At 19.5% G+C, this 115,343-nt stretch carries 102 protein-coding genes, 6 tRNA genes and 2 pseudogenes (2 of these 110 running past the window's edge); 52 read left to right on the top strand and 58 right to left on the bottom strand.

Translation table 11 applies throughout. The features are described 5' to 3' along the window. On the bottom strand, positions 1 to 652 hold the 5' portion of the coding sequence (gene asd / locus GJT97_RS00845) for an archaetidylserine decarboxylase (protein ID WP_169767614.1). Its footprint begins 218 nt before the window's first position; 652 of the gene's 870 nt are visible here — the first part of the coding sequence; the start codon lies at positions 650 to 652; the stop codon falls past the left edge of the window. A 104-nt stretch (positions 653 to 756) separates the two neighbouring features. On the opposite strand from asd, the gene orn reads away from it, so the two are divergent. From orn to acpS, 11 genes and pseudogenes are all read left to right on the top strand, one after another. After that, positions 757 to 1,335, top strand: coding sequence for an oligoribonuclease (orn, locus tag GJT97_RS00840; protein ID WP_169767613.1), 579 nt, complete (start codon positions 757 to 759; stop codon positions 1,333 to 1,335). Positions 1,336 to 1,382: 47 nt separating this feature from the next. Further along, positions 1,383 to 1,455: transfer RNA gene (locus GJT97_RS00835), tRNA-Gly, on the top strand. Positions 1,456 to 1,510: 55 nt separating this feature from the next. Next, positions 1,511 to 3,199 carry a DNA mismatch repair endonuclease MutL gene (mutL, locus tag GJT97_RS00830; RefSeq protein WP_169767612.1) on the top strand — a complete coding sequence of 563 codons (1,689 nt, stop codon included), beginning with the start codon at positions 1,511 to 1,513 and terminating at the stop codon, positions 3,197 to 3,199. A gap of 8 nt (positions 3,200 to 3,207) precedes the next feature. Continuing rightward, positions 3,208 to 4,158, top strand: a complete 951-nt coding sequence (gene miaA / locus GJT97_RS00825; protein ID WP_169767611.1) for a tRNA (adenosine(37)-N6)-dimethylallyltransferase MiaA — start codon at positions 3,208 to 3,210, stop codon at positions 4,156 to 4,158. Between the two features lie 71 nt (positions 4,159 to 4,229). Then, entirely contained in the window at positions 4,230 to 4,973 is a 744-nt protein-coding gene (gene rlmB, locus GJT97_RS00820) for a 23S rRNA (guanosine(2251)-2'-O)-methyltransferase RlmB (RefSeq protein ID WP_169767610.1), read from the top strand. A 122-nt stretch (positions 4,974 to 5,095) separates the two neighbouring features. Next, entirely contained in the window at positions 5,096 to 7,135 is a 2,040-nt protein-coding gene (locus GJT97_RS00815) for a M3 family metallopeptidase (protein ID WP_169767609.1), read from the top strand. Between the two features lie 44 nt (positions 7,136 to 7,179). Continuing rightward, the gene (gene lepA / locus GJT97_RS00810; RefSeq protein WP_169767608.1) at positions 7,180 to 8,970 is read left to right on the top strand and encodes a translation elongation factor 4; all 1,791 of its coding nucleotides are present in this window, start codon (positions 7,180 to 7,182) and stop codon (positions 8,968 to 8,970) included. Positions 8,971 to 9,095: 125 nt separating this feature from the next. Next, a pseudogene (gene lepB, locus GJT97_RS00805) lies at positions 9,096 to 9,860 on the top strand (signal peptidase I); the annotation flags it as partial. Positions 9,861 to 9,907: 47 nt separating this feature from the next. Continuing rightward, the gene (gene rnc / locus GJT97_RS00800) at positions 9,908 to 10,588 is read left to right on the top strand and encodes a ribonuclease III (protein WP_169767857.1); all 681 of its coding nucleotides are present in this window, start codon (positions 9,908 to 9,910) and stop codon (positions 10,586 to 10,588) included. Between the two features lie 26 nt (positions 10,589 to 10,614). Next, positions 10,615 to 11,433: a GTPase Era gene (era, locus tag GJT97_RS00795; RefSeq protein ID WP_169767606.1), complete on the top strand. Its 819-nt coding sequence runs from the start codon at positions 10,615 to 10,617 to the stop codon at positions 11,431 to 11,433. A gap of 34 nt (positions 11,434 to 11,467) precedes the next feature. After that, positions 11,468 to 11,854 carry a holo-ACP synthase gene (acpS, locus tag GJT97_RS00790; RefSeq protein WP_169767605.1) on the top strand — a complete coding sequence of 129 codons (387 nt, stop codon included), beginning with the start codon at positions 11,468 to 11,470 and terminating at the stop codon, positions 11,852 to 11,854. A gap of 11 nt (positions 11,855 to 11,865) precedes the next feature. Here acpS and djlA read toward each other — a convergent pair whose 3' ends face one another. Beyond that, entirely contained in the window at positions 11,866 to 12,768 is a 903-nt protein-coding gene (gene djlA, locus GJT97_RS00785; protein WP_169767604.1) for a co-chaperone DjlA, read from the bottom strand. Between the two features lie 319 nt (positions 12,769 to 13,087). On the opposite strand from djlA, the gene rsmA reads away from it, so the two are divergent. The 4 genes from rsmA (at position 13,088) to GJT97_RS00765 (ending at position 16,458) form a co-directional block, all read left to right on the top strand. Beyond that, positions 13,088 to 13,888, top strand: a complete 801-nt coding sequence (gene rsmA, locus GJT97_RS00780) for a 16S rRNA (adenine(1518)-N(6)/adenine(1519)-N(6))-dimethyltransferase RsmA (RefSeq protein ID WP_169767603.1) — start codon at positions 13,088 to 13,090, stop codon at positions 13,886 to 13,888. Between the two features lie 4 nt (positions 13,889 to 13,892). Next, complete coding sequence (gene apaG, locus GJT97_RS00775) at positions 13,893 to 14,273, top strand: Co2+/Mg2+ efflux protein ApaG (protein WP_169767602.1); 381 nt, start codon at positions 13,893 to 13,895, stop codon at positions 14,271 to 14,273. Between the two features lie 23 nt (positions 14,274 to 14,296). Continuing rightward, complete coding sequence (locus GJT97_RS00770) at positions 14,297 to 15,133, top strand: symmetrical bis(5'-nucleosyl)-tetraphosphatase (protein ID WP_169767601.1); 837 nt, start codon at positions 14,297 to 14,299, stop codon at positions 15,131 to 15,133. 722 nt (positions 15,134 to 15,855) lie between these two features. Then, positions 15,856 to 16,458 (top strand): peroxiredoxin, encoded by a 603-nt coding sequence (locus GJT97_RS00765; RefSeq protein WP_169767600.1) that lies wholly within the window; start codon positions 15,856 to 15,858, stop codon positions 16,456 to 16,458. On the opposite strand, the gene aroC is transcribed toward GJT97_RS00765, so the two are convergent. From aroC to GJT97_RS00730, 7 genes are all read right to left on the bottom strand, one after another. Then, complete coding sequence (gene aroC / locus GJT97_RS00760) at positions 16,459 to 17,544, bottom strand: chorismate synthase (protein WP_169767599.1); 1,086 nt, start codon at positions 17,542 to 17,544, stop codon at positions 16,459 to 16,461. Between the two features lie 41 nt (positions 17,545 to 17,585). After that, entirely contained in the window at positions 17,586 to 18,491 is a 906-nt protein-coding gene (gene prmB, locus GJT97_RS00755; RefSeq protein WP_169767856.1) for a 50S ribosomal protein L3 N(5)-glutamine methyltransferase, read from the bottom strand. Positions 18,492 to 18,574: 83 nt separating this feature from the next. Beyond that, positions 18,575 to 18,647: transfer RNA gene (locus GJT97_RS00750), tRNA-Asn, on the bottom strand. A 153-nt stretch (positions 18,648 to 18,800) separates the two neighbouring features. Next, positions 18,801 to 19,868 (bottom strand): extracellular solute-binding protein, encoded by a 1,068-nt coding sequence (locus GJT97_RS00745; protein ID WP_425482456.1) that lies wholly within the window; start codon positions 19,866 to 19,868, stop codon positions 18,801 to 18,803. Positions 19,869 to 20,308: 440 nt separating this feature from the next. Further along, positions 20,309 to 21,349 carry an ornithine carbamoyltransferase gene (argF, locus tag GJT97_RS00740; protein WP_169767597.1) on the bottom strand — a complete coding sequence of 347 codons (1,041 nt, stop codon included), beginning with the start codon at positions 21,347 to 21,349 and terminating at the stop codon, positions 20,309 to 20,311. A gap of 53 nt (positions 21,350 to 21,402) precedes the next feature. After that, positions 21,403 to 24,195, bottom strand: coding sequence for a valine--tRNA ligase (locus GJT97_RS00735; RefSeq protein ID WP_169767596.1), 2,793 nt, complete (start codon positions 24,193 to 24,195; stop codon positions 21,403 to 21,405). A gap of 49 nt (positions 24,196 to 24,244) precedes the next feature. Further along, the gene (locus GJT97_RS00730) at positions 24,245 to 25,729 is read right to left on the bottom strand and encodes a leucyl aminopeptidase (RefSeq protein WP_169767595.1); all 1,485 of its coding nucleotides are present in this window, start codon (positions 25,727 to 25,729) and stop codon (positions 24,245 to 24,247) included. Between the two features lie 327 nt (positions 25,730 to 26,056). Between GJT97_RS00730 and dnaK the strand changes: the two genes are divergently transcribed. Both dnaK and dnaJ read left to right on the top strand, forming a co-directional pair. Next, positions 26,057 to 27,970 carry a molecular chaperone DnaK gene (gene dnaK / locus GJT97_RS00725; protein ID WP_169767594.1) on the top strand — a complete coding sequence of 638 codons (1,914 nt, stop codon included), beginning with the start codon at positions 26,057 to 26,059 and terminating at the stop codon, positions 27,968 to 27,970. Between the two features lie 111 nt (positions 27,971 to 28,081). Continuing rightward, a complete protein-coding gene (dnaJ, locus tag GJT97_RS00720) occupies positions 28,082 to 29,194 on the top strand; it encodes a molecular chaperone DnaJ (RefSeq protein WP_169767593.1) in 1,113 nt (370 codons plus the stop codon). 57 nt (positions 29,195 to 29,251) lie between these two features. Here dnaJ and secA read toward each other — a convergent pair whose 3' ends face one another. Further along, positions 29,252 to 31,990 (bottom strand): preprotein translocase subunit SecA, encoded by a 2,739-nt coding sequence (gene secA / locus GJT97_RS00715; protein ID WP_169767592.1) that lies wholly within the window; start codon positions 31,988 to 31,990, stop codon positions 29,252 to 29,254. 120 nt (positions 31,991 to 32,110) lie between these two features. Between secA and GJT97_RS00710 the strand changes: the two genes are divergently transcribed. Further along, positions 32,111 to 32,581 carry a hypothetical protein gene (locus GJT97_RS00710; RefSeq protein WP_169767591.1) on the top strand — a complete coding sequence of 157 codons (471 nt, stop codon included), beginning with the start codon at positions 32,111 to 32,113 and terminating at the stop codon, positions 32,579 to 32,581. Between the two features lie 33 nt (positions 32,582 to 32,614). On the opposite strand, the gene GJT97_RS00705 is transcribed toward GJT97_RS00710, so the two are convergent. Genes GJT97_RS00705 through rsmH form a run of 8 tightly spaced genes read right to left on the bottom strand, consistent with a single transcriptional unit; the run spans position 32,615 to position 42,464 of the window. Then, entirely contained in the window at positions 32,615 to 33,538 is a 924-nt protein-coding gene (locus tag GJT97_RS00705; RefSeq protein WP_169767590.1) for a D-alanine--D-alanine ligase, read from the bottom strand. Between the two features lie 39 nt (positions 33,539 to 33,577). Next, a complete protein-coding gene (gene murC / locus GJT97_RS00700) occupies positions 33,578 to 35,050 on the bottom strand; it encodes a UDP-N-acetylmuramate--L-alanine ligase (protein ID WP_169767589.1) in 1,473 nt (490 codons plus the stop codon). A gap of 27 nt (positions 35,051 to 35,077) precedes the next feature. Then, positions 35,078 to 36,139, bottom strand: coding sequence for an undecaprenyldiphospho-muramoylpentapeptide beta-N-acetylglucosaminyltransferase (gene murG, locus GJT97_RS00695; RefSeq protein ID WP_169767588.1), 1,062 nt, complete (start codon positions 36,137 to 36,139; stop codon positions 35,078 to 35,080). A gap of 55 nt (positions 36,140 to 36,194) precedes the next feature. Continuing rightward, positions 36,195 to 37,511 carry a UDP-N-acetylmuramoyl-L-alanine--D-glutamate ligase gene (murD, locus tag GJT97_RS00690; RefSeq protein WP_169767587.1) on the bottom strand — a complete coding sequence of 439 codons (1,317 nt, stop codon included), beginning with the start codon at positions 37,509 to 37,511 and terminating at the stop codon, positions 36,195 to 36,197. A 19-nt stretch (positions 37,512 to 37,530) separates the two neighbouring features. Beyond that, positions 37,531 to 38,613: a phospho-N-acetylmuramoyl-pentapeptide-transferase gene (gene mraY / locus GJT97_RS00685; protein ID WP_169767586.1), complete on the bottom strand. Its 1,083-nt coding sequence runs from the start codon at positions 38,611 to 38,613 to the stop codon at positions 37,531 to 37,533. Beyond that, on the bottom strand, positions 38,607 to 39,977 hold the full coding sequence (locus GJT97_RS00680; protein WP_169767585.1) for a UDP-N-acetylmuramoyl-tripeptide--D-alanyl-D-alanine ligase: 1,371 nt from the start codon (positions 39,975 to 39,977) through the stop codon (positions 38,607 to 38,609). The genes mraY and GJT97_RS00680 overlap by 7 nt, the downstream gene beginning before the upstream one ends. Further along, complete coding sequence (gene murE / locus GJT97_RS00675; protein ID WP_169767584.1) at positions 39,974 to 41,479, bottom strand: UDP-N-acetylmuramoyl-L-alanyl-D-glutamate--2,6-diaminopimelate ligase; 1,506 nt, start codon at positions 41,477 to 41,479, stop codon at positions 39,974 to 39,976. The genes GJT97_RS00680 and murE overlap by 4 nt, the downstream gene beginning before the upstream one ends. 55 nt (positions 41,480 to 41,534) lie before the next feature. Continuing rightward, on the bottom strand, positions 41,535 to 42,464 hold the full coding sequence (rsmH, locus tag GJT97_RS00670) for a 16S rRNA (cytosine(1402)-N(4))-methyltransferase RsmH (RefSeq protein ID WP_169767583.1): 930 nt from the start codon (positions 42,462 to 42,464) through the stop codon (positions 41,535 to 41,537). A gap of 135 nt (positions 42,465 to 42,599) precedes the next feature. Between rsmH and GJT97_RS00665 the strand changes: the two genes are divergently transcribed. The 3 genes from GJT97_RS00665 (at position 42,600) to gyrA (ending at position 48,450) form a co-directional block, all read left to right on the top strand. Continuing rightward, positions 42,600 to 43,331, top strand: coding sequence for a Bax inhibitor-1/YccA family protein (locus GJT97_RS00665; protein ID WP_169767582.1), 732 nt, complete (start codon positions 42,600 to 42,602; stop codon positions 43,329 to 43,331). Between the two features lie 93 nt (positions 43,332 to 43,424). Next, positions 43,425 to 45,818: a DNA mismatch repair protein MutS gene (gene mutS / locus GJT97_RS00660; protein WP_169767581.1), complete on the top strand. Its 2,394-nt coding sequence runs from the start codon at positions 43,425 to 43,427 to the stop codon at positions 45,816 to 45,818. A gap of 94 nt (positions 45,819 to 45,912) precedes the next feature. Then, entirely contained in the window at positions 45,913 to 48,450 is a 2,538-nt protein-coding gene (gene gyrA / locus GJT97_RS00655) for a DNA gyrase subunit A (RefSeq protein ID WP_169767580.1), read from the top strand. Between the two features lie 42 nt (positions 48,451 to 48,492). On the opposite strand, the gene metK is transcribed toward gyrA, so the two are convergent. Then, on the bottom strand, positions 48,493 to 49,650 hold the full coding sequence (gene metK, locus GJT97_RS00650) for a methionine adenosyltransferase (protein ID WP_169767579.1): 1,158 nt from the start codon (positions 49,648 to 49,650) through the stop codon (positions 48,493 to 48,495). Positions 49,651 to 49,846: 196 nt separating this feature from the next. Here metK and tkt point away from each other — a divergent pair, with 196 nt between their 5' ends. The 4 genes from tkt (at position 49,847) to GJT97_RS00630 (ending at position 55,090) form a co-directional block, all read left to right on the top strand. Next, entirely contained in the window at positions 49,847 to 51,856 is a 2,010-nt protein-coding gene (gene tkt / locus GJT97_RS00645; RefSeq protein WP_169767578.1) for a transketolase, read from the top strand. A 36-nt stretch (positions 51,857 to 51,892) separates the two neighbouring features. Beyond that, positions 51,893 to 53,047 carry a phosphoglycerate kinase gene (locus GJT97_RS00640; RefSeq protein ID WP_169767577.1) on the top strand — a complete coding sequence of 385 codons (1,155 nt, stop codon included), beginning with the start codon at positions 51,893 to 51,895 and terminating at the stop codon, positions 53,045 to 53,047. A gap of 66 nt (positions 53,048 to 53,113) precedes the next feature. Beyond that, positions 53,114 to 54,193, top strand: a complete 1,080-nt coding sequence (gene fbaA / locus GJT97_RS00635; RefSeq protein WP_169767576.1) for a class II fructose-bisphosphate aldolase — start codon at positions 53,114 to 53,116, stop codon at positions 54,191 to 54,193. Positions 54,194 to 54,256: 63 nt separating this feature from the next. Continuing rightward, positions 54,257 to 55,090, top strand: a complete 834-nt coding sequence (locus GJT97_RS00630; protein WP_169767575.1) for a mechanosensitive ion channel family protein — start codon at positions 54,257 to 54,259, stop codon at positions 55,088 to 55,090. Positions 55,091 to 55,126: 36 nt separating this feature from the next. Here GJT97_RS00630 and GJT97_RS00625 read toward each other — a convergent pair. Both GJT97_RS00625 and dnaQ read right to left on the bottom strand, forming a co-directional pair. Continuing rightward, positions 55,127 to 55,200: transfer RNA gene (locus GJT97_RS00625), tRNA-Asp, on the bottom strand. 48 nt (positions 55,201 to 55,248) lie between these two features. Beyond that, positions 55,249 to 55,977 carry a DNA polymerase III subunit epsilon gene (dnaQ, locus tag GJT97_RS00620; protein ID WP_169767574.1) on the bottom strand — a complete coding sequence of 243 codons (729 nt, stop codon included), beginning with the start codon at positions 55,975 to 55,977 and terminating at the stop codon, positions 55,249 to 55,251. A 38-nt stretch (positions 55,978 to 56,015) separates the two neighbouring features. On the opposite strand from dnaQ, the gene rnhA reads away from it, so the two are divergent. From rnhA to hisIE, 9 genes and pseudogenes are all read left to right on the top strand, one after another. After that, entirely contained in the window at positions 56,016 to 56,489 is a 474-nt protein-coding gene (gene rnhA, locus GJT97_RS00615; protein WP_169767573.1) for a ribonuclease HI, read from the top strand. Positions 56,490 to 56,627: 138 nt separating this feature from the next. Then, entirely contained in the window at positions 56,628 to 57,527 is a 900-nt protein-coding gene (gene hisG, locus GJT97_RS00610) for an ATP phosphoribosyltransferase (protein ID WP_169767572.1), read from the top strand. Positions 57,528 to 57,532: 5 nt separating this feature from the next. Continuing rightward, positions 57,533 to 58,849, top strand: a pseudogene (hisD, locus tag GJT97_RS02220) (histidinol dehydrogenase); the annotation flags it as partial. Next, positions 58,832 to 59,926, top strand: coding sequence for a histidinol-phosphate transaminase (hisC, locus tag GJT97_RS02215; protein WP_246208924.1), 1,095 nt, complete (start codon positions 58,832 to 58,834; stop codon positions 59,924 to 59,926). The pseudogene hisD and the gene hisC, both read left to right, overlap by 18 nt. A 22-nt stretch (positions 59,927 to 59,948) precedes the next feature. After that, positions 59,949 to 61,016, top strand: coding sequence for a bifunctional histidinol-phosphatase/imidazoleglycerol-phosphate dehydratase HisB (hisB, locus tag GJT97_RS00600; protein WP_169767570.1), 1,068 nt, complete (start codon positions 59,949 to 59,951; stop codon positions 61,014 to 61,016). Then, positions 61,013 to 61,603, top strand: a complete 591-nt coding sequence (gene hisH, locus GJT97_RS00595) for an imidazole glycerol phosphate synthase subunit HisH (protein WP_169767569.1) — start codon at positions 61,013 to 61,015, stop codon at positions 61,601 to 61,603. Before hisB ends, hisH begins: the two co-directional genes overlap by 4 nt. Positions 61,604 to 61,613: 10 nt before the next feature. Further along, complete coding sequence (locus GJT97_RS00590; protein WP_169767568.1) at positions 61,614 to 62,354, top strand: 1-(5-phosphoribosyl)-5-[(5-phosphoribosylamino)methylideneamino] imidazole-4-carboxamide isomerase; 741 nt, start codon at positions 61,614 to 61,616, stop codon at positions 62,352 to 62,354. Then, positions 62,336 to 63,115 (top strand): imidazole glycerol phosphate synthase subunit HisF, encoded by a 780-nt coding sequence (gene hisF / locus GJT97_RS00585; RefSeq protein WP_169767567.1) that lies wholly within the window; start codon positions 62,336 to 62,338, stop codon positions 63,113 to 63,115. Before GJT97_RS00590 ends, hisF begins: the two co-directional genes overlap by 19 nt. After that, entirely contained in the window at positions 63,109 to 63,723 is a 615-nt protein-coding gene (hisIE, locus tag GJT97_RS00580) for a bifunctional phosphoribosyl-AMP cyclohydrolase/phosphoribosyl-ATP diphosphatase HisIE (RefSeq protein ID WP_169767566.1), read from the top strand. Before hisF ends, hisIE begins: the two co-directional genes overlap by 7 nt. Before the next feature lie 88 nt (positions 63,724 to 63,811). Here hisIE and hslU read toward each other — a convergent pair whose 3' ends face one another. Both hslU and hslV read right to left on the bottom strand, forming a co-directional pair. Then, complete coding sequence (gene hslU, locus GJT97_RS00575; protein ID WP_169767565.1) at positions 63,812 to 65,131, bottom strand: ATP-dependent protease ATPase subunit HslU; 1,320 nt, start codon at positions 65,129 to 65,131, stop codon at positions 63,812 to 63,814. A gap of 24 nt (positions 65,132 to 65,155) precedes the next feature. After that, entirely contained in the window at positions 65,156 to 65,683 is a 528-nt protein-coding gene (hslV, locus tag GJT97_RS00570) for an ATP-dependent protease subunit HslV (RefSeq protein ID WP_169767564.1), read from the bottom strand. Between the two features lie 237 nt (positions 65,684 to 65,920). On the opposite strand from hslV, the gene tsaB reads away from it, so the two are divergent. Further along, positions 65,921 to 66,598, top strand: a complete 678-nt coding sequence (gene tsaB / locus GJT97_RS00565) for a tRNA (adenosine(37)-N6)-threonylcarbamoyltransferase complex dimerization subunit type 1 TsaB (protein WP_169767563.1) — start codon at positions 65,921 to 65,923, stop codon at positions 66,596 to 66,598. A gap of 290 nt (positions 66,599 to 66,888) precedes the next feature. On the opposite strand, the gene minD is transcribed toward tsaB, so the two are convergent. Next, positions 66,889 to 67,698, bottom strand: a complete 810-nt coding sequence (gene minD / locus GJT97_RS00560) for a septum site-determining protein MinD (RefSeq protein ID WP_169767562.1) — start codon at positions 67,696 to 67,698, stop codon at positions 66,889 to 66,891. 33 nt (positions 67,699 to 67,731) lie between these two features. Continuing rightward, complete coding sequence (gene minC, locus GJT97_RS00555; RefSeq protein ID WP_169767561.1) at positions 67,732 to 68,505, bottom strand: septum site-determining protein MinC; 774 nt, start codon at positions 68,503 to 68,505, stop codon at positions 67,732 to 67,734. A 184-nt stretch (positions 68,506 to 68,689) separates the two neighbouring features. Here minC and rnt point away from each other — a divergent pair, with 184 nt between their 5' ends. Beyond that, positions 68,690 to 69,319 (top strand): ribonuclease T, encoded by a 630-nt coding sequence (gene rnt, locus GJT97_RS00550; RefSeq protein WP_169767560.1) that lies wholly within the window; start codon positions 68,690 to 68,692, stop codon positions 69,317 to 69,319. Positions 69,320 to 69,348: 29 nt separating this feature from the next. Here rnt and grxD read toward each other — a convergent pair whose 3' ends face one another. Then, positions 69,349 to 69,654 carry a Grx4 family monothiol glutaredoxin gene (gene grxD, locus GJT97_RS00545; RefSeq protein WP_169767559.1) on the bottom strand — a complete coding sequence of 102 codons (306 nt, stop codon included), beginning with the start codon at positions 69,652 to 69,654 and terminating at the stop codon, positions 69,349 to 69,351. Positions 69,655 to 69,770: 116 nt separating this feature from the next. On the opposite strand from grxD, the gene GJT97_RS00540 reads away from it, so the two are divergent. Beyond that, the gene (locus GJT97_RS00540; RefSeq protein ID WP_169767558.1) at positions 69,771 to 71,108 is read left to right on the top strand and encodes an MATE family efflux transporter; all 1,338 of its coding nucleotides are present in this window, start codon (positions 69,771 to 69,773) and stop codon (positions 71,106 to 71,108) included. A gap of 45 nt (positions 71,109 to 71,153) precedes the next feature. Then, positions 71,154 to 71,226, top strand: a tRNA-Val gene (locus GJT97_RS00535). Positions 71,227 to 71,252: 26 nt separating this feature from the next. On the opposite strand, the gene tyrS is transcribed toward GJT97_RS00535, so the two are convergent. The 10 genes from tyrS to prfA form a co-directional block, all read right to left on the bottom strand. Beyond that, entirely contained in the window at positions 71,253 to 72,542 is a 1,290-nt protein-coding gene (tyrS, locus tag GJT97_RS00530) for a tyrosine--tRNA ligase (RefSeq protein WP_169767557.1), read from the bottom strand. A gap of 23 nt (positions 72,543 to 72,565) precedes the next feature. Then, positions 72,566 to 73,177: a riboflavin synthase gene (locus GJT97_RS00525; RefSeq protein ID WP_169767556.1), complete on the bottom strand. Its 612-nt coding sequence runs from the start codon at positions 73,175 to 73,177 to the stop codon at positions 72,566 to 72,568. A 100-nt stretch (positions 73,178 to 73,277) separates the two neighbouring features. Then, a complete protein-coding gene (gene pheT / locus GJT97_RS00520) occupies positions 73,278 to 75,755 on the bottom strand; it encodes a phenylalanine--tRNA ligase subunit beta (protein ID WP_169767555.1) in 2,478 nt (825 codons plus the stop codon). Continuing rightward, on the bottom strand, positions 75,752 to 76,747 hold the full coding sequence (gene pheS / locus GJT97_RS00515) for a phenylalanine--tRNA ligase subunit alpha (RefSeq protein WP_169767554.1): 996 nt from the start codon (positions 76,745 to 76,747) through the stop codon (positions 75,752 to 75,754). Before pheS ends, pheT begins: the two co-directional genes overlap by 4 nt. A 58-nt stretch (positions 76,748 to 76,805) precedes the next feature. After that, entirely contained in the window at positions 76,806 to 77,156 is a 351-nt protein-coding gene (rplT, locus tag GJT97_RS00510) for a 50S ribosomal protein L20 (RefSeq protein ID WP_169767553.1), read from the bottom strand. A 42-nt stretch (positions 77,157 to 77,198) separates the two neighbouring features. Then, on the bottom strand, positions 77,199 to 77,396 hold the full coding sequence (gene rpmI, locus GJT97_RS00505; protein WP_169767552.1) for a 50S ribosomal protein L35: 198 nt from the start codon (positions 77,394 to 77,396) through the stop codon (positions 77,199 to 77,201). 25 nt (positions 77,397 to 77,421) lie between these two features. After that, the gene (gene infC, locus GJT97_RS00500) at positions 77,422 to 77,961 is read right to left on the bottom strand and encodes a translation initiation factor IF-3 (protein ID WP_211080610.1); all 540 of its coding nucleotides are present in this window, start codon (positions 77,959 to 77,961) and stop codon (positions 77,422 to 77,424) included. 16 nt (positions 77,962 to 77,977) lie between these two features. Beyond that, complete coding sequence (gene thrS / locus GJT97_RS00495; protein WP_169767551.1) at positions 77,978 to 79,243, bottom strand: threonine--tRNA ligase; 1,266 nt, start codon at positions 79,241 to 79,243, stop codon at positions 77,978 to 77,980. A 103-nt stretch (positions 79,244 to 79,346) separates the two neighbouring features. After that, positions 79,347 to 80,186: a peptide chain release factor N(5)-glutamine methyltransferase gene (prmC, locus tag GJT97_RS00490; RefSeq protein WP_169767550.1), complete on the bottom strand. Its 840-nt coding sequence runs from the start codon at positions 80,184 to 80,186 to the stop codon at positions 79,347 to 79,349. 17 nt (positions 80,187 to 80,203) lie between these two features. Further along, complete coding sequence (prfA, locus tag GJT97_RS00485) at positions 80,204 to 81,271, bottom strand: peptide chain release factor 1 (protein WP_169767549.1); 1,068 nt, start codon at positions 81,269 to 81,271, stop codon at positions 80,204 to 80,206. Positions 81,272 to 81,464: 193 nt separating this feature from the next. Between prfA and GJT97_RS00480 the strand changes: the two genes are divergently transcribed. From GJT97_RS00480 to gap, 7 genes are all read left to right on the top strand, one after another. Further along, positions 81,465 to 82,412 carry a ribose-phosphate pyrophosphokinase gene (locus tag GJT97_RS00480; RefSeq protein WP_169767548.1) on the top strand — a complete coding sequence of 316 codons (948 nt, stop codon included), beginning with the start codon at positions 81,465 to 81,467 and terminating at the stop codon, positions 82,410 to 82,412. A gap of 20 nt (positions 82,413 to 82,432) precedes the next feature. Continuing rightward, complete coding sequence (gene pth / locus GJT97_RS00475; protein ID WP_169767547.1) at positions 82,433 to 83,014, top strand: aminoacyl-tRNA hydrolase; 582 nt, start codon at positions 82,433 to 82,435, stop codon at positions 83,012 to 83,014. An 11-nt stretch (positions 83,015 to 83,025) separates the two neighbouring features. Beyond that, on the top strand, positions 83,026 to 84,057 hold the full coding sequence (gene ychF, locus GJT97_RS00470) for a redox-regulated ATPase YchF (protein WP_169767546.1): 1,032 nt from the start codon (positions 83,026 to 83,028) through the stop codon (positions 84,055 to 84,057). 1,061 nt (positions 84,058 to 85,118) lie between these two features. Continuing rightward, positions 85,119 to 85,268 (top strand): hypothetical protein, encoded by a 150-nt coding sequence (locus GJT97_RS00465; RefSeq protein ID WP_169767545.1) that lies wholly within the window; start codon positions 85,119 to 85,121, stop codon positions 85,266 to 85,268. Positions 85,269 to 85,681: 413 nt separating this feature from the next. Continuing rightward, on the top strand, positions 85,682 to 86,488 hold the full coding sequence (xthA, locus tag GJT97_RS00460) for an exodeoxyribonuclease III (protein WP_169767544.1): 807 nt from the start codon (positions 85,682 to 85,684) through the stop codon (positions 86,486 to 86,488). A gap of 31 nt (positions 86,489 to 86,519) precedes the next feature. Then, a complete protein-coding gene (gene sppA / locus GJT97_RS00455) occupies positions 86,520 to 88,316 on the top strand; it encodes a signal peptide peptidase SppA (RefSeq protein WP_169767543.1) in 1,797 nt (598 codons plus the stop codon). 61 nt (positions 88,317 to 88,377) lie between these two features. After that, entirely contained in the window at positions 88,378 to 89,376 is a 999-nt protein-coding gene (gene gap / locus GJT97_RS00450) for a type I glyceraldehyde-3-phosphate dehydrogenase (RefSeq protein WP_169767542.1), read from the top strand. A gap of 77 nt (positions 89,377 to 89,453) precedes the next feature. Here gap and GJT97_RS00445 read toward each other — a convergent pair whose 3' ends face one another. From GJT97_RS00445 to GJT97_RS00395, 11 genes are all read right to left on the bottom strand, one after another. Next, the gene (locus tag GJT97_RS00445; RefSeq protein ID WP_169767541.1) at positions 89,454 to 89,804 is read right to left on the bottom strand and encodes an HIT domain-containing protein; all 351 of its coding nucleotides are present in this window, start codon (positions 89,802 to 89,804) and stop codon (positions 89,454 to 89,456) included. Between the two features lie 24 nt (positions 89,805 to 89,828). Beyond that, complete coding sequence (gene ptsG / locus GJT97_RS00440; RefSeq protein WP_169767540.1) at positions 89,829 to 91,286, bottom strand: PTS glucose transporter subunit IIBC; 1,458 nt, start codon at positions 91,284 to 91,286, stop codon at positions 89,829 to 89,831. A 41-nt stretch (positions 91,287 to 91,327) separates the two neighbouring features. Next, positions 91,328 to 92,338 (bottom strand): DNA polymerase III subunit delta' C-terminal domain-containing protein, encoded by a 1,011-nt coding sequence (locus tag GJT97_RS00435; protein ID WP_169767539.1) that lies wholly within the window; start codon positions 92,336 to 92,338, stop codon positions 91,328 to 91,330. Positions 92,339 to 92,353: 15 nt separating this feature from the next. After that, positions 92,354 to 92,974 carry a dTMP kinase gene (gene tmk, locus GJT97_RS00430; protein ID WP_169767538.1) on the bottom strand — a complete coding sequence of 207 codons (621 nt, stop codon included), beginning with the start codon at positions 92,972 to 92,974 and terminating at the stop codon, positions 92,354 to 92,356. A 145-nt stretch (positions 92,975 to 93,119) separates the two neighbouring features. Then, positions 93,120 to 94,361 (bottom strand): beta-ketoacyl-ACP synthase II, encoded by a 1,242-nt coding sequence (gene fabF / locus GJT97_RS00425; protein ID WP_169767537.1) that lies wholly within the window; start codon positions 94,359 to 94,361, stop codon positions 93,120 to 93,122. A 99-nt stretch (positions 94,362 to 94,460) separates the two neighbouring features. Continuing rightward, positions 94,461 to 94,700 (bottom strand): acyl carrier protein, encoded by a 240-nt coding sequence (acpP, locus tag GJT97_RS00420; protein ID WP_169767536.1) that lies wholly within the window; start codon positions 94,698 to 94,700, stop codon positions 94,461 to 94,463. Between the two features lie 51 nt (positions 94,701 to 94,751). Continuing rightward, on the bottom strand, positions 94,752 to 95,507 hold the full coding sequence (gene fabG, locus GJT97_RS00415; protein WP_169767535.1) for a 3-oxoacyl-ACP reductase FabG: 756 nt from the start codon (positions 95,505 to 95,507) through the stop codon (positions 94,752 to 94,754). A gap of 10 nt (positions 95,508 to 95,517) precedes the next feature. Next, the gene (locus tag GJT97_RS00410; RefSeq protein ID WP_169767534.1) at positions 95,518 to 95,844 is read right to left on the bottom strand and encodes an ACP S-malonyltransferase; all 327 of its coding nucleotides are present in this window, start codon (positions 95,842 to 95,844) and stop codon (positions 95,518 to 95,520) included. A gap of 185 nt (positions 95,845 to 96,029) precedes the next feature. Beyond that, positions 96,030 to 96,473 carry an ACP S-malonyltransferase gene (locus tag GJT97_RS00405; RefSeq protein WP_169767533.1) on the bottom strand — a complete coding sequence of 148 codons (444 nt, stop codon included), beginning with the start codon at positions 96,471 to 96,473 and terminating at the stop codon, positions 96,030 to 96,032. Positions 96,474 to 96,511: 38 nt separating this feature from the next. Then, complete coding sequence (gene rpmF / locus GJT97_RS00400) at positions 96,512 to 96,688, bottom strand: 50S ribosomal protein L32 (protein WP_169767532.1); 177 nt, start codon at positions 96,686 to 96,688, stop codon at positions 96,512 to 96,514. Between the two features lie 92 nt (positions 96,689 to 96,780). Beyond that, on the bottom strand, positions 96,781 to 97,716 hold the full coding sequence (locus GJT97_RS00395; protein WP_169767531.1) for an RluA family pseudouridine synthase: 936 nt from the start codon (positions 97,714 to 97,716) through the stop codon (positions 96,781 to 96,783). Positions 97,717 to 98,068: 352 nt separating this feature from the next. Here GJT97_RS00395 and GJT97_RS00390 point away from each other — a divergent pair, with 352 nt between their 5' ends. Both GJT97_RS00390 and GJT97_RS00385 read left to right on the top strand, forming a co-directional pair. Further along, the gene (locus tag GJT97_RS00390; RefSeq protein WP_169767530.1) at positions 98,069 to 100,573 is read left to right on the top strand and encodes an Rne/Rng family ribonuclease; all 2,505 of its coding nucleotides are present in this window, start codon (positions 98,069 to 98,071) and stop codon (positions 100,571 to 100,573) included. A gap of 130 nt (positions 100,574 to 100,703) precedes the next feature. Continuing rightward, positions 100,704 to 101,423 carry a helix-turn-helix domain-containing protein gene (locus GJT97_RS00385; RefSeq protein ID WP_169767529.1) on the top strand — a complete coding sequence of 240 codons (720 nt, stop codon included), beginning with the start codon at positions 100,704 to 100,706 and terminating at the stop codon, positions 101,421 to 101,423. Positions 101,424 to 101,489: 66 nt separating this feature from the next. On the opposite strand, the gene GJT97_RS00380 is transcribed toward GJT97_RS00385, so the two are convergent. The 3 genes from GJT97_RS00380 to GJT97_RS00370 form a co-directional block, all read right to left on the bottom strand. Continuing rightward, positions 101,490 to 102,896 carry an NAD(P)(+) transhydrogenase (Re/Si-specific) subunit beta gene (locus GJT97_RS00380; RefSeq protein ID WP_169767528.1) on the bottom strand — a complete coding sequence of 469 codons (1,407 nt, stop codon included), beginning with the start codon at positions 102,894 to 102,896 and terminating at the stop codon, positions 101,490 to 101,492. A gap of 13 nt (positions 102,897 to 102,909) precedes the next feature. Then, positions 102,910 to 104,457, bottom strand: coding sequence for a Re/Si-specific NAD(P)(+) transhydrogenase subunit alpha (locus GJT97_RS00375; protein ID WP_169767854.1), 1,548 nt, complete (start codon positions 104,455 to 104,457; stop codon positions 102,910 to 102,912). 138 nt (positions 104,458 to 104,595) lie between these two features. Further along, on the bottom strand, positions 104,596 to 105,375 hold the full coding sequence (locus GJT97_RS00370; RefSeq protein WP_169767527.1) for an enoyl-ACP reductase FabI: 780 nt from the start codon (positions 105,373 to 105,375) through the stop codon (positions 104,596 to 104,598). Positions 105,376 to 105,574: 199 nt separating this feature from the next. Here GJT97_RS00370 and cspE point away from each other — a divergent pair, with 199 nt between their 5' ends. Further along, a complete protein-coding gene (gene cspE, locus GJT97_RS00365) occupies positions 105,575 to 105,784 on the top strand; it encodes a transcription antiterminator/RNA stability regulator CspE (protein ID WP_168893754.1) in 210 nt (69 codons plus the stop codon). Between the two features lie 174 nt (positions 105,785 to 105,958). On the opposite strand, the gene lipA is transcribed toward cspE, so the two are convergent. From lipA to GJT97_RS00350, 3 genes are all read right to left on the bottom strand, one after another. Beyond that, on the bottom strand, positions 105,959 to 106,828 hold the full coding sequence (gene lipA / locus GJT97_RS00360) for a lipoyl synthase (protein ID WP_169767526.1): 870 nt from the start codon (positions 106,826 to 106,828) through the stop codon (positions 105,959 to 105,961). A gap of 86 nt (positions 106,829 to 106,914) precedes the next feature. After that, a complete protein-coding gene (lipB, locus tag GJT97_RS00355; RefSeq protein ID WP_169767525.1) occupies positions 106,915 to 107,538 on the bottom strand; it encodes a lipoyl(octanoyl) transferase LipB in 624 nt (207 codons plus the stop codon). Positions 107,539 to 107,575: 37 nt separating this feature from the next. Then, positions 107,576 to 108,793 carry a serine hydrolase gene (locus GJT97_RS00350; RefSeq protein WP_169767524.1) on the bottom strand — a complete coding sequence of 406 codons (1,218 nt, stop codon included), beginning with the start codon at positions 108,791 to 108,793 and terminating at the stop codon, positions 107,576 to 107,578. A gap of 145 nt (positions 108,794 to 108,938) precedes the next feature. Here GJT97_RS00350 and truA point away from each other — a divergent pair, with 145 nt between their 5' ends. Further along, a complete protein-coding gene (gene truA, locus GJT97_RS00345; protein ID WP_169767523.1) occupies positions 108,939 to 109,763 on the top strand; it encodes a tRNA pseudouridine(38-40) synthase TruA in 825 nt (274 codons plus the stop codon). Positions 109,764 to 109,868: 105 nt separating this feature from the next. Continuing rightward, a complete protein-coding gene (locus tag GJT97_RS02225) occupies positions 109,869 to 110,339 on the top strand; it encodes a CvpA family protein (RefSeq protein WP_169767522.1) in 471 nt (156 codons plus the stop codon). An 18-nt stretch (positions 110,340 to 110,357) separates the two neighbouring features. Here GJT97_RS02225 and GJT97_RS00335 read toward each other — a convergent pair. Both GJT97_RS00335 and GJT97_RS00330 read right to left on the bottom strand, forming a co-directional pair. Beyond that, a tRNA-Leu gene (locus tag GJT97_RS00335) sits at positions 110,358 to 110,444 on the bottom strand. A gap of 11 nt (positions 110,445 to 110,455) precedes the next feature. After that, a tRNA-Cys gene (locus tag GJT97_RS00330) sits at positions 110,456 to 110,526 on the bottom strand. A 141-nt stretch (positions 110,527 to 110,667) separates the two neighbouring features. Here GJT97_RS00330 and GJT97_RS00325 point away from each other — a divergent pair. Both GJT97_RS00325 and pta read left to right on the top strand, forming a co-directional pair. Then, positions 110,668 to 111,876: an acetate kinase gene (locus GJT97_RS00325; RefSeq protein ID WP_169767521.1), complete on the top strand. Its 1,209-nt coding sequence runs from the start codon at positions 110,668 to 110,670 to the stop codon at positions 111,874 to 111,876. A 34-nt stretch (positions 111,877 to 111,910) separates the two neighbouring features. After that, entirely contained in the window at positions 111,911 to 114,061 is a 2,151-nt protein-coding gene (gene pta, locus GJT97_RS00320) for a phosphate acetyltransferase (RefSeq protein WP_169767520.1), read from the top strand. 11 nt (positions 114,062 to 114,072) lie between these two features. Here pta and gpmA read toward each other — a convergent pair whose 3' ends face one another. From gpmA to rpsT, 3 genes are all read right to left on the bottom strand, one after another. Then, positions 114,073 to 114,771 (bottom strand): 2,3-diphosphoglycerate-dependent phosphoglycerate mutase, encoded by a 699-nt coding sequence (gpmA, locus tag GJT97_RS00315; RefSeq protein ID WP_169767519.1) that lies wholly within the window; start codon positions 114,769 to 114,771, stop codon positions 114,073 to 114,075. 36 nt (positions 114,772 to 114,807) lie between these two features. After that, the gene (gene erpA, locus GJT97_RS00310) at positions 114,808 to 115,122 is read right to left on the bottom strand and encodes an iron-sulfur cluster insertion protein ErpA (RefSeq protein ID WP_169767518.1); all 315 of its coding nucleotides are present in this window, start codon (positions 115,120 to 115,122) and stop codon (positions 114,808 to 114,810) included. A gap of 61 nt (positions 115,123 to 115,183) precedes the next feature. Beyond that, on the bottom strand, positions 115,184 to 115,343 hold the 3' portion of the coding sequence (gene rpsT / locus GJT97_RS00305) for a 30S ribosomal protein S20 (protein ID WP_169767517.1). 104 nt of this gene lie beyond the right edge of the window; only the last 160 of its 264 coding nucleotides appear in the window; its start codon lies off the right edge, out of view; it ends in the stop codon at positions 115,184 to 115,186.

Raw genomic sequence — 115,343 nt, 5'->3', positions numbered from 1 at the left:
TTATTAAACCAGACCAAGAAGTATGAATACTTCCAACTATTTGAGCACCAATTAAAATTTTAATCATCAAACCAAATTTTGTTTTAAATAAAAAAACTATTCTTTCATTTAAAATAAATAAATTACATAAATTATTTGTAATAATATTATTAACGGGAAATAATTTTCCAGGAATATATATCATTTTTAATAAAAAACCATTATAAGACATATGTACTCTATGATAATTTTTAGGAGATAAATATACATTAATAAAATTTCCATTACTAAAAATTTTATTTATATATTTATTATTTCCTATAAGATTATATAAAGAATATTTACAACCTTTAAATTGAAAAAGTTTATTTTTTTTTATACAACCAATTTCATTAATTATACCATCTGAATTATGAATAATATGATTTTTATTATTATCAATAGGTCTATTAAACATATCTAGTTTTCTGATAAAAAATGCATTAAAAGTTTTGTAATAAAAAATATTAGGATATTTTGTTTCTTTCATATTTATTTTATAAATTTTAATAAATAAAAATATAAAAAAAGTAGTTATAAAATTTAATTTTTTTTTAGATAAATATCCAAAAATATTTGTAATAAATAATTTTGGTAAATAACGTTGTATATATAAATATATTTTTTTTTTCATTTTATGAAGAAATATTTTATGTAATATTTTAATATAAAAAATTTTATCTTTTAAGTATATAAAATTTTAATTTTTAATCAAAAATTGATATAAGGATATTATTTATGAAAATAAATACTAATTTAGTATGGTTAGATTTAGAAATGACAGGTCTTAATCCTAATAAAGATCATATAATTGAAATTGCTATTATTATTACTAATAATAATCTAAAAATTATAAATAAAGGTTTAACTATCCCAGTATATCAACCAGATAATATTTTAAATTTGATGAATATTTGGAATAAAAATATACATACTAAAAATGGATTAATTAAAAAAGTTAAAAATAGTAAATTTAATTTAAAAAAAACAGAAAAATATATATTAAATTTTTTAAAATCATGGATTAAACCTAATACCTCTCCTTTATGTGGGAATAGTATATATAAAGATAGAATTTTTTTATTTAATTATATGCCAAATTTAGAAAAATATTTTCATTATCGAAATATCGATGTAAGTTCAATAAAAGAACTTACAAAAATTTGGTATCCTAATATTTATAATAAATTTCCAAAAAAAAATACATTTCATAATGCTTTTAATGATATTTATCAATCCATAAAGGAATTAAAATTCTATAAAAAATATATATTTAAAACAAATAATATTAAAAATATATTGACAAATAAAATATAAATTTAATATGATAAATTGTATTTTATTACATACATTATTAAATTTTAGCGGGAATAGCTCAGTTGGTAGAGTACAACCTTGCCATGGTTGGGGTCGCGAGTTCGAATCTCGTTTCCCGCTTAATAATATATAAATTATTTTATGAAAATTTATTAAAAAATTTTTTAAAAAATACATGTCTATTAAAATTCTACCTAAAAATGTAATAAAAAAAATAGCTGCAGGTGAAGTAATAGACAGACCAGCAACTATAGTTAAAGAATTAATTGAAAATAGTATTGATGCAAAAGCATCACAAATAAATTTACATATAGAAAAAGGAGGAAAATATATTAATTTAAATGATAATGGTATAGGTATGAATAAAAAAGATTTAATTTTATGTATAAAAAAATATGCTACAAGTAAAATAAATAATTTAAATAGTTTTAATTTTTTAAATAGTTTTGGTTTTAGAGGAGAAGCTTTAACTAGTATAAAATCTGTATCTAGAATGACTATCATATCTAAAACATTAAAACAATCATTTGCATGGCAATTATATACAGAAGGATTTAATGAACAAATACTTTCTTTAAATCCTATTTCTCATCCTACTGGGACAACTATTATTATATCTGATATTTTTTATAATTTACCTGCTAGAAGATTGTGTCTATTAGATGATAAAGTAGAATTTATCTATATTAAAAATATTATTAAAAAAATTATTTTAATGAAATTAGGTATAGGTATTAAGTTTAAATATCAAAATAAAGTTATTTATAATTTTAAAAAAGTTACAGATAATATTTCTTATATAAATAGAATAAAAGTTATTTTCGGTAATAATTTTTTAAAAAATTCATTAGAAATTAATGCAATTTATAAAAAATTAAAATTATATGGAAGAATAATGATTTTTGATAAAAAAAAAATACCAAATAATTTGTTTAAATATTTTTATGTAAATAACCGTATTATAAATAATAATTTTTTATATCGTACAATTAAAGAAACGATTCAAAATAAATTTAATCAAAGTTATATTTTTTCTTTTTTATTATATCTAGAAATAGAATCTAATAAAATCGACATAAATATACATCCTAAAAAAAATGATATTCGTTTTTATAATACGCAATTAATATATAATTTTATACATAAAAATATTTCGAAAATTTTATATAAAAATAATTTTCAAATAAAAAACCAAAATAAAGAAATTTATATTTTAAAAAAAAAAAATAAAATAAATTTAAAATATTATAAGTATTCTGCTAATGTAGAAAATATTTTAATGAATAATAAAATAAAACAAAAAATAGTCTATTTAGATAATAGACCAAATTTTTATTTTAAAAATTTTGGTAAATTTCTTACTATAATAAAAAATAATTATATTATCATAAAAAAAAATAATTTTTTGTATTTTATTATAATTAAAACATTGTTTTATTTTTTTTTAAAAAAAAAATTTCAATTAATTTTACAAAATAAAGATATTATTAATAATTTTAAAATAAATATTAAAATAAATATAACAGAAAAAGAATATATTGTTTTATATAAAACAAAACAAATTTTATTGAAATTAGGTTTTTATTTTTCATTAAATAATAAAAATGTATTACATATTATGTATGTACCTATATTTTTGTCATATTTTAATATAACAAAAATATTTCTTAATTTAATAAGAAAAATTATACACATAAAAATAATATCCTTAAAAAGGATTATAAAATTATTAATTAATTGTATTAATGACTCGTATATTACATGGGATAATTATAAAATTATAGATTTATTAATGGAATTAGAATTATTAAATTTAAATAATAATCTTATAATAAAAGAATTATTTTGTTTAATAGAAATATAATTTATAATATGAATATTAAAATTAATAAATTACCATTAGCAATTTTTTTAATGGGTACAACAGCATCTAAAAAAACTTATTTAGCTACTCGTTTAGCTAAAATATTACCTATAGAATTAATTAGTGTTGACTCTTCTTTAATTTATAAAAAATTAAATATAGGAACGGATAAACCTAAAAAAAATGATTTTTTTTATACAAAACATTGGCTAATTGATATTAAAGAACCTTATCAAAAATATTCAGTTATGGAATTTTATAATGATGTTTTAAATATTATGGATAATATTACTAAAAGAGGGAAAATACCTTTATTAGTTGGTGGTAGTATGTTTTATTATAAAATATTAATTAATACAATATCTCCTTTATTACCACCATCAAATATTGATATACGTAATATGATTAAAAATCAAATAAAAAATAAATTATTTATATCATATCACGATATGTTAAAAAAAATAGATATTATGTCTGCAAATAAAATTCACTTAAACGACACGCAAAGAATTATCAGAGCTTTAGAAATTTTTTTTTTAACAGGTAAAACTTTAAGTAAATTAAAAGAAACTTCTAGAAATAAAATTCCTTATCAAATATATCAATTTGGTTTAACTTATTATAATCGTCAAATTTTATATCAAAAAATAGAAACTAGAATATTAAAAATGTTAGAACTAGGTTTTGAAAAAGAAGTAAGTGATCTTATAAAATTAAAATTTTTAAAAATAAATTTTCCTGCTATTCGTTGTATCGGGTATAAACAAATGTTTCTTTATATTTTAAATAAAATTACTTATAAAGAAATGATACAACAAACTATCATTTCAACACGTCATTTAGCAAAAAAACAATTAACTTGGTTACGTCATTGGGAAAATATTCATTGGTTTGATAGTAATGATATTTATAAAGCATATGATTTTATCATAAAATTTATTTTTAAAAAAATAAAATAATTTTTTAATTTAAAAAAAAAATATGTTTTATTATATATATAATTATTAATCAATATTTTATAAAATATAAAATGAAAAATATTATTTTTGGTATACATCCTATTATCAATATGTTAAAAAAAAATCCTCTTTCTTTTAAAGAAATATTTATTTTAAATAGTAAAAAAAAATCTAACAATATTAAAGAATTATTTTTTTATATAAAAAAATATAATATAAATATATATAAAGTAAATAAAAAATGGTTAGATAGCAAAACTAATAATAGCATACATCAAGGATGTATGGGTGTTTTAAATAAATTAATATTTTTTAAAGAAAATGATATAATCAATATTATTAATTTTTCTAAAAAAATATTAATTTTAGTATTAGATCGTATAACAGATCCTCATAATTTAGGAGCGTGTATTAGAAGTGCTGTTGCTTTTAATGTAAATATGATTATTTTACCTAAAAAATTTTCTGCCAAAATAAATGCTACAGTAAAAAAAGTGTCTTGTGGAACATCAGATGATATACCTATTATTTTTGTTAAAAATTTAGTTAATATTATTCAATTTTTGAAATCTCTTAATATTTTTATTATTGGTACTGATAATAATGTAATTAATAATACAATTTATAATTACAAACTAAAATATCCAATATGTTTAGTTATGGGTTCAGAAAATAAAGGAATAAAATCTATTATTAAAAATAATTGTGATATATTACTTTCTATTCCCATGTTTAATAATGTAAATTCTTTAAATGTTTCTGTTGCTACTAGTATTTTTCTTTTTGAAATAAATAGACAAAATTATATTGTTTAATATTACAAATTAATTAATAATATTTATTATTTAAAAATAAAATGTAATGTTTTTTTTTATAAAATTATTATATATTTAATGAATATTTTAAATTTTATTTTTATATAAACTGGAAATTGATTATGAATAATCCCTTATTATCAGATTTCTTGTTACCTCCATTTGATCAAATTACTGATGATTGTATGGTTCCAGCGATTATAATTACAATAAATAATATTAAAAAAAAAATTAATAAAATATTAAGAAATAAAAAAAATAATTATAATTGGGAAAATTTTTGTCAAAAAATTCTAGAATTAGAAGAAAATTTATATCGTATTTTTGCTCCTATTAATCATTTAAATTATGTTAATAATAACAAAAAAATTAGGAAAAATTATGAAATTATTATTAAAATAATAACTGATTATAATATATGGTTTAAACAAAATTTAGATTTATATCAAGCATATATATATGTACAAAAAAAACAAAATATTTTACATTTAGATAAATTACAAAATAAATCTATTAATGATATTATACTTGATTTTAAATTATCAGGAATTTTATTAAATCAAGAGCAAAAAAAATTATATTTACAAATTATTAAAAAATTATTAAGACTAGAAAATAACTTTAATAATAATGTTTTTGACAGTACAAGAAAATTTAAAAAATATATTTTTAATAAAAAAGAATTAGATGGTATTCCTGATTATATAATAAAAATAATGCATGAAAATGCTTTATTAAAAAATAAAAAAGGATACTTACTAAGTTTAGATTATCCAATTTATTTATCAATAATTACATTTTGTAATAATCAAAATTTAAGAAAAGAAATATACTATAAATATAGTATAAGAGCATCATCATTAGATGATAACATTTCATTAGAAAATGAAACCATTATACAAAAAGAATTATCTTTACGTTTAAAATTATCTAATTTACTAGGATATAGTTCTTATTCTGAACAATCTTTAATAAATAAATCAGCAAAAAAAATAAATAAAGTTTTGTCTTTTTTATATACATTACTTAAATTATCTAAAAAACAAGCTATAAAAGAAGTTTTAAATTTAAAAAAATTTGTTAAAAAAAAATATAATATTATTAATATTAATCCATGGGATGTATCTTTTTTTACAGAAAAATATAAATTTTATTTATATGGAATAAATGATAATATTATTCGTGAATATTTTCCCATTAATGTTGTAATAAAAGGTATGTTCCAAATTATTAATAATATATACGGTTTATCATTTATTTTAAAAAAAGTTTCAGTTTGGCATAAAAATGTAATGTTTTTTAATGTTTTTGATGAAAATAATAAATTATGTGGAAGTATTTATTTTGATTTATATTTTCGTGTAGAAAAACGTAGTGGTGCATGGATGGATATATGTCAAACAAGAATTTTAAAATCTAATGGAATGTTACAATATCCAATAGCATTTATTAATTGTAATTTTACTCCTTCAAACAATAACATTTTTCTTTTACACCATCATGATATTTTAACTTTATTTCATGAATTTGGACATGCTTTACATCACATTACTTCTTGTATTAATATACCTAATATATCAGGTATTAATGGTTTACCTTTAGATATTGTAGAATTTCCTAGTCAATTTATGGAATATTGGTGTTGGGAATATAAACCTCTTAAAATGATTTCTCAACATTATCAAAAACATAAAAATATGCCATCAGATATAATAAATAGATTAATTACATCTAAAAAATATAATTCTGCTTTATTACTTATGCGCCAAATAGAATTAAGTTTATTTGATATAAAAATTCATAACGAATTTTCTTTAAAAAAAAATAATCAAATATCACATTTGATTAAAGAAATACAAAAAGATATTGTTACAATTTCTCCTATCCCAATTTGGAATAAATATACTAATATATTTCATCATATATTTGGTGGAGAATATGCTGCAGGATATTATAGTTATTTATGGTCAGAACAATTAGCAGCAGATTCATTTTATCATTTTAAAAAAAATGGTTTATTTAATCCTGAAATAGGTAAAAATTTTTTAAAAAATTTTTTATCTTTAGGTAATTCTATAGATCCTATGATCTTATTTAAAAAATTTAGTGGTAGAAAATTAAATTTTCATATTTTACTTAAACAAAGAGGCATTAAAATATAAATGAAAATTTATTTTATATTAACAGAATGTAAAATAATTATTTTATGAAAAATATACGAAATTTTTCAATTATTGCTCATATTGATCATGGTAAATCAACATTTGCAGATAGATTAATAGAAATTTGTGGAGGATTATCTACAAGAGAAATGACATCACAAGTTTTAGATAGTATGATTTTAGAAAAAGAAAGAGGTATTACTATAAAAGCACAAAGTGTTTCTTTAAAATATAAATCACAAAATAATAATATTTATAAATTAAATTTTATTGATACTCCAGGACATGTAGATTTTTCTTACGAAGTTTCTAGATCCTTGTCTGCTTGTGAAGGTGCTTTATTATTGATAGATGCTTCGCAAGGTATAGAAGCACAGACAATATCTAATTGTAAAACGGCTATAGAGATGGGATTAAAAGTATTACCTATTATTAATAAAATAGATTTATTGTCAATAAATATAAAAAAAATTAAAAATGATATAGAAGCAATTACTGGGATTAAATCTACAACATTTCTTAAATGTTCTGCAAAAACAGGTTTAGGTGTAAAAGAAGTAATAGAAAACATAGTAAAAAAAATTCCTTCACCTAGAGGAAATATTAAAAAAAAATTACAAGCATTAATTATAGATTCTTGGTTTGATAACTATTTAGGAGTAATAGCATTAGTTTGTATAAAAAATGGACAAATTTTAAAAGGTATGAAAGTTTTTATTTTAAATACCAAAAAAAAATATTATATAGAAAAGATAGGTATTTTTACACCTAAAAAAAAAAATTTAAATGTATTAAAATGTGGTGATGTTGGTTGGATTGTATTAGGAACAAAAAATATAATTGAAGTACCAGTAGGTGCTACTATAACATCATATATAAATCCATCTAGTAAAATAATTTCCGGATTTAAAAAAAGTATACCTAAAGTTTTTGCAGGATTATTTCCAATAATTTCAGATGAATATAATATTTTTAGTAATGCATTAAAAAAGTTAAGTTTAAATGATTCTTCGTTATTTTTTGAACCAGAAAATTCAGAAGTATTAGGATATGGATATAGATGTGGTTTTTTAGGTTTATTACATATGGAAATTATACAACAAAGATTATTAAACGAATATAATATTCATATTATTACGACCATACCTACAGTAAAATATGAAATAAAAACATTAGATAACAAAATTTTATTTATAGATAATCCATCAAAATTTCCAAATTTTTCTTTAATTAAAGAAATAAGAGAACCTATCTTAAAATGTAAGATTTTTTCTCCTATAAAATATATAGGTAAAATTATTAAATTATGTATCAGTAAATATGGTATACAAAAAGATATTATATATCATAATAATAATGTTATTTTAATATATGAAATTCCTATGATAGGGATTATTATAAATTTTTTTGATAAATTAAAATCTATTACAAAAGGTTATGGATCATTAGATTATAATTTTTTAAAATTTAAAAAATCTGATCTAGTGTGTGTAAACATATTAATTAATAAAAAATGTATTGATGCATTAACAACAATTACTTATAGGAGTAAAATTTATTCTTATAGTCGTTCTTTAATAGAAAAACTTAAAATATTAATTCCTAGACAACAATTTAATATTACAATACAAGCTGCTATTAATAAAAAAATTATTTCTAGTGCAAAAATTAAACAATTACGTAAAAATGTCATCGCTAAATGTTATGGAGGTGATGTTAGTAGAAAAAAAAAATTAATTCAAAAACAAAAAGAAGGTAAAAAACGCATGAAAAATATTGGTAATGTTAAATTACCATCTTCAATTTTTTTAGATATGTTAAAAATACCAAAATAATTTTTTAAAAAATAAAATTTTTAAAATTTCAAAAAATATTACATTTTTTTATTTATATAAAATGTAATATCTATTATTGACGATTATTTATGAAAAAAATACAATTTTTAATAAATCAAATATTTTCTATAGCTCCTATTATATTATTAATTTTAATTATTCGTATATTTATATATGAACCTTTCTATATCCCTTCGGAATCCATGATGCCTACCTTAAATACAGGTGATTTTATTATAGTTAATAAATTTATTTATGGTCTTAGGAATCCTTTTAATAATAAAATTTTTATTAAAAATAAATTACCTCAAAGAGGTGATATAGTCGTTTTTAAATATCCTAAAAATACTAAAATAAATTATATTAAAAGAATAATTGGATTACCAGGAGATATCATTTTTTATGATATTACAAACAAACAAATTATATTATATAATAATAAATATATTAAAAAAAATATTTTTAAATATAAAGAACTTAAAAAAAGTAAATATTTTAAAATATTTCAAAATATTACTCAAAAAAAATATGTTTTTTTAAAAAAAAATTCTATAAAATTTTATAAATTTGGAAATATAAGATATTTTCAATATACAGAATATATAAATAAATTGTCACATAAAATTTTATTTACACCTGAATTAGAGAATAAAATAAATGGAAAAATATATAAACAAAAAAATATTCCTTTATATATGTGGATAGTTCCTAAAAAATGTTATTTTGTTATGGGTGATAATCGTGATAATAGTCTTGATAGTAGATATTGGGGTTTTCTTCATGAAAAATATTTATTAGGGAAAGCTATATTTATTTGGTTCAGTATTAAAAAAACAACACATTTATGGTTTTATAAAATAAAATTTAATCGAATATGTAAAATAAATTAATTTTTAAAAAAATATTTTATCTAGTTTTAGATTTAAAATACAATTAAATAAATTTTATTATGATTAATCAATTACAGAAAAAATTGGGTTATATTTTTAATCATCAAGATTTATTATATCAAGCTTTAACACATAGAAGTGCAAGTAGTAAACATAATGAAAGATTAGAATTTTTAGGTGATTCTATATTAAGCTATATAATAGCTAAAGCATTATATAATAAATTTCCTGATGTAAATGAAGGTAATATGAGTCGTATGCGTGCTTCTTTAGTTAGAGGTAATACTCTAGCAAGTATTGCAAGAGAATTTAAATTAGGTGAATATTTATTTTTAGGACCTGGAGAATATAAAAATGGAGGTTATAATAGAGAATCTATTTTAGCAGATACAATGGAAGCATTAATAGGAAGTATATGTTTAGATAGTAACATTAAAGTTGTAGAAAAAATTATTTTACTTTGGTACCAATTTAGATTAAAAACAATTTTACCAGGTAATAATCAAAAAGATCCTAAAACAAGATTACAAGAATATTTACAAAGATCACATTTACCTTTACCATATTATTTTATTGTACAAATAAATGGAGAAGTACATAATCAGAAATTTACGATACAATGTAAAATTAGTGGAATATCAAAAATAATTAGGGGTATAGGATCTAGTCGTCGTAAAGCGGAACAATCAGCTGCTGAAAAAGCATTAAAAAAACTTGGACTAGAATAGTTATTCTAATATAGAAGGTTATTTATGTGAAAAAAATATCATCATGTTATGGAAGTATTTTAATATTAGGTAGAACTAATGTAGGTAAATCTACTTTATTAAATTTTTTAGTGAAGAAAAAAATATCAATTGTTTCTCATAAAAAAAATACTACAAGTAGCAATATTATTGGAGTTTATAATAATGATATTTATCAAATAGAATTTATTGATACTCCTGGAAATATATTTTCTAAAAATAGAATTTTTAATTTATTAAAAAATAATCAATATGATTTTATATTATTTATTTTAGATAAAACTAAATGGAGTTATATAGAAGAAAATTTTAGTAAAATTTTTTCTAAAATTAATATACCGATAATATTAATTATTAACAAAATTGATCAAATTAAAAATAAAAATATATTATTACCATATATTAATTTTCTTAAAAAGAAAATAAATATTTTTCATTTATTTATAATTTCAGCTAAATATAAATTATATACAAATGATCTTTATCATATAATTTGTAATAATTTACCTAAAAAAAAACATTTTTATTCTAAAAATTATATTACAAATCAAACAGATAAGGTAATTATTAAAGAAATTATAAGAGAAAATATTATGAAATTTCTTCATAAAGAAATACCATATTTAATTAAAATTAAAGTAATTTTTTCTAAAATTTTATCAGATGAAATAAATATTATATTTTTAGTAAAAAAAATAAATCATAAAAAAATAATAATAGGTAAAAATTCTAATAACATAAAATTAATCAGAAATAAGTCAGAACAAAATATAGAAAAATTTTTTAAAAAAAAGATAAAATTACATATATGGATAAAAATTAAGTAATTTGTTTTTAAACAATATTTTTTAAATTAAAATTATGAATATTTTTGGGATTGGAATCGATATAATCGCAATTAATAGAATTAAAAAAATTTTTTTGCTTTTTGGTAATCGTTTCGCTTGTAAAATTTTAACAAAATATGAGTTATCTATATATAAAAAAAATACTCATAAAATTAAACTATTAGCAAAATTTTTTACAGCTAAAGAAGCAACAGTAAAAGCTTTAAGTACTGGTTTTACAAATGGTATTTTTTTTAATCAAGTAGAACTATTAAGTTCTAAAAATAATAAACCAAAAATAATTTTATATAAAAAAGCATTAAAATTTTTAAAAAATATGGATTTTAAATATAAAATTCATATTTCATTTTCGGATGAAAAAAAATATGCATGTTCAATAGTTATTATTGAAAAAAAATAAAATTATATAATTTATTTCATATATTTTTTAATAATATTAAATGCTTTATGTATATTTTGTGTTTTAATTTTTGCTTTTTCTAATTTTTTTGATGAATAACCTTTTGATATTAATTTATCTGGATGATACTTACTAAGTAATTTATGATATGCTCTTTTTATAGTTAAAAGATTATCATCATATTTGATTCCTAATAATTTATAAGCTTTTTTTATAGCTAATTTATTATTATCTATATTTTTTTTATTTTTAAAATTATTATCATAATAATTATTATTTGTTTTTCTTTGATAAAAGAAAAAATTATAAAAAAATAAATCTTTTTCATTAATATATTTATTACGATATTTTAATTTTTTTATAATTAAAAGAATATCAAACATTGATATATTCAAATTTTGAAAAATAATATTTAATACTTTTTTAGTTTTAAAATGTAATTTTTTGTTAATAAATGATAATTCAATTTGTGTTTCTAAAAAATTATTTACTAAAGTAGGATCATAATAAGAAATTAAAAAATTCAAATAATTTAATTTACTAATTAATGGATAATCTGTTTTTTTACCATATAAAAAAGCTTTTTGCATAAAAATAATATTTTTTTTATTTAAATTTATTTGATTCATTAAATTTGTTGTATAATTTATATCATATTTACTGATATAACCTTTAGATTTACTTATACATCCCATAATTTCAAAATTAATTTTCAAATATTCTTTTTTTATATTTTTTATATAAAAAAATTGATGCTTTTTGTTATAAAAATTAAATATATCATTTATTAATATAGTAAAAAATACCCCTAATATTATTTTAATTAATACATTAAAATATTTATATTCATGACTATCAATCATTTTTTTGTAAATAAAAAATAGTAATTGATATCCAGAATATATGTTCATCATTTTATGAATGTAATAAAAATAAATTTATTATAACAGATAATTAATCAATTATTAATATTAATTTTAATTAAAATTTATTTATTTATTTAAAATCAATTACTTTAAACAAAAAATTTTAATTTATAAAAAAAAAAATATAATTTTATAATTAAGTTGATTATCTTTTATAAAAAATTACTTTTTCTAAAATAGAATTGAGTAAAAAATATGAATCGTATATATTAAAATATAAAATATATAGTTATATTTAATTATATTATAATTATAGATATATATAAAAATATAATTTAAGAAATACACTTAATTAAAAATTAATAATATGAAAATATTTTTTAAAAAAAAATATGGACAACATATTTTAGTAAATAAAAAAATTATAAAAAAAATAATATCTTTAATAAATCCTAAATATTACCATATAATGGTCGAAATAGGTCCTGGTTTAGGAGCATTAACTATACCAATGATTAAATATAATCAAAATATTTCTATTATTGAAATAGATAAAAATTTTGTTAATTTTTTAAAAAAAAAACAAGTTTTAATTAATTCAAATATTCATATTATATTAAATAATATATTGAATTTTAATTTTTATACTTTAATTCAAAAATATAAAAAAAGAATACGAATTTTCGGTAATTTACCATATAATATTTCTACAAAAATAATTTTCTATTTGTTTAATTATTTAAATAATATTAAAGATATGCATTTTATAATGCAAAAAGAAGTAGTAAATCGTTTAACTGCATATCCTGGAGGGAAAAATTATGGATGTTTAAGTATAATGATTCAATTATTTTGTAAAATAAAAACTTTATTAGAAATAAAACCAAATGATTTTTACCCTAAACCTAAAATATTTTCTAATATGATATATATGAGGCCTTATGTAAATAAAAATTATAATTTAGATGATATTTTTTTTTTAAAAAAAATTATTAAACAAGCTTTTAGTATGAGAAGAAAAATTTTACGAAATAGTTTAATAAATTTATTTTCTATAGAAGAATTAGATGATTTAGGTATTGATTATAAAATTCGTGCTGAAGATGTTTCAATATCAGAATATTGTCAATTAGCTAACTGGTTAAAAACAAATCATAAAAGGTTATAAACTTATGAAATCATTATTATCTCAAGTTTATATAAAAGTACATAGTATGTATGTAAAATCTCAATCTATACCTACAATTAATCGTTATGTTTTTGCTTATACAATTACCATATATAATTTAGGAAAAAAAATTTTACAGTTAATTAGCCGTTATTGGACGATAACCAATGGAAATGGTAAAAAAACACAAATGTATTGTGAAGGAGTTATTAGTAAAAAAACGTATATTAAACCAGGTAATAATTTTTACTATACTAGTGGTGCTATTTTAGAAACACCTATTGGTATAATGCAAGGTCATTATATAATGATTGATGAAAATAATCATGTTTATCATGTAGATATTCCAATTTTTCGATTAGCAATAAAAACTTATATACATTAATAAAATTAATAATTTATAAAAATATGACTACTTATTTTATTGGAGATATTCATGGTTATTATAATGAATTTATTTCCTTATTAAAAAAAATTCGTTTCGATAATAAAAATGATCAATTATGGATTACAGGTGATCTTATTTCTAGAGGACCAGATTCTAAAAAAGTTTTATATTATTTATATTCTATTAGAAAATCTATAAAATTAGTTTTAGGAAACCATGATTTATATTTAATATCATTATCTTTAGGTTCAATGAACAGTAATATTAATGATCCAATAATTTTAAATTTATTAAAAGATATTAAAATAAAATTTATCATAAATTCTTGGTTAAAATATCAACCTTTTGTTCAATATGATGAAAATAAAAAAATTTTAATGTCACATGCTGGTATAGCTCCTCAATGGGAAAATATTTCTACTATATTATCTGCTTCTAATGAAGCAAAAGATATAATTTCTAGTGAAAAAAATAAAATTTTTTTTGATTATATAAATAATGAAAAGTATCAAATAAATGATTGGAAAAAAAATAAATTAATTGGATTTCAACGTTTTAGTTTTATTATTAACGCATTTACAAAAATGAGATATTGTTACCCAGATGGTACATTAGAAATGTTAACTAAAAAAGCTCCTAATGATATTAATTCAATTGTATTAAAACCATGGTTTGATATTCCTAATTTATTGTATAAAAAATATACAATATTTTTTGGTCATTGGTCTGATTTACAAGGTGGGGGATATACTCCTAAAAATATTATAGGTTTAGATACTGGATGTTGTTGGGGGAATCAATTAACTGTTTTTACATGGGAAACTAAAAAATTTCATAGTATAACTTGTATAATATAAAATATAAATTTTATTTATAAATATTTTTTTATTTATTTAGTAATAAATTTTGAAATAAAAAATTTATTATTATATATTATAAAAAAACAAAATATTAATTTATAAAAAAATTAATTATATTAATTAATATTAATTATTTTTAATAAAATTTAAGTTTAAAAAAAATATTAAATAATAATAATTTTTATTAAAAATTATAAAAATTAAATAAAGAATATTTTATTATTTTTATTTAAAATAAATATTAATTTTGTTATTTAATAATAATTTAAAAATAATAAATTACTTATATATAAGTAATTTATTATTTTTAATAAAATATATAATAAGTTATGTATAATAACTATTACTATTTTTAATAAAAAGTAAATTAATTTAAAAATTTTATAAAAAATATTAATATAATTATTTTATTAAAATAAAAAACATTTATTTTTTTTACCAAAAAATAACTTTATTAATAATAAATTATATTTTTTTACAAAAAAATTATGTTGAATTATAAATATTTTAATGAAAAATTAAAAATAAAAAATTAATATTCACTATAAATTTTTATTTAAAGTAAAGATTATTATTTTTTTTAATCTTTTATTTAATATAAAATTTAAAATTTTTGTATATAAAATAAAAAATATAAATTAAAATATAATAAAAGTAATTATATTTTATTAATTTAATAATTTTACTTTATTATAAAAAAATAACATTTTGAGGTAAATATGATTTTAGTAACTAAAAAAGCTCCAGATTTTAATGCGTCTGCTGTTTTAGAAGACGGATCTATTATTGATAATTTTAATTTATATGATTATTTAAATAATACAATTACTATATTATTTTTTTGGCCTTTAGATTTTACATTTGTTTGTCCTACAGAAATTATATCATTAAATAAACATTTAAATTCTTTTAATAAAAGAAATGTAAATATTTTAGGTATATCATGTGATTCACAATTTGTTCATTACGCTTGGCGTAATACTCCTATAAATAAAGGAGGTATAGGGCATATTAAATTTATAATGATTTCTGATATTAAAAAAAATATTCAAAAATCTTATGGTATTGAACATCCTGAATTAGGAATTGCATTAAGAGCTGTATTTTTAATAGATAAAAAAAAAATAATTAGACATCAATTAGTAAATGATCTTCCATTTGGAAGAAATATAAATGAAATAATTCGCATGATTGATGCTTTAAATCATTATGAAAAATATGGTAATGTATGTCCTGCACAATGGGAAAAGGGTAAAAAAAGCTTAACCCCTAATTCTATTGGAATCGCTAATTATTTATCCCAAAATATAGACGAATTATAATTATGAATATTTATTACAATTGATAATATCAGCACACTGTGCACGATAACGTAATAAATGATCCATTAAGATTATTCCTACCATTGCTTCTCCTATCGGAACAGCTCTAATTCCTACACAAGGATCATGTCGTCCTTGTGTAATACAATATGTTTCTTCTCCTAATGAATTAATAGTTTTACATGGTTTAGAAATACTAGAAGTAGGTTTTACTGCAAAATTAATAATAATATTTTGTCCGGTGCTAATACCTCCTAAAATTCCTCCTGAATTATTACTTTTAAATCCATTACTTCTAATTTCATCTCTATAATTACTTCCTAATTTATTTATGCAATTAAATCCATCACCTATTTCGATTCCTTTTACTGCATTAATACTCATTAATGCATAAGCTAATTCAGCATCTAATTTATCAAATACCGGTTCTCCTAACCCTACTGGTACATTTTTTATAATAATAGTAATTTTAGCACCTATAGAATCACCATTATTTTTTAAATAATTAATTTTATCTTTTAATAATTTTACTTGATTTTTATTTGGACAAAAAAAAGGATTTTTATTAACTTCTTCCCAATTATCAAAATTACAAATAATATCACCCATTTGAGATAAATAACCCTTAATTTTTATATTATATTTTATACCTAAATATTTTTTAGCTATAGCTCCTGCTGCAACACGCATTGTTGTTTCTCTAGCTGAAGAACGTCCTCCACCTCTATAATCACGAATACCATATTTTTTTTTGTAAGTATAATCTGCATGCCCTGGACGAAAAATATTTTTAATTTTTTGATAATCTTGAGATTTAACATCAACATTATTTATTAATAAACCGATACTTGTGCCAGTTGTTAAATTATTAAATACACCCGATAAAATTTTTATCTGATCTAATTCTCTACGTGGAGAAGTATATTTAGATGTTCCTGGTTTTCGTCTATCTAAATCTTTTTGTATATCTGTTATTGTTAATGGAATTTTAGGAGGTACACCATCAACTATACACCCTAAAGATTTACCATGTGATTCACCAAAAGTTGTAACTGTAAATAATTTTCCGATACTATTACCTGACATAAAAATCTACTCCTGTAATATCTTATTATATTATATATATATTATTTATTTTCCATTTTAAATATACCTATACCTCCATTTTTAATATTTATCCATTGAAAATATATATCTGGATATTTTTCTATAATATTTATCATTTTATCTCCAACTTCACAAATTAAAATACCATTTTTTTTAAGAAAAAATGGTGACATAGATATTATTTTTTCAATAATTCCTATACCCTTATTATCAGAAATTAATCCTATTTTAGGTTCATATGAATATTCTTTTGGTAAAAAACTTATATCTTTTTTATTTACATATGGAGGATTACTAATGATTAAATCATAAGTATATTTAGATAATTTATTAAATAAATTACTACATATAGGAGTAATACGATTTTCTAATCCATGTAATTGAATATTATGTTCAACTACATTAATTGCATCTAAAGAAATATCTACTGCATCTATATGTGCATTAGGAAATAAATATGAACATGCTATAGCAATACATCCACTACCAGTACATAAATCTAATATATATTTTGGATGATTATGAGAAGAAATAATAGATTTAAATTTATTATTAATTAATTCAGAAATAGGAGATCTAGGTATTAACACTCTATTATCAATATATAACTCATAACCGCAAAACCAAGTTTTATTTGTTAAATAAACTACAGGAATTCTTTTTTTTATACGTTTTATAACTAATTCAAAAATAATTTTACGTTCTTTAATAGATAATCTAGAGTTATAAACTCTATTCCAAATATATGGAGGTAATCCTAATATAGGTAAAATTAAATTTACAGCTTCGTCCCATGGATTATCACTACCATGACCATACCATAAATTAGACATGCTAAAACAACTTGATACCCAACGAACTACATCCTGAATCGAAAAAAGTTCTTCTATTATGATTTTTTTTTTTAAAATTTGTTCTAATTTCATTATCATATATATACCTTATAATAAAAAATATAATTATTTATTTAATAAAATATATTTTATGATGTGAAAAATATAGTAGTTTACTCCCCTGACTGGATTCGAACCAGTGACATACGGATTAACAGTCCGCCGTTCTACCAACTGAACTACAGAGGATTAATAAATATGTAAATAATATATATTATATATTATTTATATGTCAAGAAAATTTATAATTTTATATATTACAAAATATTTTTATATTATTAATATTTAGTTATATCTATGAATCTATAATTTTATATAAAATATTTTTTATATATTTAATTATTATAGAGTTTTTAACTTTTGAAAATATATTTCATATTGTTTATTTATATTAATATTATTACTATTTTGCCATATACCATTATTAATAATTTCATCATCAGGGTATAATGTTTTATTATTAATAATTTCTAATGGTAATAATTTTTTTGCTTCTAAATTTGGAGTAGAAAAACCTATTTTTTTTACTATTTTTACTACAATATCTGGTCTTAATAAAAAATTAATTAATTTTAAAGCTCCTTTTATATTTTTTGCATTGCTAGGGATTACAAAACTATCCATCCAAAAAATACTACCTTCTTTAGGCCAAATAAATTTCAAAGGTATACCTAATTTTTGAATAGCATAAGCAGATCCATTCCAAATCATTCCTATATTTACAGATCCTTCAATAAAAGAATATACAGGATTATCAGAGTTAAAAGAAACGATATTAGGCATTAATTTTTTTAATTCTATAAAAGCTTTATTTATATAATGAATATTAGTAGTGTTTACAGGTAATTTTAATCTTATTAATGACATTTGAAATACTTCTTTAGCATCATCTATTAAAGAAATAGATTTATTATATTTCGGATTCCATAGATCATTCCAACTATTAATTTGTTTATAATTTATAACATTTGTATTAATGCCTATAGCAGTAGCACCCCATATATATGGGATAGAATATTCATTATTACGATCAAAAGATTTATTTAAAAATTTAGGATCTAAATTTTTAAAATTAGGTATTTTATTTTTTTCAATTTTTTGTATCATACCTTCATCTTTCATTTTGGTTACAAAATATGTTGAAGGCACAACTAAATCATATGATTGTTTTTTATAAGTTTTTAATTTAGTAAACATACTTTCATTAGAATCATATGTAGAATAAATAATTTTAATACCTGTTTCTTTAGTAAATTGATTTAAAATTTCTTGAGGAACATACTCTGTCCAATTATAAAAAAAAATGGTATCTTGATAAGATTTTTTTTTATTTAAATAATTTTTTGTTATTGGAAATAATAATATAATTAATAATATACATATTAATCTAAAAAATAAAAACATTTTAATTAAACCTTATAAAATATAAATCATATTTTTATTACAATAATTTTAATTTTAATTTCTACATTTCAACTAAATTAGGTTTTTTTAATAAATTATAGTAAAATAGTTTTTACAATTTTTTAAAAAATATTTTTTATAAATTAAATTTATTTTATTTAAATTTTTTAAAAAAATATTGTTTTAATAATTTTTTCAATAAAAATTTATTTTTTAAATATATCTAATATTTTTCAAAATTTGAAGTACTTATTTATTAATTTTTTAATAGATTACCTTATTTATTAAATTAATAATTATTTATTTAAAAATAAAAAAAATATTTTTTAATATAATTTTTTGTACATAAAAATTTATAAAAAATATAGTTTTTTAGTATAAATAATTTTTCATAAAAACCTATTATTTTATTTTAAATAAAATGTTAAATTTTTATTTAAATATATTTAGTTTAAAAGAATAATATTTTCTTTTAATAAAGAAGTAATCATTATAGCCTTAATTATATGAATTTTATTTTCTGCTTGTTGGAAAATAATACTTTTATTAGATTCAAAAATATCATTTGTTATTTCTAATCCATTATATAAATTATATTTAGATAATATTTTGCTATTAAATAATTTTTTATAATGATTATATAAATGTAATGAAGGTAAACAATGCATAATTTTGACATTATTATTTTCACTTTTTTCTAAAAGTAATTCATTAACTTGATACTTATATAAAAGTTTTATTTTTTTTTCCCATAATGTAAATGAATTTTTTTCACCCATAGATACCCAAACATCTGTATAGATAAAATCTGTATTTTTTACACCTATATTTATATTATTAGTAATATGAATATTATTATAATATTTAATTTTTTTTATTATATTTTTAATGTAAAAATTATTTTTAAATTCAAGTTTTTGAGGAGAAATTAAGTATAATGTAAAACCAATTATCATTGATGCTTCTATAAGACTATAAGATATATTATTATTTATATCACCTATATAAGATAATTTTATTTGATCTATATCTTTATTTTTTATATTTTCTTTAATAGTTAATAAATCTGCTAATATTTGAATAGGATGAAATTCATTTGTTAATCCATTCCATACTGGAATTGTTGAATATTTTGCTAATATTTCAATATTTTTTTGATGTTGTCCTCTATATTCTAATCCATGATACATTTGACTTAAAATTATAGCAGAATCTTTTAATGATTCTTTATAACCTATATGACTATCTTTCACATCTAAAAATGTGACATTTGCTCCTTGGTCAAAACAAGCTATTTCAAAAGAACATCTAGTACGTGTAGAACTTTTTTCAAATATAAGAATAATATTCTTACCAATTAAGAATTTTTTTTCTTTAAAATTTTTTTTATTATATTTTAATTTTTTTGAAATTTCAATTAATTCATAAAGATCTTTTTTAGAAAAATCTGATAATTTTAAAAAATTTTTATTATAAAACTGGTTCATTATATAAATCCTTTTTTTTTAAAAAAAATTATAAAATATTAAAAAATAAAATATTATAAATGTTTAATTAAAAAAAGTTTTTGTAATAATTCTTTTTTTAAAATTTTACTTTTTTTTAATTTTTGTAAGTTTTTTTTTATAATTATTTTCGGAGCTTTAGATAAAAAAGATGGATTTTTAATATTTTTATTTAAAAAATTAATTATTTTTTGATTATCATTTATTTTTTTATTTATTTTATCTAATATTTTTTTTTGATCAATAATTTCATTATTTAATGGAATAGCAAATTCAATATTATGTATATTATTAATAATAGTTTTATTTGGGAAATTAATATTGTTTTCTATAAAAAAAACTTTATTAAGATTCACAAATTTTTTAAAAATATTTATATATTTTTTTAAAAAAATATGAAATTTATTATCTATATTTCTTATATATAAATCAATTTTTATATTATTTTTAATATTCATTTCTGCTCGATAATTACGAATAACAGTAATTATACTAATAAATGTATTAAAAATATCTATAATATTTTTTTCTATGATAATATTATTAATTTTAGGAAAAGATTGGATCATAATACTATCTTTATTTTTTTTATTTGGAATTATTTTTTGCCATATTACTTCAGTAATGAATGGAATTATTGGATGTGATAATCTTAATAAAGATTCGAAAATATTATATACTGTATAATGTGTACTAATATATTTTAATTGATTTTTATCTTGAAAGATTATTTTACTATATTCTAGATACCAATCACAAAATTTATTCCATATAAAATTATATAAAATGTTAGCTGCATTATCAAAACGATATTCATTAAGTGCTTTTGTATAATTTTTAATAACTAAATAATATTCAGACCAAATCCATCTATCTATAAGAGATAGTTTTTTTTTTATTTTTATAAATTCATATTTTATATTTTTTAATATAAAAATACTTGCATTCCAAATTTTATTACAAAAATTTCGATAACCTTCTAATCTTGTTAAATCCCAATAAATATCACGACCTGTAGATGATAATGCAGCTAATGTAAATCTTAAAGCATCTGCCCCATATATTTTATTATTAATAAATGAATGATTTTTTAATTTTTTTATTTTTTTAATATAGGAATTACCTTCAATAAAACACATAGGATCGATTACATTACCTTTAGATTTCGACATTTTATTACCTTTATTATCTCTTATTAATCCTGTTAAAAAAATATTTTTAAAAGGTATTTGAGATACATTATTATTGTTTTTAACAAAATACATTGTCATCATTATCATTCTTGATATCCAAAAAAATATAATATCGAAACCACTTATAATAACATTAGTAGGATGAAATAAAAAAAAATTTTTATTATTAGGCCAATCTAAAGTAATAAATGTCCATAAACTAGAAGAAAACCAAGTATCTAATACATCAGTATCTTTTATTAAAGTAATATTTTTATCTAAATTATATTTTTTTCTAATTTCTTTTTCACTATTTCCTACATAAATATTATTTTTTATATCATACCATGCTGGTATTTTATGTCCCCATAATAATTGTCGAGATATACACCAATCTTGAATGTTATTCATCCATGCATAAAACATATTTTTATATTTTTTAGGGAAAAATATTATTTTTTTATTTTTTACTGCATTAATTGCTTCTTGAGATAAAATTTTAGTTTTTAAATACCATTGATCAGTTAACATAGGGATAACAACAGTATTACTTCTAATACTAAAAGGAAATAATGTATGTTTTATTTTATATTTATCTAATAATCCTTCATTAATTAATTCCTTTATTATTATTTTTCTTGCTTTAATAAAGTTTAATTTTTGTAAATTTTCAGGAATATTTTTCTTAAAATTTATAATATTTTTTTTATTACCTAATATCTGATAAGTTGTTAAAATATTTCCATTAAGATCTAAAATATTTATTAAAGGTAAATTATGTCTAATTGCGACTTTATAATCATTAAAATCATGAGCAGGACTAATTTTTACACATCCTGTTCCTTTTGTAATTTTAGCATAATTATCAGCAATAATAGGTATTTTACGATGTATTATAGGAACAATTACAAATTTACCAATTAAATTATTATATCTTTTATCTAATGGATTAACAGCTATTGCAATATCTGCTAATAAAGTTTCAGGTCTTGTTGTAGCTACTATTAAATAATTTTTTTTGTCTAGAGTAAGAATTTTATCTGTAAGTAAATATTTTATATACCATAAATTTGTTTTAATTTTTTTATGTTCTACTTCCAAATCTGATATTACAGTTTTAAGTTTTAAATCCCAATGTATTAATCTTTTTTTTTTATAAATTAAACCTTTATTATAAAGAATAATAAAAATTTTTTTTACAGATTTAAGAAATTTTTCATCCATTGTAAATCTTGTTTTTTCCCAATCTGTAGATAAACCTAAACGTTTCATTTGATTATAAATAATTTCACAATATTTTTTTTTCCATTTCCAAATATTATTTAATAAAAATTTTTTACTATAAAAATTTTTTGTTTTTCCAGTTTCATTAAAAATTTTCTGTTCTATTAAATTTTGGGTGGCAATACCAGCATGATCTATTCCTACTTGACATAATATATTTTCTCCTAACATTCTATGATAACGTACTAAAATATCAATTAACGTATATTGTAATGCATGCCCTATATGTAAATAACCTGTAATATTAGGTGGAGGAACCATAATAGAAAAACATTTTTTGGAATTATCAAAATTATTTTTTAAATAATTATTATTTTCCCAGTAATTATAAATTTTTTGTTCAAATAATTTTGAATTATATACTTTCCCCATAATAAAAAATATCCTATATAAATAAAATTTATATTATTATTAATAATTATTATATCTGATTAATTAAAAATTGACTTAACATATTAATTGGTCTTCCTGAAGCAATAGCTTTATTATTTATGTAATACCATGCTGTACCAGCTATATCAATATGAGCCCAATTATATTTTTTAGTAAATTTAGATAAAAAACAAGCTCCATTAATCGCTCCTGCAATACCTCCACTACTACTATTAATTAAATCAGCAAAATTAGATTTTAATTGATTAAAATAACTAATATCATTAATAGGTAATTCCCAAACACGATCATCTGACTCTAATGAAGCTTTTATAATTTTATTAGATAAAATTTTACTATTAGACATTAAACCACTTATATTATTACCTAATGCGATAACACAAGCACCGGTTAGAGTAGCTATATCGATTACATATTTAGGATTATATTTTTCAATATAAGTTAATATATCACATAAAATTAAACGTCCTTCTGCATCTGTATTCGTAATTTCTACAGTAGTACCAGATAATGTTTTTATAATATCACCTGGTCGATATGCATTACTTCCTGGCATATTTTCACATCCTGCTAAAATAGCTATAATATTTATAGGAATTTGTAATTCTGCTATTGCATATATAGTACCATATACTGCAGCTGCACCACACATATCATATTTCATTTCTCCCATATTAGTACTTGGTTTTAAAGATAGTCCTCCTGAATCAAAAGTAATTCCTTTACCTAATAATACTATAGGTTGTAATTTATTATTATTTTGATATTTTATTATTGATATAAAAGGTTTATTTTTTGATCCTTTACTTACTGCTAAATAAGCATTCATACCTATTTTTTTGATATCTTTTATATCAATAATATCTACAGAAATATTTTTATATTTTGTTGTTAATTTTTTTGCTTTTTTTGATAAATATTCAGGAGTACATATATTTGGAGGTAAGTTAGCTAAATCTTTAGCTTTTTTTATACCTAAATTAATAGCTTTAGAATGTTTAATCGCCGTATAATAGATATTATCATTATTATTAGTAATAATAAATTTTATTTTTGTTTTAAAAGAAGTTGTGTTTTTTTTAAACTTATTAAATTTATAAGTATTATGTTCAATTAAATCTATAGTATCTCTTATATTCCAGTATAAATTAAGATTATTAATTTTAACATCTGTAAGATACCAATTAATTTCTTTAATAAAGAATTTTTTTAATATATTAATAGTATTACATATGATTAACTTATTTTTATCTCTATTAAGTTCATTTTTAATTCCAAAACCGATAATTAAAATTTTTTTACATAAAATATTAGGAATATCATATAAAATAATATTTTGATTAATTTTACCTTGTATATTATTTTTTTTTAAAACATTTAATATGTAATTATTAGATATTTGATTTATATTTTTTGTAATTTCAGGAAGTTTATATGTTTCATATATTGGTATAACTATACAATCTAATAAAGTATTATTTGGAAAAATTATTTTATCTGTTATATATTTCATTTTTTATTTCCTATAAAAGGAGTAAATAATAATTTAGATTAAAATATTGATTTTAATTAAAATTATGATGTATAATAAACAATATTATATAAAAAATACATATTTATAAATAATGTTTTGTAGATAATCTATAACTAATAATTATAAAAATATTTTAAAATTTTTAGATTATTTTAAATTTTTTTAAAAAAAATAAAATCCCCCCTTGATGCATTAATATGTGGCCCCATTTTCCTTTTCATTAGGGATTTTTATTTATACAAATTAAATTAGATATTTTTGTATATTAAATTTCATACCGTAAATAAATATATAGGATATTTCAATATGAGTAAAATAATAGGTATTGATTTAGGTACTACTAATTCTTGTGTAGCGGTTATAGATGGTAATAAACCTAGAGTTTTAGAAAATGCAGAAGGAGATAGAACTACTCCATCTGTAATTGCTTATACACAGGATGGAGAAATTTTAGTAGGGCAACCGGCAAAACGTCAAGCGATTACTAATCCTAAAAACACTCTTTTTGCTATTAAAAGATTAATTGGAAGAAAATTTAGTGATGAAGAAGTACAACGTGATATTAAGATAATGCCATATAAAATTGTAGAGTCTGATAATGGTGATGCTTGGATAGATATCAAAGGGAAAAAAATGGCACCACCACAAATTTCTGCTGAAGTTTTAAAAAAAATGAAAAAAACTGCCGAAGATTTTTTAGGTGTTAAGGTACATTCAGCTGTTATTACAGTTCCTGCGTATTTTAATGATGCTCAACGTCAAGCTACGAAAGATGCAGGGAAAATAGCGGGATTAGAAGTAAAAAGAATTATTAATGAACCTACTGCTGCTGCATTAGCATATGGATTAGATAAAGGTAAAGGAAACCGTATTATAGCTGTTTATGATTTAGGTGGAGGAACTTTTGATATTTCTATTATCGAAATAGATGATGTTGATGGTGAAAAGACTTTTGAAGTTTTATCAACAAATGGAGATACTCATTTAGGAGGAGAAGATTTTGATAGCAGAATTATTAATTATTTAGTAACTGAATTTAAAAAAGATCAAGGAATAGATTTAAAAAATGATCCATTAGCTATGCAAAGATTAAAAGAATCTGCTGAAAAAGCTAAAATTGAATTATCTTCAGCACAACAAACTGATGTAAATTTACCTTATATTACTGCAAATTCTTCAGGACCAAAACATTTAAATATTAAATTAACAAGAGCTAAATTAGAATCTTTAGTAGAAGATTTAGTAGATAAATCAATTAAACCAGTTAAAATGGCTTTAAAAGATGCTAATTTAACTGTTTCAGATATTAATGATATTATTTTAGTAGGTGGACAAACTCGTATGCCTATGGTTCAGAATAAAGTTACTTTATTTTTTAATAAAGAAATACGAAAAGATGTTAATCCTGATGAAGCAGTAGCAATAGGAGCTGCAGTACAAGGAGGAGTATTAGCTGGTGACGTAAAAGATGTTTTATTATTAGATGTAACTCCATTATCTCTTGGTATAGAGACTATGGGAGGCGTAATGACACCATTAATTAATAAAAATACAACTATTCCTACAAAACATAGTCAAGTATTTTCAACAGCAGAAGATAATCAATCTTCTGTAACTATTCATGTTTTACAAGGAGAACGTAAAAAAGCTAATGATAATAAATCATTAGGACAATTTAATTTAGATGGGATTATTCCTGCACCTAGAGGAATACCTCAAATAGAAGTAACATTTGATATAGATGCAGATGGGATACTTCATGTTTTTGCAAAAGATAAAAAAAGTGGTAAAGAACAAAAAATTACTATACAAGCATCATCAGGTTTAAATAAAGAAGAAGTTGAAAAAATGATAAGAGATGCTGAAACTAATAGTGAATCTGACCGTATTTTTGAAGAATTAGTTAAAATACGTAATGAAGGTGATCAGCTTATACATAACACTGAAAAAAAACTTAAAGAATTAGATAATCAAATTAAAAAAGAAGATAAATTAATAATAAAAAATGCTATTAATGAATTAAATAACGCTCTTAAAACAGAAAATAAAGATGATATACAAAGTAAAATACAAAAAATGATTGAATTATCTAGTAGTATTTTGAATATATCTCAAAATAAAAATAATTTCAAAAAAGAAAACAATAATGTAAAACCTGAAAACAAAAATAATGAAGTTGTAGATGCTGAATTTGAAGAAGTAAAAGATAAAAAAAAATAATTATTTAATTATTTTGTGAATACATATATTTAAATATATTATTAATACCGTTTATCAATTTAATAATAATCGGTATTAATAACATTATGGGATTAGGACATTATATCGATTATGGCAAAAAAAGATTATTATGATATTTTAGGTGTTAGTAAAAATGCTGAAGATCGTGAAATTAAAAGAGCATATAAACGTTTAGCTATAAAATTTCACCCAGATCGTAATCCCGGAAATAAAAGTGCTGAAAATAAGTTTAAAGAAATAAAACAAGCTTATGAAGTTTTAAGTGATTCAAAAAAAAGAGCTGCTTATGATCAATATGGACATGCTGCTTTTGAACAAGAAAGTATAAATAATACAACTGATTTTAGTGATATTTTTGGAGATGTTTTTGGAGATATATTTGGTAATTCAAGAACAAATCAAAGACCTAAAAGAGGTGCTGATTTAAAATATTTGATTGAAATTTCATTAGAAGAAGCTATTACAGGTATAACAAAAGAAATTAAAATTCCTATTTTAAAAAATTGTAATTATTGTAATGGAACAGGGGCACGACAAGGTTCATTACAACAATGTTATACATGTAATGGTCATGGACAAATACAAATGAGTCAAGGTTTTTTTACTGTACAACAAACTTGTCCTAGATGTCATGGACAAGGTAATTTTATTAAAAATCCTTGTTTTTATTGTAAAGGTAAAGGTAGATTAGAATCTTATAAAACTTTATCAGTTAAAATTCCGAGTGGAATTGATACTGGAGATCGTATCAGATTAAATGGAAAAGGAGAGGTAGGACAAAATGGAATTGCTGGGGATTTATATATAGAAATTAAAATTAAAAAACATCATTTATTTGTTCGAGAAGGTAATAATTTATATTGTGAATTACCTATTAATTTTATAATAGCTATATTAGGAGGTAATATAAAAATACCAACATTAAATGGTTATGTAAAAATTAAAATTCCTGAAGGAACTCAAACAGGTAAAATATTTAGGATACGTAATAAAGGAATAAAATCAATTAAAAAAAACAATATTCCTGGTGATTTATTATGCAAAATAATAATTGAAACTCCAATTAATTTAAATAAAAAACAAAAAGATATTTTATATGAATTAGATAAAAGTTTTCATGAATTTTCTGATTATAGAAATAATCCTAAAATAAAAAAATTTTTAGAGAATATTAAAAATTTTTTTTATAAGATAAAAATCTAATAATAATAGAGGGTATAAAAAATAAATTTATTTTTTATACCCTCTATTATTATTAGATTATTTAAATATTAATCCATGACAAAATTTATATTTTTTACCTGAATAACAAGGACATTTTTCATTTCTTCCTATTTTTTTTTTAAAAAAATCTATATTATTTAAGTGTTTATTTTTTTTATTTATATTAATATTAGTTTTTTTATTTAAAATAATTAAATTATTTTTTTCTAAATTGTTATCTATAATTGTATTTTTTTCTAAACACATTGTAATTTTATCATTATTTTTAATTTTTTTATTATCTACTTTACTTAAAGTAATAAGAACTTCTTTTTTGAAATTATATAACATGTTATTAAACATAGAAAAAGATTCACGTTTATATTCTTGTTTAGGATCTTTTTGGGCATAACTTCTTAAATGAATTCCTTGTTTTAAATATTCTATAGCCGCAAGATGTTCTTTCCATAAATTATCTAAAATTTGTAAAATAATATTTTTTTCAAAAATATTTACATATTGTTTTTCTAAAATAGAAATTTTTTTTAAATATTTTTTTTCTGTAAAATTAATAATTTTTTTAAGAATATAATTTTTATTAATTATTTTTTTCTTTTTTTCTTGAAATTCATTAATCCAAACTTTAATTGGTAATTTAATATTAAAAATATTTTGAAAATATGTTTTTAATTTTTTAAAATTTAATTTTTCTTTAATAATATAATTAGATTGTAAATAATTATTTAATATATTTCCAAATACATCAATTTTAAAATTTCTAATAATTTGAGTAAAATTTAACGATTTTAATAATGTATTTCTTTGTAAATATATAATTAAACGTTGATCATTAATAATATCATCATATTCTATTAATTGCTTACGTATTTCAAAATTATAACTTTCTACTTTTTTTTGTGCATTAGATATAGCTTTTGTAATCCAAGGATGTTCAATGTAATCATTAGTATTCATTCCTAATTTACTCATTAAAAATAACATATTTTTAGATGCAAAAATACGCATTAAAGAATCTTCCATTGATAAGTAAAATCTAGATATACCAGGATCCCCTTGTCTTCCAGCACGACCTCTTAATTGATTATCTATTCTTCTTGATTCATGACGTTCAGTACCAATTACATATAAACCTCCTAATTTTATAATTTCATTATGTTTTATTTGCCATTCTAATTTTAATTTTTTAATTTTATTTAAATTAAATTTTTTATCTACAATAAAATTACCACCTAAAACAATATCTGTTCCTCTACCAGCCATATTAGTTGCAATGGTTACTGCTTTTTTTATACCTGCTTTTGCAATAATTTCTGCTTCTTTTGCATGAAATTTAGCATTTAAAATATTATGTTTTATACCTATTTTTTTTAGTTTTTTAGATATCAATTCTGATTTTTTTATAGAAATAGTACCAACTAATACAGGTTGACCTTTTAAATTCTTTTCTTTTATATCATTAATAATTGCATTTATTTTTTCTTTTTTAGTTAAATAAATTAAATCTGGAAGATCTTTTCTAATCATAGGTTTATTAGTTGGAATAATTATTGTATCTAATTTATATATTTCCTTAAATTCAAAAGATTCTGTACTAGCAGTACCTGTCATACCTGATAACTTTTTATATAGTCTAAAATAATTTTGAAATGTAATAGATGCAAGAGTTTGATTTTCATTATTAATTTTAACATTTTCCTTTGCTTCTATTGCTTGATGTAATCCTTCTGACCATCTTCTACCTTCCATTAATCTTCCAGTATGTTCATCTACTATTATAACTTTATTATTTTTTAATATATAATCTACATCTTTTTTAAAAAGTTTATGTGCTCTTAATGCAGAAATAATATGATGTAATATAATTATATTATTATTAGAATATAAAGACTCACCTATATTAATTATTTTTTTTTTTATTAAAATTTCTTCTAAATAAATTAAACCTTTTTCGGTTAAATATACTTGACGAGATTTTTCATCTATAAAGAAATGTCCTTTACCTTTATAAGAACTAGAATCTTCTTTTTTTTGATATATTAATTTAGGAATAATATTATTTATTTTAATATATAATTTTGAACTATCTTCAGTAGGTCCTGATATGATTAAAGGTGTACGAGCTTCATCAATTAATATTGAATCAACTTCATCTATAATAGCATAATTTAAACCACGTTGTACTTTATTATTATAATTAAAAATCATATTATCTCGTAAAAAATCAAATCCAAATTCATTATTAGTTCCATATGTAATATCTGCTTTATATGCATTTTGTTTTTCTTTTAATGACATATTAGCTATATTAGTACCTACAGTTAAATCTAAAAATTCGAATAATATTTTATTATTTTGAGCATCACGTTGAGCTAAATAATCATTCACGGTAACAATATGAATACCTTTATTAGTTAAAGCGTTCAAATAAGCTGGTAATGTAGATGTTAATGTTTTTCCCTCACCAGTTTTCATTTCTGCTATACAATTATTATTTAAAACAACACCTCCGATTAATTGAACGTCAAAATGACGCATATTAAATATTCTTTTACTAGCTTCTCTTACTGTTGCAAAAGCTTCTGGAAGAATACTTTCTAAAGTAGATTTATTTTTTAATTTATTTTTAAAATATATAGTTTTATTTTTTAATTCATAATTCGTTAATTTTTCAAATTCTTTTTCCAAATTATTAATAGTGTTTACTATTTTTTGGATACATTTTAAAATATTATCATTATTACTACCAAAAATTTTAGTAAAAATTTTTTTTAACATATAAATACTCTTAATAAAAAATATAATTGTATAATTATAAATATTATTTATTATGTATTTTAATTAAATACAAAAAATGTTTATAATTCTTTTTATTAAAAATTAAGTGGATACAAAAATATGCGTAATAATAAATTATTATTAATTAATAAACTTTTTCAACAAAAATATTATTCGTCTTATACAAAAATATTACATAAAATATATACACATACAAATATTTTAATCAAAATTAATAAGATTATCAAAAAATATTTACCGATACAATTACATAATTGGTATAATATTAAAAATATAAAAAATAATATTCTAATTATAGAAACAAATAATGCTAGTTCTATGTTCAGATTTTTATCTGAAAAATCAAGTATTTTATTTTATATAAAAAAATATGTTATTTCTTCTTTAAGAAAAATAGATATTAAAATTAACCCTATTTTTATAAAAAAAAATTTTATAAAAAAAAAAAAAAAATTTAAAAAAAATATATTAAGTAAATGTAGTGCTGATTTATTACTTCATATTTCAAAAAAAAGTTCAACAAAGTTACGTGTAATAATAGAAAGATTTATTAAAATAACAAATAATTAAATATAAAATTTTTTATATAAAAATTATTTATTTTTATTTAGTTGAAAATAAAATTTTCATGATTAAATCATAAAACGATAATCCTGCTTTTTTTGCTGCTATAGGATATAAACTTTTTGATGTCATTCCTGGAATAGTGTTTATTTCTAATAATTGAAAATTTTTATTTTCGTCTAAAATAACATCGATTCTACCCCATATTTTACAATTTAAAACTTTCCAAGCTTTTAAAATTATATTTTCTAATTCTTTTTCTTTATTTTTACTTAAACCACTAGGACAAAAATATTTAGTATTATTTGAATAATATTTAGATTGATAATCATAAAAAATATTCTCATACCCTATTTTAATAGGAGGTAATATTTTATTATTTAATATTCCTATGGAATATTCTGTTCCTTTTATATATTTTTCAATTAAAATATTATTATCATACATAAATGATTTTTCTAATGCATTAAATAAATCATCTATATGATTAATTTTTAAAATACCTAAACTAGATCCATTACAATTAGGTTTAATAATAATCGGTAATTTTATTTTCAAAATTTTTTGTTCTATTATTAAATAATTTTTTTTAATAAAATCTTTTTTATTTAGTAATAAATGAGGATAAATAATAGGTAATCCATATATTTTCCAAATAATTTTTGTTAAAAATTTATTCATAGTAATTGCTGACGATAAAACTCCACTCCCAGTATAAGGAATATTTAAATATTCTAATATACCTTGTATTATTCCATCTTCCCCCCCCCTCCCATGTAAGGCTATAAAAGCTTTTTTAAATCCATATTTTTTTAAATATAATAATGGAAAATTAATTGGATCTATTCCGATAGCATTAACTCCTGATTTTATTAAAGTATTTAAAATTGATTTTCCGGATTTTAAAGATATTTCTCTTTCTAGAGAATTACCTCCAAATAAAACAACTATTTTATTAGACATATTTAAAATAAAACTTATTAAAATTTTTTAATTATTAATTTAATGTTTTGTATTTTGAAATTTTTTATTTATAAATAATGATGATAAATTATTAATATCACCAGCCCCTTGAAAAATTAATATTTCATTTCCTTTTAATTTAGAATAAATATAATGTGCAATATTATAATAATTTTTAAAATTTATGAATTGAGAAATAATAATTCCTAATTCATTTATTTTTTTAGATAAATATTCACTATCAGCATTTTTGATAAAAGTTTCTCCTGCTGAATAAACTTTTAGTAAAAATAATTTATCAACTTTTGATAATACTTTAATAAAGTATTTTAATAAATTTTTTGTTCTTGAATAACGATGAGGTTGGAAAACCATTATTAAACTTCTATTTGGCCATATTTTACGTGCTGTATTTATAGTCATATTTATTTCAGTTGGGTGATGCCCATAATCATTAATAACTATTATAGTTTGTTGATATCCTATCCTTTTTTCAGGATAAATTGTAGTTAAAATATCAAATCTTCTTATAATACCCTGAAAATTTTTTAATGATTTTAAAATAATTTTATTATTTAGATTATTAAATTTAGAAACAGCATATGCTGCTGTGGCATTTAATGCATTATGATATCCAGGAATGCTTAAGTTAATTTTAAAAGATGAATATGTTTTTTTTTCTAATATATAAAATTGAGTTTTATAACCTTTTTGTTTGTAATTATATAATTGTATATCAGAATTTTTATGGGAACCATATGTAATAATATTTTGTTTAATATTAAATTTATTTTTTTTTATTAATTCATAATTATGAATATTATCTATACAAATAATTATACAACCATAACATGGTATTTTTTTTAAAAATTTTAAAAATGTTTTTTTTAAAATTTCTATATTGTTTTTATAATAATCTAAATGTTCATTTTCAATATTTGTTACTATACCAATAGTTGGTTTTAAATATAAAAATGATTTATCACTTTCATCTGCTTCTGTAATAAAATATTTACTAGAACCTAAATAAGCATATTCTTTAGAATATTTTAAAATTCCTCCGTTAATAAATGTAGGATCTAATCCAGATAATTTATATATTTCATAAATCATGGCTGTAGTTGTAGTTTTACCATGAGCACCTGTAATGGTAATTTGATAGTAAAATTTCATTAATTCGGCTAACATTTTTACTCTACTAATTATAGTAATATTTAATTTTTTTGCAATAATTAACTCTGGGTTATTATGCTTAATAGCACTAGATATAACAATAAGATCTATATCATTTGTAATATTTTTAATTTTATGTTTAAAATAAATAGTAATACCCAATGAAATTAAATTTTTTGTGATAAAATTTGAAATTAAATCTGAACCACTAACTTTATATCCTTTTTTTATTAAAATTTTTGCAATTCCTCCCATTCCAGAACCACCAATACCAATTAAATATATATGATTAATATTTTTCATCTTTGGTATTTTTTTAAAATTTATTATACTAGACATATTTTTTATATATTATTTATTTAAATATTAATTAATTTTTATTTTATTTAATTCTTCATAAATTAATTGTACAGAATTTTTTATAACTAAATTACAAGATTTATTTATTATGTTTACGATTTGATCTTTATTAAGATTTAATATTAAATTAGTCATTCTATCATAATCAATATTATTTTGTTCAAAAATTTTAGCTATTCCTATGTTTTTTAAATATATTGCATTAAAATATTGTTGTTTATCTTTATGTTCGAAAGGTATAAAGATAGCAGGTAATCCTATTGCAGCAATTTCACTAACAGTCATAGCTCCTGACCTACATATGATTATATCAGCCCATGCATATGCTTTATAAATATTTTGTATATATTCTTTTATAATAAAATTATCAATAATATTATATTTTTTATATTTACAAAATATTTTTTTAAAATTACCTTTTCCTACTTGATGTAAAATAAATATTTTATTCTTTAAAATTTTAGCTAATTTAATGCCTATTTTATTTATTATATATGATCCTTGGCTACCTCCTGTGAGCAATAAATGAATTGGTTTATGAATTTTAAACATTTTTCTTTTATATAAAGATAATTTAATAATTTTATTATCTAAAGGGTTACCTACTAATATAGCATTAGTAAATGTATCAGGATATGCTTGCATAGTTTTAGTCGCTATTTTATATAAAATTTTATTTGTTATACCTGCAATACTATTTTGTTCATGTATTACTAATGGTATTCGATACAACCATGCTGCTAATCCACTAGGTCCAGAAATATAACTCCCCATTGTTAATATTATATGTGGTTTATATTTTTTATAAACCAGAATAGATTTATAAATTGATATTATCAATTTAATAATAGTAAAAATAATAGAAAAAATATTTTTGTTTTTAAATCTGTAAAATTTGATAAAATAAATACGTATATTCTTTTTAGGAATAATTTGTGCTTCCATTCTAGAATTAGTTCCTAACCAACGAACTTCCCAACCTTGTTTTTTTAAAACATATGCTATATTTAAAGCTGGATTAATATGTCCTCTAGTACCTCCAGCTACTATAAGAATTTTTTTTTTCATTTTTTAAAATTTAATATATAAAAAAATTGAAATCATAAATTTTTTTATAAAAATATTATTTATATTTATGAATTTTTTTTACTATTCTAATAAATTCATTTCCACGGTGTTTAAAGTTTCTAAATTGATCAATACTAGAGCATGCTGGGGAAAATAACACAATATCTCCAAATTGTACTAATTTAATAATTTTTTTTATTCCTTCAGATATTGTGTTAACTATTATTGCTTTAGGTAAAAAAGATAATATTTTTTTACTTAATTGACCAAAGCAAAAAATTTTTATATTATCTTTTTTTTGTAAATATTTTTGTAATAAATATAATTTACAATTTTTGTCATAACCTCCTAAAAACAACCAAATTCTTTTTTTTTTATGTAAATATTCTAAAGCAACTTTTGTACTACTAATATTAGTTGATTTAGAATCATTAATCCAGGTTACTCCATTTTCTTTATGAATAATTTGTAATACATGATCCATATTTTTATAATTACTAATTTTTTCAAAAAAAATTTTTTTGGAAATTTTTAGTATATCTGTAACAGCTAATACAGCTAAAGAATTTAAATAATTATGTATACCAACTAATTTAGTTTTATTAAAATTAAATATTTTTTTATTATTTATTTTTAGATAAATATCTTTTTTATTAAAAGATAAATTATATTTACCTGAAAATTTACCAAAAGTAATATATTTTTTTTTATTATAAAATATTTTAGGATAACATAATATATCATCGGAATTATATATACAAATATTAGCATTTTGATAAATACGTAATTTAAAATTACGATATTGTTCGATACCTAAAGGATATCTATCCATATGGTCTTGTGAAATATTTAAAATTATAGCAATATATATATCTAATTTTTTAATTGTTTCTAATTGAAAACTAGATATTTCTAAAATGTAAAAATCTCTTTTAAAAGATAATAAATCTATTACTGGATATCCTATATTACCACCGATACTAACTTTAAAATTACTTTTTTCCATAATATTAGCAATCATATTAGTTACAGTACTTTTACCATTAGTACCTGTAATAGCTATTAAAGGAGTTGTATTATAACGAGCAAATAATTCTATATCTCCTATAATTTCAATATTTTTTTTTTGAGCTTCTAATATAAGACTATTAAATATTGATATACCAGGACTTAAAATAATTAATTGAGAATTAAGTATCCAATCTCTATTTAAAGAACCAAAATGACATGGTACATATAAAGGTATTTTTTTTATAAATTGCAAATCTTTACGTTCATCCATAATAGCTGGGATGATTTTTTTTTTTAAAAAAAATTTTAAACAAGATATGCCTGTTATACCTAAACCTATAATAAGTATTTTTTTATTCATTTTATTATGTTATCAAATATTATATTATTATAAAAACAAAAACTATTAATATTAATGAAATAATCCAAAACCTAGTAATAATACAAGGTTCTGAAATTCCTTGTAACTCATAATGATGATGTAAAGGAGCCATTAAAAAAAATCTTTTTTTATTATATTTAAATTTTAATAATTGAATAAAAACAGAAAATGATTCAATGATAAATATACCACACATTATAAGAAATAAAAATTCTTGTTTTATAAAAATTGCAATTATTGAAATGATACAACCTAAAGATAGTGAACCCACATCTCCCATAAATATTTTTGCAGGATATGTATTATACCATAAAAATGCTAATCCAGAACCAACTATAGATAAACAAATAATAATTAATTCTGTAGAATTTTTTATATAAATAAAATTAAAATATCTAGAAAAATATATATTTCCTGTCAAATAAGATAAACAAGTTAAACTTAAGGAAATAAAAATAATAGGCATGATTGCTAAACCATCTAGCCCATCAGTTAAATTTACAGAATTACTAATTATTAGTACAATAAAATAACATATTATTATGTATAATATAATATTTAAATTATATTTAATAATTTTATGTGTAAAAGGTATGATAAATCTTATATATAATTCTTTTTCATTATTTATTATAATAAATAATATAAAAAAAATATTAGCAATTGATTGTAAAAAAAGTTTTTTATATGCAGATAGCCCTATCGAATTTTTTAAAATAATTTTATAAAAATCATCTATAAAACCAATTATTGAATATAAAAATGTTATAAATAATGTATATACAATATATTTATTAGATAAATCTGACCAAAGTATTACAGAAATAAAAATAGATAATAATATTACTATTCCCCCCATAGTAGGAGTTTTTTTTTTAATAAAATGTGTAATTGGTCCATCTTTTCTAATTATTTGAGAAACTTTTTTTTTATGAAAATATTTAATAAAAATTGGAGTTAAAAAAAATGTCATACTAAATGATGTTATAAGTGTCATTATAGAACGTATTTTAAAATTTATTAAGAAAAAATTTACATATTTTAAATAATTTTTAAAATATGAAAATAATATTATTAACATTTTAATTTCTCCAATAACATTTTAATTAATATTTCTATTTTATTTTTACGTGATCCTTTAAATAAAATAGTATAATGGTTAAAATTTTTAATTATTAAAAATAATTGATTTACTAACATATTTTTATTGGAAAAATGTTGTGATTTTATATTTTTTTTAATAAAATAATAACTATATTTACCAATACTAAAAATATAATCTATGTTAGATTTTAAAATTAATTTTTTTATTTTTTTATGATAAAAAATAGTGTAAATACCTAATTCTAACATATCACCAATAACTAAAATTTTTTTACCAGGAAAATTTTTTAAAATATTAATAGCTATACTTACCGAATTTGGATTCGCATTATATGTATCATTTATAATAAGTTTATTATGACCAATAATAATTGGATACATTCTTCCTTTAATAGATTTAAAATTTTTTAATCCAATTGCTATTTCTTCTAAAGTAGATCCTACAGAAAATGATAATGCTGCTGATGCTAATGCATTATAAATATTATGTATTCCTCCACCAATAAGAAATAATTTAATTAAAATTTCACCTATAGGTGAAATTAATAAAAATTTAATTTTATTAGGTAATATTATTATATTTTTAGCAAAAAAGTCTGTTTTATTATTTTGTAAAGAAAAGGTAAAAATGTTTTTATCATTACTTAATTTTTTTAAAATTTTTTTTTGATTTTTATCATCATAATTAATAATTGCGATTCCTTTATTTTTTAAATATTTAAAAATATCACTTTTATTTTTAATAATATTTTTTAAAGATTTAAAACCTTCTAAATGGGATTCTGATATATTATTAATTAATGCAACATCAGGTTTTACTAAATTAGCAATATAAGAAATATCGTTAATTTTATTTCCACCTATTTCAATTACGGCATATTTATATTGATTTTGTAATTTTAATAATGTTAAAGGAACACCAATATGGTTATTCATATTTTTTTCAGTAAAAATAGTTTTATTTTTATTTTTTAGAATAGATACAGTCATTTCTTTAACTGATGTTTTACCTGATGATCCAGTAATACCGATTACATCATGTTTAAATTTTATCCTTTTCCATAAACTCAATTTAGCTAATCCTATAGTAGTATCTAATACAATAATTTGAGGAATATTAATATTAGTATATTTATGTACTAATATAGCTAATGCACCATTTTTAATGGCATCATTAATAAAAAAATGTCCGTCAAATTTATTACCACAGATAGCGATAAAAATACATTTTTGTTTAATTTTTTTACTATCTATAGAAAAATTTAATATTTTAATATTATTACCAATTAATTTACCATTTACTATTTGTGATAGTTTTTTTAAACTAATTAATTCGTTCATTTTATATTTTTTAAGATTTTTTGAATAGCATTAAAATCTGAATAATTAAAAATTTTATTACCTATAATTTGATAATTTTCATGTCCTTTACCAGCTACTAAAATAGTATCAGTTTTTACTGAATGAGAGATTGCATAAGAAATAGCTTTAATTCTATTTAAAATGATATAAACATTTTTTAATGTAATACATCCTGTTTTTATATCATTAATAATGCTATGAATGTTTTCCTTTCTAGGATTATCAGTAGTTAAAATTATAATATCAGCATATTTTGTAGCTATATATCCCATGATTGATCTTTTCCCTATATCTCTTTCTCCTCCACATCCAAAAATACACCATATTTTTCCTTTAACATTTAATTTAAGAGTTAATAAAACATTTTTAAGTGCATCAGGAGTATGAGCATAATCAATTATTATGTTAGTATATTTTTTTTTAAAAAAAACTTTTTGCATTCTTCCTGGGATAGGAAATATTTTTGATACTGTTTTAACTAATTTTTTTAAAGGAAAATTTAAATTTAATAATGTAGCCATACATAATATTATATTTATTACATTAAATTGACCTATTAAATTTGTTTTTATTTCTCCATTACCCCAAATAGAATTAAATTTAATAATGGTATGATCAGATAAATAAATTATTTTTTTTATATATACAAATAGATTTGATTGATATAATAAATTCTTTAATTTAGTAGTAATAACTGTAACATTCGATAATTTTTTACACCATTTTAATCCTATATTATCATCAATATTAATAATTTTTTTTTTTATTTTGTGATTAGAAAAAAATCTCCATTTAGACAATTCATAATTTTTCATATTAATATGATAATCTAAATGATCTCTTGTTAAATTTGTAAAAATTCCAATAGAAAATATTATATTAGCTACTCTATATTGATCTAATCCATGTGACGAAACTTCCATAATTACAATATCTGCTTTTTGATTTACAAACTTTTCTAATGTAGATTGTATTTCTACAGCAGAATCAGTTGTATTATTTGTTTTAATTAAATTTTTATAAAATCCATTTCCTATAGTACTTAAAATAGCAGGTTTATAACCTAACAATCTGATCCATTGCATTAAAAAATGTGTAATACTTGTTTTTCCATTAGTTCCAGTAATTCCTATTATGGGAATTTTTTTACTTGGATGATTATATAATGTACCTGCAAGATATGAAATTTGTTCAAGTAAATTTGGTAAATAAATGATAGGTATTTTTTTTTTTACTTCTATAGTATAAGGTAATGTTTTTTTATCAGAATACGTTAATATTGCTACTACTCCTTTTAATATAGCTTGTGTTATAAAATTTTTACCATCATATTTACATCCTTTAATTGCTATAAATAAACAATATTTACCTTTAATTTTTCTGCTATCTAAAACAATTTTATTTATTAAAATATTTTTTATTAAATCATGTTTAATATAATTATTTAATAATTTTTGCAAACTAAATAAAGAAATATTCAACGACAAATCCTTAATATAAATTATATCTACTACATTAATACTAAAATTATTATTTTTATATTTTTTGTGCAATACGTAATATTGCGCTTCTAGATCTTGAATTTTTTAAAATTTCATTTTTATTAGGAAAAATTTTACCAATAATTTTTAATGTTAATTTTTTATTTTGGAGATAAAAAAAATTTATCTGTTCTTCCGTTAAAGGCAATTTATTATTAATTTGATTTTGATAGGAACTATGTTTTTTCATAAACATTTTTATAATTCTATCTTCTATAGAATGAAAACTAATTATTGATATAATTCCTCCTATTTTTAATAATTTTAATGAAATATTTAATCCTTTTTTTAATTCTTCTATTTCTTTATTTAAGAAAATTCTTATAGCTTGAAAAGATCTTTTTGCTGGATGTTTAAATTTATTTTTTTTACTAACTATCGATATTATAGATGATAAATCATGTGTATTATTTAATTTATTATTAGATATATACTTTTTAATATTATATGCTATTTTTTTATGATATTTTTCTTCACCATATATTTTTAATATTTTTGATAATTTTTTTACATTTATATTATTTAATAAATCATAAGCAGTAATTTTTTCATTTTGATTTATACGCATATCTAATGGTCCATTAAATATATAAGAAAAACCTCTTTCAGGATTATTTAATTGGAATGAAGAAATACCTAAATCAAATAAGATACCATCTATTATACCTGTTTTATTATTAAATAAGTTTTGTAAATTTGAAAAATTATTATTAACATAAACAATTCTTTTATCTAATATTTGATGTTTCAATAATGTTTTTAGATCACGATCTATAGCATAAATTTTTCCCTGATTACCTAATCTAGATAAAATTAATTTTGTATGTCCTCCACAACCATATGTCGCATCTATATATGTTCCATTTTTTTTAATATTTAAACTATTAACAGATTCTTTTAATAAAACTGGAATATGACTTATCATATGACATTTAATTTAATTAAATACTATATAATTAATATATTATATACTATAATATATTAATTTGTAATTAAAATATTTTTAATATAAATTAATATTTATTTAAAAATTTGGTTAAATTGTTAAAAGGTAATATTTATGATAGAATATCCAAATTTTAAAAGTACTACTTTATTAAAAAAAGAAAAAAATTATTATATACAAAAATATTTTCGAAAAGTATATGGATGGATGTTTTGTGGTTTATTATTAACTGCGTTTATTGCTTGGTATGTGTCTAATACAATACAAATTACAAATTATTTATTAAGTAATAAATATTTTTTATTAAGTATATGTTTTGTACAATTTGTATTAGTTTTTACTATTTCTGGTTTTATAAATCAATTATCTGGAAAAACATTAACTACTTTATTTATGTTTTATTCATGTTTAACAGGATTTACAACAGCTGGAATATTTTCCATATATAATCAAAATACTATTTTTACAGCATTTATAACTACATCATTAACTTTTTTATTTATGTGTATTTGGGGTTTTTTTACTAAAAAAGATTTGAGTAATTTAGGTAATATAATAATAATGGGGATTATTGGTACATTAATTGCTTCTTTTATAAATTTATGGTTACAAAATAGTTTAATAACATCTATAGTTAATTATCTTGGTGTAATTTTTTTTACATTAATTATAGCTTATGATACTCAAAAACTAAAAAATATTGCTAAAAAAATTAGTTTAAATGAACATGATCAAGATAATTTAAGAAGATATGCTATTTTAGGTGCACTTATGCTATATTTAGATTTTATTAATTTATTCTTTATAATATTACGTATGATCAGTAATAATGATGATGATAAATAATAATTTTTATATATAAAAATTATTATTTAATTTTACGTAAATTTAAATATTAAAATAAATAATTGATATAATTAAAAATTATAAATATAAAATATGACACCTATGATAAAACAATATTTAAAATTAAAAAAACAATATCCTAAAATTATCCTATTTTATAGATTAGGAGATTTTTATGAAATGTTTTTTCAAGATGCTAAAAAAGCATCTAGATTATTAAATATTGTATTAACTAAAAGAGGAAAAATTAATGGGAAACCTATACCTATGGCAGGTATACCAGTTAATAAAGTTGAAAATTATTTATCTAAATTAATTAAATTAGGAGAATCAATAGCTATTTGTGAACAAATAGAAAATACAAATTTATTATATAAAAAAAAAATTTTGGATAGGAAAATAGTTCGTATTATTACACCTGGAACAGTTAGCGATGATATTTTATTAAATAATCATGTTGATAATTTATTAGCTGCTATTTATCAGGACAAAAAATTAGGATTTGGTTATGCAACATTAAATATTAGTTCTGGTGATTTTAGAATTACAGAAAATAATGATATTAATATAATTGCAGGAGAATTACAAAGAACAAATCCTATCGAATTATTATATCCAGAAAATTTTAATAATATGGATCTAATAAAAAAAATAAAATTTACTCAATGTAGACCATTATGGGAATTTGATATAGATATATCTGTACAAAAATTAAATATGCAATTTGGAACTAAAAATTTAAAAAGTTTTGGTATTGAAAATTCATTTATAGCTATTAAAGCTGCAGGTTGTTTACTTCAGTATGTTCAAGATACTCAAAAAGTATATTTACCTCATATTAATAATATTTATTTAGAAAACCATAATAATGAAATTATTTTAGATGAAAATACTCGTAAAAATTTGGAAATTATTAATAGTATTTCTGGAAATAATAATAATACCCTAATCAAAGTATTAGATTATACTGTAACTACTATGGGGAGTCGCTTATTAAAGCGTTGGTTAAATAATCCTATAAGAAATACAAAAATTATTTTAAATAGGCAAAAAAATATCTCTATATTACAACAATATTATTTAAAATTTCAAAAAAATTTATTAAAAATTAGTGATATTGAAAGAATTATTGCTAGATTAGCATTAAAAACAGCTAAACCTAATGATTTAGTTTCTTTAAGAAATACATTGATGTATTTACCTAAAATTAATAAAATAATGAATATTATAGATATTTGTGAAATAAAGTCAAAAATTTTAAATTTAGGATTATTTTCTAAATTAAAAGAATTATTAATAAAATCTATAAAAAAAAAACCTTCATTATCTTTAAAAGATGGTAATGTTATAGCTACTGGATATAATCCTTTGTTAGATAAATTAAGAAAATTTTCACAAGATTCTAAAAAATATTTATCTTTTTTAGAACAAAAAGAACGAAAATTATTAAAATTAGAAAAATTAAAAATAGGTTTTAATACAATTAATGGATATTATATTCAAATTAATAAAAATTTTAAATTAAATATACCGAATAAATATATTCAAATCCAAACTTTAAAAAATTTCAATAGATATACAATCCCAGAATTACAAAAATATCAAAAAGATACTTTATTTTCTAAAGAAAAACTTTTAAATTTAGAAAAAACTTTATATAATGAATTATTTTATTATATAAATCCTTTTTTAAAAAATCTACAAGAATTATCATTATATTTATCAGAATTAGATGTGTTATGTAATTTAGCTGAACGTTCTTTAACTTTAAATTATACTTGTCCTCTTATTAATGAAGAAATAGGAATATCTTTAACTAATTCAAGACATCCTGTTGTAGAAAATATGAGAAAACTACCATTTATACCTAATAATATATTTTTAACAAAAAAAAATCATATGTTAATAATAACAGGACCTAATATGGGAGGGAAAAGCACGTACATGAGACAAATTGCATTAATTATTTTAATGACTTATATAGGAAGTTATGTTCCGGCAGATAAAGCTATTATAGGACCAATAGATAGAATATTTACTAGAATAGGATCAACTGATGATATTTCTTCTGGATTATCTACTTTTATGGTAGAAATGATAGAAACAGCAAATATTTTAAGAAATGCAACAACTAAAAGTTTAGTATTAATGGATGAAGTAGGAAGAGGAACTTCGACACATGATGGTTTAGCTATTGCATGGGCTTGTGCAGAAAATATAGCAAAAAAAATTAAATCACTTACTTTATTTGCTACTAATTATATTGAATTAACTATTTTAAAAGATACAAATAAATGTATAAAAAATGTATATTTTGATGCAATGGAATTAAATAATTCCATTGTTTTTTTACATAAAATTAAAAATGGATCAATTAATAAAAATTATGGTTTATTTGTAGCATCCTTAGCAGGAATTCCTAAAGAAGTTATTAATCAGGCAAAAAAAAAAATTAAACAATTAGAAAATCATAATACTTTAAACTAAATTTTTATAAAAGTTAGGTTTAAATAAATATAAATTCTATTAGTTTTATAATTAAAAAATTAATTTAATTGAAGTTTAAAGGATATTTATTTACATGAATTCTTTTGCCAAAGAAATAAAATTAATTAATATTGAAGAAGAATTAAAAAATTCTTATCTAGATTATGCAATGTCAGTAATCATCGGTAGAGCTTTACCAGATATAAGAGACGGATTAAAACCAGTACATAGACGAATATTATATGCAATGTATGTATTAGGTAATACCTATAATAAAGCTTACAAAAAAACAGCTAGAATAGTAGGAGATGTTATCGGTAAATATCATCCACATGGTGATAATGCAGTATATGATACGATTGTGAGATTAGTTCAATCATTTTCATTAAGATATCCCTTAATTAAGGGACAGGGAAATTTTGGCTCTATTGATGGAGATTCAGCTGCAGCTATGCGTTATACGGAAATTAAAATGGCTAAAATAGCTCAGGAAATTATTAATGATTTAGAGAAAAATACAGTTAATTATTTATCTAATTATGACGGAACAGAAAAGATTCCTGAAATAATGCCTACTAAAATACCTAATCTATTAATAAATGGATCATCAGGAATAGCTGTAGGTATGACTACTAATATACCTCCTCATAATATTACTGAGATAATCAATGGTTGTTTAGCTTATATAAATAATAATAAAATTTCTATAAAAGAATTAATGCATTATATTCCAGGCCCAGATTTTCCTACATCAGGTATTATTTATGGTATAAATGGTATTAAAAATGCTTATTCTACAGGTAAAGGAAAAATTTTTCTCAGAGGACGTACTAAAATTATTAAAAATAAACAAAAAAATTATAAAACTATTATAATTTATGAATTACCTTATCAAGTTAATAAGGCTAAATTAATAAAAAAAATAGCTTTATTAATAAAAGAGAAAAAAATTAAGGGAATTAAAACTTTAAGAGATGAATCAGATAAAGATGGAATAAGAATTTTAATTAAAGTAAAAATGGATATTTCTACTAATGTTATTTTAAATCATTTATATACATTAACATCTTTACAAACTACTTTTAGTATAAATATGATTTCCTTATATAAGGGTGAGCCTGTATTAATGTCTTTAAAAAATATTATTAGAGCTTTTATTTCTCATCGGCGTGAAATAGTAATAAGAAGAACAAATTATCAAATTAATAAAACTCGTAATAAAGCACATATATTAGAAGGATTAATAGTTGCTTTATTAAATATACAAGAAATAATAGAAATTATACGTTCTGATAAAATATCAGAAAATATAAAAAATAAAATTTGTACAAAATCTTGGAAAATACCAGATATATCACAATTATTCTTATTTCAAGAACAAAAACTGTTAAATAGTTATTTAACTAATTCTAATTTAGTAAAATTTAATCAAAATTATCATTTTAGCAATGATCAAGTTACAGCTATTTTAAATTTAAAATTAAATAAATTAACAAAATTAGAATATAAAAAATTATGTATTGAATATCAAAATTTAATATATAAAATTTCTAAATTAGTTAAAATTATTAATAATTATAAATATTTAATGCAAGTAATATACAATGAATTAATTATAATTAAAAAAGAATTTGGAGATAATAGAAAAACTGAAATTATTTTAGATAAAAATACACCTATTATAAATACAAAAGATTTAATTAAATATGAACAAGTTATTATTACTTTATCTTATCAAGGATATATAAAATATCAAAAAATTGATGAATATCATCTACAACATAGAGGAGGTAAAGGAAAATTAACTACAAAATTAAAAGAAAATGATTTTATTTATAAAATTTTAATCGCTTATACTCATGATAATATTTTATTATTTTCTAATATAGGTAGATTATATTGGTTAAAAGTATATAATATTCCTAAATTTAGTAGATTTTCTCAAGGCAAACCTATTATTAATTTAGTTCCTTTAAAAAAAAATGAAAAAATTACTAGTTTATTAATAGTAAACGAATATAGAAATAATTCTAATTTAATTATGGCAACTAAACAAGGAATAGTAAAAAAAACTAATTTAAAACATTTTAGTCATCCACGAACTAAAGGTATTATCGCAATTAAATTAAAAAAAAATGATGTTTTAATCGGAGTATCCATTATAGATATAAAAGATAAAATTATGTTATTTACTTCACAAGGAAAAGTAGTAAAATTTTGTGAAACAAAAGTTAGACCTATGGGAAGAAATACAACAGGTGTAAAAGGAATTAATATTTTAAAACAAAAAAATGATTTTGTTGTTTCATTAACTATTATTAAACCCCTTTTTAAGGGTAATATTTTTACCATAACAGAAAATGGATATGGTAAATGTACAAATAATAAATTATTTCCTACAAGATCTAGATATACTAAAGGAATTTTATCTATGATAATTAATAAAAGAAATGGATTATTAGTAGGATCTTTAAGGGTTAAAAAAAATAACCAAGTTATTATAATAACAAATATGGGTACATTAATACGTATTAATATATCTGAAATTTGTGTTATTGGACGTAATACTAAAGGTGTTATCATAATTAAAACTAAATTTAATGAAAAAATCATAGGATTACAAAAAATTTAAATTATTAAATATTTTATTTATACATATTAAATAAAATTATTTTTATTTAATATTAAAAAAATGTTTAAATTCATTTATTTTATTTGTTTTTTCCCATGTAAAAATATTTCTACCAAAATGTCCATAAGATGCAGTTTTTTTATATATAGGTGCTAATAGATTTAGCATTCTAATTAAATTAAAAGGTCGTAGGTCAAAATTATTTTTAATAAATAACATAATATTTTTATCAGAAATTTTACTAGTACCAAAAGTATTTACCATAATTGAAATCGGTTTAGCTATACCAATTATATATGCAATTTGTATTTCACAACGTGAGGCTAAATTTGAAGCAACTATATTTTTTGCTATATATCGTGCTGCATATGCAGCAGATCTATCTATTTTTGATGGATCTTTACCTGAGAATGCCCCTCCACCATGTCTAGCCATGCCACCATAAGTATCCACAATAATTTTTCTTCCGGTTAAACCACAATCACCAAAAGGTCCACCTATAATAAAACGACCAGAAGGATTGATAAAAAATTTAGTTTTTTTATTAATCCATTTTTTTGGTAATACTGGTTTAATAATTTCTTCCATAACAGCTTCTGTTAATTTTTTAGAAGATATTTCTTTAGAAATTTGTGTTGACAAAACAACAGAATCGATATCTATAATTTTATTCTTTTTATATTTAAATGTAATTTGACTTTTAGCATCTGGTTCTAACCATGATAAAATTTTTTTTTTTCTAACTTGTGCTTGTTGATACATTAATTTATGTGCATAAATAATAGGTGCTGGCATAAAAACATCAGTTTCATTAGTAGCATATCCAAAAACGAAACCTTGATCTCCTGCTCCTTGATTATATTTATCTAAATTAGATGTGATTCCTCTATTAATATCATCTGATTGTTTACTTAATATATTTAATATTGTACATGTATTTGCATTAAATCCTGTATCAGAATTAGTATATCCAATTTCTTTTATAGTTTTTCTTGTTATTTTTTCTATATTTATATTAGCTTTAGTAGTTATTTCCCCTCCAATTAATACCATATTATTTTTAATATATGTTTCACATGCTACACGTGATTTGATATCTTGTTTTATTATACTATCTAATATTGCATCAGAAATTTGATCTGCAACTTTATCTGGATGACCTTCTGATACAGATTCTGAAGTAAATAAATATTCTGTCATTAATATTATTTCCTATAAACATATTTAATATTTTCAGTATATATTTTTTTTAAAAAAATGCATATAAAATTAAAATTTTTAATTTATTAAAAATTTTAAAATTATAATAAATAGATTTTAAAACATTTTACCTATATATTTCTTTATATAAGTAATTTTTTATAAAATATTTTTAAATTTAGGAAAAATATATATTATGACTTCTAGAAAAGATATAGTTAATGCTATTAGATTTTTAAGTATAGATTCTATAGAAAATGTTAATTCAGGACATCCTGGAGCCCCGATGGGAATGGCAGATATAGCAGAAGTACTTTGGCGTAAATTTTTAAATCATAATCCTAATAATCCTATGTGGATAAATCGTGATAGATTTATTTTATCTAACGGACATTGTGTGATGTTACTTTATAGTTTATTACATCTTACTGGATATAATTTATCTATTTCTGATTTAAAAAGTTTTCGTACATTATATTCTAAAACACCAGGACATCCAGAATTTAAAAATACTCCAGGTGTTGAAACTAGTACAGGGCCTTTAGGACAAGGATTAGCAAATGCTGTAGGTATGGCTATAGCTGAAAAAACATTATCTGCACAATTTAATAAATTAAATTATAATATAATTGATCATTATACTTATGTTTTTGTAGGTGATGGATGTTTAATGGAAGGTATTTCACATGAAGTTTGTTCTTTAGCCGGAACATTAAAATTAAAAAAATTAATAGTGTTTTATGATAATAATAAAATATCTATAGATGGAAATATTAAAGGATGGTTTAATGAGAACATTAAGAAAAGATTTGAATCTTATGGTTGGAATGTTTTATCTAATATAGATGGTCATAATTCTGAAAATATAGAAAAAGCTATCAAAAAAGCTAAATCACATATAAATGATAAACCATCATTATTAATTTGCAACACAATTATTGCTTTTGGTTCACCCAATAAAGCAGGTAAAAATATTGCACATGGATCACCTTTAGGGAAAAAAGAAATTTTATTAACAAAAAAAAATTTGAAATGGAATTTTAAACCTTTTGAAATTCCTTCACATATTTATAAAATATGGGATGCAAAAAAAATAGGTTATATAAAAGAACAAAAATGGAAAAATATGTTTAAAAATTATTGTTGTAAATTTCCAATTTTAGCAAAAGAATTTACAAGAAGGATTAATAAAACTCTTCCTTGTAATTGGAATAATGAAATTAATAAATTTCTTTCAAAACTAAATAATAATAATTTAAGTTTATCAACAAGGCAAGCATCACAATTTATTCTACAAAAATATTCAAAATTATTACCTGAATTATTAGGTGGTTCTGCAGATTTATCTCATAGTAATTTAACTATAGTTAATCGTTCTAAACCAATTAATAAATTTAAAGATGGTAATTATATTTATTATGGTGTAAGAGAATTTGGTATGACTGCTATTTCTAATGGTATTTCTTTATATAATGGATTTATTACTTATACTGCTACTTTTTTAGTTTTTTCAGATTATTGCCGTAATGCCATAAGAATGGCTGCGTTAATGAAAATTAGAAATATAATGATTTATACTCATGATTCTATAGGGTTAGGAGAAGATGGACCAACACATCAACCAATAGAACAATTATCTAGTTTAAGATTAATACCTAATATAAATATTTGGCGTCCATGTGATAAAATTGAAACAGCTATAGCTTGGAAAATAGGCATTGAAAACATAGAAAAACCAACTATTTTAGTTTTATCAAGACAAATTTTACCTACACAAAAAAGAAATAAAAAAATTATATCATATATATCATATGGGGGATATATTTTAAAAGATTGTATAAATAAAAATCCTCAAATTATATTAATAGCTACTGGATCAGAAGTATCTTTAGCTGTTAAAGTATACGAAAAATTATCTATTTTAAAATATAAAGTTAGAGTTATATCTATGCCTTCTACTGATATATTTGATAAACAAAGTAAAGAATATAAAAATCATGTATTACCTAATCATGTAAAATGTAAAATAGCTATTGAAGCAGGATCTAAAGATTTTTGGTATAAATATGTGGGTTTAACTGGTATTATTATCGGTATAAATACTTTTGGATGTTCTGCTTCAGGAGAAAAATTATTTAAAAAATTTGGTTTTACTATTGAAAATATTTTGTTAAAAATAAAAAAATTTTTTAAATTATATAATTAATTATTTTTTTTATTAAAATATAGGATTAAAACACTTATGTTAAGTATTTTAGATTTAAATATTCAAAATAAAACAATATTAATTAGATCTGATTTAAATATACCAAGAGATTTAAATGGTAATATTACATCGGATATCAGGATTAAATTATCATTACCTACTATTAGGTATGCTTTAAAAAAAGAATGCAAAATTATTATAGCTTCTCATCTAGGAAATCCTATTGAAGGAGAATATAATGATTTTTTTTCTCTTAGAAAAATAGGTATATATTTAGCAAAAATTTTAAATCATAAAGTTGTTTTAAAAAAACATTATTTAAATGGTTTAAAATTTAAAAATAATGAAATTATCCTTTTAGAAAATGTTCGTTTTAATATTGGTGAAAAAAGTAATAATGAAAAATTAGCGGAAAAATATGCATCTTTATGCGATATATTTGTAATGGATGCATTTGCAACTTCTCATCGCATTCATTCTTCTACTTATGGTATTATTAAATTTGTTAAACAATCTTGTGCCGGTCTTTTATTAATAAGTGAAATAGAAAATTTAAAAAAATTTTTGAAAAATCCTTTAAAACCAATAATTTCAATTATTGGTGGATCTAAAATATCTACTAAATTTAATATTTTAAAAAAATTATCTAAATTATCAAATAAAGTTATTGTAGGCGGTGGTATTGCTAATACATTAATTTCATTAAATAATAATATTGGTAATTCATTATATGAACCTAATGCAATTTTATTAGCTCAAGAAATAATACAAAAATATAAAAATATAATTATTCCTATTGACTGTATTGTTAGCACAACTATATCAAATAATTCTTTAATAAAAACAAAAAAAATTACTAATATTTTAAAAAATGAAAAAATTCTTGATATAGGAAATAAAACTATAAATATAATTCAAAATGAACTTAAAAAAGCTAAAACCATTTTATGGAATGGACCAGTAGGAGTATTTGAATTTAAAAATTTTAGAAAAGGTACTGAAAGTATTATCAATTCTATTATTCATAGTAATGCTTTTTCTATTGTAGGTGGAGGAGATACATTAGCTGCATTAGAATTATTTAATATTTTTAATAAAATTTCTTACATTTCCACAGGAGGAGGAGCTTTTTTAAAATATATAGAAAAAAATAAATTACCCGTTACAACTCTATTAGAAAATATTTCATAAAATTAAATCTTATAATTAATATTATAAAATATCTAATAAAAAATTATTGAATGTAAAGTGTATATTATGTCTAAAATTTTAAATTATGTAAAACCTGGTGTAGTTGTTGGTCATGATGTACAAACTATATTTAAAATAGCTAAAAAAAATAATTTTGCTATACCAGCTATTAATTGTGTAGGTACTGATTCTATCAATATAGTATTAGAAACTGCAGCAAAAATGAAATCTCCAGTAATTATTCAATTTTCAAATGAAGGGGCTGCTTTTATTGCTGGTAAAGGTTTACAAATAATTAATCCTAGATTAGCGTCTATAGTAGGTGCTATATCTGGAGCTAAACATGTTCATAACATTGCACAATATTATGAAATACCAGTTATTTTACACACTGATCATTGTCCAAAAAATAAGTTATCTTGGATTAATGATTTATTATATGAAAATGAAAAATATTATATAAAATATAAAAAATCTTTGTTTTCATCACACATGATAGATCTATCAAAAGAATCTATAAAAGATAATATCAAAATATGTAGTTCTTATTTAAGAAGAATGTCAAGAATGAAAATGACATTAGAAATAGAATTAGGATGTACAGGAGGTGAAGAAGATGGTATTGACAATACCAATTTAAATAAAAAAGTATTATATACTGATCCTAATGATGTAAATTATGCATATGAAAAATTAAAATTAATTAGTTCACAATTTATTATTGCTGCTTCTTTTGGTAATGTACATGGAGTATATCAAACAGGTAATATACAATTATTACCTAAAATTTTAAAAGATTCACAAAAATTTATTAGGAAAAAACATCATTTACATAAAAATCCTATAAATTTTGTATTTCATGGAGGTTCTGGATCTTCAATAACAGAAATTAAACAAGCCATAAAATATGGTGTTGTTAAAATGAATATTGATACAGATACTCAATGGGCTACATGGAAAGGTATATTAAATTTTTATAAAAAATATAAATTTTATTTACAAAAACAATTAGGTAATCCGGAAGGTTTAAATAAACCTAATAAAAAATATTATGATCCTAGATCATGGATCAGAGCATCACAAATTTCTATGAAAAAACGATTAGAAAGAACATTTAAAGAATTAAATGCAATTAATATATTATAAAAAATAAATTATTTAAATTATAAAACAAAATACAAATTATTTTATACAATGGATTATTAAAATATGAATAAGTTTATTAGTGTATTAGATTTTATAAAAATGTGGATATTTGACAATAAAATTTTTATTTTATATCAATGTGAACATTTTATTCTAGCAGGTATGATTTTATTTTTCGGATTATGGGGTGTTAAATTTGGTACTAAAACTATAAGAAATGTTTTTACTAAAAGGAATATAGATCCGATTACTATCGGATTTCTCACAAATGTTTTTAAATATAGTTTTATTATTTTTGTTATAGTTAGTGCTTTAAGTAGTATTGGGTTACAAACATCATCAATTTTTGCTGCATTCGGTACTATAGGATTAGTAATCGGTTTAGCTTGGCAAAGTGCATTGGCAAATTTAGCTTCAGGATTATTAATTATCACTTTTCGTATTTTTAAAGTAGGAGATTATATTAATATAAGTAATGTAACTGGTAGAATAACTAATGTGGAAATTTTTTGTACTCTTTTAAAAACATTTGATGGAAGTATTATATCAGTACCTAACGGTAAAATTTTGACAGAAAATATAGTAAATTTTTCTAAATCAAGTGAATATCGTAATAAAATTACTTTAAGTCTTTCAAGAAACTTAATACAAAATGATATCAATACAATTAAAAAAATTTTATTAGATACTGTATCACTAAATGATAAAATAATAAAAAATTCTATTGTTAATGTTGTTGTTGACGGAATTACTAATAGTTCTATTAATTTTAGTGTTTTTTTTTGGATAAATGATTTTATAAATAAAAAAGAAATTTGTTCAGATTTAATAGATATTATTAAAAATAACTTGGAGTTATATAATAAATCCTGTGTTTTATGGATAAATAATGATTAATACTTATCATATTTCTATTCCAAATTTTTAAATATCCGGTGCGAACGGGAGTTGAACCCGCGACCCCCGGCGTGACAAGCCGGTATTCTAACCAACTGAACTATCGCACCATTTCTTATATTATAAGATAATATATTATTATTATCAATAACTATTTTTTATTTCCATAAAACAAAACCACATTTTTTTTTAATTAAATTTAATTTTAAATTATGTAATTTTAATTCTTCATCAGAAGCTTTTATAATTAATAATTTTTTTTTTTTTTTTAAAATTTTTTTAAAATTATTAATATGAATATTATTATGTTTTTCTTTTAATAATTCTAATGTAAACTGATTTTGTTTAGCAGTCATAGATAAAAAAACATATGCTAAAAGTTTTGCATCTAATAAAGCACCATGTAAATTACGTTTATTTTTATTTATACTAAATCTTGAACATAAAGAGTTTAGTGAATTTCTTTTCCCAGGAAATATATTTCTAGCTATTTTTAATGTATCTTTAATTATACAAATATCTTCAATTTTAGGTAAATTATTTTTTAATAATGATAATTCATAATTTAAAAAATCAACGTCAAATTGAGCATTATGAATAATAATTTCTGATCCTTTAATATAATTTAAAAAATTATGTACAATTTTAGCAAAAATTGGTTTTTTAGATAAAAATTTATTAGAAATTCCATGAATATTAAATGCTTCTTTACTTATTATTTGTTGTGGATTGATATATTCATGAAAATAATTTTTAGTAATATTACGATTAATAATTTCTATAATTCCTATTTCAATAACACGATGTCCTATATAATAAGGAGGAAATGAATTCATCCCAGTTGTTTCTGTATCTAAAACTACTTGACGTATATTTAATTTTTGCATATTTGTTATATAAATAATATTAATTTTAATAGAAAAATATGTATAAAAATATAAAAATTTTTACAGATGGTTCTTGTATAAATAATCCAGGTCCAGGAGGATGCGCCGCTATTTTACAATATCATAAATATGAAAAAATTTTAACTAAAGGTTTTTTTTTAACAACTAATAATAGAATGGAATTAATGGCTTCTATTATTGCATTAGAATTCCTAAAAAAAGATTGTAATATTATACTTACAACTGATAGTAAGTATTTAAAAAAAGGAATTACAAAATGGATACATAATTGGAAAAAAACTAATTGGAAACGTAATAATAAACAAAAAGTAAAGAATATTGATTTATGGCAAAGATTAGAATTATCTTTAATTCATCATAAGATTTCATGGAGATGGATTAAAGGTCATTCGTCACATTTTCTAAATAAAAGATGTGATAAATTAGCTCGTATTTTGGCTAAAAATCCTATAGAAGATGATTGGGGCTATATAAAAAAAATAAAAAATTAAAAATTTTAAATATTTATATATAAATTTACAAAAAATAGTTGTTATTTTACCATAACTTCTTTAAGTTTAAATTAACTAATTCATTTTAAAATTACATTTATGTTCTAAATTTAAACATTTTTAATAAAGGTATATAGTATGTTAGATAACAATCGTTTACGCATAGCTATGCAAAAATCTGGTCGTTTAAGTAATGAAACTAGTAAACTCTTAAAGAGTTGTGGTCTTAAAATTAATCTGCAACAACAACGGTTAATAGCTTTTGCAAAAAATATGCCGATTGATATCTTAAGAGTACGTGATGATGATATTCCTAGTTTAATTATGGAAGGTGTTGTTGATTTAGGAATTATAGGTAAAAATGTTTTAGAAGAAGAAGTATTAAATAGATTATCTAAAGGTTATAATGCAAAATATATAATATTACGTAAATTAGATTTTGGTATATGTAGATTATCAATAGCAATACCTGTAAATAAAAATTATTTAGGATTAAAATCTTTACAAAATACTTGTATAGCAACATCTTATCCTAATTTATTAAAAAAATATCTTGATCAACATCATATTAAATTTAAATCTTGTATTTTAAATGGTTCAGTAGAATTAGCCCCAAGGGTAGGTTTATCTGATGTTATTTGCGATTTAGTTTCTACAGGAGCAACATTAAAAGCAAATGGAGTTAAAGAAGTAGAAGTTATATATAATTCTCAAGCATGTTTAGTACAACGTTATGATAAGATATCATATTTTAAACAAAAATTAATAGATAAATTATTAACTAGAATTAAAGGAGTAATTCAAGCAAAAGCATCAAAATATATTACTTTGCATATTTCAAGTAAAAAATTAAAACAAGTATTTTTACTATTACCATATATACAAAATCCAACTATTTTACCATTAATAGGAGAAACAGAAAAAATTTCATTACATATGGTATGTAATGAAACATTATTTTGGGAAAGAATAGAAAAATTAAAATTATTAGGAGCAAGTTCTATTTTAGTTTTGCCTATTGAAAAAATTATAGAGTAATGATAATGAATATTATAAACGATATTATCTATTGGGATAATTGTAATAAAGATTACAAAAAAAAAATATTATCTCGACCAATATTCTTTATAGATAAAAAAATTAAAAATGATGTAAAAAATATTTTGAAACAAGTTAAGGAAAATGGTGATAGTGCTTTAAAAAAATATAGTTTATTATTTGATAAAATCAAAATTAATAATTTACAAATTAATAAAAAACAAATATTTAATGCAAAATTTTATATAAATCATGATATAAAAAATGCGATACAAAATGCATATAATAATATTTATAAATTTCATAAATATCAGGTTATAAAAAAAAAAATAATTGAAATTATACCTGGAGTATTTTGTAGCCATATTTTTCGTCCTATATCTAGGATAGGATTATATATTCCAGGAGGAACATCATCATTATTTTCTACAGTATTAATGTTAGGAATACCAGCACAAATAGCTTTATGTCCTAATATTATTTTATGTTCTCCTGCTCCGATTTCTAACGAAATTTTATTTGCTGCTAATTTATGTAATATACAAAATATATTTCAAGTAGGAGGCGCACATGCTATAGCTGCTATGGCTTATGGAACACAATCTATTGATAAAGTAGATAAAATTTTTGGACCTGGAAATATTTATGTTACAGAAGCTAAAAAACAAGTTAGTAATAACATGACTTTTTTTAATAAAACTTCTATAGATATGCCAGCTGGTCCATCAGAATTAATGATTATTGCAGATGAATCGGCAAATTATAATTTTATTATAGCAGATTTATTATCACAAGCAGAACATGGTATTGATTCACAAGTATTATTAATAACTACTGAGGAAAAAATTGGAAAATTAGTTAAAAAAAATCTTTTTAAACAATTAGAAAAAATACCTAAAAAAAATATAATAATAAAATCACTTAGTAATAGTTATATTATAATCGTAAATAATATAAATGAATGTGTTAATATAGTAAATACATACGCTCCTGAACATCTTATTATCCAATGTAAAAACTATAAAAAAATTTTATCTAATATTATCAATGCAGGATCTATTTTTTTAGGTAATTGGGCTCCTGAATCAGTAGGAGATTATGCTTCTGGGACTAATCATGTTCTACCTACTTATGGTTATGCTAGAACTTATTCTTGTTTAAGTATTTCTGATTTTCAAAAAAAAATCTCTGTACAAAAATTAACAAAAAATGGTTTATTAAATATTTCTTTTACAGTAGAAACTATGGCAAAAACAGAAAATTTATTAGGTCATAGTAATTCTGTAACAATAAGAAAAAATTTTATAAATCAACAAAAACAAAAAATTAAAAATATTAATCAGATAGTTAAAAACAATATTCTAAATTTAATTCCATATCAATCAGCAAGATTATTATATAAAAATAATATTAATAATAAAATCATGTTAAATGCGAATGAATCTCCTATTATTTCATTATTTTCTACTAATAATAAAATATTAAATAGATATCCAGAACAACAACCTAAAAAATTACTTAATTTTTATAGTAAATATATTAATTTAAATAATAAAAATATTTTAATTACTAGAGGTGCAGATGAAGGTATAGATATAATTATGAGAACATTTTGCGATCAAAAATATGATAAAATCTTATTTTGTCCTCCAACATATGATATGTATCGTGTTACTGCTAATATATTAAATATTAAATATTTAATGATTTTTAGTATAAAAAATAATTGGAAAATAAATTTTAATAAAATTAAAAAAAATCTTAAAAATGTTAAAATTATTTATTTTTGTAATCCTAATAATCCTACAGGAAATACTTTAAATAAAAATGATATAATACAATTGTTAGAATTCACAAAAAATAAAATAATAATTGTTATTGATGAAGCATACATTGAATTTTGTCTTGATCAGACCATGATTTATTTAATTAATAAATATGAAAATTTAATTGTATTAAGAACTTTATCTAAAGCATTTGGTTTAGCAGGTTTACGTTGTGGTTTTATATTAACAAATAAATATCTTATAAAGATATTACTTAAAGTTATAGCACCATATCCAATATCTATTCCAGTTTTAGATATTGCAGTACAAGCTTTAAATACAAAAAATATAATTATTATGAATAATAATGTAAAAACTATTATAAATAATAAAAAATGGTTAATAGAAAAATTAAATAATTGTAATTGTGTAAAAAAAATTTTTGTTAGTAAAACTAATTTTATCTTAGTAAAATTTAATAATTCAAAAATTATTTTTGATATTTTAAATAAAAATAATATAATTGTACGGGATCAAAATCATGAAAAAATATTAGATAATTGTTTAAGAATTACAATAGGGACATTTTATGAATGTAAAAAATTATTTTATATATTACAAAAAATATCTTGATTAATTTTATAAGAAATAATTTATGCTTAAAAAAATACTTTTTATAGATAGAGATGGTACTTTAATATCTGAGCCTAAAAATAATTTTCAAATCGATCATATTAATAAATTATTTTTTGAAAAAAATGTTATTCTTGCATTATCAAAATTAAAAAAACTTTCTTATTTATTTATTATGGTTACCAACCAAGATGGTTTAGGTACAAAATTTTTCCCATATGAATCTTTTAATATTCCTCATAATTTTATAATTAATATATTTAAATCACAAAATATAGAATTTGAAAATATTTTTATTTGTCCTCATTTTTCTTATGAAAAATGCATATGTAGAAAACCAAATATAATAATGTTAAAACAATATTTAAATGATTCCTTAGATAAAAAAAATAGTTATGTTATAGGAGATCGTTTTAGTGATATAGAATTAGCCAATAATATTGGTATTAAAGGTATTTTATATAATAAAAAAACATGTAATTGGTTAGATATTTTAGCTAAATTAACACCAATAAAAAGATATGCTATAATAAGAAAAACAACAAAAGAAACTATAATACATGTAGAATTATTTTTAGATACATTTGGTAAATGTAATATAAATACTGGAATTAATTTTTTGAATCATATGTTAGAACAAATAGCAATACATGGAGGTTTTATTTTAAATATTTATAGTGATGGGGATTTATTTATTGATGATCATCATACAATAGAAGATATTGCGATAACTTTAGGGAAAGCTTTTGCTAAAGCTATCGGTGATAAAAAAGGTATTAATAGATTTGGTTTTTTATTACCTATGGATGAATCATTAGCGCAATGTTCATTAGATCTATCAGGGAGACCATATTTACAATATGATGTCAAATTTAAATACCAAAAAATTGGAGATTTAAATACTGAAATGATTAAACATTTTTTTTATTCATTATCATATTCTATGTTATGTAACATACATTTAAAAGTAACTGGAGAAAATGATCATCATAAAATTGAAAGTTTATTTAAAGCATTTGCTTGTTCATTAAAACAAGCAATAAAAATTGAACATAATGTTATTCCTAGTACAAAAGGAGTTTTAAATTGAAAATTGTTATTATAGATACGTCTTGTGGTAATTTTTGTTCTTTAAAATTTACTATAAAAAAATTAGGATTTAATTCTAAAATTACAAATAATAAAAATTTAATTTTAAATGCTGATAAAATTTTTTTACCAGGAATAGGTTCTGCTAAATCTATAATAAAAAAATTAAAAAAAGATAATTTAATTCAATTAATTAAAAATTGTAAAATAGATATTTTAGGAATATGTTTAGGAATGCAAATATTAGGAAAATATAGTGAAGAAAATAAAGGTATTTTTACATTAGGAATTATGGATTATTCTGTCCATTTAATGGACAATAAATACATTCCTATACCTCATATGGGGTGGAATAAAGTGAGTAATATTATTAAATCACCATTATTTAATAATATTAATAAAAATTCTTATTTTTATTTTTCACATAGTTATAGTATATGTATGAATAATTATACAATAGCTACAACTACTTATGGAGAAATATTTAGTTCAGTTATTCAAAAAAAAAATTTTTTTGGAGTGCAATTTCATCCAGAAAGATCAGGAATTAATGGTATTCAATTAATTAAAAATTTTTTAAAAATGTGAAATTATAAATATGATTATCCCAGCGATTGATTTGATAAAAGGTAAAATAGTTAGATTACATCAAGGTAAATTTAATTTAAAACGTGAATATTTATATACACCTCTATTTTATATAAAAAAATGTATTAAAGAAAATGCTCGTAAAATTCATCTTATAGATTTAGATGGTGCAAAAAATCCTGATACAAAACAATTAATGTTGTTAAAAAAAATTTCCAAATATCAGTTACCTCCAATACAAATTGGAGGGGGTATAAGATCTAAAAAAGATATAGATTTTATTTTTAATTTAATACCTAATTCTCAAATTGTATTAGGATCTTTTATCCTACAAAATTTTAAAAATCTAAAAAAAATATTTAAATTATATGATCCATTTTCTATTATTTTAGCTTTAGATATAAAGTATAATCAAAATAATAAAAAAATAATTTTTGTCAATGGATGGCAAAATACAAGTAATATAATTTTTGAAGATATTATAGAAAAATTTTTACATATAGGTTTAAAATATGTTTTATGTACAGACATTTCTCGAGATGGAACTTTTTTAGGACCGAATATAAATTTATATACTGAAATAGTTAAAAAATATCCTGAAATATCTTTTCAAGCTTCAGGAGGTATATCTTCTTTACAAGATATTATTAATTTAAAAAATACTGGAGTAAAAGATGTAATTATAGGAAGAGCATTTTTAGAAAAAAAATTTACCATTAAAGAGGCTAATTTATGTTGGCAAAAAGAATAATTCCTTGTTTAGATGTAAATAAAGATGTAGTAGTTAAAGGAAAACAATTTAAAAATCATCAAATTATAGGAGATATTTTATCTTTAGCTAAAAAATATGATAAGGATGGTGCTGATGAATTAGTATTTTATGATATTACTGCGTCAATTAATAAACAATTAGTCGATAAGAAATGGATATCAGAAATCTCTAAAATTATTAGTATTCCAATTTGTGTTGCAGGAGGAATTACATCTATAGATGATGCTGCTAAAATATTACATTTAGGAGTAGAAAAAATATCAATTAATACTCCTGCATTAAATAATCCTAATTTAATAAATCAATTATCTCAATATTTTGGTAAACAATGTATTGTTATAGGAATTGATTCTTGGTATGACAAAAAAACTCAAAAATATTATGTTTATAAATATACTGGAAATCAAAAAAATATAAAAATAACAAATTGGGAAACAATTAAATGGGTAAAATATGTTCAAAAATTAGGAGCAGGTGAAATAGTTTTAAATATGATGAATCAAGATGGATTATGTAATGGTTATGATATAAAACTTTTAAAAAAAATTAGAAAAATTTGTAAAATACCTTTAGTTGCATCTGGAGGTGCAGGTTCTATAAATGATTTTTATAATGTTTTCCATAAAAAGATAAATGTTGATGGAGCTTTAGCTGCATCAGTATTTCATAAAAATATTATTAGCATTAAAACATTAAAAAAATTTTTACATAAAAAAAATATTGAGGTAAGAATATGTTAAATTTTTTAAATAATTTAGATTGGGTTAAAACAAATGGATTAATTCCCACTATCATACAACATAAAATTTCTGGACAAATACTTATGCATGCATATATGAATAAGGAATCTCTTTCTATTACTTTGAAAACTAAAAAAGTTACATTTTTTTCTAGAACTAAAAAAAAAATATGGACTAAAGGTGAAACAACAGGTAATTTTTTATATGTAAAAAAAATTACAACTGATTGTGATAAAGACACACTTCTTATATTAGTTATTTCTATAAATAATACATGTCATTTAAATAAATATAGTTGTTTTAAAAAAACAATATCTGATTTTACCTTTTTATATTTATTGGAAAAAATTTTAGATAAAAAAAAGAATTCTTCTATAGAATCTTCATATACTTCTAAATTATACCAAAGTGGTGTAAAAAGAATTACACAGAAAGTAGGAGAAGAAGCTATAGAAACTATTATTGCAGCAAATGATAATAATAAAAAAGAAACTATACAAGAAACAGCAGATTTAATCTATCATTTAATAATTTTATTAAAAGTAAAAAATATTAATTTAAAAGATATTATCAAAATTTTAAAAATAAGAAATTCTAAACTAAAATAATTTATTAATCAAGTTTTATTTTAAATTTCTAAAATTAAAAAAAAATAATATTTGATAATTTTAAATAAAAATTTTAGATATTAATATTTTATAAAATATATCTACTAATGTCTTCATTAATAATAAGTGAATCAAGATGTTGACTTACATAGTTTTCATCAATAATAATGGATTGACTATTATATTCATTAGCATTATAAGAAATATCTGACATTAAATATTCTAATACAGTATGTAATCTTCTAGCTCCTATATTTTCTGTTGTTTCATTAACTTTCCAAGCAGATTCTGCTATTTTTTTTATACCATCTTTAGTAAAGATAATATCTACTTTTTCTGTAGCTAATAAAGCTTTATATTGTACCGTTATAGATGCATTAGGTTCTATAAGAATTCTTTCAAAATCATTACTAGTTAATGCTTTTAATTCTACTCTAATAGGTAACCTACCTTGTAATTCAGGTATTAAATCAGAAGGTTTTGAAATTTGAAATGATCCTGAAGCAATAAATAAAATATAATCTGTTTTAACCATTCCATGTTTTGTTGATACTGTACACCCTTCAACTAAAGGTAATAAATCTCTTTGTACTCCTTCTCTAGAAATATCAGAAGATACATTATTACTTCTTCTACAGATTTTATCTATTTCATCTAAAAAAACTATACCATTTTGTTCTACTGCTTCTATAGCTTTTTGTTTAATATCTTCATTATTAACTAATTTATTAGCTTCTTCTTCTATTAATAACTTAATTGCATCTTTAATTTTTAGTTTACGTTTTTTTTGTTTATTTCCTCCTAAATTTTGGAATAAAGATTGCAATTGACTAGTCATTTCTTCCATTCCAGGTGGTGCCATAATTTCAATGCCCATAGGAGTACTAGATAAATTAATTTCGATTTCTTGATTATCTAATAATCCATTTTTTAATTTATTTTTTAATTTTTTACGAATAGATTCAATATTATCATCTTTAGCCCAATAATTTTTATTAGGTATTAATACATTAATAATCCTTTCTTCCGCCATTTCTTTCGCTCTATAACAATTTTTATTGAATGCTTGTACTCGTATCATTTTTATTGAAGCATCAGTTAAATCACGAATAATAGAATCTACTTCTTTCCCGACATAACCAATTTCAGTAAATTTAGTTGCTTCTACTTTAATAAAAGGTGCATTAGCTAATTTTGCTAATCTGCGTGCAATTTCTGTTTTTCCTACACCAGTTGGACCTATCATTAATATATTTTTAGGTGTTACTTCTGATCTTAAATTTTCATCTAATTGCATACGACGCCAACGATTTCTTAAAGCAATTGCAACTGCTTTTTTTGCACTTTTTTGTCCAATGATAAATTTATCTAATTCATTTACAATTTCTTTTGGGGTCATTTCAGACATAGTGAAAATTTTCCTCATGATTATTTATTTAGATGGTAATTCTTCAATAGTAAAAATATGATTAGTATATATACAAATATCTCCAGCTATGTTTAAAGATTTTTTTACTATTTCATATGCACTTAAATTAGTATTTTCAAATAAAGCACGAGCAGATGCTTGTGCATATGGACCACCAGAACCAATAGTTACTATATTATTTTCAGGTTGTATAACATCTCCACTACCTGTAATAATTAAAGAAGTAATTTTATCTGCTATTACTAATAATGCTTCTAATTTACGTAAAATACGATCTGTTCTCCAATCTTTTGCTAATTCAACTGCCGATTTAATAAGATTTCCTTGATGTATTTCTAGTTTTTGTTCAAATAACTCAAAAAGAGTAAAAGCATCAGCAGTACCCCCAGCAAAACCGGCAATTACTGTATCATTATATAATTTACGAATTTTTTTTACATTTCCTTTCATTATAATATGACCAAGAGTTGCTTGTCCATCACCACCAATAACTACATTACCATTTCTCCTTACACTAACTATTGTTGTCATGAGTTTATTCCTCATTATAATTATTATTTATTTTAAAATTTTATAAAAAAATAAATAATAATTACATTTTTAAAAAATTTATTAAAATAAAAATTAATTAAATTAATATTTCATATTTAATTTCATGAAAAATTATATTATAATTAATCATATAATAATTTTAAATTTTATTAAAACAATAAAATTATAACATAATTTTTATTTTAAACAATAAATTTATATTTAATTAAAATTTATATGAAAAATAATATTTTAGCGATTGATACATCTACTGAATATTGTTTACTCTCATTAAAGATAAATAATATTATTCATAATAAAATACAATATTCTCCTTATTCACATATGCAATATATATTACAATTAATTAATGATTTTTTACAAGAAAAAAATATTACTTTATCTCAAATATGTTTATTAGGATATAATTTAGGACCAGGAAATTTTACAAGTTTAAGAATAGGTATAGCAATAGTAGAAAGTCTTTCTTATGTTTTAAATATTCCTAAGGTAGGGATATCACATTTAATGATTTTAGCTGAACAATCTTGGAAAATAAAAAAAATTAAAAATGTTATATCTGTTATAAAATGTAATAAGAATTTATTATATTTTGCTATATATAAAAGAACTTTAAAAGGTTTATGGATAGGGAAAAAAAGTGAATGTTTATTAAATTATGATATTTTTTTTAAAAAAATAATTTTATTAAAAGGAATATTTACATTAATTTCTAATATAGATCAATATATTCAAAATAATATTAAAAAAATGTTAAACAAAGATCTTAAAATAGTATTTATTAAAAAATTTTATTCTTCAGAAAATATTATTAGTATTATTAATACCATTGTTTTAAATAAAAAAAAAATAAAAAAACATTACCAAATAAATTATATTAAAAATATATTTTAATATAGATTAATGTTTTGTTTATTATTTTTCTTATAATATTTTTTTTGTTTTAGGTAAAATAATATTTAATTCTAATGTTAATATATTATTTTTTTTATTATCTATTTATATATTAATTATTTTTGAATTTATTTCTATATTTTTAGAAGTTACCTTTAATATTTTTTTTTAATTATGTATCTAGCAAAGATATATTTAACCTTTTTTATATTCTTCTAAATATGTTTTTTTAAGACCTTTTTTTAATAAAATTAATATTTTTTTAGATAAAAAAATTAATAATATTTATATTATTTCCAAAAAAAACGCTGTAAAAAATTTTTTTGTTCTTTTTTTATAAAACGTAAAGGAATTTTTTCTCCTAATAAACGTTTAACAGTATCTTTATATGCTAAAGAAGCATTAGAATTTTTGTGTAAAATAATACTTTTTCCTTGATTTAATGCTCTTAATACTAAGGGATCTTCTGGTATTACACCTATTATTTGAACACCTAAAATTTTAATAATATTATCAATACTTAATATATCTCCACAATTTACTCTGATAGGATCATAACGTGTAAGTAATAAATATTCTTTAATAGGTTTTTCTCCATTTTTAGTTCTTTTAGATTGTGATGAAATTATACCTAAAATTCTATCAGAGTCTCTAATAGAAGAAATTTCAGGATTAGTAGTAATAATAGCTTCATCAGCAAAATACAATGCAGTTAATGCACCTTTTTCAATACCTGCAGGTGAATCGCATATAATAAAGTCAAAATTCATTGTATTTAAATTTTTTAAAATAGCTTCTACTCCATTATAAGTTAATGCATCTTTATTCCTTGTTTGAGAAGCAGGTAATATATATAAATTTTTATATTTTTCGTCTTTTATTAAAGCTTGATTTAATGTTATTTCTCCTTGTAAAACATTGATAAAATCATAAATAACTCTTTTTTCACAACCCATAATTAAATCTAAATTACGTAATCCTATATCAAAATCAATAACAACAGTTTTTTTCCCATTTTTAGCTAATCCAGTAGCTATAGCTGCACTAGAAGTAGTTTTCCCTACACCTCCTTTACCAGAAGTTACAACAATTATACGCATTAAAAATTTCCTTAATAGTAAATTTAATAAGATTTAATTACATAATTTTATTTTTAATATTTTATTTTTTAAATATATTCTTGATGATTTTCCTAAAAATTTTAGGGGAATTTGATCTTGAAGTAAATATTCACCAGCAATTGATAATAATTCCGCAAATAATTGACTACAAAAAATTTGACAATTTCTATCTCCATTAGCTCCAGATAAAGCTTTACCTCTCATAAAACCATAAATATGGATATTACCATCTGCTATTAATTCAGCTCCTGTACTAACATTATTGATAATAATTAAATCACTATTATAAGCATAAACTTGCTGTCCTGATCTAATTGGATTATAGATAATTTTACTTTTATTATAATAGATATCTTTATTAAGTAATAAAGATCCTTTTTCTTTAATTATTTTAATAATAGATTTTGATACTATATTATTTTTATTATTATTTACTTTTTTTTCATTAATATCAATATTTTGAATTTTTTTATCATCTTTATAATTATCAAATAAAATAGGTGTACCAGTATTATTTATAATTTTAATAATATTTTTATTATTACATCCACTAACTCCTATAATATTAATACCTGTTGAAATAATAGCATTATAAACTTTTTCCCAATTTATTTCATTTTTTATATAAAAAATATTAACAATAACTGACATTTTTTTAAAAAATAAAGGAGAATGTTTTATTTTTTTTTTTATTGCATTATATATAAGTTCAGGTTGATTATTATATAAATAAATTACATAGAATGAAAAATTATTTTGTTTAAATTTAATTATTTTTGTAAACATTTTTTTTCCTTTAATTAATTAAAATTATTTTTAATTAAAATAATTTTATTAATTATATAAATATTTTTTTAATATATAAACATATATAAAGTATTTTATACTTGTAATTTTTTACATAAAAGTATAATTTAATAATGTATATAATATTAATATTAAATATATTTAATAATTTTAAAAAATAAAAATGAATAATCTATCAAAATTAGATTTATTATCTTCTAGATTTAGAGGATTTTATCCTGTTATAATAGATATTGAAACTTCTGGATTTAATCCTAAATATAATGCTATATTAGAAATATGTTTAATTACATTAAAAATGGAAAATGGTTGGTTAAAAAAAAATGAAACATTACATTTTCATGTAATACCTTTTAAAGGTTCAAGTATTTCTCCAGATGCATTAGCTTTTAATGGTATTAATATTTATACCTCTTTAAGAGGTGCTATTACTGAAATAGAAGTTTTTAAAATTATTTTTAAAAAAATTACTAAAGATTTAAAAAAAAATAAATGTAAAAAAGCAGTTATAGTTGCTCATAATGCTAGTTTTGATCATAGTTTTATTATGGAAGCTGTAAAAAGAAATAAAATGGAAAAATATAATCCATTTCATTCTTTTGTAATATTTGATACAACATCTATGTGTGGATTAATTTTAGGACAAACCGTATTAGCAAAATCATGTCATAAAATTGGTATTTCCTTTGATAGTAATCAAGCACATTCTGCATTATATGATGCTTATTGTACTGCTAAATTATTTTGTAAATTAGTTAATAATTGGAAAAGTAAAGGAGGATGGCCACCATAATTAAATATTAAATATATGATAAATATTTTTTAGAAATTTAAAATTTTTTTTAATTTATTACTAGTATGTAATGTATATAATATATCGGAACCTCCTATTAATTGATTATTTACCCATAATTGGGGGAATGTTGGCCAATCAGCATATTTAGGCAAATATATCCTAATATCAGAATTTTTTAATATATCAATATAGGTAAATTTAACTTTATAAAATAAAATTATTTTTACTGCTTTATCAGAAAAGCCACATCGTGGGTTTTCTGGAGTTCCTTTCATATATAAAATAATAGGATTATCATTAATTTGTTTTTTTATTTTATCGAAAATTTTCATAAAATACCTGTTCATTTATTAAAATAATTTAAAATTAATATAATTATATATATAATAATTTTATATTTTAAAAAAGTAAAATTTATTTAATTAAAATTTAATAAGAAAGGATATGTGTGCATAAATATTTAATTGAAATGAAAAAATTATTTAATATTACTGTACCAATAGTTTTAACACAAATAGCTTATCTTTTAATTAATATCATAAATATGATTATATCAAGTTCTTTTAATAAGTTTGATATGGCTGTAGTATCAATAGGTACATCAATATGGTTGCCTTTATTATTATTTTGTCATGGTATTTTTTTATCTTTAATACCAATTATTACTAAATTACATGGATCTAATAAAAAACAAATTATTATAAAATATGTACAACAATCATATTTATTATCAATAATTTTATCATGTATAATAATATTAATTTTATATAAAATAAATTTTTTTATATATTTATTATTAACTAATAAAATTTTAGTTCCAAAAATTATAATTTTTTTAAGAATAATTATATGGAGTATACCAGGTTATTTATTATTACAAATATTACGTTGTGTTTGTATTTCATTTTCATTAACTATACCTGATATGATCATTAGTTGGATTGGTGTCATAATATATATACCAATTAATTATGTTTTTATTTATGGTTTTAGCTATATACCATCTTTTGGAATTTTAGGATGTGGTTTATCTATAGTATTAATATATTTAATATTAACTATTATAACCATGATATGGATGTATAATTCAATATATTTTAATAATATAAATTATTTTAGTTTATTTAATAAACCTAATATAAAAATTTTAAAAAAATTATTAAAATTAGGTTTTCCTATCGGATTGTCTATTTTTGTTGAAATTACATTATTTACAGTTGTTTCTTTATTTATTTCTTCTATGGGTATTGATAATATTATTAGCCATCAAATAGCCCAAAATTTTAGTTCTTTTGTTTTTGTAATTCCATTATCTTTAAGTATAGCAACTACTATATTAGTTGGTTTTTATTTAGGTTCAGGTTATAAAAATAAAGCTAAAAGAATTAGTTGGATTTCGCAAATTATAGGTATTATTTTATCTATTTTAACTATTTTAATAAGTCTTTTTTTTAAAAAAAAAATTGCTTTTTTATATAATCCTAATCAAAATATTATTAATTTATCATCTAAATTAATATTTTTAGCCTCTATTTATCAATTTTTAGATGCTATTCAAGTAATAGGGTGCGGTATTTTAAAAGCTTATAAAGATACCAAATTTATTTTTTTTATTACTTTTTTATCTTGTTGGGTAATAGGTTTTCCTATTGGTTATATTTTGTCTATGACAAATTTAATTGTAAATTCTATGGGCCCTACAGGTTTTTGGATAGGATTTATTGTTGGATTAGCTATTGCAGTAATATTAATTATATTACGTATTATTAAAATACAAAAAAGTTGATTAAATATTATTAATATGATTTAATACATAATTATTGTTTTTTATGCGTTCTTAACTCAGTGGTTAGAGTGTCACTATGACATGGTGAAGGTCAGAGGTTCAAATCCTCTAGAACGCATAAAATTTTTTTGTTTATTTTTATACTCATTTCCAATAAATTAAACAAAATTTTTTTTTACCTTTACGTAACAAGGTAAAATGATTAAATTTTTTATGATATTTAGTAAATATAAATGATATTGTTGATATTTTTTCATTATTAATATATATACAATTAGATTCAATTAATCTAGATGCTTGAGAATAAGAAGATGCAAATTTACTTAAAATTAATATTTCTTGTAAAGAAGATATTTTATTATCTATAGTTATAGTTATACTATTAATATTATTTAATAAAATTGAATAATCATTTTTTGATAAATTTTGTATTTTTTTATAAAAAAGTATATTTGTTATTTTTTTAGATAAAATTAAATTATATTTTCCATGTATTATTTTAGTCATATATTCTGCAAGTAAATATTGGGGACTATTTTTTTTAATGTTATTTTTTTTTTTTTTAAAATCATTAATAGTTTCTAATTTTAGATTAGTAAACATATAGAGAAATTTAAATATAAGTGAATCTGGAATATTTAACCAAAATTGAAAAAATTTATATGGGTTAGTTTTATTTTTATCTAACCATATTGTTTTTTTTTCTGTTTTTCCAAATTTTGTTCCATCATTTTTAACAATTAAATTAGTTGTTATTCCAAAAACTTTTTTCTTATACATTTTTTTTATTAAATTAATTCCTGATGTAATATTTCCCCATTGATCAGATCCACCTAATTGAAGAATAACATTAAAATTTTTATTTAAATAAGCAAAATCATAAGATTGTAATAAATTATAAGAAAATTCAGTAAAAGAAATACCATTTATTTCATTATTTATTATTCTATTTTTAATAAAATCTTTATTCATCATATGATTAACACAAAAATATCTTCCAATTTTTTTTAAAAAAGATAAAATATTTATTTTATGAAACCAATCATAATTATTAATAATAATCGCACTATTTTTACCACAATTAAAATCTAAAATATTTTTTATTTGTATACTAATTTTATGAAACCAAATGTTAATAATATCTATTGAATTTATTTTTCTTTTTTTAAATCTAAAGCTAGGATCACCAATTAAACTTGTAGCTCCACCTAAAATAATTATTGGTTTATGTCCTAATTCTTGAAAATATTTTAATGTAAATAATTGTATTAGATGTCCTATATGTAAACTATCTGCTGTTAGATCAAAGCCACAATAAAGATTAATATTTTTTTCATTTAAAATTGTAAATAATTTTTTTTTATTAGTTATTTGATATAAAATATCACGATCTTTTAATTTTTTTAAAATATTTATTTTATTTTTTTTTATCATTTATATTCCTTATATTTAATACATTAAATATTTTTATTATATAATCTTTCGACAGTTTGTATTATATTTCTAGTATATATATCTGTTTCAATATTTACATAATTATAAATTTTTTTCTTAGAAAATGTAGTTTTTAATAATGTTTCTGGTATTAAATTTACACTAAATTTATCTTGAAATATTTTATCTATTGTTAAACTAACACCATCAACACATATAGATCCTTTTATAGGAATATAATTCATTTGTAAAATACTATTAGGTTTAATCCATAAAATTTTAGAAAAATTATAATTTTTTATATTAGTTATAATAGCAATATCAGTAATATGTCCTAATACGATATGTCCTCCAAAAAAATCATTATTTTTTATTGGTTTTTCAAGATTAATATAATCATTAGTTTTTAATTTTTTAAAAGTTGTATTATTCATAGTATGAATTGTTATATTAAACAAAAGAATATTCTTATATATGTTTACAATAGTTAAACAACATCCATTATTTGAAATAGATTCTCCTATTTTTAAATTTTTAATAAAATTTTTATTAGTTTTTATATATATACAATATTTTCCTTTTTTAAAAGAAATTTTTTTAATCTGACCTATTGATTGAATAATACCTGTAAACATTTTTCTTTCTTTTTATAGAAATTATATATATTTATTATATCTAATAAAAAAAATTAAATAATTAAATTTTTTTTATATATCAAAATGTAAAATTTTAAATTTATTTATTACAATTAATATTATTTCTTAATATAATTTGAAATTTATTTTTTAATTCTAAAATACATTTATTTATAATATTATTAATTTCTATATCATTTAATGTATGATCTTTGTTCTGTAAAAATAAACTTAAAGTAATATTTTTATATTTTTTAGGGATATTATTTCCTTGAAATATATCTATAAGTTTTATTTTTATTAAATTTTTTAATTTTAATTTTTTTAATTGTAATAAAATACAATTAAAATTAATATTTTCTTTTATAAAAAAAGATATATCTCTTTTATTTATTGGATAATTAATTAATTTTTGAAAATTAAAAGTATTATTAATCATAATATGATCATAAAATAATTCAAATAAGAAAGTATTAGAATTTATATTAAAATAATGAATTAATCTAGGATGTAACATACCGATATATCCAACATATGTATCATTAATATAAATTGATGAATTTATATAAGGATGTAGTATTGTATTATTATTTTGTTGATAAAATTCAATTTTATTTTTTTTATAAAAAATATTCAAAATATATTCTAAATTACCTTTTATATCATAAAAATTAATATATTTATTTTTCTCACTCCAATGAGTATCTAATGAGTTTATATTAACTATTCCAGCTAACATTAATTTTTGTGATATTCCTATTTTTTTTTTAAAATCTTTAAAAAAACATAAACCATATTCAAAAAAACGTAAATTTTTTTGTTGTCTATTTTTATTATAAATAATATTATTAATTAATCCATATGATAAAGAATTTCTCATTACAGATGTTTCTCTCGTTAGAGGATTTTTAATTTTTATACATTTTATTTTTGGATATAACATTAACTGTATTTTAGGATTAATAAAACTATAGTTAATTACTTCATAATATCCTTGATAGATTAAAATATCTTTGATTTTTTTAATATTAATTTTTTGATATTTTAATATAAAATTATTTTTTTTTATAATATTATTTTTAATAAGAGGAATGTTAATTTTTTGAGGTATTTGATTATACCCATATACTCTCATAATTTCTTCTATAATATCTTCCATTATATTTATATCATATCGCCAACTAGGTATCGTAATAATACAATTATTAATTGTTTTTTTTATAATAATAAAACCTAGTTTATTTAAAATATTAAATATAATTTTTTTTTTAATATAAAAACCTAAAATTTTATATACATATTTAAATGATAAACTTATTGTTTTTTTATGATAATTAATATTATTAATATTAATTGTATGAATTTTACTTCTTTTTCCTTTAAATATTTCTAATAATAAATTTATAGTTCTTATAAGAACTGTTTTTTGTATCAATGGATCTAAAGTATTTTTATGGAAATTATAAATATCATTAACTTGATAATTATTTTTTAATAAAAAAGTTATATATTTTGGATTTAAAAATAAACATTCTATCAAAATATTTTTAGTTGTTAAATTTACAGAATAATTTTTATTTTGTATTATTCCTGGTATAGATATTATTTGACTATCATCTACAATCATTAATAATGAATTTTTATTTAATAAATTTTTTTTTTTATTTGTTAAATTTAAAAAATAAAATTTATTTTTCTGGTATTTTTTTATATAGATTTTACCATTAATGTGATCAAAATTATAAAATTGTATAGGATATCCTAATTCTAAGATTATATAATTACGAATATTTAATAATGGATTATTAGATATAAATTTAATTCCTGCATAATATAATCTTTCTTTAATAAAAAAAGGAATTTCCTTAGTTAAATTAATATTTTTAATTATACAAAAGCTATATTTATATAAAATATTTTTTATTTTTTTATCAAAGTTAATATTAAGTTGATATTTTTCTGAATTTTTTATTAAATGATTTTCATATGGTATATTAAATTTATTTTTTTTATTTAAAACAGATAAATCTCTCGCAAATCCTAACATATTAAAACAATCAAATCTATTTGTAGGAATATTTATGTGTAAAATATTATCATTTAAATTTAAAATATTATCATTTTTTTTAAAATTACTATTTTGATTTAAAATAGTTATATTATTTTTAATAATATTATATTTTGTATATAAACTAATTATTTTAGGAGTACATAATAATCCTTCTGATTTTTTTAAAAAAAAATATTTTGGTATTTTTATATATTTTTTGTATAAAAAAGAATTTTTAGTAGCTAAAATAATTTCCATTTTATTATTATAATGATTTATATCAGAAAATATTTTTAATAATTTACCATTATTAGTTAATATTTTAAACTGATAAATTTTAGGATTTTTTTTATATATATTATAGTTAATAACTTTCCCTTTAATTAGATGTTTGATATTACTACTATAAGTAATAGATTCAATTTTTTCTATTTGAAATCCTAACATTGTTATTTTATTTGATAGAGAATAAATATCTTCATCATAATAAAACCATTCTCGTAACCAAGATTCACTAAATTTTATCATATAAAATTATTTAATTTAAATTGTTTAAGAAAACGTATATCATTTTCATAAAAAAAACGAATATCAGAAAGATTATAACGCAACATAGTTAATCTTTCTATACCTAATCCGAAAGCAAATCCACAATATTTGTTGTTATTTATTCCAACATTTTTTAAAACATAAGGATGTACCATCCCAGCACCTAAAATTTCTATCCATTGTTTATTATTATTTAATATATCTACTTCTAGAGAAGGTTCTGTAAAAGGGAAATAAGAAGGTCTAAAACGTATTTTACATTTTTTACCAAAGAAAAAATTTAAGAATAAAACTAACATTCCTTTTAAATCAACAAAAGTTACTTTTTTATCAATAAATAATCCTTCTATTTGATGAAACATAGGAGTATGATTACTATCATAATCATGACGATATACTTTTCCTGAAGTTAAAATTTTTATAGGTGGTTTATTTTGTTCCATAACTCTAATTTGTACATTAGAAGTTTGAGTGCGTAACAAAATATTTTTATTTAACCAAAATGTATCTTGCTCCGTTCTTGTTGGATGATATTTTGAAATGTTTAGTGCATCAAAATTATGATAAACATCTTCTATTTCAGGTCCTGTAACTATTTTAAATCCAATATTAATAAAAAAATTTTCTATTTCATAAATTATATTTGTAATAGGGTGTTTGGAACCTGAAGGAATATATTTTCCTGGTAATGATACATCAATATTTTGATCTAAAAATTTATTATTATATTGTTCTATTTCTATTTCTTTTTTACGTTTTATTATTATTTTTTTTATTTGTTTTTTTTGTTTATTATAAATAATACTTTTATGAATTCTATTATTTTTGTTTAAATTTTTTATTAACATAAATTGTTTAGTAATATAACTTTTTTTACCTAAATACTTAACTTTTAATATATTTAGATCTTTAAGATTTTTTACTATAGAAATTTCTTTTTTTGCTATTACAACTATGTCATTAGTTATCATGATATTCTCATTAATATATTTTAAACATAAAAAAATTAAAATTTAATAAAAATTCATTTTATGAATTAAAAGAATAAGTTAATAACTTATTAAAGGTCAAATTATCAGATAATGCTATATTAGCTAAAATTTTTCTATTTATATTTATATTATTTTTTTTTAATTTATGTATTAAAGAACTATAAGAAATATTTTTTTGACGTGCTGCTGCATTAATTTTAATAATCCATAATTGACGAAATTTTCTTTTTTTTTGTTTTCTATCTCTATAAGCATATTGTCCTGATTTAATTACTGCTTGGAAAGCAGATCTATAAGATCTAGATCTAGCACCATAATATCCTTTTGCTTGTTTTATAATTTTTTTATGTCTTGTTTTCGTAGTAATTCCGCGTTTAACTCTAACCATATAATATATAATCCTATAATAATTATTTATTAAATATTTATTTTATAAATAAGGTAAACAAATTTTTAATGAACGTGAATCTCCCTTTGAAACTATTTTTTTTTGTCTTAAAAATCTTTTATGTTTTTTATTTTTTTTAGTTAATAAGTGTCTTAAATTAGCTCTTTTATGTTTAAAAAAACCATTACTCGTTTTCTTAAAACGTTTTTTAACACTACGTACTGTTTTAAGTTTATTCATATATAAACCATAATTGTATTTATTATTATTTTTTTGGTATTAAAATCATTATAATTTGTCTACCTTCAATTTTTGTAGGAAATAATTCTATTATTGCTAAATTTTCTACATCATTTTTTATACGATTAAGCATAGAAAAACCTAATCTAGTGTGCATCATTTCTCTTCCTCTAAATCTTAATGTAATTTTTACTTTATCCCCTTTTTTTATAAAACGAATTATGTTGCGTAATTTAACATTATAATCACCTATATCTGTACCAGGACGAAATTTAATTTCTTTTAAATGTATTATTTTTTGTTTTTTTTTTTGTTCTTTAGAAGCCTTATTTTTAGTATATAAAAATTTACCATAATCCATTATACGACATACAGGAGGTGTAGAATTAGGACTAATTTCTACTAAATCAAATCCAGTATTTTTTGTTTTTTTTAATGCTTCTTTAAGATTAATTATTCCTATTTGTTCTCCATTTAATCCTATTAATCTTACAATTTTACTCCTAATATTTTTATTAATTTTATTAGGTCGTGATAATTGTATTGTTTTTTTTCCAATTTTAATATTTTACCTCCTTAATTTATTTTAAATAATAGTTATTAATTTCTTTATTAATTTTATTAATAATATCATGGATTTTCATAAATCCCAAATCTTTACCAAAACAATCTCTAACTGAAATAAAATTATTTTTTATTTCTTGATCTCCACATATCAAAATGTATGGAATATGTTGCATTGTATATTTTCTGATTTTAAAAGAAATTTGTTTATTTTGAATGTCGAATTTAATTCGAATATTATTTTTTTTTATTATTTTAAATATTTTTAAAACATATTCTGTATGTTTTTCACTGATATTAAGTATAATTATTTGTATAGGTGCAAGCCAAACAGGTAAATACCCAGAAAATTCTTCAAGAATAATACCTATAAATCTTTCTAATGAACCTAAAATAGCTCTATGTATTATTATAGGAGTACTACGTTTATTATTTTTATTAATATAAAATAATTTTAAACATTTAGGTAATGTAAAATCTAATTGTATAGTTCCGCATTGCCATTCTCTATTTAAATAATCGAAGAAAGAAAATTCAATTTTTGGACCATAAAAAGCTCCTTCACCTTTTTGATGTTTAAAATTAATATTCATTTTTTTTAAAATAAATGATAAATCATTTTCTGTTTGATCCCAAAGTTGATCATCTCCAATTTTATGTAATGGTCTTGTAGATAATTTTACAAAAAATTTTTTAAAACCAAAAATATGATAGATATCATACATCATGTTAATACAATTTTTAATTTCTTCTATTACTTGATTTTTTGTACAAAAAATATGAGCATCATCTTGAGTAAAATTTCTTAATCTCATTAAACCATATAAAGAACCAGATGGTTCATTTCTATGACAAATACCAAATTCAGCAATTCTTAATGGTAAATCTTTATATGATTTTAATTTTTGTTTAAAAATTTGGATATGGGCAGGACAATTCATTGGTTTTATACAATAATTTCTATTTTCTGAATAAGTTGTAAAAATTGCTTTTTTATAAATTTTCCAATGTCCTGTTTTTTTCCAGATAGAAATATCAGTTATTATAGGAGTTTTTACTTCTAAATAATTGTATTGATTAAGTTTAAAACGTAAGAATTTCTCTAATTCTCTAAAAATAATATATCCATTATTATGCCAAAAAACCATTCCTGGAGCTTCATCTTGAAAATGATATAAATCTAATTTTTTTCCTATAATTCGATGATCTATCTTTAATAATTGTATTTTATCGAATAAAAAATTTTTTTTTTCTATTTTTTTAGAATTATCATTTTGTTCCATGTTTTATTTTTGTAAGTAAAAATATCATTTTCTAATAATATCAAAAATTTTTTACTAAATATATTAAAAATATTATAAGAAAATTTAATTATATAAAATATTTTTAAATAACTTTTTGTCCGCAAATAATTCTATTATATCCTTGTATATCAGGATATTGTTTAATATTTTTAAATTTTTGAGTTTGTAATTTATTTCTTATAATAAATCCTTGTTTATAACCATGCTCTAAAATTAACCATCCATAATTATTTAAATATTTAAAAGAATTTAAAATAATATAATTTAAATCACTTAATCCATTTTCGCTTGAAACTAATGATTTAATAGGTTCAAATTTTAATTGTTTTTTAAAAAATAAATATTCTTTATAACTTATATAAGGAGGATTACTAATGATAATATCAAATGTATTATTTTTTAAATGGCTGAACCAATTACTTTTTAAAAAAGTAATATTTTTAATATTTAATTTTTTAGCATTATTTTTAGCTATATTAATAATTTTATTAGAAAAATCTATAGCAGTAATATCAATTATATTGTATTCACAAGCAAGTGCTAAGGAAAGTGCACCACTTCCAGTACCTAAATCTAATATTTTTTTTATTCTATTATTTATTTTATTTAAAACAACATCTACTAAAATTTCTGTATCTTTACGAGGTATTAAAACATGAGGTGATACATCAATTTTTAATGACCAAAATTCACAAAAACCTAATATATAAGCTAAAGGTATACCTTTAATTCTTTTTTTTAATAAATTTTGTAATATTTTAAATTGTTTATAATTAATTTTTGTTTCATTAAAACCATAAATCCATGACTTAGGTTTTTTTAAAATAAATGATGCTAATAAAATAGCTTCTAATTGATAATTTAATATTTTATTTTTTTTTAAAATATTAAAAGAATATTGTAAAAATTGATCAATAATCATAAATAATTTTTTGTAAATTATAATTTATTATTTTTTTGATAAATCATCGGTTTTATTAAAAGATCTAAATCCCCATTCATAATTTCATGTAATTTATAAATAGTTAAGTTAAGACGATGATCAGTAACTCTTTTTTGAATAAAATTATAAGTTCTATTTCTATCTGAACGATCACCTGTCCCTAACAATGTCTTTTTTTTTAAAGCATTATTTTTATTTTTTTTTTCAATTTCTATCGAATTTATTCTAGCTGCTAATACAGCTAATGCTTTTGATTTATTTTTATGTTGTGATCTTTCATCTTGACATTCAACAACTATTTTTGTCGGAATATGAGTAATACGTATAGCAGAATCTGTAGTATTAACATGTTGTCCACCTGCACCTGAAGATCTAAATGTGTCAATTTTCAAATCTTGAATATTTATTTCTGGCATTTCTATTTTTGATAATTCAGGCATAACAGCTACAGTACAAGTAGAAGTATGTACTCTTCCTTGTGATTCTGTTTCTGGAACTCTTTGTACTCTATGTCCACCAGATTCAAATTTTAATTTTCCATATACACCTATACCAATAATTTTTAAAATAATTTCTTTAAATCCATTACTATGTTCACTATAATGAATATGTATTATTTCTATTTTCCATTTTTTTGATTCAGCATATCTAATATACATTCTAGAAATATTTTTTACAAATATTGCTGCTTCATTTCCTCCCGAACCAGCTTTTATTTCTATAAAACAATTACGATTATCTTTTTTATCTTTAGGTAAGAGTAATTCATATAATATTTTTTCCAATTTTTTTTGTTTAATATTAATATTTTTAATATCTTCTAAAACCATTAGATATATATCTTTATCTTTTTCTTTTAATAAAGATTTTGTATTTATTAAATTAAATTGTAATTTATTCCATTTCATAAATGGTTTAATAATATTAGATAATCTTGAATATTCAATAGATAAATTACGCAAATAATTGTGATCATTATATATTTTATAATCACTTAATTTTTTTGTTAAATAATTATATCTTTTATATAAAAGATTAAGTTTTTTAATCATATAAGAGTTCATAAATTGTACTTTAGTATTTAAAAAATTATTAAATAAATAATATTTATATAAAATATATTATTCTTTCATGTATAAATACATAATACATATTTTATAATATGTTTAATTAAACTACAAAATATAATTTTAAATTATTATAAAATATATATTTATAATATATAATATAATTTTAGTTTAAATATAAAGGTTTTATGTGACTAAAATGAAATTATTTACTGGAAATGCTATTCCAGATTTAGCAATAAAAATTGCTCATCATTTATATATTAATTTGGGTAAAATATTTGTAGGACGATTTAGTGATGGAGAAATATCTGTTAAAATCAATGAAAATGTTAGGGGACATGATATTTTTATCATACAATCAACATGTAATCCTACTAATGATAATCTTATAGAATTAGTTATTATGATAGATGCTTTTAAAAGAGCTTCTGCAGGAAGAATAACTGCTGTTATTCCTTATTTTGGATATGCAAGACAAGATAGAAGAATTCGTTCTGCTAGAGTACCTATAACTGCAAAAGTCATAGCTGATTTTTTATCTAGGGTAGGTGTTAATAGAATTTTAACTGTAGATTTACATGCTGAACAAATTCAGGGTTTTTTTAATGTACCTGTAGATAATGTATTTGCTAGTTCTATATTTTTAATGGATATATCAAAAAAAGTATATAATAATCCAATAATAATTTCTCCTGATATTGGTGGAGTCATACGTGCTAGATCTATTGCAAAAAAATTATTTAATGGGACAGATATGGCTATAATAGATAAAAGAAGATCTAATACTAATAAAACAGAAGTAATGAATATTATTGGAGATGTAAATAAAAAAGAATGTATTTTAATAGATGATATTGTAGATACGGCTGGAACATTATGTCAAGCTGCTAAAGCATTAAAAAATGCTGGAGCTATAAAAGTTTTTGTTTATGTTACTCATCCTATTTTTTCTGGAGATGCTATTAAAAATATTTATAATTCAGTAATAGATGAAATTATTGTATGTGATAGTATACCATTAAATAAAAAAATTAAAAAAATTAATAAAATCAGAGTATTAACACTATCTTTTATGTTATCGGAAGCAATAAGAAGAATTAATAATGAAGAATCTATTTCTATAATGTTTAAATAAAATTAATAGGATAAAATTATTTGAGTAATATAAAAATTATTGTAGGTTTAGGAAATAATATAGATAATCAATTTATTGGTACTCGTCATAATATAGGTGCAGATTATGTTATTAATTTAGCTAAAAAATTTAATTTAAAATTTAAAAAAATTCAAAAATTTAATGGATATATTAGTAATTTACTTTTATTAAATCAAAAAATAATATTATTTTTACCAAATTCTTTTATAAATAATTCAGGAAAATCAATATTTATTATCTCTAATTTTTATAAAATTACTTTACAAAATATTTTAGTAATTCATGATGATTTAGATTTTTTACCTGGAATTATAAGATTTAAATATGGTGGTAGTAGTGCTGGGCATAATGGCATTAATAATATTATTAAAACATTTAATAGTACATTATTTTATAGATTACGTATAGGTATTGGTCATCCAAAAAATAAAATAAAAATGAATAATTTTGTATTAAGTAAACCTACAAAAATTGAACAAAAAAATATTAATTTTGCTATTAAAAATAGCATTCATGCGTTATTAATTTTTATTCAAAAAAATTATAATCAAGCAGTAACATTTTTACATACTAAAAAATAATAGGATTAATAATGGGATTAAAATGTGGTATAATAGGTTTACCAAATGTTGGTAAATCTACATTATTTAATGTATTAACTAATTCTAATGTAAATGCATTAAATTATCCTTTTTGTACGATAAAACCAAATATAAGTATAGTAACTGTTCCTGATGATAGATTATTTTATTTATTTCAATTAATAAAATCTAGAAAAATTATACAATCTACAATAACTTTTGTTGATATCGCTGGTTTAATTAAAGGAGCTTCCAAAGGTGAAGGATTAGGTAATCAATTTTTATATAATATATCAGAAGTTGACGCTCTAATTCATGTAGTACGTTGTTTTAATGATAAAAAAATATTAAATTTATCATATAATCCGATTAAAGATGTTAAAATTATAAATAATGAACTTATTCAATTTGATATAAATTTAATTTGTAAATTACAAAATAATATATATAAAAAAAAACAAAAAAAAAATGATAAATTAGAATCTTTATTTAAAATTTGTTTATATCATTTAAAAAATGGAAATTTATTAAATTTATTAAAATTAAATATAGAAGAAATAAATTTTTTAAAAAAATTTAAATTATTAACGATTAAACCAATACTTATTATTGCTAATACAGATAGAAATAACATTAAAAATAATTTATTTTTAAAAGAAATTTTATTTCTTAGTAAAAATTTTTTAGTATTAAAAATATGTATTAAAAATCTTAATAAGGAATTAAAATCATCTGTAAATAATAATTTAAAAAAAATTATTATTTCCAGTTTTAAACTGTTAAATTTACATACTTTTTATACCGTAGGTATAAAAGAAATAAGATCATGGAGTATATTAAAAGGAACAACAGCATTAGAAGCGGCTAAAAAAATTCATAGTGATATTCAAAAAGGTTTTATTAGAGCACAAGTAATCCATTATAATGATTTTATTTTTTATAAAAATGCAAAAAAAGCAAAATTATCTGGTAAAATGAATATAGAAGGAAAAACATATATTATTAATGATGGTGATATAATTAATTTTCTTTTTAAAATTTAAAATATTCTTTATATATTACAAGAAATTTATATATAATATATGTATTATTTTCTAATAGAAGTTTTTTATTAATAAAATTTATATTATATATTATATTTTATTTTTATATTTATGCTTAAATAAATAAAATTTCTAAGTTTATTAATATGGTATAAAAATTTCCAAATATTTTAATTGATTATTTATGTTATAAAAATATTATTTTAATATTTCTTAAAATTATTTTATAAGATTAGATAGAATAAATAAATAACAATTTAAAATTAATAATTTTAATTATTTTATTAAAATATATAAATAATATAAAAAAAGTACTAATTATAAAATTATATATAGTATTAGTATACTAGATTAAAATTTTCTTAAAAAAAAATAAAAATAATCAAATATTTGATATAGTATATTTGATAATAATATTATCATGGTTTTAAAAATTGATTAGAAAATAGAGATAAAAAATAGATTTTATTTATTAATTAAAAATTTAATAAGATTTAAAAATATATAAATAAAATGAAAATAATTTTTTTAAAGAAAATATTACTATAATTAACATTATAAATGTTTTTTTTAACTAAAGATAAATCAAAAGATTTTTTTTAGAATATATTAATTTTGTTTTAATTTATTAGAATAATAAATTTTTTTATAAATTAATAAAATATAGTAATTAAAATTTATGAATTAAAAATTCTACATATAAAAATTCAGAACATAATATAATTAGATATAAATTACATTTAATAAATTCATTAAATTTTCATATTGTATTCTATCAAATAAATAGTTTAAATATTTAGGAGATAAAAATAAATATTCCTGATGATATTCGTAATATAGATGGAATAGATATTTTTTCTTCTCAAGATATAATCATTACACATATCTTTTATTAAAGTTAGTAATAATGAGGAATTTAAACATATAATTATTATAAATAATAATTTTAGATTTTGAATATGTTATATCTATAGGTAATGAAATAAATAGTAGAGTAAATAATATTTTTGTTAAGAATTTAACATTGTAAAATATAATAACTAATAAATTAAGAACTAAAAATGATGTTACACGTTAGAATAGTCACAGATATTTATTATAAAAATGTTTATATTTTAAATGTAAAAAATCTTAGTATTTTAGATACTAGTTATAAGAATAACATAAAAAATGAAGAAAAAATATCTTTTAATTTAAAAACATTTTTTTAAAAAATATTGAAGTTTTAATACTTAGAACATTAAAATTTAATGGATTAGATATAGATAAAGAAAATATGATTGAAATTTTTGTAAATAATTTTATCTAAAAAATAGATCTTCATGGATTAAAAATGATGTTTTACTATTAAAAATAGTAATAAAATTAGTTTAATAAACTATATTAATTTAAATATAAAAAATATATATTTTAATTTTAAAATTTTTTTGTTTTAATTAAAGATTAAAAATTTAATAAATTATATATTTTAATATATAATTAATATTTTTTTTTAAAAAAAATAAATTATTTTTATTATAAAAATAATTATTTTATAAAATAAAAATATAAAAATTAATTTTTATTTAAATATATTTTATAAAATATATAATATAAATACAATATTCATATTAATTTAAATTTTATGAAAATTTTTTCATTTAATATAAATGGTATAAGAGCACATTTACATCAATTAAAATTAATAATAAAAATATATAATCCTGATATTATTGGATTACAAGAAATAAAAGTAAATAATAAAAATTTTCCTAAAGAAGAAATATATAAATTAGGATATAATTTTTGTATATGTGGACAGGCACAATATAATGGAGTAGCAATTTTAAGTAAAAAAAAATTTTGTAATATTAAAAAAGAATTTTTAAATAACTATGATAATCAAAAAAGATTAATAATGGTTGATTTAAATAGTTCTATTGGTAATATAAAAATTATAAATGGTTATTTTCCTCAAGGAGGAAATAAATATAATTATGTAAAATTTAAATATAAAATTGATTTTTTAAAAAATTTATATTCTTTTATCAAAAGAAAATTAAAACCTAATAATCATATTATAATAATAGGAGATATTAATATAAGTATCACTGATTTAGATATTGGGATTGGGAATAAAAATCGTCAGAAATGGTTAAAACAAGGAATATGCTCTTTTTTACCAGAGGAAAGGTTTTATATAAATAAATTACTTAATTGGGGTCTATTTGATATTTGGAGATTAATGAATCCTTTTACAAGTAATAAATTTTCTTGGTTTGATTATAGATCGAATAAATTTTCCTTAAATAAGGGACTAAGAATTGATAATATTTTAATTACTAAATCATTAATAAAATATTATATAAATTCAAATATAGAATATAATATTCGTAATTTAATTAAACCTTCAGATCATGCTCCTATTTGGGTAAATTTAAAAATTATTTAATAAATTTTATTTAAAATAAATTAGGTGACAAATGATTAAATTATTTGATTTAGTAAAATCTTTTTTTTATTATTTATGGTCATTAATTAATTTTACTAGAATATTAATAATAAATATAATCTTTATATTATTAATATCTTTATTATGTTATTACATATATAACATTCATCATCAACAAAACATTAATAATAAAACTTTTAAAAAAAAGAATCAAGTTTTAGAAATTAATTTTAATGAAGATTTAACTGATGATTCTTTTTATCAAAATAATAATAAATTAGAATTAATTAATAAATTCATAAGAAAAGATAATAATTCTATATTAAATATAGTTCAAGCAATAAATTATGCTAAAAAAGATAAAAATGTAAATGGAATTATATTAAAATTACATAATTTAAATATTCATGATTTATCAATCTTACGTTATATAGGTAAATATTTAAATGATTTTAAATCAACAGGGAAAAAAGTATATGCGATTTCAGATTCATATGATCAAAATCAATATTATTTAGCTAGTTTTGCGAATAAAATTTTTTTATCACCATATGGTTCTGTTAAATTACATGGTTTAAGTTTTAAACAATTTTTTATAAGAGATTTTTTACAAAAATTAAAAATAAACACTTATATATTTAGAATAGGAGAATATAAATCTGCAGTAGAACCTATACTAAGAAATAGTATGTCTAATAATAATAAAATTATTTTAAATAAATTACTTAATAACATTTGGTGCGATTATTTAACAACTATAGCTGAGAATAGAAAATTAACTTTTGAAGATATTTTTCCTACAGATCAAAATTTTTTAATTTCTTTTGAAAAATCTCATGGAGATTTAGCGTTATTTGCTTTAGAAAATAAATTAATAGATAAAATTTCTAATAATACTGAATTTGAAGATGAAATGATAAAAATTTTTAGTTCTGATAAGAATAAAAATACATATAATAAAGTTGATATTAATAGTTATATTAAATTAAATATAAATAAAAACAATATAATTAAACATCGTCGAAATAATATTTCTGTTATAACAATAAATGGAATAATAATGTATGGTAAAAATAACAGTGATATTATCATAAAAGCAATACATAAAGTTTATCAAGATCCTCATATTAAAGGTTTAATATTAAGAATTAATAGTCCTGGTGGGGACATACAAGCAGCACAAGCTATTTATGATGAATTAATTTTATTAAAAAAAATTCATAAACCTATAGTTGTTTTAATGGGTAAAGTAGCAGCATCAGGAGCATATTGGATTTCTACAGCGGCAGATTTTATAATTGCTGATTCTTCTAGTTTAACTGGTTCAATCGGAATATTTAGTATCATATATAATTTTAGTGATTTACTAAATAAATTTGGTATTCAACAAGATGGTGTAAATCTATCTGATAGATTTAATTTTCCTATAAGTAGGAAAATGTCTAAAATAGAAAAGAGAATAATAGAATTAACAATACAAAATGGTTATGATAAATTCATTAATGTAGTTTCGAAAGAAAGACATCTTCCTATTGAAAATGTAAAAAAAATAGCTAATGGCATGATCTTTTTAGGTAAAGATGCTGTTAAATATGGATTAATTGATGATTTAGGTGATTTTGATTATGCAAAATTAAAAATTTCTGAATTAACAAAAATTAAAAAAATTCGATTACAATGGGAAAATACAAATGTGTTAAAGATATCAGATCTTTTTTTTAAAAAAAATAGTTATATTATAACTAATATTATTAATAATTTATTTTCAATAAATAATATGGATTTTTTAAATTCTCAAAAAACATATGCTTTATTATTAAATAAATAAAATATGAATAATTCTATATATAATTTTTTTATATTTTAACAGTTAGATTTAGGAGATTTTAATGTCTATTAGAGTTGCTATTAATGGATTTGGTAGAATAGGACGTATTTTTTTTCGAGCTGCTCAAAAAAATACTAAAGTTAAAATTATAGCTATTAATGATTTATTAGAAATAAATTATATTGCATATATGATAAAATATGATTCTACTCACGGTATGTTTAATAGTAAAATTAAGATTAATAATAATAATTTAATTATTAATAATAACATTATTCATATTTTTTCTGAATCAGATCCTAGTAAATTAAAATGGAATGATTTTAAAATTGATGTTGTAATCGAATCTACTGGTATTTTTTTAACAAAAAAATTAGCAGAAAAACATATTTATGCTGGAGCTAAAAAAGTTATTATTACTGCTCCTCCTAAAGATGATACTATACCTATGTATGTAAAAGGAGTAAATTTCCAAAATTATAATGGTGAAAATATAATTTCTAATGCTTCATGTACAACTAATTGTTTAGCTCCATTAGCAAAAGTTATTAATGATAATTATATTATTGAAAATGGTATTATGACGACTATACATGCAGTAACCTCGACTCAAAAAACTGTAGATAGTCCTTCTATGAGAGATTGGAGGGGTGGAAGAGGTGCATATCAAAATATTATTCCTTCAACTACCGGAGCGGCAAAAGCAGTAGGGATTGTTTTACCAGAATTATATAATAAATTAACTGGTATATCATTAAGAGTACCAGTTCCAAATGTTTCTGTAGTTGATTTTACTGTTAAAATTATAAAAAAAACTACATTATTAGATATTTGTAAAGTAATTAAGTACGCATCTAATAATTATATGAAAAATATTATTGGTTATACAGAAGATAATGTAGTTTCAAGTGATTTTAATGGATCGATTTTAACATCTATTTTCGATAAAAATGCAAGTATTTCTATTAGTAGAGATTTTTTTAAATTAATTGCCTGGTATGATAATGAAACAGGATATTCTAATAAGATATTAGATTTGATCTTACATATTTTTAATTAAATATTAAAAATTTTGCTATGTTATTTAATTATTTTAAATACATAGCAAATATTATTTATAATAAATTAATAAATAATTTAAAAAAAATTTTTTGTACCTTGTCTACCTCCTAATAAATGCATATGTAAATAAAATATTGTTTGACACCCATGAGTATTACAATTAATTATAATTCTATATCCATTATTACTAATACATTTTTTTTTAGCTAATTTAGAAGATACTAATATCATTCTACCTAAAAGTAATTCATGATTTTTATTAATATCATTAAGTGTACTTATAAAAGTATTAGGTATAATTAAAATATGTATTGGACTTTGAGGGTGTATATCATCAAAAGCTGTTACAAGTTTATCTTGATAAATAATATTAGCATTTATTTTTTTAGATAAAATTTTTTGAAATATATTTTTTTTATCATTCATAATTATATATAATTAATTTTAATTTTATTTATCAGAATTATTTTTTATAAAATTATCCATTTCTGTTTTTAAATTATCAGATTTAGTTCCAAAAATAGCTTGTACTCCATTACCAGCAATAATAATAGCAGATGCTCCTAATAATGTTAATTCTTTTTTATTAACTTTTTTTATGTCTACAACACTTATACGTAATCTAGTGATACATGCATCTAAATTAGTAATATTTTTTTTTCCTCCAAAAGCTGTTACTAATTTTTCTCCATAATTTGAAGATATATAATTATTATTATATATGTTATTTTCTATTTTTTCACGTCCTGGTGTTTGTAAATCAAATTTAATAATTAGTATTTTAAATATAAAATAATAAATAATAGCATATATAATACCTATTATAGGAAATAACCATATTTTAGAACCATTACCACTTAAAATAATAAAATCAATTAATCCATGAGAAAAACTAGTTCCATTCCTCATTCCCAACATAATACAAATTGGAAAAGATAATCCCGATAAAATAATATGTATTACATATAATAATGGAGCTACATACATAAAAGAAAATTCTATAGGTTCAGTAATTCCTGTAAGGAACGATGTTAATGCAGCTGATAACATTAAACTACTAATTTTATTTTTATTTTTTTTTTTTGATGTATGCCATATAGCAATAGCAGCAGCTGGTAATCCATACATTTTAAATAAAAATCCTCCTGCTAATTTTCCTGCAGATGGATCTCCTGCTATATATCTAGCAATATCACCATGATAAATTTGTTTTGTAACATTACTAAAAAATGATCCTATTTCCATTTGAAATGGAACATTCCAAATATGATGTAATCCAAAAGGTAATAATGCTCTTTCTATAATACCATATATGCTAAATGCAAATATTGGACTTTGATAAATCGCCCAATATGAAAATAATTGTATTATTTTTTGGATAGGAATCCATATTAAGGATAATAATAAACCTATAAAAATAGATGTTAACCCTGAAATAATAGGTACAAAACGTTTACCAGAAAAAAAACCAAGATATTCTACTAACTGAATATTATTAAAACGATTAAACATATAAGCAGCAATAGAACCAGAAATGATACCACCTATAATTCCAGTATCTGTAAGATGTTTTTGTATTATGATGTTTTGTGTAACATGATTGTGTAATAATATAGGAATTATTACTTCAACAGTTTTTGTTAAAATACCATAAGAAATAACAGCAGCTAAAGCAGATACCCCATTATTTTGAGTAAATCCTAATGCTACTCCAATAGCAAATATTAATGGAATATTAGCAAATACAGAACCACCAGTTTTTTCCATAATATTAGAAATAATATTAGGTAACCAGTGAAAATTAGCTGACCCAATACCTAATAATATACCAGCTATTGGTAAAACTGATACTGGTAACATTAAAGATTTACCTATTTTTTGCATATTAGCAAATGTATTATTAAACATATAATATCCTATATTTATATTTTAAAATTTTATAAAAATAATTAAAATTTATATATATCTTCTAAAGATAATAATAAGTTAATTATTACTAATTTATAATTTATTGTATTAATTTTTATTAATATTTTTTTATAAAATAATATTTTTTTTATCATTAATTTGATTTTATCTATAAAAATTAAATCAAATATTTTATAGATGATAGAAATTTGATCTACATTATAAAAAAATTTTAAATCTATTTTTAAATGTAATTTAATTACATCTAATAAAATTAGATAGATCCAATCTATATAAAATAAAATGTGTTTATTATCTAATATAGATAATAAACACATAATATCTGTTTTAAATGCGGATAATAAAACATTATAAAAAATATTTCTATTTTTCCATATATTATTTTTTAATAAATAAAATGTATTAATTGGTGAATAGTTACATATACGTAATGCACTTTTTATAGATTTTGTTTTAAAAATTTGATTATTTTGTAAATTTTTTTTTAACCATGAAATACTTATCTTTTCATTTGGTGGAAAAATATTCCAAAATTGACACCTACTATATATAGTAGGTAATAATTCTTCTTTATAATTACATTGTAAAAAAAAATAAGTATTTTTAGGAGGTTCTTCTAAAATTTTTAAAAGAGCATTACTAGAAAAAATATTTAGTTGTTTAAAATTTGGAAACCATACAATTTTACCAACATCTTTATAGGATGTTTGATAAATTTTATTTATTAAATTTCTAATATAATCTACTCCTATGGGAACTTGTTTTATATTATTTTTAATAATATATAAATCGGGATGTATATTTTTATGGACTAAAATACAATTATTACATATGGAACAACTATATATCTTTTGTTTATTAATACAAAAAATCCATTTAGTTAATTCATAAATTAAAAATTTTATACCTAATCCATTTAAAGAACAAAAAATATAAGCTGTATAATTTTTTTTATTTTGAAATTGATTAATAATTTTATCATAATAATTATTTAACCAGGGATACAATGATAATATAGGTTTTTTTTTCATATTATATATCGATTATTATGTATTAATTAATTTATTAATAATATTTTTAACTGAAAATTTAACATTTTTTAAATTTTTGTTAGCATCAACAATTTTAATTGTTTTGTCTTTATTTGCCATTTTTATATAAAAACATCTTACTTTAGAAAAAAAATTTATAGATTCTTTTTCAATTCTATCTTTTAGAAGAGGTTTTATTCTTTGTAAAGCAATTACTGGATTTACATCTAAATAAATAGTTATATTTGGTTTTATATTATTTTTAATAAATTTTTGTAAAAATATTATGTTTTTTTCATTTATACATCTTCCTCCAATTTGATAAGCATATGTAGATAAATCATATCTGTCTGATAAAATCCAATTTTTATTTATATTAGGTCTAATAATATTATCTAATAATTGTAATCTTGCAGCATATATTAATAATAATTCTGTTTTGTGAGAAAAAATTTCTCCTTTAGAAAACTTAATAATATTTCTTAGTTTTTCAGCAATAGGTGTACTACCTGGTTCATGTATCTTAATTATATTATAAATATGTAAATTATTTAATAATTTAATTATATAATTACATATTGTAGATTTCCCAGCTCCATTAATTCCTTCTATAACAATAAATTTTTTATATTTCATTTTTTATATTTTAATATTTATTTTATTAATAAATTTATAATTTATAGTAAAATACATACTTTTTACTAAAAGTAAAATAAAATTTTCCTATACTTGTTTTATAAGTAATTTTAATTATTAATTTATCAAAATTAATTTTTTAAAATCATATTTTTTTAAATATTAATGATGCATTAGTTCCTCCGAATCCAAAAGAATTACATAATACATATTTCATGTTGTATACATTACGAGATATATTTGGAATAAAATCTAAATCTAAATTTTTATCAGGATTATCTAAATTAATTGTTGCTGGAACAATTTGATTTTTTAAAGATAAAATAGAATAAATAGATTCTATAGCTCCAGCAGCACCTAATAAATGTCCAGTAATTGATTTTGTAGAACTTACAAATAATTTATTATAATTATTTTTAAATATCTTTTTAATAGCATTTACTTCAGCAATATCGCCTAAAATTGTTGATGTACTATGTGCATTTATATATTTTATATTTTCTGGATTAAGATGTGCATCTTTTAATGCATTTAACATTGATAATTGTGCTCCTTCACCATTTATTGGTGGTGAAGTTATATGATAAGCATCATTACTCATTCCAAAACCAATTAATTCAGCAATAATATTTGCATTTCTTTTTTTTGCATGATAGTATTCTTCTAAAATTAGAATCCCTGCTCCATCTCCGATAACAAATCCATCTCTATCTTTATCCCAAGGTCTACTTGCTTTTTTAGGTTCATTATTTCTTTTAGATAAAGCTTTCATTGCACAAAAACCAGCTAAACTTAAAGGAGTTACAGCTTTTTCTGCAGCTCCTGTTATCATTATATCAGCATCATTATAAGCAATAATTTTGGAAGCAATTCCAATATTATGAATACCAGAACTACAAGCAGTATTAATAGATAAACTAGGTCCAGTTAATTTATAATCTATAGCAATATTTCCTGTAATCATATTCATAATAGTAGATGTTAAAAAAAATGGTGTAATTTTATTAGGACCTTTCTTATGTAAGATATAATTATTTTCTTCTATTAAATTAATACCACCTAATCCAGAGCCTACTGATATTCCAAATCTAGGATTATTGTCTTTATTAAACATTAAACCAGAATGTTTAATAGCTTCTTGACAAGCTATTAAACCATATTGGATAAATAAATCAATATTTTTTTTTTTAGAAAAAATATTATTTTTATATTTAAAATTTTTTATTAATCCTGCAATTTTAGTTTTATATTTACTAGTATTAAAAGTATTGATCAAATCAATACCACTATTACCATTAATAAGATTATACCAATTAGATTTTACTTTATTACCTATTGGAGTAATCATTCCGATACCAGTTATGACTACTCTTCTACGTTTTAACATTATATTTTTCTATATATTATATATATAATATAATTATTTCTATATAGAATAGAATAATATTCTATATTATTCTATTTTTAAAATTTTTTTTTAAAAATTTTATTTTTTAAAATTATAAATATAATTTACAGCTTTTTCAATATTAATAATTTTTTCCGCATCTTCATCTAATATTTCAATATTAAATTCTTCTTCTAAAGCCATAATAATTTCAATAGTATCAAGAGAATCAGCACCTAAATCTTCTTTAAAAGAAGAAGACATAGTAATATTTTTTTCTGTTATTCCTAATTTATTAATAATAATTTTTTTAACACGTTTAATAATGGAATTACGCATACTTGTTATATTCCCTATAAAAAATTTTAGAATAATTTTTTTAAAAATAAATTATCCCATATATAAACCACCATTAATATTAAGTATTTCTCCTGTTATATAAGATGATTTTTCAGAAACTAAAAAAATTACAGCATCAGCTATTTCTTGAGGATTGCCAAAACGTTTTGATGGAATTTGTGCTATGATGCTATCATAATCTTCTTTTTTAAAGTTAGATGTCATATCTGTTTTAATATAACCAGGAGATATTACATTAACAGTAATATTTTTAGAAGCTACTTCTTTAGCTAAAGATCTACTAAATCCTATAATACCTGATTTAGATGCCGCATAATTTGCTTGCCCTATATTACCGATAGTTCCTATAACAGAACCAATTGTAACTATTCTACCAAATGATTTTTTAATCATATAATAAATAACTTCTTTACAAATTCTAAAAACAGAAGTTAAATTAATTTGCAAAATATTATCCCATTGATAATCTTTCATTTCTATAACTAATTTATTAAATAAAGCCCCTGCATTATTAATAAGTATATCTATACTTTTAAATTTTTTAATAATATATCTAATTAGATTACTTATAATATAAGGTGATTTATTTTTTAAATCAAGAATTAAACCTCTACCATTAGATCCTAAATAATTATTAATTTTTTTAACTCCTGTAATAGTTGTAGATGTTCCTATCACATAGGCTCCATAGATAGCTAATGTATTAGCAATACTATATCCTATTCCTTTATTAGCTCCTGTTACTAAAGCTATTTTATTTTCTAATGTAAAATTTTTAAATAACATATTTTTTATTTCAAATTTTATATTTATTTAACGTTAAAAGAAATGTTTCTACATTATATATAGAATTTATATTTAAATTATTTGTGATTTGTTGTGATATTTTTTTAAGTAAATTTTTAGGAGTAAATTCTATTATATTTAATATATTTTGTTTTTCTATAAATTTAATACATTTAATCCAATTAATAGGAAAATATAATTGTTTAATTAAAATATTTTTAATATTTTGAGACGATGTTTCATAATTACAATTTATATTATTAATAAATTTAATTTTTGGTTCATTAATTATAATTTTTTTTAAAAATTGTTTAAATTTTAAAATTATAGGTTTCATTAATAAACAATGAGAAGGTATATCAATATTTATTGGTATAATATGTGCTCCTAAAGATTTAAATATTTTTGTAGCTTGAGCTACAGCTAATTTATTTCCACTAATAGTAATATTATTATCTGAATTATAATTAGATATTGAAATAATATTATTAGGTTTATTTATTTTTTTACAAATTTTTTTTACTATTTTTTTTTTAATCCAATAATTGTTTTCATATAGTATCCAGTTAAATAAAAATCATTTAAGTGAGATGATATTTCATACATTAATTTTCCTCTAAATGTTACTATTTTAATAGCATCAGAAAAACTAATCATACCGCTACATACCATAGCAGTATACTCTCCTAAACTATATCCTGTAACTATATTAGGTTTAATATTATTTTTATATAACCATAAATTATATATCGCTATAGATGATACTAAAATAGCAGGTTGAGTGTAATATGTTTTATTTAATTTCTTTAATGGACCTTTTTGTGTAAGATGCCATAAATCATATCCTAATACTTCTGAAGCTAAATAAAAAGTTTCTTTTATAATTGTAAATTTTTTATATAAATCAGATAACATACCAACGAATTGAGTTCCTTGTCCAGGAAATATAGCAATAAATTTTTTCATTTTATTTTAATATATTTGATATATATATCAAATTTAAATTAATTTTTGTTTATAATTTTTTTACCTTTATAAAAACCATCATCAGTTATATGATGATATAAATATTTTTTTCCTGTTTTTTTATTAATTAATAAAAATTTATTTTTTGATAATTTATCATGAGAACGTCTCATTCCTCTTTTAGATCTTGATTTTTTATGTTTTTGAACAGCCATAATAGTTACCTTTTTATAAAAATATATATTTTATATATATAATTATAAACTAGTATATATGATGTTTTATATATATAAAATATTTTTTGTTATTATTTTAATTTAAATAAACAATTATTTAATTCTTTACTTAAAGGGGCATTTATCATAATTTTTTCATTATTTATAGGATGTATAAATGTAATTTTTTTAGCATGTAAAAATAATCTGTTTAAATTAAAATTTTTTTTAAATTTAAAATTTATATTATTATCACCATAACGTTGATCATTAATTATAGGATAATTTAGATGAGACATATGTACTCTAATTTGATGTGTTCTCCCAGTAATAGGGTTAATTTTTATTAACATAAAATTTTTGTAATTTTTAATAATTTTAAATTTAGTTTCTGAAAATTTACCTTTATTATTTATTTTAACTTTAATTTTTTTATTTGAAAAATTTTTTACTAAAAAATTTTTAATATAAATATATTTTTTTATGTCACAATTACCTTTTACTAAGGCAATATATTCTTTTTTTATTTGTTTTTCTTTTAATTGTTGTTGTAATTTTTTTAAAATTGATCTTTTTTTAGCTATTAATAAAACACCAGATGTTTCTTTATCAATTCTATGTACAAGTTCTAAAAAAAATTTTTTTTTAAATAAAAATCTATAACTTTCAATAATTCCATAATTAATTCCACTCCCTCCATGAACTGCTATTCCAGAAGGTTTATTAATAGCTAAAATATATTTATCTTCATAAATAATTATTTTTTTTAAAAATGTTATTTTATTTAAATTTAATTTTTTTTTAATTTTTTTTACATAATTTATATGTATATAAGGAAGTTCAATTATGTCTTTATGTTTTATTTTAAAATTTGGAAATACTTTTTTTTTATTAACTTTTATTTTTCCTTTTCTTAAAATTTTATATATTAAACTTTTAGGAACTGTTTTAAATTTTTTAATTAAAAAATTATCTATTCTTTGTTTATCAATTGTAGAAGATACAATAATATTTTGATTTTTCATCATTTTATATAACAAATTATATTTATTATTTTAATAATAATAATAAAAAAAATGTAATATACATAATATATTTTTTATATAAAATGATTTTTTGGAAAAAAAATTTATGTTATTATTAACTTAATAAATAATTTTTATAAAATTTTCATAAGTACAATTATTTTTTATTTTAAAGAAAATTTTATAAAATTTTCTTTAAAATAAAAAATAATCATAAAATATATTTTATTATCTTAAATAATTAATATTTAAATTTAAATCTATTCATAAAAGATTAAATATAATTTTCTTGTTATATTATTTTTATATTTTATATAAAAATATTGATTAGTTTAAAATACATGAGTAAGTTATTATGAAAAAAATGTTAATAAATGCTACTCAACATGAAGAATTACGTGTTGCTCTAGTAGAAGGACAAAGATTATATGATCTAGATATAGAAAATTCTAATTATAAACAAAAAAAATCTAACATATATAAAGGGAAAATTACACGTATCGAACCAAGTTTAGAAGCTGTTTTTGTAGATTATGGAGTAGATAAACATGGTTTTTTGCCAATCAAAGAAATTACAGAAGAATATTTACCTAATAATTATTATGAAAATTTTTATAATAAAATAAATTTTAAAGATTCTGTATTAATTGGTAAAGAAATTATTGTACAGATAAATAAAGAAGAAAGAGGTAAAAAAGGTGCATCATTAACAACATTTATCAGTTTAGTAGGTAGTTATTTAGTTTTGTTGCCTAATAGTTCTAATTCTAGTGGAATATCTAGAAAAATAGAAGGAGAAGATAGAAAAATTTTAAAAAAAACTTTATCGTTATTATATCTCCCAAATAATATGAGTTTAATAATTCGTACAGCAAGTTTAGGACAAAATATAAAAACACTCAAATTAGATTTAAAATCTAGATTAAAACATTGGGAAATAATAAAAAAAATTGCTCAAAAAAAAAAAGCTCCTTTTTTAATACATCAAGAAAGTAATATTATTATAAGAGTATTACGTGATTATTTATATCATGATATAAATGAAATTATAATAGATAATTTTAAAATATTAAAATTAGCAAAAAAATATATTAATATTTTAGGAAAATCAGATTTAAATAATAAAATTAAATTATATAAAGGTAATATTCCTTTATTTAGTTATTATCAAATAGAATCTCAAATTGAAAAAATTTTTCGGAAAGAAGTACGTTTACCTTCAGGTGGTTCTATTATTATAGATACGACAGAAGCATTAACATCAGTAGATGTTAATTCATCAAAAGCAACTAAAGGTATTGATATAGAAGAAACAGCATTAAATATTAATTTAGAAGCTGCAGATGAAATTATTAGACAATTAAGATTACGTGATGTAGGAGGATTAATTGTAATAGATTTCATTGATATGTCTATTATAGAAAATAGAAAAATTATAGAAAAAAGATTACTTAATAAAATACGTCATGATAGAGCGAAAATTAAAATTAATAGTATTTCAAAATTTGGATTATTAGAAATGTCACGTCAGAGATTGCGATCTTCTTTAAAAGAATCTAATTATTATTTATGTCCTAGATGTTTAGGACATGGTACATTAAGAAATAATAAATCTTTATCATTATCTATTTTAAGATTAATAGAAGAAGAATCTTTAAAAAATGACACGAAAGAAGTATATGCTATAGTTCCAGTAAAAATAGCTTCTTATTTATTGAATGAAAAAAGAGATTCAGTAAACGCTATTGAAAATAGAAAAATTAAAACATTTATTATACCTAATTCTAAATTAAATACACCTAATTATTTTATTTTACGTATTAAACATGGTGAAGATAAAAAAAATCTTTATTATATTATAAATACATTACAGAAATTAAATTCGAATAATTATTTAAAAAATAAATTTTTTAAAAATTTGATGAAAGAAAATAAAAAAACAAAAAAATTAAATACATATAACAAACTTTTCTTAAAAAAAGAACATTATTTTATTTTTTATATATATAATTTAACATATTTATTTCACAAACAAAAATATATAATATTTAATTTTTTAGATTTTTTTAAAAAGAAAATTATTTATATAAAAAAAATAATAAAAAATATCATACAAAAAACTATTTTTATAAATAAATTTATTTTAAATCATTATAAAAAATTTTTTATTTTTAATAAAAAAAGAAATTTAGAAAATAATATAAAGTATTCTTCTCAACAAATTTGTTTAAATACAAAAAAAAAATTTTTTAATTTTTATACAAAAAAAAATTTTCCGATCTCTGATATAAAATTTAAAAATAAAAAATCAAAATCATTTAAATTAAATAATAATTTAATAATTAAAAATAATGAAAATTTATTTGATTTTATAAAATCAAATAAATTTTTAAAAATAAAAATAGATTATAATTATTTATCATATAATAAAAAATATATAAAAAATAATTTTAATAAAATTATTAATATTTCTAATAATAAAAAAAATAATATATCTAATTTTTCTATAGAAAATAAAATAGGATTAAATAAATTTAAAAATCCAGTTAAAATTAATAAAATTATATTAAATAAAATAAAATTACAAATAAAAAAAAATATAATAGTTAAAAATAATATAATTAACTCTAATATTATTGATACCAATAATCAAAAAATTAAAAATGATACTTTTATAAATAAAAAAAAAATATATAAAAATTATATATCAACAAATAATAAAAAAATACAAAATAATTTTACAAATTGTTTTAATGAAAGTAACAAATTAATTAATTCATCATTTAATTTAAATAATAAAAAAGGTGCTGGAGCTCATGCAGCTAAAAAATATGCTACATCTCCAGTAAAAAGATTATAGTTTTTTTATATTATATAAAATATATAAAATATTTGATATTTAAAATAAATATTTAAAATATAATCAATATTATATTGATAGTATTTTAATTAAAAATATTTTTTATTTTTTTCATTTCAGAGAAAAGAAAATGATTCTGAAACAAAAATATAATGTAAAAAATATAAATTATTATAATAATATTAATTGTCAAAATTGTTTGACATATAAATTATGTATATTTTTTCAATATAAGAAATTTATTACAATTTTAAAACAAAAAAAATTAATTCATAAGGGAGAAATAATATTTAAAGAAAAAAAAAAAATGCATTTTTTATATACTATAAAATCAGGAACTATTAAAACTTATAATTTTACAAAAAAAGGTAATGAACAAATAAATAAATTTTATTTTAAAGGTGATCTAATTGGTTTAGATAGTATTTATAGTGGTATTTATAGTAATTTTAGTCAAGCATTAGAAACAGTTACTTTATGTAAAATATCTTTTTTAGAATTAAATAATATTTTTATTAAAATTCCTTCTTTAGGACAAAAAATTATTTATTTAATGAGTAAAGAAATTAAAATAAATTCTTATTTTATATCACTTTTATTTAGAAAAAAAGCAGAAATAAAATTAGCTACATTTATATATTATTTATCTAAAAAATTTAAAATAATAGGATACTCACATAAAAATTTTTTTTTATCTATTACTAGAAATGATATTAGTAATTATTTAGGTATAACAGTTGAAACTATTAGTCGTATTTTAAGTAAATTTAAAAAAAGTAATATGTTAATTATTCGTAATAAACATATTATAATCAATAATTATTTAAAATTAATTAATTTTATTAATTAAAAATTAATATATATAAAATATAAAGTTTACTCTAGTATTATAATATACAACGAGTAAACTTTTTTATTAAAATTTTTGTAAAATTTTATTTATAGAATTTTTTGCATCTCCAAATAACATATAACTATTATCTTGATAAAATAAAGGATTATTAATCCTAGCATATCCTTGGTTCATACTTCTTTTAAGAATAATAATATTATTAGCTTTCCATACTTCTAAAATAGGCATGCCTGATATTGGACTATCAATATCTTCTTGAGCTGATGGATTAATTGTATCATTAGCTCCTATTACTAATACTGTATCTGTATTAGTGAAATCTTTATTAATATCATCCATTTCATACACCATATTATATGGTATATTAGCTTCTGCTAATAAAACATTCATATGCCCTGGTAAACGTCCAGCTACAGGATGAATAGCAAATCTAATTTTAATATTTAATTGAGTTAATTTATTTACTATTTCAGAAAGTAGATATTGTGCTTGTGAAACAGCTAATCCATATCCAGGAACAATAATAATATTATTTGAACTTTTCAATATTTCTACTGTATTATCGATAGATATTTCTTTATAATTTTGTATATTTCCTTTTTCTAAAATAGAATTATTATTTTGATTATTAATTTTATTACTATTACCAAGAAGTACATTAAAAAATGATCTATTCATACCTTTACACATTAAATATGAAAGAATAGCTCCAGAAGAACCAACTAAAGCACCTGTTATAATTAATAAATCATTAGTTAACATAAATCCTGCAGATGCAGCTGCCCATCCTGAATAAGAATTTAACATTGAAATTACTACAGGCATATCTGCTCCACCAATACTCATTATTAAATGAAAACCAAATATTAATGAAATTAAAAATATTAATCCTAAAACAATAATTTGTAATTTTATATTATGTGTGTTTAAAAAAATTATCATTAAAATAAATGATATTAATATCATTAATAAATTGATTTTATTTTTAAATTTTAAATTTAGAGTTTTTGATTTTATAAAACCAGATAATTTATTAAAAGCAAGTATAGATCCGATCAAAGTAATAGAACCGATAAAAATACTAAAAAATATTTCTATTAATTGTATTCCTATATTTTCATTAAAAATAATTTTATCATATATTAATAATAAATAATTATTAAACCCTACAAGAACTGCAGTTAATCCTACAAAACTATGTAATATTGCAATTAATTGAGGCATTTTAGTCATATCAATTTTTTTTGAGATACTTATTCCTATAAATGCACCTAAAAAAATTGCTCCTAATATATAACCAATATTATTAATTTTTGCCTTTAATATAGTTATAATAATTGCTATAAGCATTCCATTAATTGCGAATATATTACCTTCTTTAGAAGTTTCTTTTTTTGAAAGACTTGCAATACTTAATATAAATAAAACAGCTGATATAGTATATGTAAATATTAATGACCTATCAAACATTTGTAAATTCTCCTTAATTTTTACGAAACATTTTAAGCATACGTTGAGTAATTGTTAATCCTCCAAAAATATTAATACTCGATAGTAATGTTCCTAAAAAAGCTAATGTAATAGTAGTATAATAATTATTATTAAGTTGTAAAATAGAACCAATAATAATAATACCAGAAATTGCATTTGTAACAGACATTAAAGGTGTATGTAATGTATGACTAACATTCCATACTACATAATACCCTATTATACAAGATAATAAAAAAATTATAAAATGAGGTATGACTTCATAAGGAATATATTGTGTCATATAATATGTAGAAAATAATCCTAAAATATATAAAAAATATTTATTTGTTAAAAAACATTTATTATTATTTTTTTTTGTAACATTTTTTATATTTTTAGAATTATTTATTTTTTTTATGTTATCTTTTATTTTTGATGGTTTAATTTTTGGTGCAGGCCATATAATTGTATTATTGTAAACTACAGTCATATTCCTAATAATTTCATTTTTTAAATCAATATTAATTGTACCTAAATGTTTTTTAGATAATAAATTAATTAAATTAACAATATTTGTACTATATAATTGAGAAGCTTGAGGAGCTAATTTACTAGGTAAATTTACAAAACCTATAATTTTAATATTATTATCTGTAACAATTACTTTATTTCTTTTTGTTAATTCACAATTACCTCCATTTTCAATCGCAAGATCAAAAATTATACTACCAGGTTTCATTAATCCAATCATTTTTTTAGTAATTAAAATAGGTGCTTTTTTATTTGGAACCATAGCTGTTGTAATAATAATATCTGTTTTTTTAACTACTTTATTAAAAGATTCTTGTATTAATTGTGATTTTTTTTTTGATGAATTAGTTTCATATTCATGAATATTATTTTTTTCTTGATCTTTTAATTCTAAAAATTCTGCACCCATACTATGGATTTGTTCTTTTACTTCTTTTCTTGTATCAAAAGCAATTACAATTGCTCCTAAACTTTTTGCTGTCCCGATAGCCGATAAACCAGCAACTCCAGCTCCCACTACCATAACTTTAGCTGGTAATATTTTACCTGCAGCAGTAATTTGCCCATTTAAAGTTCTTCCTAAGTAATTAATTGATTCAATTATACTTCTATAACCAGATAAATTATTCATTGAACTTAAAGCGTCAAAAGCCTGAGCTCTAGAAATTCTAGGTATTGTATCCATTGCAATAGTAGTAATATTTTTTTTAGCTAAAATATTTAATAGTATTTTATTTTGATAAGGCCAAATAAAACTAATTAATATACTATTATTTTTTATTAATTTACTTTCTTCTTCATTGATAGGATGAATTTTAATTATTATATTTGCATCCCAAACTTCTTTATTTTCTACAATTCTTGCCCCATTATTTTCATAATCTTGATCATTAAAATAAGATAAATTTCCTGCTCCCTTTTCAATATATATTCTAAAACCTAATTTTATTAATTTTTTAATATTTAAAGGTGTCATTGCTACTCTTTTTTCCTCAAAATATTTTTCTTTTGGTATTCCAATTATCATCATAAAGTACTTAACCTATTATAAATTATTATATTTTTTATGTAAAAAATAACATTTATTTTAATTTTAAAATTATCATTTATTAAATTATTTTTCAAATTTTTATTTTACTTAATAAAAATAGATATATATAAATTTTTATTTAATATTATTAATAATTTGAAGGTGAAATCCAGAATCTAAATAAATAATTTCTCCTGTAATACCTAAAGATAAATCAGAAGCTAAAAAAGTAGCAACATTACCAATATGATCTATTGTAATAGATTCATGTAAAGGACTTTTTTTTTTATACAACTTAATTATAGAATTAATATTTTTTATTCTAGAAGAAGCAATAGTTTTTATTGGTGAAGGAGATATTCCATTAATTCTAATATTTTTATGTCCAATATTACATGCTATATAACGAATATTAGCTTCTAATGAAGCTTTTGCTAAACCCATTACATTGTAATTTTGTACAAAATTTTGTGATCCTACATAAGTTAATACTATAATTGAAGATTTATTATGTAATATATTTATACACTCTTTTACCATATTTAATAAAGTATAAGAATTAATATCATGAGAAATTTGGAATTCTAAACGAGATGTATTTAAAAAATTTTTTTTTAATGTATTTTCAGGAGTAAAAGCAATAGAATGAACAAAACCATCAAATTTTTTCCAGATTTTAGATATTTTAAAAAATAAAAATTTAATATCTTTATCTTTAGATACATCACACTTTATTATTGGATATTTTGTCATATTTTTTACTAATTTTTCTATTTTATTTTTATTTTTATTTTTTTGATATGTAAAAATTAAATCTGCTTTGTATTTATACATAATACGAGCTATACCATAAGCAATTGATAATTTATTTAAAATACCTGTAATTAATATTTTTTTTCCTAATAATAAATACATTTTTTTTCCTAAAAAATTTTATATTTTATTAGTATTTTTATTAAAATTAAAAAAAAAATATAATAAAATTAAATATTTTTTTAAAAAATTTGATATTTATCAGCTTTTTGATTTCTTTCACTAGACAAATGTATTATTAATTGATGTACTTTTATATGACACAATTCCAGTGTCTATTTTTATGTAAAGGTAATAATTGATGTCCAAGATTAAAGGTAACGTTAAGTGGTTTAATGAATCTAAAGGTTTTGGTTTCATTACTCCTGAAGATGGTAGCAAAGATGTTTTTGTACATTTTTCTGCTATTCAAAGTAGTGGTTTTAAAACATTAACTGAAGGCCAAAAAGTAGAATTTGAAATTACTAACGGAGCCAAAGGACCTTCTGCAGCTAATGTTGTTGCTATTTAAATTTATTTAGTTAGTTGGAAAAGGTTCAAAATATTATTTGCCTCTGATAAATTTTTAGAATTTTTAACTATTTAAAATTATAAAATAAATTTTATTTATCTAGAATAAATAAAAGAATTTTAAATGATTTTAATAAAAAATAAAATTTTCAGGGGCATTATTTATTTATTAATTTTAAGAAAAATAATTTTTTGCATTATATGAAGAACGAACAAAAGGTCCACATACTATTTTTTTAAAACCAATTTTTTTTGCTCTAATTTTAATTTCATTAAATTCACTTAAACTAATGTATTTTGATACAGGTATATGATACTTACTTGGTTGTAAGTATTGTCCTATAGTTAAAATATCAACCCCATTATATTTTAAATCTTTTATTGTATAAAATAATTCTTCTTTTGTTTCACCTAAACCAACCATTAATCCTGATTTAGTTAAAATTTTAGGAAATAAAAATTTAAATCTATTTAATAAAATTAAAGATTTTTTATATCTTCCTGCGGGTCGTATTTGTTTATATAAACGTTCTACTGTTTCTATATTATGATTAAAAACATCAGGTAAAGAATTACTAAATATTTGTAAAGCTTTTTTAGTACAATTTTTAAAATCAGGAACTAAAATTTCTATTTTAGTTTTAGAATTTTTTTCACGTATTTTTTTTATACAATTAACAAATTGTTGTGCACCTCCATCATGTAAATCATCACGAGTAACGGAAGTAATGACAATGTATTTTAATTTCATTAAGGAAATAATGTTAGCTAATTTAGAAGCTTCATGTTTATCATAATTTATTTTTGGTCTACCATGTATAACATTACAATATAGACAATTTCTTGTACATATATTACCTAAAATCATAAAAGTTAATTGTCCTTTACTAAAACATTCTATTAAATTAGGACATGAAGCTTCTTCACAAATTGTATGTAATTTATTTTGTTTTAAAAAAGATTTTATTTTTTTTATTTTATTAATATTTTTTATTGAGAATTTAATTTTAAGCCAACTAGGTTTTTTTAAAATTTTTTGTTTCATATTTTTATATAAAGTATATTAAAATAAGTAAATATAATATACATTATAAAATTATGTTTTAAAAAAATAAAATATCAATTTTTATATTAATTATCTATTAATAATAGAAATTCATTTATTAAAAATTTTCTAATTTTAAACATTTTTATGTTATAAATATAATTTTTTAAATTTACCATTTTTAATTTTTTTAAACCACATGGATTAATATAATTAAAAGGTAATAAATCCATGTTAATATTAAATGATATTCCATGTAAAGTACATCCTTTAGAAATTTTTATACCTATAGATGCTATTTTTTTATTATTTATATATACACCAGAAATATCATTAAAAGATGGATTAGATGATATATTAAAATATAATAATATTTTTATAATTATTTGTTTTAAAATAAAAATTAAAGATTTAATATTAAGTTTTCTTCTTTTTAAATCAATTAAAATATACATAATTTGCTGTCCTGGAGCATGATAAGTAATTTTACCTCCTCTATCAGTACAAAATATAGGTATATTATGATTATAATTAATAATATCTTTTGGATCAGATAATTTTCCTTGAGTAAAAACAGGATAATGTTCAACTAACCAGATTTCATCTAAAGTTTTTTTAGATCTTGTATAATTAAAATTACACATTTTTTTATAAGTATAATTCCAAGGTTCTATTCCAAGATTTCTTATAAGAAAATTTTTATTAAACATTACTATATATTCATATTTTAGAATTTATATAAATTTTTTATTGTTTTATCCATTTACTTAATAATAATCTTATATAATCTAAAAAACAAACAAAAAAATTTCCTTTGGGAACATTTTCTATTGCAATTAATGGATAATTTACAATTATATGATTATTAATTAAAAAAGTTATATGTCCTAATATTTGATTTTTATATATAGGAGCAAAAATTTTATTATTTTTAATATGATATAAAATTTTTATTTTTTTTTCTTGATTTTTAAAAATTGTTAAATATACATCTTTTTTAATTCCAATTCTTACATATGATTGTTTACCATATAATATTGGAATAGAAGCTAGTTTTTGATATTTTTTAATTGGATTAATTGTACGAAATGTTTCGAAACCCCAATTTAATAATTTTTTACTATTTTTTTTACGATCTTGTTCTGTTTTATCACCTAATATAACAACAATTAATCTCATATTATTTTTTGTTGCAGAAGCTATAATATTATAGCCAGCATCTTTTGTATGACCTGTTTTAATTCCATCTACATTTAGATTTTTATCCCATAATAATAAATTACGATTTTTTTGATGAATATTATTAAAAGTAAAACTTTTTTCTTTATAAATAGAGTATTCATAAGGAAAGTCTTTTATTAAAGACTTTCCCATAATAGCTATATCTTGTGCTGTAGTATATTGCCCTAATTCATCTAATCCATGTACATTTTTAAAAACAGTATTTTTTAATCCTATTTTTTTCGCATAAAAATTCATTAAATTTACAAAATTTTGTTGACTTCCAGATATATATTCAGCTATAGCAACACAAGCATCATTTCCTGATTGTAATATAATACCTTTTATTAAATAATTTACAGAAATCCGATCTCCTATCTTTAAAAACATTAATGATGAACCATTAAATTCATTATTACCCGTTGCCCAAGCGTTTTTACTAATAGTAACAACATCATTACGATTTAATTTCCCTTTAGCTAAAGCTTTTCCAATTACATAACTAGTCATAATTTTTGCTAAACTAGCTGGTTTTTGAGTTTCATTTGAATTTTTTTCAGTTAAAATTATTCCTGTATTATAATCTATTAAAATATAAGATCTAGCATTAATATTCGGTTGTATTTCAACATTAAATATATCTTCATTAGCATATATAATTGTTGGATGTATTATAAATATAATAATTATTGATTTTATCATTGTAAAAATAAATTTATTAAATTTTTTATATATTTTTATCATATCTATACTCATAGAATTTTAATTTTATTAGATATTTTAAACAAGATTTATTAAAATAATATTTTATATAATTTTTTTTAAAAATGTAACTAAATTTTTAGTAAAATACTAAACAGAATAAAATTATTTAGTTATGTAAAAAAATATGAATATTAATTTTAAAAAAAAATATAAATTTGCATTAGGAGTAGAATATAACGGTACTAATTATCATGGATGGCAAAAACAGAATATAAATTATAAAAAAACAATACAAGGATGTTTAGAAAAAGTTATTTCTAAAATTGCTAATCATAATATAATTGTTTTTTGTGCAGGGAGAACTGATGTAGGTGTACATAGTATAGGACAAGTAATTCATTTTGAAACATTTAGTTTTAGAAGCGAAAAATCTTGGATTTTAGGTATAAATAGTCTTTTACCTAAAGATATAGCAATAAAATGGATAATTTCTGTAAAAAAAGATTTTCATGCTAGATTTAGTGCTTTATCTCGTAGATATATTTATATTATTTATAATAATAGATATAAATCTGCTATATTTAATGATCTAGTTACTTTATATAAAAAAAATTTAAACATCATAAAAATGAAAAATGCAATACAATATTTATTAGGAGAACATGATTTTTCATCTTTTCAATCTGGTAAAAAAACAAATAATTCTTCTTTCAGAAAAATTATATATTGTAATATTAAAAAATATGGAAATTATATTTTTATAGATATAAAAGCGAATGCTTTTTTATATCATATGGTCAGAAATATTATAGGTAGTTTAATAGAAATTGGCATCGGGAGACAAAAAGAAAATTGGTTATCAGAATTAATTAAAATTAAAAATAGAACGAAAGCAGCTTCTACGGTAAAACCTAATGGTTTATTTTTAACAGAAGTCGAATATCCAAAACATTTTGGCATTCCCTATTCTGATTATAATTCATATTTAATTTTAAAAAAATTAATTTAGTAATATTTTTATTTTAAATGTAAAAATTTTAAAAACTTTACAGTTTTCAAAAATTAATCTAAATATGTTATCTTATTTTATTTAAGAAAGAAAATATACATTTACATGTTAATAATTGATTATTTATTTATATTTATATTAATATATTTTTCCATAATTAGTTTTTTTAAAGGTCTTATAAATGAGATATTAACTATATTTATATGGTTCTTATCTTTTTATTTTTTTAAAAAATATTATCATTATGTTTTTTTTGAAAAAAAAATAGATATAAATATTTTTTATTTTAAAAAGATTATTTTATTATTTTTTTATTTTATATTTATTCTAGTAATAGGATGTATTATTAATAATTATTTAAATTTTAGAATTAAAAATATTTATATAAATAATATTAATCGAATATTAGGATTATTTTTTGGATTATTTAAAGGATGTTTAATAATATTAATTTTATTATATTCATTAAATTATATAGATAAAAAATTATATAATTATATATTATTAACTAATAATAAATCATTACTATTTATTTTTTTTAATAATATTTTATATAAATATAAATATTTTTTATAAAATATTTATTATATTTTTTACCCAGAGCGGGAATTGAACCCGCATAGCAATGTGAATGCCGAGGGATTTTAAGTCCCTTGTGTCTACCAATTCCACCATCTGGGCAAAAATAACTTAGGCGCATCCCGGAATTGAACCGAAATAAAAGGATTTGCAATCCTCTGCATAACCATTCTGCCAATGCGCCAAGCAAAATAATTATATAATAAATTATTAATTATGTATATAATATATTTTGGGATTTTTGTAATATTTTTTATATATAATTTTATTATTTTTTTATATATAATTATTAATTATATATAAAATATATATTTTAGGATATGCAATGTTTGATAAATTAATATTTGTAATTAATTGTGGTAGTTCTTCTTTAAAATTTTCAGTTATAAATCCTATTAAAAAAAAAATTTTATTATTTGGTTTAGCTGAAAATTATTATAATAATAGCGCTTCTATTATATGGAATTTTAATGATAAAAAACATAAAATTAAATTTTATAATAAAATAACTCATAAATTTATATTAGATTATTTAGTAGAAAAAATATTAAAAAAATATTTACTATATAATAATATTATAGGTGTTGGTCATCGTATAGTTCATGGTGGTGAAACATTTATAAATTCTGTATTAATTACAGATATTATACTTAAAAAAATAGAAAAAGCATCTATTTTTGCACCTTTACATAATCCTATTCAAGTAATCGGTGTAAAAGAAATAAAAAAAATTTTACCACATTTAAAAAATAAACAAGTTGCTGTATTTGATACTTCTTTTCATCAAACAATACCTATCGAAGCATATTTATATGCATTACCTATTAAATTTTATGAAAAATATAAAATTCGTCGTTATGGAGCACATGGAACTAGTCATAAATATGTTACTAAAATTGCATCTAAACTTTTAAATATAAAACTAAATAATTTCAATTGTATTTCATGTCATTTAGGTAATGGTTCATCTATCACAGCTATAAATAATGGTAAAAGTGTAGATACTTCTATGGGTTTAACACCTTTAGAAGGGTTAGTAATGGGGACTAGATGTGGTAATATTGATCCAGCAATTATTTTTTATATGTATAATGAATTAAATCTTGATATAAATAAAATTTATAATATTCTAACTACAAAATCAGGTATGTTAGGATTAACTAATATTACTAGTGATTTTAGATATATTGAAGAAAATTATTTTAAAAATAATAATATAAAAAGAGCAACTAATGTATTTATACATAGTTTAACTAAATATATAGCATCCTATAGCATATTAATGCAAAATAAAATACATGCAATAATTTTTACAGGTGGTATTGGAGAAAATAGTGTATTAATTCGTGAAAAAACAATAAAAAAATTAAAAATTTTAAATTTTTTTATTGATAAAAAATTAAATAATAAAATTAAACATGGTAAAACTGGAATTATAAGCACTAATTTAAGTATACCTATATTAGTTATTCCTACAAATGAAGAATTAATGATATCACAAGATACATTTAAAATAATTTATAATATAAAATAATTTTTTATTAATAAATAAAAAAAGGTATATAATAATGTTTAAAAAAAAAATAATTATATCTATACCAATAGATGTAGATATACATTTTTTTACAAGTATAAATTTAAGTCTTTTAAAAATTATAAATAGTAATCAATTAAAATGTAATTTTTTTAAACCTATTTCTAAAATAGAAAATTATAATTTTAATTATACTAATAATATTTTAAACATTTATAATTTTTCTAATATAAAATCTATTAATCCGATAGAAATAAATAATATTAATTTATTAAAAAAAAATATTGAATATAATAATATTATAGATCATATAATTCAAAAATCTTATAAAAATATAAATAATACAGATTTTCTTTTTATAGAAGGAATAATTCCTGTTTATATTAAACAATTAATTTTTCAATTAAATTGTGATTTAGCAAATATATTTAATGCTAAAATAATTTTTGTTACATCAATTCCTTTAATAAATAAAAATTTAGAAAAAATAGAATCTAAAATTAATATTCTTTTTAAAAAAAAAATAAATAATTTTGATATTAAAAATACATATTTATTTATTAAATATAAAAACCAAAATTCTAATCCTTTTTTTTATAATTTAAATATTTTTAAACATTTTTTTTATATAAAAAAAAATAATTTTGTACATAAAAAAATTTTATCTTACAAAAAAAAGAATATTATATTAATTCCATGGTTAAAAAACTTTGTATTTGGTATTAATGTTAAATTAATATGTAATCATTTAAATTGTAGTATAATTAATAATAATAAATATAAAAAAATTAAATATATTATTTATTTAGATAAAAAAATATTCATAAATCCACAAAAATTTTGTAAATCTTTACTAGTTATTTCTTTTAAAGATTATGAAGTGATAAAAATCATATATAAAATGTTATTTAAAAATATTTTTTTTAATACAATTTTATTTACAGATTTTAAAAAAAATGACAAAAATTGTAAATATAATTTAATAAATAAAATAATTAAAATTATTATTAAAAATAATATATCGTTATTTTATATAAAAGATAATTTATATAATATTTTTTCTGAATTAGAAAATATTTATAAATACGATTTTCCAATAAGTGATACTAGTTTAATAACTAATATTATTAATTATATTAAATTATATATTCCTACTACTATCTTTAATAAAAAAGATTTCAATTATAAATTTTATATTTCTCCATTTATTTTTAAATATAATTTAATAAATGAAGCAAGTAAATTTAAAAAAGCAATTTTATTACCAGAAGGTAATGAAATAAGAACTTTACAAGCAGCATCAATATGTTCTAAAAAAAACATTGCTAATTGTATTTTATTAGGGAAAACAAAAGAGATTATAAGCATAGCTAAAAAAAATAATATAAATATTAGTCATATTAATATTATAGATCCAGATTTAATAAGAAATGATTATATAGAAAAATTAATATATATAAGAAAAAATAAATTGTTAAATGAATATGAAGCAATACAATTATTAAAAGATAATATGTTTTTAGCAACTATGATGCTAAAAGAAAATAAGGTTGATGGTATAGTTTCAGGAGCGAATACAACTACAGCAAATACTATTAGACCTGCATTACAAATTATTAAAACTTTATCTAAATATTCTATCATTTCATCTATATTTATAATGTTATTATCCAATAGTATATTAATATATAGTGATTGTGCAATTAATCCTAATCCTAATTATAAACAATTAGCTGAAATAGCTATACAATCGGTAGAAACTAGTAGATTATTTAATTTTAAACCTAAAGTAGCAATGATTTCTTATTCTACAGGTAGATCTGCTAAAGGTATTGAAGTAGAAAAAGTATATAAAGCCACTAAATTAGTAAAAAATAAACTACCAAATCTTTTAATAGATGGTCCTTTACAATATGATGCAGCTATTATAAATAGTGTTGCTAAATATAAAGCTCCAAATTCATTAGTTGCAGGAAAAGCTAATATTATTATTTTTCCTGATCTTAATACAGGTAATACGACATATAAAGCCGTACAAAGATCTTCTAATGCTATTTCTATAGGACCTATTTTACAAGGTATAACAAAACCAATTAATGATCTTTCAAGAGGTGCTTCTATTGAAGATATAATTTATACTATTGCAGTAACAGTTATTCAAGCTCAAAGTATTAAAAATAATTAAAATATAATTTATTAATTATTTAAATAGTATTTATTAATATAATCTAAATTATTATTAAATTCATAAATAATAGGTATACCTGTAGCTATATTTAAATTAATGATATCTTCATTACTTATATTTTCTATATGTTTTATTAATGCTCTTAATGAATTACCATGAGCAACAATTATAATACGTTCTCCATTTCTAATTTTATGAGATATATAATTATTCCATACATATATTACCCTTTTTAAGGTTGTGGATAAACTTTCTGATAAAGGTAATTGATAATCTTCTAATTTTGAATATTTAGGATCAAATCTAGACCATCTGTAATCATCTATAGATAATGAGGGTGGAGTTATATCAAAACTACGTCTCCATTGTTTTACTTGTTTTTTGCCAAATTTTTTTATAGCTTTATTTTTATCCATTCCTTGTAATTTTCCATAATGTCTTTCATTTAATCTCCATGTTTTTTTAACTGGTATCCATAATTGATTTAATTTATTTAATGTTAACCATAAAGTACATATTGCTCTTTTTAAGACAGATGTATATGCATAATCAAATTTAAAATTATTTTTTTTTAAAATTTTTCCTGCTTGTTCTGCCTCAATTTCTCCTTCTTTAGTTAACTCCACATCATGCCAACCAGTAAATAAATTTTTTTTATTCCATTCACTTTCTCCATGACGTAATAAAACTAATTTAGTATTAGACATATATATTTTCCTTATAAAAAAATTTATTTTTTGATATTAAATATCAAAAGAATAACCACAATTACATTTATTTTTCATATATGGATTTTTAATAATGAATTTTTCTTCTTCAATATTTTCAATATAATCAATTACACTTCCGGATAAATATTGTAAGCTGATTTCATCAATAATAATATTTATACCTAATGTTTTTATTAAAAAATCATTTTTTTTTATTTTTTCATCTAATACAAAATCATACTTAAAACCGCTACATCCCCCACCTATAATAAATACCCTAAAATTCATATTTTTATGATTTAAAGATTTTATTTTTTTTGCAGCTTTATTTGTTAAAGAAATTAGCATAATTATTATATTAATACCTATTGATTATCAATTTCATCAATTTACATTAATTTAATGATATTTAAGTAAGATTTATAATTTTACTATAAAGTCTAGATTTATAACGAGATGCTTTATTTTTATGAATTAAATTTTTTTGTGCTTGTTTATCTATTAAAGATTGCATTTTTCTAAATTTTTTTTTAGCTAATTCAATATTTTTTTCGAAAATAGCACTATTA

This window comes from Enterobacteriaceae endosymbiont of Donacia proxima, assembly GCF_012569285.1.
Lineage (GTDB): Bacteria > Pseudomonadota > Gammaproteobacteria > Enterobacterales > Enterobacteriaceae.
Note: the sequence above shows the minus strand (reverse complement) of the source record. Positions and strands in the feature narration are given on the sequence as shown.

Bases quoted from the DNA above. Each gene is read 5' to 3' on its own strand.
- orn (WP_169767613.1), top strand. From the start codon at position 757: ATGAAAATAAATACTAATTTAGTATGGTTAGATTTAGAAATGACAGGT.
- mutL (WP_169767612.1), top strand. From the start codon at position 1,511: ATGTCTATTAAAATTCTACCTAAAAATGTAATAAAAAAAATAGCTGCA.
- miaA (WP_169767611.1), top strand. From the start codon at position 3,208: ATGAATATTAAAATTAATAAATTACCATTAGCAATTTTTTTAATGGGT.
- rlmB (WP_169767610.1), top strand. From the start codon at position 4,230: ATGAAAAATATTATTTTTGGTATACATCCTATTATCAATATGTTAAAA.
- GJT97_RS00815 (WP_169767609.1), top strand. From the start codon at position 5,096: ATGAATAATCCCTTATTATCAGATTTCTTGTTACCTCCATTTGATCAA.
- lepA (WP_169767608.1), top strand. From the start codon at position 7,180: ATGAAAAATATACGAAATTTTTCAATTATTGCTCATATTGATCATGGT.
- acpS (WP_169767605.1), top strand. From the start codon at position 11,468: ATGAATATTTTTGGGATTGGAATCGATATAATCGCAATTAATAGAATT.
- djlA (WP_169767604.1), bottom strand. From the start codon at position 12,768: ATGATGAACATATATTCTGGATATCAATTACTATTTTTTATTTACAAA.
- rsmA (WP_169767603.1), top strand. From the start codon at position 13,088: ATGAAAATATTTTTTAAAAAAAAATATGGACAACATATTTTAGTAAAT.
- apaG (WP_169767602.1), top strand. From the start codon at position 13,893: ATGAAATCATTATTATCTCAAGTTTATATAAAAGTACATAGTATGTAT.
- GJT97_RS00770 (WP_169767601.1), top strand. From the start codon at position 14,297: ATGACTACTTATTTTATTGGAGATATTCATGGTTATTATAATGAATTT.
- GJT97_RS00765 (WP_169767600.1), top strand. From the start codon at position 15,856: ATGATTTTAGTAACTAAAAAAGCTCCAGATTTTAATGCGTCTGCTGTT.
- aroC (WP_169767599.1), bottom strand. From the start codon at position 17,544: ATGTCAGGTAATAGTATCGGAAAATTATTTACAGTTACAACTTTTGGT.
- prmB (WP_169767856.1), bottom strand. From the start codon at position 18,491: ATGAAATTAGAACAAATTTTAAAAAAAAAAATCATAATAGAAGAACTT.
- argF (WP_169767597.1), bottom strand. From the start codon at position 21,349: ATGAACCAGTTTTATAATAAAAATTTTTTAAAATTATCAGATTTTTCT.
- GJT97_RS00735 (WP_169767596.1), bottom strand. From the start codon at position 24,195: ATGGGGAAAGTATATAATTCAAAATTATTTGAACAAAAAATTTATAAT.
- GJT97_RS00730 (WP_169767595.1), bottom strand. From the start codon at position 25,729: ATGAAATATATAACAGATAAAATAATTTTTCCAAATAATACTTTATTA.
- dnaK (WP_169767594.1), top strand. From the start codon at position 26,057: ATGAGTAAAATAATAGGTATTGATTTAGGTACTACTAATTCTTGTGTA.
- dnaJ (WP_169767593.1), top strand. From the start codon at position 28,082: ATGGCAAAAAAAGATTATTATGATATTTTAGGTGTTAGTAAAAATGCT.
- secA (WP_169767592.1), bottom strand. From the start codon at position 31,990: ATGTTAAAAAAAATTTTTACTAAAATTTTTGGTAGTAATAATGATAAT.
- GJT97_RS00710 (WP_169767591.1), top strand. From the start codon at position 32,111: ATGCGTAATAATAAATTATTATTAATTAATAAACTTTTTCAACAAAAA.
- GJT97_RS00705 (WP_169767590.1), bottom strand. From the start codon at position 33,538: ATGTCTAATAAAATAGTTGTTTTATTTGGAGGTAATTCTCTAGAAAGA.
- murC (WP_169767589.1), bottom strand. From the start codon at position 35,050: ATGTCTAGTATAATAAATTTTAAAAAAATACCAAAGATGAAAAATATT.
- murG (WP_169767588.1), bottom strand. From the start codon at position 36,139: ATGAAAAAAAAAATTCTTATAGTAGCTGGAGGTACTAGAGGACATATT.
- murD (WP_169767587.1), bottom strand. From the start codon at position 37,511: ATGAATAAAAAAATACTTATTATAGGTTTAGGTATAACAGGCATATCT.
- mraY (WP_169767586.1), bottom strand. From the start codon at position 38,613: ATGTTAATAATATTATTTTCATATTTTAAAAATTATTTAAAATATGTA.
- GJT97_RS00680 (WP_169767585.1), bottom strand. From the start codon at position 39,977: ATGAACGAATTAATTAGTTTAAAAAAACTATCACAAATAGTAAATGGT.
- rsmH (WP_169767583.1), bottom strand. From the start codon at position 42,464: ATGATAAGTCATATTCCAGTTTTATTAAAAGAATCTGTTAATAGTTTA.
- GJT97_RS00665 (WP_169767582.1), top strand. From the start codon at position 42,600: ATGATAGAATATCCAAATTTTAAAAGTACTACTTTATTAAAAAAAGAA.
- mutS (WP_169767581.1), top strand. From the start codon at position 43,425: ATGACACCTATGATAAAACAATATTTAAAATTAAAAAAACAATATCCT.
- gyrA (WP_169767580.1), top strand. From the start codon at position 45,913: ATGAATTCTTTTGCCAAAGAAATAAAATTAATTAATATTGAAGAAGAA.
- metK (WP_169767579.1), bottom strand. From the start codon at position 49,650: ATGACAGAATATTTATTTACTTCAGAATCTGTATCAGAAGGTCATCCA.
- tkt (WP_169767578.1), top strand. From the start codon at position 49,847: ATGACTTCTAGAAAAGATATAGTTAATGCTATTAGATTTTTAAGTATA.
- GJT97_RS00640 (WP_169767577.1), top strand. From the start codon at position 51,893: ATGTTAAGTATTTTAGATTTAAATATTCAAAATAAAACAATATTAATT.
- fbaA (WP_169767576.1), top strand. From the start codon at position 53,114: ATGTCTAAAATTTTAAATTATGTAAAACCTGGTGTAGTTGTTGGTCAT.
- GJT97_RS00630 (WP_169767575.1), top strand. From the start codon at position 54,257: ATGAATAAGTTTATTAGTGTATTAGATTTTATAAAAATGTGGATATTT.
- dnaQ (WP_169767574.1), bottom strand. From the start codon at position 55,977: ATGCAAAAATTAAATATACGTCAAGTAGTTTTAGATACAGAAACAACT.
- rnhA (WP_169767573.1), top strand. From the start codon at position 56,016: ATGTATAAAAATATAAAAATTTTTACAGATGGTTCTTGTATAAATAAT.
- hisG (WP_169767572.1), top strand. From the start codon at position 56,628: ATGTTAGATAACAATCGTTTACGCATAGCTATGCAAAAATCTGGTCGT.
- hisB (WP_169767570.1), top strand. From the start codon at position 59,949: ATGCTTAAAAAAATACTTTTTATAGATAGAGATGGTACTTTAATATCT.
- GJT97_RS00590 (WP_169767568.1), top strand. From the start codon at position 61,614: ATGATTATCCCAGCGATTGATTTGATAAAAGGTAAAATAGTTAGATTA.
- hisF (WP_169767567.1), top strand. From the start codon at position 62,336: ATGTTGGCAAAAAGAATAATTCCTTGTTTAGATGTAAATAAAGATGTA.
- hisIE (WP_169767566.1), top strand. From the start codon at position 63,109: ATGTTAAATTTTTTAAATAATTTAGATTGGGTTAAAACAAATGGATTA.
- hslU (WP_169767565.1), bottom strand. From the start codon at position 65,131: ATGTCTGAAATGACCCCAAAAGAAATTGTAAATGAATTAGATAAATTT.
- hslV (WP_169767564.1), bottom strand. From the start codon at position 65,683: ATGACAACAATAGTTAGTGTAAGGAGAAATGGTAATGTAGTTATTGGT.
- tsaB (WP_169767563.1), top strand. From the start codon at position 65,921: ATGAAAAATAATATTTTAGCGATTGATACATCTACTGAATATTGTTTA.
- minD (WP_169767562.1), bottom strand. From the start codon at position 67,698: ATGCGTATAATTGTTGTAACTTCTGGTAAAGGAGGTGTAGGGAAAACT.
- minC (WP_169767561.1), bottom strand. From the start codon at position 68,505: ATGTTTACAAAAATAATTAAATTTAAACAAAATAATTTTTCATTCTAT.
- rnt (WP_169767560.1), top strand. From the start codon at position 68,690: ATGAATAATCTATCAAAATTAGATTTATTATCTTCTAGATTTAGAGGA.
- grxD (WP_169767559.1), bottom strand. From the start codon at position 69,654: ATGAAAATTTTCGATAAAATAAAAAAACAAATTAATGATAATCCTATT.
- tyrS (WP_169767557.1), bottom strand. From the start codon at position 72,542: ATGATAAAAAAAAATAAAATAAATATTTTAAAAAAATTAAAAGATCGT.
- GJT97_RS00525 (WP_169767556.1), bottom strand. From the start codon at position 73,177: ATGTTTACAGGTATTATTCAATCAATAGGTCAGATTAAAAAAATTTCT.
- pheT (WP_169767555.1), bottom strand. From the start codon at position 75,755: ATGATAAAATTTAGTGAATCTTGGTTACGAGAATGGTTTTATTATGAT.
- pheS (WP_169767554.1), bottom strand. From the start codon at position 76,747: ATGATAACTAATGACATAGTTGTAATAGCAAAAAAAGAAATTTCTATA.
- rplT (WP_169767553.1), bottom strand. From the start codon at position 77,156: ATGGTTAGAGTTAAACGCGGAATTACTACGAAAACAAGACATAAAAAA.
- rpmI (WP_169767552.1), bottom strand. From the start codon at position 77,396: ATGAATAAACTTAAAACAGTACGTAGTGTTAAAAAACGTTTTAAGAAA.
- thrS (WP_169767551.1), bottom strand. From the start codon at position 79,243: ATGGAACAAAATGATAATTCTAAAAAAATAGAAAAAAAAAATTTTTTA.
- prmC (WP_169767550.1), bottom strand. From the start codon at position 80,186: ATGATTATTGATCAATTTTTACAATATTCTTTTAATATTTTAAAAAAA.
- prfA (WP_169767549.1), bottom strand. From the start codon at position 81,271: ATGAACTCTTATATGATTAAAAAACTTAATCTTTTATATAAAAGATAT.
- ychF (WP_169767546.1), top strand. From the start codon at position 83,026: ATGGGATTAAAATGTGGTATAATAGGTTTACCAAATGTTGGTAAATCT.
- GJT97_RS00465 (WP_169767545.1), top strand. From the start codon at position 85,119: ATGATGTTACACGTTAGAATAGTCACAGATATTTATTATAAAAATGTT.
- xthA (WP_169767544.1), top strand. From the start codon at position 85,682: ATGAAAATTTTTTCATTTAATATAAATGGTATAAGAGCACATTTACAT.
- sppA (WP_169767543.1), top strand. From the start codon at position 86,520: ATGATTAAATTATTTGATTTAGTAAAATCTTTTTTTTATTATTTATGG.
- gap (WP_169767542.1), top strand. From the start codon at position 88,378: ATGTCTATTAGAGTTGCTATTAATGGATTTGGTAGAATAGGACGTATT.
- GJT97_RS00445 (WP_169767541.1), bottom strand. From the start codon at position 89,804: ATGAATGATAAAAAAAATATATTTCAAAAAATTTTATCTAAAAAAATA.
- ptsG (WP_169767540.1), bottom strand. From the start codon at position 91,286: ATGTTTAATAATACATTTGCTAATATGCAAAAAATAGGTAAATCTTTA.
- GJT97_RS00435 (WP_169767539.1), bottom strand. From the start codon at position 92,338: ATGAAAAAAAAACCTATATTATCATTGTATCCCTGGTTAAATAATTAT.
- tmk (WP_169767538.1), bottom strand. From the start codon at position 92,974: ATGAAATATAAAAAATTTATTGTTATAGAAGGAATTAATGGAGCTGGG.
- fabF (WP_169767537.1), bottom strand. From the start codon at position 94,361: ATGTTAAAACGTAGAAGAGTAGTCATAACTGGTATCGGAATGATTACT.
- acpP (WP_169767536.1), bottom strand. From the start codon at position 94,700: ATGCGTAATTCCATTATTAAACGTGTTAAAAAAATTATTATTAATAAA.
- fabG (WP_169767535.1), bottom strand. From the start codon at position 95,507: ATGTTATTTAAAAATTTTACATTAGAAAATAAAATAGCTTTAGTAACA.
- GJT97_RS00410 (WP_169767534.1), bottom strand. From the start codon at position 95,844: ATGAAACCTATAATTTTAAAATTTAAACAATTTTTAAAAAAAATTATA.
- GJT97_RS00405 (WP_169767533.1), bottom strand. From the start codon at position 96,473: ATGAAAAAATTTATTGCTATATTTCCTGGACAAGGAACTCAATTCGTT.
- rpmF (WP_169767532.1), bottom strand. From the start codon at position 96,688: ATGGCTGTTCAAAAACATAAAAAATCAAGATCTAAAAGAGGAATGAGA.
- GJT97_RS00395 (WP_169767531.1), bottom strand. From the start codon at position 97,716: ATGATGAAAAATCAAAATATTATTGTATCTTCTACAATTGATAAACAA.
- GJT97_RS00390 (WP_169767530.1), top strand. From the start codon at position 98,069: ATGAAAAAAATGTTAATAAATGCTACTCAACATGAAGAATTACGTGTT.
- GJT97_RS00385 (WP_169767529.1), top strand. From the start codon at position 100,704: ATGATTCTGAAACAAAAATATAATGTAAAAAATATAAATTATTATAAT.
- GJT97_RS00380 (WP_169767528.1), bottom strand. From the start codon at position 102,896: ATGTTTGATAGGTCATTAATATTTACATATACTATATCAGCTGTTTTA.
- GJT97_RS00375 (WP_169767854.1), bottom strand. From the start codon at position 104,457: ATGATAATTGGAATACCAAAAGAAAAATATTTTGAGGAAAAAAGAGTA.
- GJT97_RS00370 (WP_169767527.1), bottom strand. From the start codon at position 105,375: ATGTATTTATTATTAGGAAAAAAAATATTAATTACAGGTATTTTAAAT.
- cspE (WP_168893754.1), top strand. From the start codon at position 105,575: ATGTCCAAGATTAAAGGTAACGTTAAGTGGTTTAATGAATCTAAAGGT.
- lipA (WP_169767526.1), bottom strand. From the start codon at position 106,828: ATGAAACAAAAAATTTTAAAAAAACCTAGTTGGCTTAAAATTAAATTC.
- lipB (WP_169767525.1), bottom strand. From the start codon at position 107,538: ATGTTTAATAAAAATTTTCTTATAAGAAATCTTGGAATAGAACCTTGG.
- GJT97_RS00350 (WP_169767524.1), bottom strand. From the start codon at position 108,793: ATGATAAAAATATATAAAAAATTTAATAAATTTATTTTTACAATGATA.
- truA (WP_169767523.1), top strand. From the start codon at position 108,939: ATGAATATTAATTTTAAAAAAAAATATAAATTTGCATTAGGAGTAGAA.
- GJT97_RS02225 (WP_169767522.1), top strand. From the start codon at position 109,869: ATGTTAATAATTGATTATTTATTTATATTTATATTAATATATTTTTCC.
- GJT97_RS00325 (WP_169767521.1), top strand. From the start codon at position 110,668: ATGTTTGATAAATTAATATTTGTAATTAATTGTGGTAGTTCTTCTTTA.
- pta (WP_169767520.1), top strand. From the start codon at position 111,911: ATGTTTAAAAAAAAAATAATTATATCTATACCAATAGATGTAGATATA.
- gpmA (WP_169767519.1), bottom strand. From the start codon at position 114,771: ATGTCTAATACTAAATTAGTTTTATTACGTCATGGAGAAAGTGAATGG.
- erpA (WP_169767518.1), bottom strand. From the start codon at position 115,122: ATGCTAATTTCTTTAACAAATAAAGCTGCAAAAAAAATAAAATCTTTA.